100 protein-coding genes (2 of these 100 running past the window's edge) are annotated in these 115,343 nt (G+C 70.3%); 38 read left to right on the top strand and 62 right to left on the bottom strand.

All coding sequences use genetic code 11. The features are described from left to right. Window positions 1–1,076: the 3' portion of an AAA family ATPase gene (locus ER308_RS12745; protein ID WP_131155344.1), read on the top strand. The gene continues 283 nt to the left of window position 1, outside the view; 1,076 of the gene's 1,359 nt are visible here — the last part of the coding sequence; its start codon lies beyond the left edge, outside the window; its stop codon occupies window positions 1,074–1,076. Between the two features lie 45 nt (window positions 1,077–1,121). Here ER308_RS12745 and ER308_RS12740 read toward each other — a convergent pair whose 3' ends face one another. Then, window positions 1,122–1,685 (bottom strand): YceI family protein, encoded by a 564-nt coding sequence (locus tag ER308_RS12740; RefSeq protein ID WP_131155343.1) that lies wholly within the window; start codon window positions 1,683–1,685, stop codon window positions 1,122–1,124. Between the two features lie 112 nt (window positions 1,686–1,797). Between ER308_RS12740 and ER308_RS12735 the strand changes: the two genes are divergently transcribed. Next, the gene (locus ER308_RS12735) at window positions 1,798–2,313 is read left to right on the top strand and encodes a MarR family winged helix-turn-helix transcriptional regulator (protein WP_131155342.1); all 516 of its coding nucleotides are present in this window, start codon (window positions 1,798–1,800) and stop codon (window positions 2,311–2,313) included. A gap of 43 nt (window positions 2,314–2,356) precedes the next feature. On the opposite strand, the gene ccsB is transcribed toward ER308_RS12735, so the two are convergent. The 13 genes from ccsB to ER308_RS12670 all read right to left on the bottom strand — a co-directional run bounded on the left by ccsB (window position 2,357) and on the right by ER308_RS12670 (window position 15,204). Next, on the bottom strand, window positions 2,357–3,520 hold the full coding sequence (ccsB, locus tag ER308_RS12730) for a c-type cytochrome biogenesis protein CcsB (protein WP_165492065.1): 1,164 nt from the start codon (window positions 3,518–3,520) through the stop codon (window positions 2,357–2,359). Further along, complete coding sequence (gene resB / locus ER308_RS12725; protein WP_131155340.1) at window positions 3,507–5,276, bottom strand: cytochrome c biogenesis protein ResB; 1,770 nt, start codon at window positions 5,274–5,276, stop codon at window positions 3,507–3,509. The genes ccsB and resB overlap by 14 nt, the downstream gene beginning before the upstream one ends. Continuing rightward, window positions 5,276–6,070, bottom strand: a complete 795-nt coding sequence (locus ER308_RS12720) for a cytochrome c biogenesis CcdA family protein (protein WP_205745595.1) — start codon at window positions 6,068–6,070, stop codon at window positions 5,276–5,278. Before ER308_RS12720 ends, resB begins: the two co-directional genes overlap by 1 nt. After that, complete coding sequence (locus ER308_RS12715; RefSeq protein ID WP_131155339.1) at window positions 6,067–6,678, bottom strand: TlpA family protein disulfide reductase; 612 nt, start codon at window positions 6,676–6,678, stop codon at window positions 6,067–6,069. Before ER308_RS12715 ends, ER308_RS12720 begins: the two co-directional genes overlap by 4 nt. Before the next feature lie 86 nt (window positions 6,679–6,764). After that, window positions 6,765–7,601, bottom strand: coding sequence for a hypothetical protein (locus ER308_RS12710; RefSeq protein WP_131155338.1), 837 nt, complete (start codon window positions 7,599–7,601; stop codon window positions 6,765–6,767). Beyond that, a complete protein-coding gene (locus tag ER308_RS12705) occupies window positions 7,602–8,813 on the bottom strand; it encodes a c-type cytochrome (RefSeq protein ID WP_131155337.1) in 1,212 nt (403 codons plus the stop codon). It abuts the gene before it with no gap. Between the two features lie 73 nt (window positions 8,814–8,886). Then, window positions 8,887–9,690 (bottom strand): QcrA and Rieske domain-containing protein, encoded by an 804-nt coding sequence (locus ER308_RS12700; protein WP_131155336.1) that lies wholly within the window; start codon window positions 9,688–9,690, stop codon window positions 8,887–8,889. A 9-nt stretch (window positions 9,691–9,699) separates the two neighbouring features. Next, complete coding sequence (locus ER308_RS12695) at window positions 9,700–10,434, bottom strand: cytochrome b family protein (RefSeq protein WP_131155335.1); 735 nt, start codon at window positions 10,432–10,434, stop codon at window positions 9,700–9,702. 55 nt (window positions 10,435–10,489) lie between these two features. Then, window positions 10,490–11,257, bottom strand: a complete 768-nt coding sequence (gene extP, locus ER308_RS12690) for a selenite/tellurite reduction operon b-type cytochrome ExtP (protein ID WP_131155334.1) — start codon at window positions 11,255–11,257, stop codon at window positions 10,490–10,492. 45 nt (window positions 11,258–11,302) lie between these two features. Continuing rightward, window positions 11,303–11,836, bottom strand: a complete 534-nt coding sequence (locus ER308_RS12685; RefSeq protein ID WP_131155333.1) for a hypothetical protein — start codon at window positions 11,834–11,836, stop codon at window positions 11,303–11,305. Between the two features lie 196 nt (window positions 11,837–12,032). Then, entirely contained in the window at window positions 12,033–12,839 is an 807-nt protein-coding gene (locus ER308_RS12680) for a TlpA family protein disulfide reductase (protein WP_131155332.1), read from the bottom strand. Further along, on the bottom strand, window positions 12,836–14,125 hold the full coding sequence (hemL, locus tag ER308_RS12675; protein WP_131155331.1) for a glutamate-1-semialdehyde 2,1-aminomutase: 1,290 nt from the start codon (window positions 14,123–14,125) through the stop codon (window positions 12,836–12,838). Before hemL ends, ER308_RS12680 begins: the two co-directional genes overlap by 4 nt. Continuing rightward, window positions 14,122–15,204 (bottom strand): aldo/keto reductase, encoded by a 1,083-nt coding sequence (locus ER308_RS12670; RefSeq protein ID WP_131155330.1) that lies wholly within the window; start codon window positions 15,202–15,204, stop codon window positions 14,122–14,124. The genes hemL and ER308_RS12670 overlap by 4 nt, the downstream gene beginning before the upstream one ends. A gap of 222 nt (window positions 15,205–15,426) precedes the next feature. Between ER308_RS12670 and ER308_RS12665 the strand changes: the two genes are divergently transcribed. Then, window positions 15,427–17,778 (top strand): transketolase-like TK C-terminal-containing protein, encoded by a 2,352-nt coding sequence (locus tag ER308_RS12665; RefSeq protein ID WP_131155329.1) that lies wholly within the window; start codon window positions 15,427–15,429, stop codon window positions 17,776–17,778. 18 nt (window positions 17,779–17,796) lie between these two features. Here ER308_RS12665 and ER308_RS12660 read toward each other — a convergent pair whose 3' ends face one another. After that, the gene (locus ER308_RS12660) at window positions 17,797–18,192 is read right to left on the bottom strand and encodes a nuclear transport factor 2 family protein (protein ID WP_165492064.1); all 396 of its coding nucleotides are present in this window, start codon (window positions 18,190–18,192) and stop codon (window positions 17,797–17,799) included. After that, entirely contained in the window at window positions 18,189–19,202 is a 1,014-nt protein-coding gene (gene hemB, locus ER308_RS12655) for a porphobilinogen synthase (protein WP_131155327.1), read from the bottom strand. The genes ER308_RS12660 and hemB overlap by 4 nt, the downstream gene beginning before the upstream one ends. 264 nt (window positions 19,203–19,466) lie before the next feature. On the opposite strand from hemB, the gene ER308_RS21680 reads away from it, so the two are divergent. After that, window positions 19,467–19,619, top strand: a complete 153-nt coding sequence (locus ER308_RS21680; protein ID WP_165492063.1) for a hypothetical protein — start codon at window positions 19,467–19,469, stop codon at window positions 19,617–19,619. Window positions 19,620–20,196: 577 nt separating this feature from the next. Here ER308_RS21680 and cobA read toward each other — a convergent pair. The 6 genes from cobA to ER308_RS12625 all read right to left on the bottom strand — a co-directional run bounded on the left by cobA (window position 20,197) and on the right by ER308_RS12625 (window position 26,085). After that, the gene (gene cobA / locus ER308_RS12650; RefSeq protein ID WP_205745593.1) at window positions 20,197–21,819 is read right to left on the bottom strand and encodes a uroporphyrinogen-III C-methyltransferase; all 1,623 of its coding nucleotides are present in this window, start codon (window positions 21,817–21,819) and stop codon (window positions 20,197–20,199) included. Continuing rightward, window positions 21,816–22,775 carry a hydroxymethylbilane synthase gene (gene hemC, locus ER308_RS12645; protein WP_131155326.1) on the bottom strand — a complete coding sequence of 320 codons (960 nt, stop codon included), beginning with the start codon at window positions 22,773–22,775 and terminating at the stop codon, window positions 21,816–21,818. The genes cobA and hemC overlap by 4 nt, the downstream gene beginning before the upstream one ends. Then, window positions 22,772–24,202 (bottom strand): glutamyl-tRNA reductase, encoded by a 1,431-nt coding sequence (locus ER308_RS12640; protein WP_131155325.1) that lies wholly within the window; start codon window positions 24,200–24,202, stop codon window positions 22,772–22,774. Before ER308_RS12640 ends, hemC begins: the two co-directional genes overlap by 4 nt. Beyond that, complete coding sequence (locus tag ER308_RS12635; protein ID WP_131155324.1) at window positions 24,178–24,846, bottom strand: precorrin-2 dehydrogenase/sirohydrochlorin ferrochelatase family protein; 669 nt, start codon at window positions 24,844–24,846, stop codon at window positions 24,178–24,180. Before ER308_RS12635 ends, ER308_RS12640 begins: the two co-directional genes overlap by 25 nt. Beyond that, window positions 24,843–25,763, bottom strand: a complete 921-nt coding sequence (locus ER308_RS12630; RefSeq protein WP_420826256.1) for a redox-sensing transcriptional repressor Rex — start codon at window positions 25,761–25,763, stop codon at window positions 24,843–24,845. Before ER308_RS12630 ends, ER308_RS12635 begins: the two co-directional genes overlap by 4 nt. Window positions 25,764–25,839: 76 nt before the next feature. Beyond that, on the bottom strand, window positions 25,840–26,085 hold the full coding sequence (locus tag ER308_RS12625) for a glutaredoxin family protein (protein WP_131155322.1): 246 nt from the start codon (window positions 26,083–26,085) through the stop codon (window positions 25,840–25,842). A 245-nt stretch (window positions 26,086–26,330) separates the two neighbouring features. Here ER308_RS12625 and ER308_RS12620 point away from each other — a divergent pair, with 245 nt between their 5' ends. Next, window positions 26,331–27,242, top strand: a complete 912-nt coding sequence (locus tag ER308_RS12620; protein ID WP_205745592.1) for an ATP-grasp domain-containing protein — start codon at window positions 26,331–26,333, stop codon at window positions 27,240–27,242. A gap of 202 nt (window positions 27,243–27,444) precedes the next feature. On the opposite strand, the gene ER308_RS12615 is transcribed toward ER308_RS12620, so the two are convergent. Next, window positions 27,445–29,025 (bottom strand): AMP-binding protein, encoded by a 1,581-nt coding sequence (locus ER308_RS12615; RefSeq protein WP_165492062.1) that lies wholly within the window; start codon window positions 29,023–29,025, stop codon window positions 27,445–27,447. A gap of 96 nt (window positions 29,026–29,121) precedes the next feature. Here ER308_RS12615 and ER308_RS12610 point away from each other — a divergent pair, with 96 nt between their 5' ends. Both ER308_RS12610 and ER308_RS12605 read left to right on the top strand, forming a co-directional pair. Continuing rightward, a complete protein-coding gene (locus ER308_RS12610) occupies window positions 29,122–30,048 on the top strand; it encodes a sugar phosphate isomerase/epimerase family protein (protein WP_165492061.1) in 927 nt (308 codons plus the stop codon). Next, window positions 30,041–30,568 (top strand): type 1 glutamine amidotransferase domain-containing protein, encoded by a 528-nt coding sequence (locus ER308_RS12605; RefSeq protein ID WP_131155319.1) that lies wholly within the window; start codon window positions 30,041–30,043, stop codon window positions 30,566–30,568. Before ER308_RS12610 ends, ER308_RS12605 begins: the two co-directional genes overlap by 8 nt. A gap of 173 nt (window positions 30,569–30,741) precedes the next feature. On the opposite strand, the gene ER308_RS12600 is transcribed toward ER308_RS12605, so the two are convergent. From ER308_RS12600 to ER308_RS12585, 4 genes are all read right to left on the bottom strand, one after another. After that, complete coding sequence (locus ER308_RS12600; protein ID WP_205745591.1) at window positions 30,742–31,140, bottom strand: DUF4870 domain-containing protein; 399 nt, start codon at window positions 31,138–31,140, stop codon at window positions 30,742–30,744. Window positions 31,141–31,336: 196 nt separating this feature from the next. After that, window positions 31,337–32,530, bottom strand: coding sequence for a lysophospholipid acyltransferase family protein (locus tag ER308_RS12595; RefSeq protein WP_131155318.1), 1,194 nt, complete (start codon window positions 32,528–32,530; stop codon window positions 31,337–31,339). After that, a complete protein-coding gene (locus ER308_RS12590; protein WP_131155317.1) occupies window positions 32,527–33,714 on the bottom strand; it encodes an NAD-dependent epimerase/dehydratase family protein in 1,188 nt (395 codons plus the stop codon). The genes ER308_RS12595 and ER308_RS12590 overlap by 4 nt, the downstream gene beginning before the upstream one ends. A 137-nt stretch (window positions 33,715–33,851) precedes the next feature. After that, on the bottom strand, window positions 33,852–34,640 hold the full coding sequence (locus ER308_RS12585) for an SAM hydrolase/SAM-dependent halogenase family protein (RefSeq protein WP_131155316.1): 789 nt from the start codon (window positions 34,638–34,640) through the stop codon (window positions 33,852–33,854). Between the two features lie 97 nt (window positions 34,641–34,737). Between ER308_RS12585 and ER308_RS12580 the strand changes: the two genes are divergently transcribed. The 3 genes from ER308_RS12580 to ER308_RS12570 all read left to right on the top strand — a co-directional run bounded on the left by ER308_RS12580 (window position 34,738) and on the right by ER308_RS12570 (window position 36,804). Then, window positions 34,738–34,953, top strand: coding sequence for a DUF2905 domain-containing protein (locus tag ER308_RS12580; RefSeq protein ID WP_131155315.1), 216 nt, complete (start codon window positions 34,738–34,740; stop codon window positions 34,951–34,953). Between the two features lie 73 nt (window positions 34,954–35,026). Beyond that, window positions 35,027–35,710, top strand: coding sequence for a DUF1028 domain-containing protein (locus ER308_RS12575; RefSeq protein WP_131155314.1), 684 nt, complete (start codon window positions 35,027–35,029; stop codon window positions 35,708–35,710). A gap of 140 nt (window positions 35,711–35,850) precedes the next feature. Beyond that, entirely contained in the window at window positions 35,851–36,804 is a 954-nt protein-coding gene (locus ER308_RS12570) for a quinone oxidoreductase family protein (protein WP_131155313.1), read from the top strand. Window positions 36,805–36,859: 55 nt separating this feature from the next. Here ER308_RS12570 and ER308_RS12565 read toward each other — a convergent pair whose 3' ends face one another. The 4 genes from ER308_RS12565 to ER308_RS12550 all read right to left on the bottom strand — a co-directional run bounded on the left by ER308_RS12565 (window position 36,860) and on the right by ER308_RS12550 (window position 42,211). Continuing rightward, window positions 36,860–37,645, bottom strand: a complete 786-nt coding sequence (locus ER308_RS12565; RefSeq protein ID WP_276319845.1) for a phosphatase — start codon at window positions 37,643–37,645, stop codon at window positions 36,860–36,862. Beyond that, the gene (locus ER308_RS12560) at window positions 37,642–38,802 is read right to left on the bottom strand and encodes an acetoin utilization protein AcuC (protein ID WP_131155311.1); all 1,161 of its coding nucleotides are present in this window, start codon (window positions 38,800–38,802) and stop codon (window positions 37,642–37,644) included. Before ER308_RS12560 ends, ER308_RS12565 begins: the two co-directional genes overlap by 4 nt. Window positions 38,803–38,867: 65 nt before the next feature. After that, on the bottom strand, window positions 38,868–41,843 hold the full coding sequence (locus ER308_RS22825) for an ATP-binding protein (RefSeq protein ID WP_165492059.1): 2,976 nt from the start codon (window positions 41,841–41,843) through the stop codon (window positions 38,868–38,870). A 74-nt stretch (window positions 41,844–41,917) separates the two neighbouring features. After that, on the bottom strand, window positions 41,918–42,211 hold the full coding sequence (locus tag ER308_RS12550) for a hypothetical protein (RefSeq protein WP_165492058.1): 294 nt from the start codon (window positions 42,209–42,211) through the stop codon (window positions 41,918–41,920). A gap of 233 nt (window positions 42,212–42,444) precedes the next feature. Here ER308_RS12550 and ER308_RS12545 point away from each other — a divergent pair, with 233 nt between their 5' ends. Next, window positions 42,445–44,172 (top strand): cell wall-binding repeat-containing protein, encoded by a 1,728-nt coding sequence (locus tag ER308_RS12545; protein ID WP_131155308.1) that lies wholly within the window; start codon window positions 42,445–42,447, stop codon window positions 44,170–44,172. Window positions 44,173–44,253: 81 nt separating this feature from the next. On the opposite strand, the gene ER308_RS21675 is transcribed toward ER308_RS12545, so the two are convergent. Both ER308_RS21675 and ER308_RS12540 read right to left on the bottom strand, forming a co-directional pair. Continuing rightward, window positions 44,254–44,406, bottom strand: a complete 153-nt coding sequence (locus tag ER308_RS21675) for a hypothetical protein (RefSeq protein WP_165492057.1) — start codon at window positions 44,404–44,406, stop codon at window positions 44,254–44,256. Between the two features lies 1 nt (window position 44,407). Next, window positions 44,408–45,664, bottom strand: coding sequence for a glycosyltransferase family 2 protein (locus tag ER308_RS12540; protein ID WP_131155307.1), 1,257 nt, complete (start codon window positions 45,662–45,664; stop codon window positions 44,408–44,410). A 477-nt stretch (window positions 45,665–46,141) separates the two neighbouring features. Between ER308_RS12540 and ER308_RS12535 the strand changes: the two genes are divergently transcribed. The 3 genes from ER308_RS12535 (at window position 46,142) to ER308_RS12525 (ending at window position 48,864) form a co-directional block, all read left to right on the top strand. Further along, on the top strand, window positions 46,142–47,119 hold the full coding sequence (locus ER308_RS12535) for a GNAT family protein (protein ID WP_131155306.1): 978 nt from the start codon (window positions 46,142–46,144) through the stop codon (window positions 47,117–47,119). Window positions 47,120–47,192: 73 nt separating this feature from the next. After that, entirely contained in the window at window positions 47,193–48,263 is a 1,071-nt protein-coding gene (locus tag ER308_RS12530; protein ID WP_131155305.1) for a glycosyltransferase family 4 protein, read from the top strand. A gap of 211 nt (window positions 48,264–48,474) precedes the next feature. Beyond that, window positions 48,475–48,864: a hypothetical protein gene (locus ER308_RS12525; RefSeq protein ID WP_131155304.1), complete on the top strand. Its 390-nt coding sequence runs from the start codon at window positions 48,475–48,477 to the stop codon at window positions 48,862–48,864. Here ER308_RS12525 and ER308_RS21670 read toward each other — a convergent pair. Continuing rightward, window positions 48,861–49,025, bottom strand: coding sequence for a hypothetical protein (locus ER308_RS21670; protein ID WP_165492056.1), 165 nt, complete (start codon window positions 49,023–49,025; stop codon window positions 48,861–48,863). The genes ER308_RS12525 and ER308_RS21670 overlap by 4 nt on opposite strands. A 191-nt stretch (window positions 49,026–49,216) precedes the next feature. Between ER308_RS21670 and ER308_RS12520 the strand changes: the two genes are divergently transcribed. Continuing rightward, on the top strand, window positions 49,217–50,281 hold the full coding sequence (locus tag ER308_RS12520) for a glucose-1-phosphate thymidylyltransferase (RefSeq protein ID WP_131155303.1): 1,065 nt from the start codon (window positions 49,217–49,219) through the stop codon (window positions 50,279–50,281). Window positions 50,282–50,308: 27 nt separating this feature from the next. Here the strand turns inward: ER308_RS12520 and ER308_RS21665 are convergent, their stop codons facing one another. After that, window positions 50,309–50,458: a type II toxin-antitoxin system VapC family toxin gene (locus tag ER308_RS21665; RefSeq protein WP_165492055.1), complete on the bottom strand. Its 150-nt coding sequence runs from the start codon at window positions 50,456–50,458 to the stop codon at window positions 50,309–50,311. Window positions 50,459–50,514: 56 nt separating this feature from the next. After that, window positions 50,515–51,462: an NAD-dependent epimerase/dehydratase family protein gene (locus ER308_RS12515; protein WP_131155302.1), complete on the bottom strand. Its 948-nt coding sequence runs from the start codon at window positions 51,460–51,462 to the stop codon at window positions 50,515–50,517. 133 nt (window positions 51,463–51,595) lie between these two features. On the opposite strand from ER308_RS12515, the gene ER308_RS12510 reads away from it, so the two are divergent. Next, window positions 51,596–52,441, top strand: coding sequence for a hypothetical protein (locus ER308_RS12510; protein WP_131155301.1), 846 nt, complete (start codon window positions 51,596–51,598; stop codon window positions 52,439–52,441). Window positions 52,442–52,527: 86 nt separating this feature from the next. Here the strand turns inward: ER308_RS12510 and ER308_RS12505 are convergent, their stop codons facing one another. Next, entirely contained in the window at window positions 52,528–53,604 is a 1,077-nt protein-coding gene (locus ER308_RS12505; RefSeq protein WP_240732096.1) for an HTTM domain-containing protein, read from the bottom strand. A gap of 37 nt (window positions 53,605–53,641) precedes the next feature. Further along, on the bottom strand, window positions 53,642–54,058 hold the full coding sequence (locus ER308_RS12500) for a hypothetical protein (RefSeq protein ID WP_131155299.1): 417 nt from the start codon (window positions 54,056–54,058) through the stop codon (window positions 53,642–53,644). 287 nt (window positions 54,059–54,345) lie between these two features. On the opposite strand from ER308_RS12500, the gene rfbB reads away from it, so the two are divergent. From rfbB to ER308_RS12480, 4 genes are all read left to right on the top strand, one after another. Then, window positions 54,346–55,332 (top strand): dTDP-glucose 4,6-dehydratase, encoded by a 987-nt coding sequence (gene rfbB, locus ER308_RS12495; RefSeq protein ID WP_131155298.1) that lies wholly within the window; start codon window positions 54,346–54,348, stop codon window positions 55,330–55,332. After that, on the top strand, window positions 55,332–56,180 hold the full coding sequence (gene rfbD, locus ER308_RS12490; protein ID WP_131155297.1) for a dTDP-4-dehydrorhamnose reductase: 849 nt from the start codon (window positions 55,332–55,334) through the stop codon (window positions 56,178–56,180). Before rfbB ends, rfbD begins: the two co-directional genes overlap by 1 nt. Further along, entirely contained in the window at window positions 56,180–56,707 is a 528-nt protein-coding gene (locus ER308_RS12485; RefSeq protein WP_131155296.1) for a dTDP-4-dehydrorhamnose 3,5-epimerase family protein, read from the top strand. The genes rfbD and ER308_RS12485 overlap by 1 nt, the downstream gene beginning before the upstream one ends. Window positions 56,708–57,264: 557 nt before the next feature. After that, window positions 57,265–59,010: a sugar transferase gene (locus ER308_RS12480; RefSeq protein WP_131155295.1), complete on the top strand. Its 1,746-nt coding sequence runs from the start codon at window positions 57,265–57,267 to the stop codon at window positions 59,008–59,010. A gap of 246 nt (window positions 59,011–59,256) precedes the next feature. Here ER308_RS12480 and ER308_RS23225 read toward each other — a convergent pair whose 3' ends face one another. The 13 genes from ER308_RS23225 to ER308_RS12410 form a co-directional block, all read right to left on the bottom strand. Then, entirely contained in the window at window positions 59,257–59,694 is a 438-nt protein-coding gene (locus ER308_RS23225) for an acyltransferase (RefSeq protein WP_420826255.1), read from the bottom strand. Window positions 59,695–59,905: 211 nt separating this feature from the next. Next, entirely contained in the window at window positions 59,906–61,345 is a 1,440-nt protein-coding gene (locus ER308_RS12470) for a lipopolysaccharide biosynthesis protein (protein ID WP_240732094.1), read from the bottom strand. 130 nt (window positions 61,346–61,475) lie between these two features. Next, window positions 61,476–62,423: a phosphoribosyltransferase family protein gene (locus ER308_RS12465; protein ID WP_131155293.1), complete on the bottom strand. Its 948-nt coding sequence runs from the start codon at window positions 62,421–62,423 to the stop codon at window positions 61,476–61,478. Window positions 62,424–62,856: 433 nt separating this feature from the next. Further along, on the bottom strand, window positions 62,857–64,353 hold the full coding sequence (locus tag ER308_RS12460) for a lipopolysaccharide biosynthesis protein (RefSeq protein WP_131155292.1): 1,497 nt from the start codon (window positions 64,351–64,353) through the stop codon (window positions 62,857–62,859). After that, window positions 64,350–65,417, bottom strand: a complete 1,068-nt coding sequence (locus ER308_RS21660) for a glycosyltransferase family 2 protein (protein WP_165492053.1) — start codon at window positions 65,415–65,417, stop codon at window positions 64,350–64,352. The genes ER308_RS12460 and ER308_RS21660 overlap by 4 nt, the downstream gene beginning before the upstream one ends. After that, complete coding sequence (locus ER308_RS22450; RefSeq protein WP_240731811.1) at window positions 65,414–69,397, bottom strand: DUF1349 domain-containing protein; 3,984 nt, start codon at window positions 69,395–69,397, stop codon at window positions 65,414–65,416. The genes ER308_RS21660 and ER308_RS22450 overlap by 4 nt, the downstream gene beginning before the upstream one ends. Next, a complete protein-coding gene (locus ER308_RS12440) occupies window positions 69,394–70,605 on the bottom strand; it encodes a class I SAM-dependent methyltransferase (RefSeq protein WP_131155291.1) in 1,212 nt (403 codons plus the stop codon). Before ER308_RS12440 ends, ER308_RS22450 begins: the two co-directional genes overlap by 4 nt. Beyond that, entirely contained in the window at window positions 70,602–71,684 is a 1,083-nt protein-coding gene (locus ER308_RS12435; RefSeq protein WP_131155290.1) for an NAD-dependent epimerase/dehydratase family protein, read from the bottom strand. Before ER308_RS12435 ends, ER308_RS12440 begins: the two co-directional genes overlap by 4 nt. Before the next feature lie 43 nt (window positions 71,685–71,727). Beyond that, the gene (locus ER308_RS12430) at window positions 71,728–72,996 is read right to left on the bottom strand and encodes a class I SAM-dependent methyltransferase (protein ID WP_276319844.1); all 1,269 of its coding nucleotides are present in this window, start codon (window positions 72,994–72,996) and stop codon (window positions 71,728–71,730) included. Then, window positions 72,993–73,643, bottom strand: a complete 651-nt coding sequence (locus ER308_RS12425; protein WP_131155289.1) for a PIG-L deacetylase family protein — start codon at window positions 73,641–73,643, stop codon at window positions 72,993–72,995. The genes ER308_RS12430 and ER308_RS12425 overlap by 4 nt, the downstream gene beginning before the upstream one ends. Beyond that, window positions 73,631–74,419: a sugar phosphate nucleotidyltransferase gene (locus tag ER308_RS12420; protein ID WP_131155288.1), complete on the bottom strand. Its 789-nt coding sequence runs from the start codon at window positions 74,417–74,419 to the stop codon at window positions 73,631–73,633. Before ER308_RS12420 ends, ER308_RS12425 begins: the two co-directional genes overlap by 13 nt. After that, entirely contained in the window at window positions 74,416–75,681 is a 1,266-nt protein-coding gene (locus tag ER308_RS12415) for a class I SAM-dependent methyltransferase (RefSeq protein ID WP_131155287.1), read from the bottom strand. The genes ER308_RS12420 and ER308_RS12415 overlap by 4 nt, the downstream gene beginning before the upstream one ends. Beyond that, window positions 75,678–76,694, bottom strand: a complete 1,017-nt coding sequence (locus ER308_RS12410; RefSeq protein WP_205745589.1) for a class I SAM-dependent methyltransferase — start codon at window positions 76,692–76,694, stop codon at window positions 75,678–75,680. The genes ER308_RS12415 and ER308_RS12410 overlap by 4 nt, the downstream gene beginning before the upstream one ends. Window positions 76,695–77,473: 779 nt before the next feature. On the opposite strand from ER308_RS12410, the gene ER308_RS12405 reads away from it, so the two are divergent. Next, window positions 77,474–78,430: a glycosyltransferase family 2 protein gene (locus ER308_RS12405; protein WP_131155285.1), complete on the top strand. Its 957-nt coding sequence runs from the start codon at window positions 77,474–77,476 to the stop codon at window positions 78,428–78,430. A gap of 41 nt (window positions 78,431–78,471) precedes the next feature. Here ER308_RS12405 and ER308_RS12400 read toward each other — a convergent pair whose 3' ends face one another. Further along, a complete protein-coding gene (locus ER308_RS12400) occupies window positions 78,472–79,326 on the bottom strand; it encodes a glycosyltransferase family 2 protein (RefSeq protein WP_131155284.1) in 855 nt (284 codons plus the stop codon). Window positions 79,327–79,585: 259 nt separating this feature from the next. On the opposite strand from ER308_RS12400, the gene ER308_RS21650 reads away from it, so the two are divergent. Then, window positions 79,586–83,773: a LamG domain-containing protein gene (locus tag ER308_RS21650; protein WP_165492051.1), complete on the top strand. Its 4,188-nt coding sequence runs from the start codon at window positions 79,586–79,588 to the stop codon at window positions 83,771–83,773. A gap of 371 nt (window positions 83,774–84,144) precedes the next feature. On the opposite strand, the gene ER308_RS12385 is transcribed toward ER308_RS21650, so the two are convergent. Continuing rightward, a complete protein-coding gene (locus ER308_RS12385) occupies window positions 84,145–85,467 on the bottom strand; it encodes an IS256 family transposase (protein WP_240731810.1) in 1,323 nt (440 codons plus the stop codon). A gap of 316 nt (window positions 85,468–85,783) precedes the next feature. On the opposite strand from ER308_RS12385, the gene ER308_RS12380 reads away from it, so the two are divergent. From ER308_RS12380 to ER308_RS12370, 3 genes are all read left to right on the top strand, one after another. Continuing rightward, entirely contained in the window at window positions 85,784–88,249 is a 2,466-nt protein-coding gene (locus tag ER308_RS12380; protein WP_165492050.1) for a cell wall-binding repeat-containing protein, read from the top strand. A gap of 420 nt (window positions 88,250–88,669) precedes the next feature. Then, window positions 88,670–90,985: a cell wall-binding repeat-containing protein gene (locus ER308_RS12375; RefSeq protein ID WP_131155282.1), complete on the top strand. Its 2,316-nt coding sequence runs from the start codon at window positions 88,670–88,672 to the stop codon at window positions 90,983–90,985. A gap of 297 nt (window positions 90,986–91,282) precedes the next feature. Next, on the top strand, window positions 91,283–93,433 hold the full coding sequence (locus ER308_RS12370) for a LamG domain-containing protein (protein ID WP_165492048.1): 2,151 nt from the start codon (window positions 91,283–91,285) through the stop codon (window positions 93,431–93,433). A gap of 78 nt (window positions 93,434–93,511) precedes the next feature. Here the strand turns inward: ER308_RS12370 and ER308_RS12365 are convergent, their stop codons facing one another. After that, window positions 93,512–94,150, bottom strand: a complete 639-nt coding sequence (locus ER308_RS12365) for a hypothetical protein (RefSeq protein WP_131155280.1) — start codon at window positions 94,148–94,150, stop codon at window positions 93,512–93,514. A gap of 53 nt (window positions 94,151–94,203) precedes the next feature. Beyond that, window positions 94,204–95,340 carry a polysaccharide pyruvyl transferase family protein gene (locus tag ER308_RS12360; protein WP_131155279.1) on the bottom strand — a complete coding sequence of 379 codons (1,137 nt, stop codon included), beginning with the start codon at window positions 95,338–95,340 and terminating at the stop codon, window positions 94,204–94,206. Between the two features lie 321 nt (window positions 95,341–95,661). Here ER308_RS12360 and ER308_RS12355 point away from each other — a divergent pair, with 321 nt between their 5' ends. Beyond that, entirely contained in the window at window positions 95,662–96,933 is a 1,272-nt protein-coding gene (locus tag ER308_RS12355) for a Coenzyme F420 hydrogenase/dehydrogenase, beta subunit C-terminal domain (RefSeq protein WP_131155278.1), read from the top strand. Between the two features lie 18 nt (window positions 96,934–96,951). Here the strand turns inward: ER308_RS12355 and ER308_RS12350 are convergent, their stop codons facing one another. The 3 genes from ER308_RS12350 to ER308_RS22060 form a co-directional block, all read right to left on the bottom strand. After that, window positions 96,952–98,361 (bottom strand): O-antigen ligase family protein, encoded by a 1,410-nt coding sequence (locus ER308_RS12350; RefSeq protein ID WP_131155277.1) that lies wholly within the window; start codon window positions 98,359–98,361, stop codon window positions 96,952–96,954. Between the two features lie 11 nt (window positions 98,362–98,372). After that, on the bottom strand, window positions 98,373–99,611 hold the full coding sequence (locus tag ER308_RS12345) for a GumC domain-containing protein (RefSeq protein ID WP_131155276.1): 1,239 nt from the start codon (window positions 99,609–99,611) through the stop codon (window positions 98,373–98,375). A gap of 188 nt (window positions 99,612–99,799) precedes the next feature. Continuing rightward, entirely contained in the window at window positions 99,800–101,938 is a 2,139-nt protein-coding gene (locus ER308_RS22060) for a glycosyltransferase (protein WP_205745588.1), read from the bottom strand. A 178-nt stretch (window positions 101,939–102,116) separates the two neighbouring features. Here ER308_RS22060 and ER308_RS12335 point away from each other — a divergent pair, with 178 nt between their 5' ends. Both ER308_RS12335 and ER308_RS12330 read left to right on the top strand, forming a co-directional pair. After that, window positions 102,117–103,337, top strand: a complete 1,221-nt coding sequence (locus ER308_RS12335; RefSeq protein WP_131155274.1) for a nucleotidyltransferase family protein — start codon at window positions 102,117–102,119, stop codon at window positions 103,335–103,337. A 52-nt stretch (window positions 103,338–103,389) separates the two neighbouring features. Further along, the gene (locus ER308_RS12330) at window positions 103,390–103,653 is read left to right on the top strand and encodes a PqqD family protein (RefSeq protein ID WP_165492047.1); all 264 of its coding nucleotides are present in this window, start codon (window positions 103,390–103,392) and stop codon (window positions 103,651–103,653) included. Window positions 103,654–103,766: 113 nt separating this feature from the next. Here the strand turns inward: ER308_RS12330 and ER308_RS21635 are convergent, their stop codons facing one another. Continuing rightward, the gene (locus ER308_RS21635; RefSeq protein WP_165492046.1) at window positions 103,767–103,898 is read right to left on the bottom strand and encodes a lasso RiPP family leader peptide-containing protein; all 132 of its coding nucleotides are present in this window, start codon (window positions 103,896–103,898) and stop codon (window positions 103,767–103,769) included. Window positions 103,899–104,081: 183 nt separating this feature from the next. Further along, window positions 104,082–105,266: an asparagine synthase-related protein gene (locus ER308_RS12320; RefSeq protein ID WP_131155271.1), complete on the bottom strand. Its 1,185-nt coding sequence runs from the start codon at window positions 105,264–105,266 to the stop codon at window positions 104,082–104,084. A gap of 156 nt (window positions 105,267–105,422) precedes the next feature. Here ER308_RS12320 and ER308_RS12315 point away from each other — a divergent pair, with 156 nt between their 5' ends. The 3 genes from ER308_RS12315 (at window position 105,423) to ER308_RS12305 (ending at window position 108,740) form a co-directional block, all read left to right on the top strand. Continuing rightward, window positions 105,423–106,301 carry a hypothetical protein gene (locus tag ER308_RS12315; protein WP_131155270.1) on the top strand — a complete coding sequence of 293 codons (879 nt, stop codon included), beginning with the start codon at window positions 105,423–105,425 and terminating at the stop codon, window positions 106,299–106,301. Between the two features lie 154 nt (window positions 106,302–106,455). Then, window positions 106,456–106,977, top strand: coding sequence for a lasso peptide biosynthesis B2 protein (locus ER308_RS12310; RefSeq protein WP_165492045.1), 522 nt, complete (start codon window positions 106,456–106,458; stop codon window positions 106,975–106,977). Beyond that, window positions 106,974–108,740 (top strand): ABC transporter ATP-binding protein, encoded by a 1,767-nt coding sequence (locus ER308_RS12305; protein ID WP_131155268.1) that lies wholly within the window; start codon window positions 106,974–106,976, stop codon window positions 108,738–108,740. Before ER308_RS12310 ends, ER308_RS12305 begins: the two co-directional genes overlap by 4 nt. Before the next feature lie 71 nt (window positions 108,741–108,811). Here ER308_RS12305 and ER308_RS12300 read toward each other — a convergent pair whose 3' ends face one another. Further along, window positions 108,812–109,387 (bottom strand): phosphotransferase, encoded by a 576-nt coding sequence (locus ER308_RS12300; protein WP_131155267.1) that lies wholly within the window; start codon window positions 109,385–109,387, stop codon window positions 108,812–108,814. 42 nt (window positions 109,388–109,429) lie between these two features. Between ER308_RS12300 and ER308_RS21630 the strand changes: the two genes are divergently transcribed. Then, a complete protein-coding gene (locus ER308_RS21630) occupies window positions 109,430–109,597 on the top strand; it encodes a hypothetical protein (protein WP_165492044.1) in 168 nt (55 codons plus the stop codon). A gap of 120 nt (window positions 109,598–109,717) precedes the next feature. Here ER308_RS21630 and ER308_RS12295 read toward each other — a convergent pair whose 3' ends face one another. After that, on the bottom strand, window positions 109,718–110,878 hold the full coding sequence (locus ER308_RS12295; protein ID WP_131155266.1) for an asparagine synthase-related protein: 1,161 nt from the start codon (window positions 110,876–110,878) through the stop codon (window positions 109,718–109,720). 178 nt (window positions 110,879–111,056) lie between these two features. Between ER308_RS12295 and ER308_RS12290 the strand changes: the two genes are divergently transcribed. From ER308_RS12290 to ER308_RS12270, 6 genes are all read left to right on the top strand, one after another. Next, window positions 111,057–111,221 (top strand): lasso RiPP family leader peptide-containing protein, encoded by a 165-nt coding sequence (locus ER308_RS12290; protein ID WP_165492043.1) that lies wholly within the window; start codon window positions 111,057–111,059, stop codon window positions 111,219–111,221. A gap of 424 nt (window positions 111,222–111,645) precedes the next feature. Next, window positions 111,646–112,425: a PqqD family protein gene (locus tag ER308_RS12285; protein WP_131155264.1), complete on the top strand. Its 780-nt coding sequence runs from the start codon at window positions 111,646–111,648 to the stop codon at window positions 112,423–112,425. Further along, window positions 112,422–113,378: a phosphoenolpyruvate carboxykinase (ATP) gene (locus tag ER308_RS12280; RefSeq protein ID WP_131155263.1), complete on the top strand. Its 957-nt coding sequence runs from the start codon at window positions 112,422–112,424 to the stop codon at window positions 113,376–113,378. Before ER308_RS12285 ends, ER308_RS12280 begins: the two co-directional genes overlap by 4 nt. A 242-nt stretch (window positions 113,379–113,620) precedes the next feature. Beyond that, window positions 113,621–113,761 (top strand): hypothetical protein, encoded by a 141-nt coding sequence (locus ER308_RS21625; RefSeq protein WP_165492042.1) that lies wholly within the window; start codon window positions 113,621–113,623, stop codon window positions 113,759–113,761. A 128-nt stretch (window positions 113,762–113,889) separates the two neighbouring features. Next, window positions 113,890–114,909: a VanZ family protein gene (locus tag ER308_RS12275; RefSeq protein WP_131155262.1), complete on the top strand. Its 1,020-nt coding sequence runs from the start codon at window positions 113,890–113,892 to the stop codon at window positions 114,907–114,909. Further along, window positions 114,906–115,343 carry the 5' end (the start) of a hypothetical protein gene (locus ER308_RS12270; RefSeq protein WP_131155261.1) on the top strand. Its footprint extends 471 nt past the window's final position, so only the first 438 of its 909 coding nucleotides appear in the window; it begins with the start codon at window positions 114,906–114,908; its stop codon lies off the right edge, out of view. The genes ER308_RS12275 and ER308_RS12270 overlap by 4 nt, the downstream gene beginning before the upstream one ends.

Here is a 115,343-nt window from a genome sequence, read left to right as displayed (position 1 = left end):
ACGCCGCGCTCGGCTACCTGTTCGCCCGCAGCGAGGAGACCCCGCTGCTCGTCGTGCTGGACGAGTTCCCGTACCTGTGCGAGGCCGATCCGTCGCTGCCATCGACGCTGCAGGCCCGCTGGGATCACCGGGGGCAGGCACGGCTGTCGCTCGTGCTGGCCGGCAGCCACGTGGGGCTGATGGAGGAGCTCGTCGCCGCCGACGCCCCGCTGTTCGGCCGCGCGGACGCGCACGTGCGCCTCGCACCGTTCTCGTGGCGGGAGGCCCCGCTGCTCGTCGACGGCGAGCCCGAGGCCGTGCTCGAGGCGTACACCGCCGTCGGGGGCATGCCCCGCTACCTCGGGCTGTGGGATCCCCGGCACGACGCGGTGGACAACCTCACCGAGCTGCTCGACGGCCCGGGCGCGCCGCTGGGCGACGAGGGCACGGTCGTGCTGCAGGAGCTCAACCCCGCCTCCGCCGCCGCGCGCACCCTCGAACTCGTCGCGCTCGGGGCCGGCACGTTCGGCGCGATCCGCGAGCGCGCGCACCTCGCCCCCGCCACGACGAGCGAGGCGCTCGACACGCTCGCGGAGCTCGGCCTGATCGCTCGGCTCACGCCTGCGGGCGACGACGCGCGCCGCACCCGCAAGGTGCGCTACACGGTTCGGGATCCGCTGCTGCGCCTGTGGCTGGCGCTGGTGCAGCCGCACCGCGAGGCGTTCGAGCTCGGGCGCGGCGGCGGGGTGCTCGCCGCGCACCGCGACCGGATCGCCGCGAGCCAGCAGCAGACGCTCGCCGCGGTGGCTCGCGACTGGCTCGGCGAACGCGAGCAGTGCGCCTGCGAGCCGTGGTGGCGTGGCGCCGAGGACGGCGGCATCGATGCCCTGGCCCTGCGCGGCGACACCCCGGCGGCGGCCGCGACCGCGCGATGGGCGACGGGCGTCGACGGGGAGGCCGAGCGGGCGCGCCTCGCCGATGCGCTCGCCGGCGGACCGTACGCCCGACCGGAGGCGCTGGAGGTCCTCGCCCGCGACGGCTCCGCGGTCACCACGCCCGCCGACCTCTACCGCGACGGGCCGGGCTCGCCACGGTGACGAGGACCGCGCGGCCCGGCGCCTCGCCCCGTGGGTCGCGGAGTACTACTCGCCCTTCACAGCGGCGATCTCGACCTCGATGGTGACCTCGTCGCCAACGAGGACGCCGCCGGCGTCGAGGGAGGCGTTCCAGGTGAGGCCGAAGTCCTTGCGGTCGACCTTCGTCGTGCCCTCGAAGCCGACGCGCAGGTAGCCCCACGGGTCGACGACGCCGCCGTTCTGCTCGACGTCGACGGTGACCGGCTGGGTGACGCCGCGCACCGTGAGGTCCCCGTGCACCTTGTACTGGAGGTCGCCGACCTGCTCGACCGAGGTCGAGACGAAGGTGATCTCGGGGTACTGGTCCATCGCGAAGAAGTCGTTGCTGCGCAGGTGCCCGTCGCGCTGCTCGTTGGCCGTGTCGATGCTGGCGGCCTGGATGGTGAGCTCGGCGCGGGAGTTCTCGGGGTTGGAGCCGTCGGCGTACACGGTCCCTTCGAACTCGTTGAAGGTGCCGCGCACCTTGGAGACCATCGCGTGCCGGGCGACGAACCCGATCCGGCTGTGGTCGGGGTCGATGCTGTACGTGCCGGTCAAGCGCTCGTGGTCCGTGATCGTGGCCGTGCTCATCGGTGTCTCCTTGGGTTCGGGGTCGGCAGCACACAGGTGATCTGCTCGTTGACACCTCAACCATACCCCAAGTTGATGACGCGTCAACCATAGGTGCGCTACACTCGACTCGATGAGCCTGAACACGACCAGCGGGACGGGCGGCGTGGCGCCGCGGACGAGCGAGCCACGCTGGCTCGACGATCGTGAGCTGGCGGCCTGGCGGGGCTTCGTCCGCATGCAGGGGCGCCTGGCAACGCGCCTGAACCGCGAGCTGCTGGCCGCGGCGGGCCTGTCACTCGCCGACTACGAGGTGCTGGTCCACCTGTCCGAGGCCTCCGACGGACGGCTGCGCTCCTTCCAACTGTGTGAGCTCACGGACTGGGAGAAGAGCCGGCTCTCGCACCACCTCAAGCGGATGGAGCGGCGTGGCCTGGTGTCCCGCGAAGGCTGCGAGAGCGACCGCCGGGGCGACTACGTCGTCCTCACGGCCTACGGTCGTGAAACGATCGAGGCGGCCGCACCCGCCCACGTGGAGCACGTCCGCCGGTACCTGATCGACCTGCTCGACCCACAGCAACTCGACGCGCTCGCCTCGATCACCACCACCGTCCTCGAGCGGCTGGGCGAACCGGACGGCCACGCCTGACCTTGCCCCGTACGGGGCCGAGTCGCACCGGGCGTCACGGCGGCTACACGCCCGCGTAGGAGTGCAGGCCGACCACGAAGAGGTTCACGGCGTAGAACGTCACCACCAGGGCGATGAACGAGACGACGCCGATCCACGCGGCACCGCGCCCGCGCCAGCCGCGCGTCGCTCGGGCGTGCAGGTAGCCGGCGTAGAACACCCAGGTCACGAACGAGGCGGTCTCCTTGGGATCCCACCCCCAGTAGCGGCCCCACGCCTCCTCGGCCCAGATCGCGCCCGCGATCACCGCGAACGTCCAGATCGGGAACGCGAACGCCACCGTCCGGTACGCGACGTTGTCGAGCTGGGCCGCGGCGGGCAGGTAGGGCACCGCGTAGCGCAGCGACCCGCCCAGCAGCGCGGCCACGCCGCCCGAGATCACCGCAGCCACCGGCGCCTGCCAGACCGCCAACACGTAGCCCGCCACGATCACGGCCGGGACGACCAGGAACGGCCACAGGCCCAGCACCTCCCGCTGCGCCGTGGCAGGCGCGACCATCGGCGCGTCGGCGTCGATCGCGACCTCGTCCTCCGGTCGGCCCGACGGACCGTCCACGTTGGCGGCGCCGACGGTCGAGCCCCCGAACGCCTGGCCGCTGCGCTCGGCCAGCCGGCGTTCGGCGGTGTCCTTCACCAGGTACAGGGCGGTCGCGACGAACGCGACCGTGAAGATCGACGAGGCGACCATCGCCGCACTCACGTGCACGCGGATCCACCAACTCTGCAGTGAGGGCTGCAGGGGGTCGGGGGCCGCGTACAGCATCAGGCCGCCGGCCATGATCAGCACGGCGAGGGCGATCACGAACCCCACCACGTGCGTGTAGCCGTAGCGGCGCTGCAGGACGATCAACCCGATGACCACGACGAGGAACGCGAGGCCGGACGAGTACTCGTACATGTTCGCCCACGGCGCGCGCCCCGCGGCAAGTCCCCGGAGCACGATGCTCACGAGGTGCGCGGCGGCCCCTCCCACGGTGACGACGGTCGCGGCCAGCCCCACGCGCCGGCCGATGGGGCTGGTGGCCTGGGTCCCGTCGGGCCCGACGTGCGTGTACGCCATCCGGAAGAAGTAGCCGACCATCCCCACGAGGTAGGCGATCAGCGCCCCGTAGAACAGGTTGTTGGACGCGGTGTTCCAGGCCTCGTTGAACATCTCAGCGTCGGGCATCGGCTTCCTCGCTCGATTCGTCCGGACCGATCGACTCGTCCCCCCATGGGCGGGGCTCGCTCGAATCCTCGCCGGCCGGGCCCATCCTCGCATCCGACGAGGCCCGCGGTTCCCCCGCCAGAGCGTCCTCGAGCTCCCGGCCGACCCGTTCGAACTCGTCGGCGAATCGCTCGCCCCGCTGCTGCGCGACCCCCGCGACCCGCACCGCGCTGCCCTGTCCGCTCGGGTGGACGTCGACCCACAGCCGGCGCCGGTAGGCGTACAGCGAGGGCACCAGGCCGGCCAGCAGCAACGCCGCGGCGAACAGCAGGACCCCCCGCCCGGGTTGGTGCGCGACCTGGAAGCCGGACCAGTGCGCCACCCCGTCGAAGTCGAGCACGAGGTCGTCGCCGAGCAACTGCTGCGTGCTGCCCGGCTCGAGCTCCACCGTCGCGAGGCGCTCGCCCCCTTCGCGGTCGAACTCCGCCGCTGGCAGCGCACGCTCGAAGCCGAGGTCGCCGACCCACAGGTTGCCGAACAGCCGGGGGTTCTCGGCCTCGGGCCCGCGGTTGACCACTTCGCCGTCGTCGGTGACGCCGAAGTCGGGGATCAGCAGCACCTCGAGGGCGATCTGCGGGTCCCCGACCGCCACCTTCGCGACCCCGGTCCACGCACCGGTGTCCTCTTCGCGCAGCATCAGATGGTCCTCGTAGAGCGGCTCGTCGCCGCTGCGCACCCGGAGTTCGGGCGCATAGCCCCAGCGCATCTGGTAGAGGTTCATCCCCGCGTACTCGAGGCGGTCGTTGACCCGGACCTCGTCCTCGTGGACCTCCTCGCCCTCCTCGAGCACGGTAACGCTCGAGACGAACTCGCTCGGCACCTGGTTCGGCGCGAACCGGACGTCGAACTCGTCCAGGCGGACCGTGAACCCGCGGTGCGAGTCGGCACCGAAGAGCGCGCCGGGTTCCGCCCGGTCGTAGGCGATCCGGGTGTCGGTGAACGCATCACCCTCGACCACGTTGACCTGGCCGAAGAACCCCAGGGCGTGACCGCCGATGACGCCGGCGAGCAGCACGTAGAAGGAGGTGTGGAACAGGAGGCTGCCGCCCTCGCGCCAATGGCCCCGTTCCGCCGCGATGCGGCTCCGGGCGGAGCCGGTGCCCGAGCCGGCGACGGATGCCTCGTCGGGGGCCACACGGCGTCGCCGGAACCGGTGCCGCCGCAGCACGCGCTCGGCCGCGGTGAGCGCCTCCTCGGGGGAACGATCCGTGGCGATCTCGCGGCGGTGCGACAGCCGATCGAGGTTGCGCCCGGCCACCGGGGGGCGACGCACCTGCACGGCGAACGCCTTCCAGCGCGGGATGAGGCATCCGGTGAGGCTCACGAACAGCAGCACGACGACCGCGATGAACCACCACGACCCGTAGACGTCGAAGAGCCCCAGCGCGTCGAACGCGGCCGCCACTTCCGGCCCCGGGCCCTCGACGCCCTCCCGCCAGTCCGCGACCGTCGTCGGGATCACCGGCTCCTGCGGCACGAACGTCGCGATCAGGCTCGCGGCGGCGAGTGCGAACAGGAGCCACAAAGCGGTCGACATGCGCCGCAGCCGCCGCCAGAGCCACACGACGGTCTCGCCGGGACCCAACACCCCGCCCGGCGCGCCCTTCCGGCCGCCGGCGGCACGCTCGCCGCGTGCGCGGGCCTGTTGACCTGCCTGGTCCTCCTGGCCCGGCGCGGGTGCCTCGCCCGCCTGCCCCGATCGCGACGGTGCGGTCATCAGAGGATCGTCTCGAAGCTGGTGATGAACGGGCGCATGGCGTTGATGAGGCTCGCCCAGAGACCGCTCGCGATCGCGACGCCGACCGCGACGAGGACCAGACCCCCACCGATCTGGACGCGCCGCGCGTTGCGCTGCAGGACCTCCAGCGCCCTGCCCGCACGGTGGAACAGCAGCCCGGCGAGGATGAACGGCACCCCGAGCCCGAGCGCGTAGACGAACGCGAGGACCCCACCACGAGCCATGCTCCCGCCGCTGCCGACCGCCGTGAGCGCCAGGATCGCCGACAGCGCAGGCCCGATGCAGGGCGTCCAGCCGACCCCGAACACGAACCCGAGCGGCATCGCTCCCAGCGCTCCCCCGTCGATCGCGCGGGCGTTGAGCCGCTTCTCCCGGTTCAGCAGGTCCAACGGCAACAGGCCCGTCATCGCCAGCCCCAGCGCCACGACGAGCACCCCGAGCACCGCCTGCCAGGCCGGATGCAGCAGCTGGGTCGAGATCGCGCCACCGACCAGGCCGAGGAGCGTGAAGGGGATCGCGAAGCCGAGCGTGAACAGGAGCCCGCCGATCACCACCCGCGCGCGCCCGCGGGCGCTGTGCGCGAGCTCCGCGCCGGACAACCCGGTCATGTACGAGAGGTAGCCGGGGACCAGCGGGAGGACGCACGGCGAGGCGAAGGACACGATGCCCGCCGCGAGCGCGATCGGCGCGGCCAGCAGGACGTTCGCGTTGACGACCGCTTCACAGATCGGTCCCGTGCACTGGACGGCCGCGGCGACCACGGGTGCGCTCACGGCTGCCCCGAACCGGCGGCGGCGGGCGCCCGCTCACCAGACGCAGGGGTTCGCGCCGCGGCCTCGTCGAGCAACTCGTCGAGACGGTCGGCGAGCTGATCCGCGGTCACCCGCCCGAAGAAGCGGCTCGCCACGCGCCGATCCTCGTCGATGATGATCGTCGTGGGCAGCGCCTCCGGGCCGATGTCGCCGAAGTCGGCAGCGATCGTCGACGCGTCGTCGAACCAGGAGGGGTACGGCTTGTCGAAGTCGCGCTCGAACGACCGGGCGTTCGCCCGCGAGTCGCGCACGTTCACCCCGAGCAGGTCGACCCCCCGGTCGGCGTAGGCCTCGTGGGTCGCCACGAGGTCCGGGGCCTCGCGCGCGCACGGGCCGCACCACGACGCCCAGAAGTTCAGCACGACGATCCCCTCGTGGTCGTCGAGCGCGAGCTCCTCGCCCTCGAGCGTCTCCGCGGACACGTCGGGAGCGGGCTCGCGCTCGTCCGGCTCGAAGCTCACGCTGCCGGAGCCGCCGACGAAGCCCTGCCCGGTGTCGTCGCCACCGCTCGTGCAGGCACCGAGCAGGAGCAGGGACCCCAGCAGGAGCATCGTTGCGATCGGGCGCATCGCCGCCAGTCTAGGAGCGCCGCCGGGCGGTGACCGCCCGATGACGGGCTTCTGTGCTGGTTCAGCTGCGGGAGGTGCCTCCCGGCTCACGCCGGGGTGGGCACCCGCTCGTCGGCGTCCTCCGCCTCCTCGTCAGCCAGGTCCCGTTCGCGCCGGCGGCGCTCCTCCCGCTCGTCCCACCCGAGCAGCAGGACGTGGAGGACGAAGCCGATGAGGCCCAGCAGGATGATCATTTGCGCCGGCAGTCCGGGACTGCCGGGGTCGTAGAACGCGAACGCGAAGTACGAGTCGCCCTCGGGATCGGCCTCACCGGTGTCCTCGTCGATCTCACGCACCTGCGCGGCCACGATCGGGCGGTCGTTCTCCGCCATCGCCACCGCCGTGGTGAACTCCGGATCGTCGGCCCAGGTGGCCTCGGTCAGTTCACCCGCCTCCTCGGTGGCGAAGAAGTTGATGATCTCGTCGACGCCCTCGTCGGCGGAGGCGTCCCACTGGCCCTCGAAGTCGGCGGGCACCGGCTGGAAGCCCTCGGGGAAGTCCTGGACCACCTCGTACTCGGGCATCTCCGCGACCTGCGAGTCCGGCGCGAAGGCCACCCAGTCCGGCTCCATGAAACCGGGCGGCTGACCGGGCAGCGACGTGGGTCCCGCGTACTGCGCGGAGCCGGGCACGCCGAACGCCCAGAACGCGCCCATGAAGACCATGAACCCGAAGAAGCAGGAGGCCTGCAACAGGTAGGCGCGACGCGTGCCCAGGTTCGAGCGCAGCAACATGAAGACGCCACCCAGGAGGAACAGGATCCCCACCGGCAGGGCGGCCTGGGCGCGCCAGTCGTCCGGCGGCACTAACTCCGCCTTCGCCAGCAGCACCCCGAGGTGCTCGGCGAACGGCATCTGGCTCAGCGGCGAGAGGGCGTCGAGCATCTAGCGGCCTCCGTCCGAGCGCGCGTTCCGCGCGACGCCGTCCCCGTCGTCCTCGTCGTCCCCGTCGTCCTCGTCCGCGTCTTCGTCTTCGTCGTCCTCGTCGTCCTCGTCGTCCTCGTCGCCGGGAGGACGCGGACCGAAATCGGGTCCGTGCTCGACGCCGGGGGTCTGCCAGCGCTCGAAGTCCTCGGGGATCTCGTCGGGCTGGAGGTCGTGCAGGTAGTCTACGATCCGCTCCAGCGCATCGTCGTCGTACCGAGCGTCCTGGTAGTACCAGCCCTGCTGGAACGCCGGCATCGGCGTCCACGGCTGATAGATCCCCTGCCGCAGGATCCCCATCAGCGTCTCCTCGCCGTGGCGCTCGGTCACCCCGACCAGGGACGGGCCGACCCGGCCCTGGCCCTCGTCCCCGTGGCACTGGGCGCAGTTCGCGGCGTAGAGCTCCTCGCCCGTCTGGTCGCTGACCTGCAGCGGGCCGTCCGCCGCGCTCGCCGCCTCGTCGTTCTCGCCGTTCTCGTCGGGATCCTCGGGTTCGTCGGCCTCGTCCTCGTCGGCCTCGTCCTCGTCGGCCTCGCCGTTCTCGTCGGGATCCTCGGGTTCCTCGGCGGCCGCCCCGGCCTCCTGGCGGGCGAGGATGTAGTCGGCGACGTGCTGGATCTCCTGATCGGTGAACGGCCCCTCGTAGGCGACGCCGTACACCGGCATCGGGGTGCCCTGGATGCCCCGCTCGAGCGTGAGGGTGATGTGATCACGCACGTCGTCGACGTTCTCGTTCTCCTCGTAACGCTGGACGATGTTGTTCAGCGCGGGCGCCGGCCAGGTCTCCTCGGCGTCGTACGGGGACGGGGCCGCACCACCCCCGAGCTCGGAGCCGTGGCATTCGGCGCAGTTGTCGACGTAGAGCTGCTCCCCCTCCGCCACCGAGTGGACGTAGCGCTCCTGCTCCTCGGTCTGGATGCGCTGCGTCTCGAACGCCCAGTACACCGGCAAGCCGATCGCGAAGAACGCGGACAGCACGAAGCCCCACCCCATCCAGCGCTCCAGCACGCCCTTCTCGAGCTGCTCGTCGGAGTAGGCCGGGCGCATGGCGGGCGGGAGCTCCTGCGCACGCTGGGAGCGCCGCCGCGAGCGTCCGGCGCCGTACCAGAGCAACCCCGTCGCCACCAGGACGGCGATGACGAGGATCGCGATGAGCAGTCCGGCGTCGTTCACGTGGCGTGCCTTTTGGTCGGGGCGACCGGGTCCGGGAGCCCGCGCTCGCTCGCGGCGACCGGGCCGGCGAGGGCTAGACGCACGCGTCCCCCTCGCGTGGCTGGATCAACGACTGCTGGCCACGGGACGGGCCGTCGATGATCTCGGTCGTGTCGACCGAGAGGATGCCGTCGTCGCTGATCTCCACTCGGAAGCGGTCCATCCCGCGGGGCGCCGGACCGTCCTGAAACTCGCCCCAGCGGTTGTAGGCCGACGCGTGGCAGGGGCACTCCCACCACCGCGACGAGTCGCACCAGGGCACCGCGCAGCCGAGGTGCGGGCAGACCTGGTAGAGCGCCAGGACCGGGGACTCGCCCTCCTGGGTCAGCTCCAGGTAGGCGTCCTCGGTGTCGTCCTCCGGGTCGTAGCGCACCAGCCGTGCTCGGCCGGGCGTGAACTCGAAGGCGCCGTCGGCCTCGTCGATGTCGTTCAGCACGTCGTCGACGTGTCCGACCTCGAGGACGGCCCCGAAGCCGCCGCGCGTGTCCGGCCACAGGAAGGCGATGCTCGCGGCCCCGAAGCTGCCGACGGCCCCGAGGCTGGACAGGCCGAGCGCGCCGCGCAGGAACGTGCGGCGGTCGGGGCCCCGCGACTCGGGCGCTTCGCCCCCGGCACCGCCGCTGCCACCACCCCCGGACGCGGCGGCGAACGCGAGCTGCGGGGCGAAGCGCGGGCCGCTGCCGCCCGACGACGGGCACCCGTCGCAACCGTCCGCGGGTGCGGCGCACACGCGGACCGGCCGGCGCATGGCCCGGCGCATCCACCAGAGACCCGCGGCTGCCCCCAGCAGCGCCATCAGGAGCCCTGCCGCGAGGATCACCGCGATCGTGCTCAACATAGGGTCCTCCTACAGGACGAACCAGATTCCGTCGACCCACGGCCAGAACCACGCCTGCCCCGGCCCCCGGAAGAACGACCCGATCATGGTCAGGACCGCGGCCCCCACGAGAACCGTCGTGAACAGCGCGTAGGCCGTCTTGCGGTTGTCGGGCCTCACCGACGGATTCTTGTCGATAAAGGGCAGCAGGATCAGCCCGATGACGGCCACGATCCCGGGGATCGTGATCCCGGCGATCATCGGGTGCAGATAGATCAGCATCTCCTGCAGGCCCATGAAGTACCAGGGCGCCTTGGAGGGGTTCGGGGTCACGTCCGGGTTCGCGAGCTCCTGCAGCGGGGCCGGCGCGAACGCGCTGAACAGCGTCAGCGCCGCGAGCACCGTGAGCGCCGCCACGGCCTCCTGGCTGATCAGGTGCGGCCACGTGAACACCGTGTCCTGCACGCTGCGGATCCGCTGGGAGCCCTCACCCGGCGTCGCGGCACCGGTCGCCTCGAGGCCCTGCTGGCGCCCCGCGAGCGCGGTCTCCACCCGCTCGCGGCGCTCGGACGCCGAGAGGGTGCGCGACGCGGTCGCCACCCCGCCGTCGGCGCCGTCGCCGGTGTCCCCGCCGCGGCGCACGGCCGCGGCGCGCGCCTTCGCGCGGGCGATCCGCTCGCTCTTGCCCTCGGCGATCAGGCGCTCGTAGAGCTCCTCATCGACGCCGCCGTTGGTCTGGCCGGCCGCGCCCTGCTCGTCGGCCATCAGGCGCTCCCTCTCTCGCGCGTGCGGCTCCCGTCCCTGACATTCATAGCGCGACTCACAGAGGTCCGGAGATGCCGCCGTCCTTGCGGATCCGCCAGAAGTGGATCGCGAGGAACATCGTCAACACGAACGGCAACAGCAGCACGTGCAGTACGTACCAGCGGATCAGCGTCTCGGGTCCGATCTCGACCCCACCGAGCAGCAGGAACTGCACCTGGTCGCCGAACACGGGGGTGAACCCGGCCATGTCCGTCCCGACCGCGACCGCCCAGTAGGCGAGCTGGTCCCAAGGCAGGAGGTAGCCGGTGAACGCGAGCAGCAACGTGAGCAGGAGCAGGATCACGCCCACCACCCAGTTGAACTCCCGCGGTGGCTTGTAGGCCCCGTGGTAGAAGACCCGCGCCATGTGCAGGAAGACCGCGAAGGTCATCAGGTGCGCCGCCCAGCGGTGCATAGCCCGGACGAGCTCGCCGAACTGCACCGACGTGCGCAGGTTCTCGATGTCGAGGTACGCGAGCTCCTGGCCCGGTCCCGCCGCGGGGCGGTAGAAGAACATCAGGAAGATGCCGGTGATGGTCAGCACGATGAACAGGAAGAAGCTCGTGCCGCCGAGGCAGTACGTGTAGGTGAGCTTCAACCCGTGTCGCTTCACCTTCACCGGGTGAATGTGGTACACGAAGTTGTTCATCGCGGCGAGGGCACGATCGCGGGCCGTGTCGCGATACCCCGCGCGATAGACGGACCCCGGCCGGAAGATCGACTTCCAGACCACGCTGTCCTTGAGGCGGGCCTTCACCTCGCTGGGCTTGGTGTTCTGCGCCATGGGCTGCTTACCTACTCCGGCTGGTGGCGGGACGGGCTGCGGTGCTCATGGGCGGGCCGCGCCGACGTCGGTGCGGCCACCGGTCTCGGGCCGTGGCCGCTCGTCGGGCGCCAGCGTGCGGGGGTACCGCTTCTGGACCCACAACGCGACGAACACGAGCACGCCAACACCGATGAAGGTGATGACCATGGCCACGCTGTCGCGGATGACCAGGTAGAGGTCGGTGGCCACCTCGAGTTCGGGGATCGTGACGAGGCCGAGGATCGTGACCTGCGGGGTGACGAGCTCCCCGGGGATGTAGAGCCCGGACAACAGGGCCTCGTAGTCGTTCGCGAAGTTCGTCCATGCCGACGGGATCACGCCGAACAACCAGAAGGCGCCGACGAGTGCCGCCATGGCCCCGAAGACGGCCGACTGCCAACCCTGCCGGTCACGGAAGACGGCGGCGAGCACGCACAACAGCACGACCGCTCCGGCGCTGCCGAACGTCACGAGCAGTCCACGCGTCCCGTCGGCGAACTCCCACAGCGAACTGAAGAGTTCCGGCAGGGTCCCGAAGAACTCTGCGATCCAGTCCACCCTGGCCCTCTCGTCGTACTCTGCTCCGGCGGGTCATCGCCCGGTGGGCACCAGCGATCCGCGCCGCTTCCTGCGACGCCATCATCGGGCACCTTGCGCGGGACTGTACCGATGCACGGATCAGGTCGCCAGTTGAGGCGGGGACCTTCGTCCGTGGTCGTAGGGGCGTTCGTCCCGGCGTGCCGCGAGGGACGGATCACCCGTTCACGGGCTCCAGGTGCTCGTCGACGAGGTCCTCGATCTGCCCGGCCTCCAGCGGCCCGGTGTGGTGGTAGCGCACCACGCCGTCGAGATCGACGAACAACGTCGTCGGCATGCCGAACCCCTGCACCGCCTGGAACAGCTCGCCCTGCGGATCCGCCGCGAGCGGATAGGTGACCCCCGTCTCCTGCACGGTCTCGCGGGCGTCGTCCTCGCGGTCCTCGAGGTTCACACCGAGGACCTGCACGTCGTCTCGGGACTCCGAGACCGCTTGCAGCTCGGGCATCTCGTCGGCGCACGGCCCGCACCAGCTCGCCCAGAAATTGACCACCAGCGGCTCGCCCACCATGTCGGCCAGGTCGACCGGCGGACCGTCGGCGAACGCCTCGAGCTCCTCCCGAGGCAGCGGCATCGCCTCGTCGGGGACGAGGTCCTCGTCCAGCTCCTCGACGACGTCGGGCTGCTCGCCGGGCTCGACCGTCGGGATGTCGTCGGGGGCCTGCTCCCCCGGCGCGGAACCCACCTCGTCGACGGGCCCGTCCGGCTCCTCCCCGATCCGCTCGGGCACCGCCGCGTCGTCGGGGTCCGACGCCCCCGCGACCGCGAGCGCGCCGGCCGCGACGAGCACGGCGGCCGTCGCTGCGAGCCCGAGCAGCAGGGTCCGCCTTGTCGCGGCCTCGGGGGGCGGGTCGCTGATCCCCGGCGGGGGCTCGTCCACCCCGGATCCGCGCCGCTCGTCGAGCGCGGCCTCGGGCTCCTCGGCCGACGCCGACCCCCTCCCCGCAGCCCCCGCCGCCGTCACGACAGCTCGGCCGCGGTCTCGGTCGCGGCGGCAACGGTTGCGTCGATGTCCTCGGTGGTGTGGGCCAGGCTCACGAAGATCGCCTCGTACTGCGACGGCGGCAGGTGGAACCCGCGGGCGAGCATCCCGCGAAAGAACGCCGCGAAGCGTTCGGTGTCGGCGGTCTGCGCCCCCGCGAAGTCGCGCACCGGCGCGTCGGCGAAGAACACGTTGAACAGGGACGCGCACCGCTGCACGTGCACCCCGATCCCGGCCTGCTGGAACGCGTTCGCCAGCCCATCGATCAGCCGGTCGGCGAGCCCGTCGAGGGTCTTGTACGCGGCGTCGTCGAGCAGGCGCAACTGGGTGAGGCCGGCGGCCACGGCGACCGGGTTCCCCGAGAGCGTGCCCGCCTGATAGACGGGCCCGGTCGGCGCGAGGTGGCGCATCACGTCCGCGGACCCGCCGAACGCGGCCAGCGGGAACCCGCCACCGACGACCTTGCCGAACGTGGTGAGGTCGGGCGTGACGCCGTAGTGCTCCTGCGCGCCACCGCGCGCGACTCGGAACCCGGTCATCACCTCGTCGAACAGCAGCAGCGCGCCGTGGCGGGCCGTGATTCCGCGCAGGAACGCGAGGTACCCCTCGTCCGGCGGGACCACCCCCATGTTCGCGGCCACCGGCTCGCAGGCGAGCACCGCGATGTCGTCGCCGTGCTCGGCGAACGCCTCCTCGACGGCCTCACGGTCGTTCCATGGCACCACGATGGTGTCCGCCGTCGCGCCCTCGGTGACGCCGGGGGTGCCGGGGATGCCGAGGGTGGCGACCCCGCTGCCCGCCGCGGCGAGCAGGGCGTCGGAGTGCCCGTGGTAGTGGCCCGCGAACTTCACGACCTTGTGCCGGCCCGTCGCGCCGCGGGCGAGCCGCACGGCGCTCATGCCGGCCTCGGTGCCCGAGGAGGTCAGCCGCACCTGCTCGACCGAGGGCACCCGCTCGACGATGGCCTCGGCGAGCTCGACCTCCCCCCGGGTCGGGGTCCCGAAGCTCGAGCCCCGCTCGAGCGCCGCACGCGCCGCGGCAACGATGTCGGGCTGCGCGTGGCCGAGGATCAGCGGGCCCCAGCTGCACACGTAGTCGAGGTAGCGATGCCCGTCGACGTCGGTGATACGCGCCCCCTCGCCCTCGGCCACGAAGCGGGGCGTGCCGCCCACCGACCCGAAGGCGCGCACGGGTGAGTTGACGCCTCCAGGGATGACCTCCAGAGCACGCTCGTACAGCGCGGAGGACCGGTCGGCGGTCATCGTCATCCCTCCAGGGCCTGCGACAACGGCGCGTCAGCGTGCTCCCGGTTCGTCCGATCCCCCTCGACGGCCCCCGGAGCGCCGTGCTCGTTGGCGGCCACCGCCTCCCCGCCGGGCTCGACCCCGAAGTTCTCGGCGTACAACGCCTGGATGCGGGCGAGCTCCCACTGGGCGAGGTCGGGCACGTCCGCGGCACCCGCGAACTCCTCGATCTGGTCGATCGAGTAGATGTTGGGCAACGTCGTGGCGACGTTCGGGTCGGCGAGGATCCAGCGCAGCGCGGCCTGCCCGAGCGTGCGCTCCTCGGTGAGGAAATCCAGGGTGGCGATCTTGCGCACCCCCTCCACGAGCCAGCTGCGGGGACGGTGGCGGCGGTGGTCCCCCTGCGGGAACACGGTGTCCTCGGTCAGGTTGCCCTCGAGCATCCCCGAGGAGTGGGGCACGCGAACCGCCATCATCGTGTCGGTCTCGCGCGCGACCGCGAGCAGATCGCGGCCGGGGTCCTGCTCGAGCAGGTTGTAGATCATCTGCACCGCGGCGACCTCGCGGGTGCGCATGGCGTGCACGCCCTCGTCGAGCCACCCGATCTTGGGGCCGAGTGCGACGCCGTAGTGGCGGATCTTGCCGGCCTCCCTGGCCTCCTCAAGATACTCGAACAGGTCGTCGTCGTCGAGGTGCGCCATCCGCGGGTTGTGCAGCTGCCAGAGGTCGATGCAGTCGACGCCGAGGCGTCGCAGGCTGCCCTCGAGCGCCTCCTTCACGTTGCCGAGGCCGAAGTCCTTGCTGCGCTCCTGCTGCCCGCGTCGCGCGACGGTCGCCTCGTCGGAGATGTCGTAGCCGAACTTCGTCCCGATCACGACGTCGTCACGCACGCCCGCGAGGGCCTCCCCGAGGACCTCCTCGCCGTAACCCTCCGCGTACGCGTCCGCGGTGTCGAAGAACGTGATCCCGTGATCGAACGCCTCGCGGTGCAACCGCACCGCCTCCTCGCGGGAGTAGTCGCCCCACCACCCGGTCGTCACCGTCCAGTTGCCGAACCCGACCTCGCTCACTTCGAGGCCCGGTGCGATATGGCGGTAGCGCATGGAGGCTCCTTGTCAGGGCGTTCGGTCGGCGCGTGTCCGTCGGGGTGATCGTACCGACCGCGGGCACGGACGTCCGTGACGGCCAGACGGCTGGTCGGCGGGCCGACGCAGCCCCCGCGGCTGGTCGACAAGCCGGGGGCAGCCCCCGCGGCTTGTCGGCGGGCCGACGCAGGCCGCACACTGCGGCACCACCCCGCCCCGCCACGGCCACGAAGGGCGTGCATGCCTCCGGACGCCGAGACGCTCGATCAGGCCTCCCCACCGACCACGACGCTCGATGCCATCCAGCAGCGGGTCTTGTGGCTCGCGGTCCGCATCGTGGACTTGGCCAACCGCGAGCGAGCGGGTGCCGACGGCCTGAAGGTCGGCGGACACCAGGCGTCGTCGACCTCGGTCGTGTCGATCATGACGAGCCTGTGGTTCGGGCACCTCGCGGCGGGCGACCGCGTGTCGGTGAAGCCGCACGCCTCGCCGACGTTCCACGCGATCCAGTACCTGCTCGGCAACCTCGATCGCGAGTACCTGTCGCGCCTGCGCGAGCACGGTGGGCTGCAGGCCTACCCCAGCCGCACCAAGGATCCCGACCCGGTGGACTACTCCACGGGCTCGGTGGGCCTCGGCGCGGTCGCGCCGCTGTTCGGCGCGCTCATGGGGCGCTACGTCGGCGCCCACTTCGGTGAGCGCACCGCGGGCGGGCGGTTCGTGTCGATCCTCGGGGACGCCGAGCTCGACGAGGGCAACGTCTGGGAGGCACTCGTCGAGCCCGGCACCCAGTCGCTCGGCGAGGTGCTGTGGATCGTCGACCTCAACCGCCAGAGCCTCGACCGCGTCGTGCCCGGCGTGAAGGCGGCGAGCCTGATGCGGCTGTTCGCCGAGAGCGGCTGGCACGTGGTCCAGGCCAAGTACGGGCGGCGGCTACAGGCCGCCTTCGCTCGAGAGGGCGGGGAGGCACTGCGCCACCACATCGACGCGATGCCGAACGAGCAGTACCAGAGCCTGTTCGCGCGGTCGGGTGAGGAGCTGCGCGCGCGCTTCCTCGCCGGCGCCGACCCCGCGGTCGAGCGGCTGATCGACGACGTCCCCGACGACGAGCTCGGGGCGCTCGTCCTCAACCTCGGCGGCCACGACCTCGACGTGCTGCGGGAGGCCTACGCCGACGCGGACGCGGTCACCGACCGGCCCTCGGTCGTGTTCGCGTACACCATCAAAGGGTGGGGGCTGCCCATCGCGGGCGACCCGCTGAACCACAGCCAGCTGCTGACCGGCGCGCAGATCGACGCGCTGCGGGCGGACCTCGGCCTCACCCCGGACACCGAGCTCGATCGGTTCCCCGGTGACAGCTCGGAAGGGCGGCTCTGCGCCGAGGTGGCCGCGCGCCTCGTCGAGCCCGCGGACGGTCCGGCCACGCCCGCGCTGACCGTGCCCGCGGCCGTCGGGGTCGGAGGGTCGGGAGCGCTGTCGACCCAGGAGGCGTTCGGGCGCGTCGTGCTGCGCCTGTCCCGACACGAGGGGCTGCGCGAGCGCGTCGTGACGACCAGCCCCGACGTCGCCACGTCCACGAACCTCGGCGGGTGGATCAACAAGGTCGGCGTCTTCGCGACCGAGGAACGGCCCGAGTACCACGAGGAGGGCCACCTGCTCCGCTGGCACGAGTCGCCCGAGGGGCAGCACATCGAGCTCGGCATCAGCGAGATGAACGTGTTCATGCTGCTCGGCCAGCTCGGCCTCTCCGCCGAGCTGGCCGACGAGCTGCTCCTGCCGATCGGTACCGTCTACGACCCGTTCGTGGCCCGTGGCCTCGACGCGCTGATCTACGGCCTGTACTCGGGCGCGCGGTTCGTCTTCGCGGGCACGCCCTCGGGGATCACGCTCGCGCCCGAGGGCGGCGCCCACCAGTCGACGGTCACCGCCTCCCTGGGCATGGAGCTGCCCGGGCTCGTGTTCTGCGAGCCCGCGTACGCCGAGGCGGTCGACTGGCTGCTCTGCGACGGGCTCGCCGACCTGACCGACCGCGAGCACGGTCGGTCGCGCTACCTGCGCCTGTCCACCCGCGCGATCGATCAGGGGCCGTTCGCGGCCGCGAAGGAGCGACTCGGCGAAGAGCGCCTGCGCGCGGACGTGCTCGCCGGCGGCTACCGTCTCATCGAGCCGTCCGGGCCGCCGGCGCTGCACCTGATGGCCTCGGGTGCGGTGCTGCCCGAGGTCCTGGAGGCCGCCGCCGTGCTCGAGCACGAGGGCGCGCCCACCGTCGTGCACGACCTCACCTCGGCCGACCGGCTGCACGCGGGATGGCGCGCGGAGCTGGCCGAGGCGGTCCACCGCGTGCGCCGGCCCGCCGAGACGCACCAGCTCGGCAGGCTCGTGCCCCCGGCGGAGCGGGGCGCGCCGATCGTGACCGTGCACGACGCGAGCCCCCATGCGCTGAGCTGGGTGGGTTCGGCGCTCGGTTGCCGGGTGCTGCCGCTCGGCGTCGAGGCCTTCGGCCAGTCCGGCACGATCGACGATCTGTATCGCGAGCACGGCCTCTCCCGCGACGCGATCGTGCACGCGGGTCTGCTAGCCCTCGAGGGCTGAGAACGCTGCCGGGGTCGGTTACTGGGGGTCGGAGAGGTCGCGGTAGACCTTCACGCGCACCAGCTGCCCGCGCTGCGCGGTGTAGAACGCGGCGACGTCGAGCGAGTGCGTCGAGCCCTCGACCTCGAGGGTCTCGGTGAGCTCACAGGCCGCGGTCGCGCCCGACACGACCACGTGGTTCAGCGTGAGCTGCGCCTCGACCGGGGCGGCGAACGCGTCGGCGAACATCGCCCGCAGAGCTCGATGGCCGACGACGACCTGGTCGCCGGCGACGAACAGCGCGTCCTCCCTGAAGGTCGCGACCACCCGCTCGACGTCCCCCGCGTTGAACGCCTCGAGGTGCGCGTGCACCGCCGACAGCGGATCCGTGTCGCCGCCGGTCTCGGGGTGGGGCTCGTGGCCGCCCGGGCTCATGCGAGACGCCGGGCGATCTCGGCGGCGGCGTACGTGATGACGAGGTCGGCGCCGGCGCGCCGCAGCGACAGCGCGACCTCCTCGGCCACGGCGGGACCATCGATCCATCCGCGCTCGGCGGCGGCCTGCAACATCGCGTACTCCCCCGACACGTGGTACGCGGCGAGCGGCAGGCCCGTGGCCTCCTTCACCCGGTGGACCAGGTCGAGGTAGGCGGTGGCCGGCTTCACGAGCAGGACGTCCGCACCCTCGCCCGCGTCGGCGAGGGCCTCGCGCACCCCCTCGTCCGCGTTCGCGGGATCGAGCTGGTACCCACGGCGGTCCCCGGTCGAGGGGGCCGACTCCGCCACGTCGCGGAACGGCCCGTAGAGCACGCTCGCGTACTTCGTGCAGTAGCTCATGATCGCGGTGCGCTCGGCGAAACCCGCCTCGTCCAGGGCTCGGCGGATCGCGGCCACCTGCCCGTCCATCATCCCGCTCGGCGCCACGAGGTCCGCACCAGCCCGCGCCTGGCTGACCGCCGCACGGGCGTAACCCTCGTTCGCGTCGTCGTTGCGGACGTGTCCCGCCGAGTCGAGGGGTCCGCAGTGGCCGTGGTCGGTGTACTCGTCGAGGCACGTGTCCGCGGCGAGAACGAGGTCGTGGCCGTAAGCCTCGCGCAGCGCCGCGAGGGCGCGCTGCAGGATCCCGTCGGGGTTCCACGCCTCGCTGCCGTCGGCGTCCTTGTGGGCGGGTATGCCGAACAGCAGGAGCGTGCGGATGCCGAGGGCGCGCAGCTCCTTGGCCTCGGCGAGCAGGCTGTCGACCGTGTGCTGCTGCACGCCGGGCAGCGAGGGGACCGCCTGGGGCTCGTCGAGACCCTCCTTCACGAACAGCGGGGCGACGAGGTCGCCGGGGGCGAGGCTCGTCTCCCGCACGGCGTCGCGCAGCGCTGCAGTATGCCGGAGCCGCCGCGGGCGTGCGGCGGGGAACGCGGCGGGGGAGGCCGGGTCGGTGGGGCGCGGGCTCATGGACCCAGCGTATGCGAGCAGCGCCAGCCGGCCCGCGGCGGGTTCGTGTGTGGCTGCGCCCTGCACGAACCGGTGCAACGAACCCCGGCAGGCGGCGGAGCGGTTCGTCGTGTGGCGGGGCCCTGCGCGAACCAGTGCAACGAACCCCGGCGGGCGGCGCTGGCGAGGTTCGTCGTGTGGCTGGCACGAACCGGTGCAACGAACCCCGGCAGGCGGCGCCGGCGAGCACGACGTCGGACGGCCGATCGGCTACGGTGCGCCGCCATGGATCTGCTCACCGATATCACGTTCGACGACCTCGCGGGCATCGCCCTCATCGTGATCGGCGTCTACGTCGCGTTGAAGGTCGCCAAAGTGCTTCTCAAGCTGGCGATGGTGGCGGTCGTCCTCGTCGGCGCCTACCTGGTCCTCACCTAGCCTTCGCCTCCGCGCCCCCTCATGCCGGGGCCGCCGCTCATGCCTGGGGCCGCCGCTCAAGACCGGGGCCGCCCCTCGCACCGGGGCCGCCGCTCATAGCCGGCCTCCGCACCAAGTAATGCGCCGTGGACCCTCGGAATACACGAGCGTGCCAGCAGCAATGCACAGGTTCTTCCACAGATGTGGAACAAGCGTAATCAACGTCGCGTGCCGAACAGTGGGAAACAACAACGTCACGACGAGTAGCCCAATGAAGGTGTGGGGCATGGAGTGTGCCGCGCGGGGGGAGGTCGACCCCGGGACACGTACGCCTACCCGCGCCCGCGCGGGTAACCGCACCGCCAGCCAGACGCGTTCAGCCTCGTGGTACGCCTACCCGCGCGGGCGCGGGTAGGCGTACCACGAATCGGCACGGCGCGGGTAGGCGTACCACGAGACACCACTGCCACTGCACGGGTACCGCACCACGGATCACCACGCCGCGGATCACCACGCGACGGATCCCCCCACCACGGGAGATCGCTGCACCGCTCGCCCGTGGTCCGCGCACCACCGCGAACATCAGCCCGGCGACCCATCACCGTCGGGCTGCGGCTGCCTGGACCACGGCTTGCACCAGCCCGTCGAGGTCGTGGGGGTCCCCCTCGGCATCGACGGGGAGGCCGAGCTCACGGCAAGTCTCGCTGGTGACCGGCCCGATCGAGGCGACCCGCACCGAGTCCGGGGGCAGCGCCCCGTACAGGTCGACGAAGGTACGGACCGTCGAGCTGGAGGCGAACGCGAGCACGCCGATGTCACCGGCGACGATGCGCTCGGGCACCCCGTCGGGCAACGCCTCGGCGGGCACGGTCCGGTAGGCCTCGACCTCGTCGACGTCCCAGCCGGCGTCGTGCAGCGCCGCCGACAACGCTGGGGTCGCGATGTCGGCGCGCGGCAGCAGGATCCGGGGACCACCGGCACCGTGGTCGCCTCCCGCGCCTGCGCCATCCGCCCCCGCGGCGATCAGGGCGTCGGCGAGACCACGGGTGGTCATCGCTTCGGGCACGATGTCCGCCACGAGGCCACGCTCGGCGAGCGCCTCGGCGGTCCCGGAACCGACCGCGGCGAGCCGCACGCCGGCGAAGCGCCGCGCGTCGCCGCCGAGCCCCTCAAGCGCCTCCCACAGCGCGTCGACCCCGTTGCGACTGGTCAGCGCGATCCAGTCGTAGGCACCCTCCGCAACCCGACCGAGTGCCGCGCGCACCGCCTGCGGCTCCCGGGTGGGCTCGATCGCGATCGTCGGGGCCTCGACCGGCTCGGCACCGAGGGCGCGCAGTCGCTCGGACAGCTCGCTGGCCTGCTGACGGGTACGCGGCACGAGCACCGAGATCCCGTGCAGGGTCCGGCGCTCGAACCACGCGAGCTGATCGCGGAAGGCCGCGACCTCGCCGACCACGATCACCGCCGGGTTCGCGAGGCCGGACTCGGCGAGCCGCTCGGGGACGTCACCGAGGGAGGCCGAGAGGCTGCGCTGACGGGGCGTCGTCCCCCACTGCACCACCGCGACGGGTTCGGACGCCGGCCGCCCACCGGCCATCAGGGCCTCCGCGATCGCGCCGACCCGCCCGACCCCCATGTAGAGCAGCAGGGTCCCCGGGAAGCGCGCGAGCGCCTCGTAGTCGACCTGCGGCTCGTCCTTGGCCGGATCCTCATGGCCAGTCACGACGCAGAATCCGGGGGCGAGGCCGCGGTGGGTGACGGGTATGCCGGCGTAGGCGGGGGCGGCCACCCCGCTCGTCACGCCTGGCACCACCTCGAAGGGCACCCCGGCGGCGACGCAGGCCTCGGCCTCCTCCGAGCCGCGGGCGAGCACGAACGGGTCACCGCCCTTGAGCCGCACGACCGCGTGGCCCTCGCGGGCCTTCTCCGCGAGCAACGCCGACAGCTCGTCCTGGGCGATCGCGTGGCGGTCGGGCAGCTTGCCGACGTAGAGCAGCTCGGCGTCCTCGCGGCAGCGGTCCAGGGCCTCCGGCGGCGACAGGCGGTCGTACGCCACGAAGGTCGCGGTCTCGAGCAGGTGCATCGCGCGCAGCCCGATCAGCCCCGGATCCCCGGGGCCGGCCCCGACGAGGGCGACCGTACCGGACCGAGCGGGTGGGCCACCGAACGGCGGACCGCCCGACACGCCGCCTCCGGCCTGCCGCGCCGACCGAGCGGTCACCCTCCGGCCTCGCGGTCGCGGCGCTCCTGCACCGCGGCGACCAACTGCTCCCCACCGTCGGCGAGCATCTGCTGCGCAAGCTCCCGACCGAGACGCTCGGGCTCGGCGATCGGCCCGCGCAACGAGCGGCGCAGCACCTTGCGCCGGCCGGGGTCGGCGAGCATCGCGGCGAGTTCGAGCACGCGCCCGGGCAGCTCGGTCGCGAGCGCACCGATCGGCGCGAGGCAGCCCCCGCCAACGGTCGCGAGGAACGAGCGCTCGGCGGTCACCGTCGCCCGCGCTCCCGCGTCCTCGACGCGCGCGAGCCGCTTGCGGGTCTCCGCGTCGTCGCGGCGGCACTCGACCGCGAGCGCGCCCTGCGCCGGCGAGGGCAGGCACTCGCCGGGCTCGAGGGGCACGGCGTGCAGCGGCAGTCCCAGCGGGCCGACCCCTCCGTCCTCCTCGGGCGTGTAGAGACGCTGCAGCCCCGCGAGCGCCACGACGATCGCGTCGAACTCCCCCTCGTGGACCTTGCGCAGCCGGGTGTCGAGGTTCCCGCGCACCGAGATGACCTGCAGGTCCGGGCGCGCGCGCAGCAGCTGGACGCGCCGGCGCTCGGAGCTGGTCCCCACCGTCGAGATCCGCGGCAGCGTGGACAGCGCGTGCCCGTCGCGGGTGACGAGCAGGTCACGCGCGTCCGCGCGGGGCGGCACCGCCCCCACGACGAGCCCGTCGACCGGCTCGGTCGGCAGGTCCTTGTAGGAGTGCACGGCGATGTCGCAGTCGCCGTCGAGCACCGCCTCCCGCAGCGCGTCGACGAACAGTCCCTTGGTGCCGAAGTCGGCGACGAGCTTGTCGGGCTCGCGGTCGGCGGTGGTCCTCAGCGGGACGAGTTCGGCGTCGTCACCTGCGAGGGCCCGGGCCGTCTGGAACGCCTGGGCCCGGGCCAGCGCGGACCGGCGGGTCGCGACCCTCACGCCGGCCGGGGGCCGGAGTCCCCGGGGCCACCCGATGACGCCGGCCGGGGGCCGGAGTCCCCGGGGCCACCCGATTCGGCGGGGTCGGCCGGGCCCCCGCCGGCTTCGTCCGCGACGGCCTCGTCGGCGCCGTGCCGACCGGCGTCCTCGAGCTGGGGGCCGGGAAGATCGGGCTCGGCGAACCCGAACAGTTCCCGCAGCGCGGCGGCGTGCGCGTCGGCGCTGCGGTGGTCGGCCATGCCTTTGAGTCGGACCGTCGGCTCGTGCAGCAGCGTGTTGACGATGCCCTTGGTGAGGCTCTCCACGGCGCGGCGCTCCCGCTCGTCGAGGCCGGCGAGGCGTGGCTCGAGCCGGCTGAGCTCGGCGACGCGCACCTCCTCGGCGCGCTGGCGGAACGCGGCGATGGTCGGTTCGACCTCGACGGTCCGGGTCCAGGTGACGAAGCCCTGCGCGGCCTCCTCGACGATCTCGCGGGCGCGGTGGACCGCGACGCCGTGGTGGTCGGCGCTGGTCAGGCTACGGATCGCGTCGACGTCCAGCACGTGCACGCCACCCAGCTCGGCGCACGCGGGATCCACGTCCCGAGGGACCGCCAGGTCGAGGAACACGAGGGGGCGGTCGTCGCGCTCGGCGAGGGCGGCCTCGACGGTCTCGGGGCGCACGACCGGCTCGGCCGCGGCGGTCGAGGTGAGCACGAGGTCGGCATCGACGAGGGCCTCACCCAGCCCCTCGAACCCGACGGCCGACGCGCCGAGCCGTCCGGCGAGCTCGTTCGCGCGCTCGGTGTGTCGGTTGACGACGGTGACCTCGGCGGCACTGTCGAGCAGCTCGCTCGCGGCCAGCGCCCCGACCTTGCCCGCGCCGACCACCACGGCGTGACACCCGTCGAACTCACCCAGGACCCGACGGGCCGCCGACAGGCCGACGTCGACCATCGTGGCGCCGCCCGCGTCGATGTCGACCTCGACGCGGGCTCGCTTGCCGACCCGCAGAGCCTGGCGGAAGAGCGTCCCCAGCACCCGCCCGGCCGCGCCGTGCTCGTGGGCGTCCTTGTAGGCCCGTTTGACCTGCACCCCGACCTGGCGTTCGCCGACGACCATCGAGTCGAGACCCGTGGTCACCGCGAACAGGTGCGCGGCCGCGCGCTCGTCGAAGTAGTCGTAGGCGATCGGAGCGAGCTCCTCCGGGTCGACGTCGCCCCATTCACAGAGGAACGCGCGCAGGTCGCCCATCGCCCCGTGGTAGCGGTCGACCGCGGCGTAGACCTCGACCCGGTTGCAGGTGGACAGCACCACCGCCTCGCCGACGTGATCGCGGTCCAGCAACGCCCGGTACGCCTTCTCGAGGCGCTCCGGGGCGACCGCGAGGCGCTCGAGGAGCCCGACCGGCGCGGTGCGGTGGTTCAGCCCGACGACGAGCACAGACACCGAATCGCCACTTCCCTTGCAGCTCGAAGTTCACCGTCGCGGATCAGTTGCAGCGTATCGGCGTCCAGAACGGAGCGCCATCTGAGGCGCCGCTCGTCGTCACCGAGCGGCGCGAGGGCCGCCTGCACCTCGGGAGCGTCGCGCAACTCGGCAAGCAACTCGGCAAGCTGTCCGTACTCGGGCGGGTATTGCGCGGCGAGCTCCCGCTTGAGCCGGCCGGCCAGAACGGGGGCGGCGCCGCCCGTCCCGACGGTGAGCACCAGCGGGCCCCGCCGCAGCGTCGCGGGGAAGGCGGCGCTGCCCGGATACTCGGCGGCCGGGTCCCGGTCGACCCGCACGCACGGGACGCGCAGGGCCTCGGCGTCCGCGGCGACCCGCTCGTTGACGGCCGGATCGTCCGAACCGGCGATCACGAGGCTGGCCTCGGCGAGGTCCCCCTCGGCATACGGCCGCGCGTGCCAGGTCAGCTCGCGGCGGTCGGCCGCCTCGCCGAGCCCCGGCGTCGCCTGGGGGGCGATCACGCGCACCTCGGCCCCGGCCTCGAGCGGCTGGGCGAGCTTGCCCTCGGCGACGCGGCCGGCACCCACGCAGACGACCAGCCGGCCGGCGAGGTCGAGCTCGACCGGCACCCAGCCGGAGCTCACGTCGTCGTGCCCCCCGGCCCCCGGAACGCCTCGTCTCCGTGGTCGTGCGCCACTCCGGGACCCCGGGACGCCTCACCGCTGGGATCGTATGCCGCCTCCGGGGCGCCACCGGCCTCGTCGTCGGAGTTCTCCGGGAGCGTGCGGGAGAGGTCGTCGGCCGCCTGGTGCGCCCGCTCGAGGGCCTCCCGGGCAGCGCCGGCCCGCACCGACTCCTCCGCCGCCCGGCGCTGCTCGTAGAACGAGAGGATCTGCAGCTCGATGGACAGGTCCACCTTCCGCAGGCTCACCTCGTCCGGCACCTGGAGCACGACCGGCGCGAAGTTGAGGATCGAGCTGACCCCGGCGGCGACGAGCGCGTCGGTGACGGGCTGCGCCTCCGCGGCGGGCACGGCGAGCACCCCGATCGAGATCCGCTCCTCCTTCACCACCCGATCGATCTCGTCGACCGGATGGACGTCGAGTCCCGCGACGGTGGTCCCGACGACCTCGGGGGCGCTGTCGAACAGCGCGGAGATGCGGAAGCCACGCTGCACGAAGCCGCGGTAGTTCGCGAGGGCCACGCCGAGGTTCCCGATCCCGACGATGCAGGTCGCCCAGTCCTGGGTGAGGCCGAGCTCGCGACTGACCTGATGGATGAGGTACTCGACGTCGTAGCCGACCCCACGAGTCCCGTACGAGCCGAGGTAGGACAGGTCCTTGCGCACCTTGGCGGAGTTCACCCCGGCGGCGGCGGCCAGGGCCTCGCTGGAGACGGTGTGCTCGCCGCGCTCGGCGAGCTCCACCAGCCCGCGCAGGTAGACGGGGAGGCGCTGGACGGTCGCTTCGGGTATCGCTCGGTTCAAGAGCCGCTCGCTCGCCGTCGGTCGCTCGTGCTGGGCCGCGTCCCCACCAGCCGGGGGCTGTTCACAATCGTACAAGCGCGTCGTGGCCGTGCAACGTGGCACCGACGAGCCCCGGGGCCCGCCCCGCCGACGACGCCTGTCGGACCCGAGCCTACCGGGCCGTGTCCAACGCCTTCGCGATCGTGGCCTCGTCGACCACGAACTCGCCGACCTCGTCCCCATCGACCGCGACGACCGGCACGCGGGCGCCGTGCGCCGCGACGAGCTCGGGGTCGGTGTCGACATCGACGGTGACCACGCTCTCACCCCGAGCGGCGGCGACCGTGGCGGCGGCCTCCTCGGCAGCTCGGCACAACCCGCACCCCTCGCGGGTGTACACGACGACCCGTGCGCTCATGCCCCCCACGGTACTGACCACGGCCGCACGCGCCCGCGCGCCCGGGCGATCGGGCCACCGCACGCGCCCGCGCGCCCGGGCGACCGGGCTGCCGCACGCTCCGCGTGCCCGGGCGGTCGGGCTGCCGCGCGCTCCTGCGCGCCCGGGCGATCGGGCTGTCGCGCTGTCGCGCGCTCCCGCGTGCGCGGGCGATCTGCCCCACCGCGCGCTACGCTCCTGCGCGTTGATGGAGGCGGGGAGGGTCCATGTCCGGTGAGCGGGCGCGCGTGCTCCTCGCGAGCGCCCGCGCCGCGGAGGGCCTCGACGAGGACGAGGTCCCGCTGCTGGCCGCACTCGCCGCGCAGGGCGTCCAGGCGCGCGCAGCGGCCTGGGACGACCCCTCCGTGACGTGGGAGGAGGCCGACCTCGTGGTCCTGCGCTCGACGTGGGACTACCCCGAGCGGCTCGCCGACTTCCTCGACTGGCTGGAGCACGTGGCCGGCGTCACCACCGTGCGCAATCCGGTGGACGTCGTGCGGTGGAACGTCGACAAGCGCTACCTCGTCGACCTCACCGCAGCGGGCGTGCCGACGGTGCCGACCCGCCTCGTCGAGCCGGGGACCGCGTTCGAGCTGCCCGAGCTCGCCGACGGCGGCGGACCCGTCGTCGTCAAGCCCGCGGTGGCCGCCGGGTCACGGGACGCGCTGCGGGTGGAGGCCGACGGGGAGGCGGTCGCACGAGCCCACGTCGAGCGGCTGCACGCCGACGACCGCACCGCGCTCGTCCAGCCGTACTTGGCGGGCGTCGACGCAGCGGGCGAGGCCGCGGTCGTCTACCTCGGCGGCCACCTCAGCCACGCGATCACCAAGGGCGCGATCCTCGCCGAGGGCGGCCCGCCGGTCGACGGACTGTTCGCGCCCGAGCGCCTGACGCCACGCACGCTCACCCCCGCCGAGCGTCACGCCGCCGACCGAACGGTCGAGGCCGCCGCCGGCCTGTTCGGGCGCCGGCCCGAGGACCTGATCTACGCCCGCGTCGACCTGCTGCCGGCAGACGACGGCGAGCCGCTGCTCCTCGAGCTGGAGCTCACCGAGCCCTCCCTCTTCCTGCGGCTGACCGCCGGCGGCCCCGCGCGCGCGGCCGAGCGAATCGCGGCCGCAGCCCGCGCGGTGGCGTGACGGCGTGACCACCCGCTCGCGGGGGGCGCCCCACTCCGCCCGGGCGGTGTGACACCCGCTCGCGAAGGGCGCACCACTTCGCCCGGGCGGCATTACGTGCAGGAGTGAGCACGGCGCCGCCCGGATGCCACGCGCACCAGGCCGGGCGGGCAGAAAAATGTGCGCCAGTGACCACGAGCCCGCCCGGGCGGCCCGCGATCGTTCACGGCCGACCCCCGCCCGAGTCGCGCAGCTCCCAGCGCGCCACCTTCCCGGTCTGCAGGATCGGCAGTTCCTCGACGATGTCCACCGCCACCGGACACTTGAAGCGGGCGAGGAACCTCCGGCAGTGCTCGACCAGCGCCTCCGGGGACGGGTGGGTGCCCTGACGGGGGACGACCACCGCCCGGACCACCTCGCCCGTGCGCTCGTCGGGAACCCCGACGACCCCCGCCTGCGCGACGTCGGGATGCGCCGCGAGGACCTCCTCGACCTCGCGCGGGTAGACGTTGAACCCGCTCACGATGATGAGGTCGCTCTTGCGGTCGACCAGGTGCAGCCAGCCGTCGTCGACGAACCCGAGGTCGCCGGTGCGGAACCACCCGTCGGCGGTGAAGGCGTCCGCGGTCTGTTCCTCGTCCCGCCAATAGCCCTCGAACACGTTGGGGCCCCGGGCGAGCACTTCGCCGGGATCGCCCGACGCCACGGGCCGACCTCCGTCGTGGACGAGGCGGAGCTCGACGCCCGGCACCGGCGGGCCGACGCTGCCCGCCCGCGGCGCGTCGCCCATCGCGGTGGTCGTGAGCACCGGCGAGGTCTCGGTGAGGCCGTAGCCCTCCCAGAGCGCCACGCCGAAGCGCTCCTGGAACCCTTCGAGCACGCGGGGAGCCAGCGGCGCGCCACCCGAGGCCGCCACCCGCACGGCCCCGAGGTCGGGACGCTCAACCTTCCCCCTCCGGGTGACGGCGAGCCACGCCGCGAACATCGGCGGCGCGCCGAGCAGGACCGAGATCCGCTCGCGGGACACCAGCTCGAGCGTCTCCTCCGCCACGAACCGGTCGACCAGCCGCACCGTTGCGCCGCACCGCAACGGGTAGCACAGCGCGACGTTCAACCCGTAGATGTGCGACAGCGGCAGCACCGCGAGGACCTCGTCGCGCTCCGCGATCCGCTGGCGCGACGCATCGAGCTGCGCCTGATTCGCCGAGAGGTGCCGGTGCGTGAGCATCACCCCGCGGGGCCGGCCGGTCGTGCCGGTGGTGTACTGCAGCAGAGCGAGGTCGTCGGGGTCGCCCACCACCCCAGGCTCCTCTCCCGGGCCCACCACCCCAGGCTCCTCTCCCGGGCCCACCACCCCAGGCTCCCCTTCCGGGCCCACCACCCCAGGTAGACGGCTGGTCGTCTCGACCGGGGCCTGCCAGTCGGCGAAGGCGGCCGCCTCGTCGAGCACCCCGCGCCGGTCGGGTTCGGTGACGACGAGGGCCGGCTCGGCGTCGGCGATCAGCCGCGCGAGCTCGGGCGCCGGCGACGCGCGGTTCAACGGCACCGCCACCCCCCCGGCCCGCCACGTTCCGTAGAGCAGCACGGCGAACGCCGACGAGTTCGCGAGGTCCACCGCCACGCGGTCACCCCGTGAGATACCGCGAGCACGCAGCGCCCGGGCCGCGCGGGTCACCGCCGCGTCGAGCTCGGCGTAGGTGAACACTCCCTCACCCGTGCGGAGCGCGGGCTTGTCGGGCAGGCGCGCGGCGACCTCCCCGAGCGTTCCCGCGAGATGCACCGCCGTGAAGCTGAACTCGGCCATCGCTTGCATGCTACGGACGCGTGGCCACCGAAACGTCACCCCCGCTTACCTGATCGGCCGGGGCCCCGTCACCGGCGGCGGCTACGGTTGGAGTCGATGCACGGCGAGCCAAGGATCCTGGCCTCCACCGCCCCGCTGCTCCTGTCGCCGGTCAACTGGGTCCTCGACGCGTTCGCGGACGCCGGTTTCACCGAGGCGGAGCTCCTGCTCGCCCGCCATCCCGACAGCCGCGAGCCCGACCGCATCCTCGCCCGCGCCCAGGAGGCCGGCCTGCGGATCCCCGTGGTCCACGGGCCGTACATGCTGCTCCTGCGCAACGTCCTCGGGCGCGCCTACATCGAGAAGACACGACGATCGCTCGAGATCGCCCGGGCGGTCGGGGCCCAGACGCTAGTGGCGCACGCCCCGTTCCGGTGGGAACGGCGGGCGCGCGGCTGGCTGGCCGCCGAGGCCGACGACGAGGCCGCCGAGATCGGACCCTCGTTCGCGATGGAGAACCTCTACCCGGTGGCCGGGCGGAACTTCTCCTCGGTGGTCACACCTCAGGATCTCGCACCGTTCCGCCACGTCGTGTTCGACACGAGCCACTTCGCCGTCGCCGGCATCGACCTGTTCGACGCGTGGGACGCGATCGGCCACCAAGTCGTGCACCTGCACGTATCCGACAACCACGGGGCGGGCAAGGACAACCACGCGCCCATCGGGACGGGGACCCTCCCGCTCGCGGCCTTCCTCGCCCATGTTGGCCGCTCCGGCTACTCGGGTACCGTCACGCTCGAGCTGGATTGCCGCCCCCACCTCGATGCCCGCTCGGAGTTGGTCGCGTTCTGGACACGCCAGCGGCAGCTCGCCGAGGCGCTGCTGGCCGGCGAGGCCGCTCCCGACAACGACGGCCCTGAGCACGCCGAACGCCTCGCCGGCGATGGGCACCCCACCACCGATGCGGGGCGCGCGACCCAGCAGACGCCCGGCCGACCCCTGATCGGCGACGCGCAGGCCAAGCAAGGAGGACGCCATGAGTGAACTGACCGGCAAGAAGGCCCTGATCCTCGCCGCCAACCTGTTCGAGGAATCCGAGCTGCTCTATCCGCTGCACCGGTTGCGTGAGGAGGGTGCCGAGGTCACCGTCGCGAGCCCGCAGGGCGCGAAGGTGACCGGCAAGAACGGCTACGGGCCGATGGGCGTGGAGGCCGCGATCGAGGACGCCTCCGCCAACGACTACGACGTGCTCGTGATCCCCGGCGGGTTCGCCCCGGACCGGCTCCGCGCCCACGACGCGACGCTCGAACTCGTCCGCGCGTTCGACACCGCCGGCAAGCCGATCGGCTTCATCTGTCACGCAGGATGGGTGCCGATCTCGGCGGGCATCATCAAGGGGCGCCGTGCCACGAGCGTCTCGGTGATCAAGGACGACATGGTCAATGCCGGCACGGACTGGGTGGACGAGGAGGCAGTGGTCGACGGCAACCTCGTCTCGGCCCGCACGCCCGCCGACCTCGGCCCGTGGCTGAAGGCGTTGATCAGCACCGTGCGCGCGGCGTGAGACGCGCGACGATGATCACGATCATCGCGCTGCTGACCGCGATGGTGGGCGCGATGGTCGTGCAACTCATGCTCGCCGCCCGGCTCGGCTGAGCTGCGCGCCGCCCGGCCCGGATGCACCGGAGCGCGGGCGGCGGAAGTTCGGGCGGGTCCGGGCGCGTCGGCCCGAGCCGCTCAGGCGGTCGCCTGCTGGTAACCCGACATCTGCTCGGCGTAGTCGCCGATGACCGGCAGCTTGAAGTGCTCCAGGTTGTAGCCCTTGATCGACAGCAGGATCCAGAGCACGAAGCCGAGCAGCGACAAGAACGGCGAGATCACCCAGGTGAACGGGATCGCGGTGAGCAGGATCGAAATCACCGTTAGTCCACCGAACGTGATGATGGACTGCGCCGCGTGGAACTTCACCTCCGGGTGGGACTGGGTCAGGAACATGACCAGCCCGCCGATCCACCCGAACAGCAGATAAGACAGCATGGCAGCGATGTTCGGGTCGAGCCCGGCGCTACCGGCGCTGCCGGTATTGCCTGAGCCCGTGTTGGGGTCGGGCGTCGCGCCGCTCTGTTCGTCAGCCATCTCGGTTCCCTCCTCGGTCGTGGGCGTCTCATCATTGGCCGCTGATCGCCCATGGGACCACTGCATGCCCCACCTGGACGCACGCGGACCGTCCCTGGCCGGGACATCAGCGGGACAGTTCGAATCCTCTTTGGTGCCATCGGGGCGTGGCCGGCCTCCCGCCGCTGGGCTGGTTCCGGACCTCCCGTCGACCGAATCAGAAGAAAATTGACCGGCGCCCCAGTAGCGTACGGTAAAGCATCTGCTGCACGGTGTCGCGCACCCGGTCGCTGAGCTCGAGCACGGTCATGGGATCGTCGGCGGCCTCCGGCCCGTAGGCGGTGGTGTCGATCGGTTCGCCGAACTCGATGATCCACTTCGAGGGCAGCGGGACCAGGCCCAGCGGTCCCAGCCAGGGGAACTGCCAGGTGATCGGGAAGTACGGCAGCCCGAGCAGCCGCGCGAGCCACCGCACGTTGGCGACGATCGGGTAGATCTCCTCGCTGCCCACGATCGCGGTCGGCACGATCGGCGCCTGGGCGCGCAACGCGATCTCGACGAAGCCGCCCCGGCCGAACCGCTGCAGCTTGTAGCGGTCCCGGTAGTGCTTGCCCACGCCCTTGAACCCTTCGGGCCAGACCCCCACCAGCTCGCCGGAGCGCAACAGCCGGATCGCATCGTCGTCCCGGGCCAGCGTGTTCCCCGACTTGCGCGCCAGCGGGCCGACGACGGGCACCCGCAGGGCGAGGTCGGCGGCGAGCTCGCGCAGGTGGCGCCCCTCCGGATGGTCGTCGAGCAGCGCCACCTTCACCATGATCGCGTCCCACGGCACGGTGCCCGCGTGGTTGCCGACCAGCAGCGCCCCGGTGTCGTCGGGCACGTGCTCGGCGCCGAGTGTGCGGACCCTCCACCACCGTTGGTACAGCGGGCGGGCGAGGGGGAGCAGGACCTCCTCGGTGAGCTCCCGGTCGAATCCGTACTCGTCGACGTGGTAGTCACCGGTCAGGCGCCGACGGAGGAACGCGAGGGCGCGCTCCACCGCGGCCTCGAACTCCGCGGCGGTGGTGGGATCCAGCGCGGGGGGCGCGAGTCCGCCGTCCTCCCCGAGCAGGGCCGCGGTCGGCCCCGCCGTGGGGCGTGGCGCCCCCGTCCCCGGATCCGGTCCGGTGCCCGCGGGCTCGCGCGGGGCGGCCTCTTCGGCGTGGACGACGCAGCGACCGTGCACCCCCGCGTAGTTGCGGCAGGGCTCCCCCCGCTCGTCGACGTGGCCGCAGCGCTCGCGCCCCTGCGCGTGCGTCCCCGAGCCGGCGGGATGCGAGCCCGCCCCCACGGGCCGGCGTGCCCGCCGCCGGGTGAGGTCGAGGGGGATCACGTCGCCGCCGGCCGTCAAGCGTTCGCTCTCGTCGCTCATGGTCGGTCGCCCTCCCGGTCGCCGGGGCGCCCATCGATCCCGTCGTGGCCACCGGGTGTGGCGACGGGTTCCTGCGGGGCGGGAGGACGGGCGGTCGCCCGGGACGCGGCGCGATCCTCGCGATCCCCGGGGGCGGGCTGCCCACCGGTCCGCAGCGTCCGGCGCGCGAGGCCGAGCAGCCGGGCCTCCAGCTCCTCGACCCGTTCAGGCTCGATCAGCGGCTCCACCGCGCGCTCGGCGAGGAAGTCGGTCAGCGCGGTGCGGGTGTCGTGCTCGGGCATGAACCCGAAGGTGCGCTGCAGGCGGGTCGTGTCCGCCACCCGACCGAAGAGCAGGAACTGGAGCTGGTCCGGGGAGAAGTCGACGAGCCCCGCACTGCGCAACCAGCCGGCGACGAGCGGCAGCAGCGGGCGCGGCAGGGGCGCCTCGACCTTGCCGGCGAGCCGGATCGCCTGCGACAGGTAGACGATCCCGGGCCCGGCCACGTTGTAGAGGCCGGGATGGCCCTCCATCGTCGCGCGCTGCAGGACCTCGACCGCGTCGTCCTCGTGCAAGAGCTGCAGCCGCGGGTCGTAGCCGAGCACGGTCGGCGCGACGGGCAGCTGGAAGTAGCGGGTGAGCGGGGTCTCGACGGTCGGGCCGACGGTGTTCGCGAGCCGCAGGAGCGTGAGGGTGAGGTCGGGCCGGCGTCGGGCGAGGCCGCGGGCGTAGCCCTCGACCTCGCCCGCGTCCTTCGCGTAGCCGGCGCGCGAGCTGACGTCGATGGTGCTGTCCTCGCCGAACAGCGCCGGGTCCCGGTAGTGGCTGCCGTAGAGCGCGGTGCTGGAGCGGACCACGACCCGCTCGAGCCGGGGCGCCTTCTGTGCCGCGGCGAGGAGCTGCATCGTCCCGATGACGTTGAGCTCCTTCATGCGGGCGCGCCCCCCGCCCTGGGCGGGCGTGGTGACGAGCGCGAGGTGTACCAGCGTGTCCACCCCGGTCGACTCGATCACCCGCGCAACGAGCGGGTTGCGCAGGTCGGCTCGGATGAACTCGGCCCGCTCGAGCGGGACGCACGGGTCGTCGAGGTCGACGCCCCCGACGTAGTCGACCCGGTCGTCGGCTTCGAGCCGCTGGACGAGCGCACCGGCCAGCGCACCGGAGATCCCGGTGACGAGGATCCGGCGTCCGTGCTCGTCGGCCACGCGCCTCCCATCCGTCGGCGCCTCACGAGACACATCGCCGACCGGACCCCGCAGCGTACGCCTCCCGTGGCGAGCGCGGGGACGTTCGGGCCGACTTCGTCACGCCGCGCGCGCAGACGTGCGCTGACCGACCTCGGCTATCCGGGGACCAGCTCGACCTCGTCGTCCGGCACGACCTCGAGGGCCGCAGCCGCCGACCCGCCGGCCACGACGACGGCCGCCCACCCGAAGCTGTCGACCAGCACCCCCGCGCGGCCCGGCGCGAGCTCGGCGAAGGTCCGCACGCGCGTCGCGGCCACCACCCGGTCCCCCGCACGCACGCGCAGTGCCGACGGGATCCCCGCCCGGTCGAGGTCCGCGGCCGGGAGTGCGAGCTGCACGTTGCCGTAGCGGTCGAGGTCGCGCACGCCGGCTCGTGCTCGCCCGACTGATGCGTGCACCGGGCGGGACGGCAGCGTCACCAGCGTCTCGGGGTCGAGCGGCTGCGCGAGGGCGCCCGGGGCGGCGCCGGCGGCGAGACGTCCCGCTGCGGGCGCGAACACGTCGCGACCGTGGAAGGTCGCCGACGCCTCGGCGGGTGGGACCAGGGCCCAGGCCCCCGCGACACCGCCGAGCCGCTCGGCGGCCTCGAGGAGCAGGCCGTTGTCGGGCCCGACCAGGCGGTGCCCCCCGGCGACGAGCACGAGCGCGTGGCGCGCGGAGCCGACCCCGGGATCGACGACCGCGAGATGGGTCGCCGGCTCGGGGACGTGAGCCACGGCGTCGGCCAGCCGGGCGGCCCCCTGGCGCACGTTCTGGGGCGCCACCTCGTGACCGAGGTCGACGATGCGCGCCTCGGGCGCCTGCGCGAGGACCGCCACGTGGCAGAGGCCTACGAACGGGTCCGCCAGGCCGAAGTCGGACAGGAAGGTCACCAGGCCGGGCATGGGCCGGGCAGCCTAGCGCCTGCACATCACCCCGCCCGGACGGTCGCTGGCTGGTTCACCGTCGCCGGCGTGCTCGGCGCCGATACCCTTCGGGGCGATGGAACGCACGATCGGCACCGTCCTCGTGGCGCTCGGCATCGCGGCGGTCGTCATCGGCCTGCTCGTGCGGGTCGGGGCCTTCTCGTGGTTCGGTCGGCTGCCGGGTGACCTGCGCTTCGAGGGCGAGAGCTCGCAGGTGTTCATCCCGATCACCTCGATGCTCATCGTCTCGGTGGTCCTGTCGCTGCTGCTGTCGTTCCTGTTCAACCGCTGACCCGCCTGCCGCCGAGCACCGCGACCCGCGCCTCGATTCGCGACCACCCCCGACGCCGACGGACGGACGAACCATGACCTTGTCGATCGTGGCGCGCTGCCCAGAGACCGGCCAGCTCGGCATCGCGGCCGCCACCGGTACCCCTGGGGTCGGCAAGCTGCTCACGTGGGCCGAACCCCACGCCGGCGCGATCGCCACGCAGGGTTGGGTCAACCCCTACCTCGGCGCGGACGGGATCGACCTGCTCGCCCACGGACATCCCGCTCACCGCGTGCTCGGCGCGGTCCTGACGCTCGATCCCGCCCCCGAGCAACGTCAGATCGGCGTCGTCGACGCGTCCGGCAACGTCGCCCACCACACCGGGGAGGCCTGCGAGGGCTGGGCGGGCGTCGAGACCGGCGACGGACTGTCGGTGCAGGGCAACCTGCTGCAGAGCGGGCACGGCGTCACCGCCTGCCGCGAGACCTTCGAGGCGTCCGAGGGTGAGCTCGTCGCGCGGCTGCTCGCGGCACTGGCGGCCGGCGTGACCTCGGGCGGCGACCATCGCGGCGAGCGCTCGGCGACCGTCTACGTCGTCGAGGCGGAGCGCTACCCGATCTGGGACGTGCGAATCGACGAGTCCCACGAGCCCGTCGCCGAGCTGGAGCGGCTCCAGGGCGTGCTGCATCGCGAGCTGATGAGCCAGCTGCGCCTCCTGCCCACCCGCCGGGATCCGCGGGGCCGGACGGCACCGCCGCATCGCGAGGGTCTGGCGTAGCAACCGGAGGCTCGAGCGCCCGCCCTGTCGCTGAGCGGGCCCCCGCCTCCGCCGCGACCCGGGCGTCACCTCGATAGCCTGCCGGGTGACCACGGTCACCGCTCGGTGGCCGTCCCCGACCCGTACCCCATGGAGGCGGCTTGCGCGCGATCCGCATCACCGAGTTCGGCGGACCGGAGGTCCTGGAGCTCGCCGAGGTCCCCGATCCCGAGCCGGGCGACGGCGAGGAGCTGATCGAGGTCGATCACGCCGGCGTCAACTACGCCGACACCCACCAGACCGAGGACTCCTACCTCGCGCCGACGACGCTGCCGATGACCCCGGGCGCCGAGGTGGTTGGCCGCACCCCGGACGGTCGGCGGGTCGTCGCGCTCACCGGCACGGGCGGCTACGCGCAGCGGGCCGTCGCCCGCGCCTGCGCGGTGTTCGACGTGCCCGACGAGGTCGGTGACGGCACCGCGGCCGCGCTCCTGTTGCAGGGCACGACCGCCTGGCACGCGCTGCACACGAGTGCCCGGGTGCGTGCCGGCGAGTCGGTCGTCGTGCACGCCGCCGCGGGCGGCGTCGGCTCCCTCGCCGTCCAGCTCGCCAAGCAGGCCGGCTGCGCGCCGGTCGTCGCCGCGGCCTCCACCGAGGAGAAGCGTCGGCTCGCCCGCGACCTCGGCGCGGACGCGACCATCGACGCGCGGGCCGAGGACCTCAAGGGCGCCATCGAGGAGGCCGTGGGCGGCAAGGCCGACGTCGTGCTCGAGATGGTCGGCGGACCGACATTCGACGCCAGCCTCGCGGCGCTGGCGCCCTTCGGGCGGCTCGTCACCTACGGGATGGCCGGCCGGCAACCCGCGAGCGACGTCGCTCCCGCCAAGCTGCTCGGCAGGAGCCGCGGCATCATCGGCTTCTGGCTCGCGCACGCCTTCGCGGACCCCCCGAGGTTGCTCGGCAAGCCGCTCGCCGACCTGTTCACGGCCGTCGAGCGCGGGGAGCTGACCGCGATCGTCGGCAGCAGCTACCCCCTGTCGGAGGCCGGGCGCGCACACGAGGACCTGCGGGCGCGCCGCACCGTCGGCAAGGTGCTGCTCGACCCCTCGACGTAGGCGCGAACCGCTGGCCCCGGCCGCGCTCCCCCTCGACGTCGGCGGCTCGCCCGCGTCAGCCCCAGTCGAGCATGTGCTCGGTCACCGGGAGGTAGTGCCGCGGCGCCAGGTTGTCGTCGAGTGGCAGCACGGCGTTCGTGAGGCCACGCGCTTGCGCCAGCGGCAGCGCGGGGTCGTTGACGTCGGCGATCGACAGGGTCGGCAGCCCTCGGGCGATGGCCGCGCCGGCGAGGCCGTGGTCGGCGATCACGAGGTCGATGCGCCCGACGGTCGCGTCGAGCATCCGCTCCATCAGGTCCGGCCGGTGGGTGTGCCGCAGGTTCGCCCCGTCGAACTCGCCGCCCACCCCGTCGGTAAAGCGGATCCCGACCGGCCGGCCCCGTTCGGTCTCGTACACGAACGTGTCGTCGAGCGGGGTCGCCACGGCACAGCCCCGGGACTGCAAGGCGCGGACGATCGCGGCGTAGTGCGCGAGCAGGCCGGTGGGATGGCCGGTGGCGACCAGCACCGTCGCCTGCTCGGCGGCCGCGTGGGCAAGGCTGCGCCGGTGCCGCTCGATCGCGTCCACCGCGCGGTCGGGGTCGATCCAACCGGGCCCGTCGAGGTCGCGGGCGCCGCCGGGATCGCCGCCGCAGACGTCGCGCACCGCGTCGACGAGCTCCCGCAGCGGCGTGCCCGCGACATCGGGCAGCCCGAAGGAGTAGTCCGGGGAACCGTTGCGGGCCTTGGAGCAGTTCACGAGGACCTGCCGGGGGGTCGTGGCCACCTCGCCCGCGAGTCGCGTCCACTCGAGGTGCCCCCGGAGATCGCCGGTTGCGGGTCGCCGCCGTCCCGCCCTCACGTGTGCCGCTCCAGCTGCTCGAAGGCGCTGGTCTTGAGCGTCTCGACCGCGTCGAACGCCGCACTGCGGACCATCCCGCGCCGCTCGTCGGCCATCCGCACCGGGCCGTCCAGGAAGGCCTCGGGGGGACGCTCCCCGGTCGCCTCCTCGGCCTCGTGCAGCCACGGCCACGGCACCTCGATCGGCAGCTCCGCCCCGGCGAGCTCCGCGAAGTAGATCGTCCAGGCCCGCGGCACCACGGTCGCGAGGCGGTAGCCCCCGCCGCCGGTCGCGACCCAGCGACCCTCGCTGTGCTCGTGGGCGAGGGCATGCAGCCGCTGGGCGATGTGGGTGTAGTCGTCGGTGGTGAGCGCGAGGTGCGCGAGCGGGTCGGTGACGTGGGTGTCGCAGCCCAGTTGCGTGACGATCACCTGCGGGCGGAACGCATCGAGGGCGGGCGGGACGACCGCCTCGAACGCCTCGAACCAGACGTCGCCGGGCGTCGCCGGCTCGAGCGGGACGTTCAGGCTCGTGCCCACCGCGTCGCCGGCGCCGATCTCGTTCGGGAACCCCGTGCCCGGGAACAGGTAGCGACCGGACTCGTGGAGGCTGACGGTGAGCACCCGCGGGTCGTCGTAGAAGATCTCCTGCGGCCCGTCGCCGTGGTGGGTGTCGACGTCGAGGTAGGCGACGCGCTCGGCGCCGTGCCGCAGCAACCAGTCGATCGCGAACGCCGGGTCGTCGTAGATGCAGAACCCGCTCGCGCGGTCGGGCATGGCGTGGTGCAGCCCACCGGCCGGGTTGAAGGCGTGGATCGCCGTGCCCTCCCACACGGCCTTCGCCGCGGCCACGGATGCGCCGCAGACCTCCAGGGAGGCCTCGTGCATCCCGCGGAAGACGGGGTTGTCGCCGAGCCCGAGCCCGTGCCGGATCGGCGCGTACGGGTCGGGGTCGGCCGACTGCTTCCGCACCGCGTCGACGTACTGCTCGGTGTGGATCCGCAGGACGTCGTCCGTGGTGAACGGCTCGCGCGGGAGGGTCAGCACCCCCTCACGGTCGGTGAACCCGCAGGCACGGATCAGCGAGACGGTCAACTCGACGCGGATCGGCTTCAGGGGGTGGTCGGGCCCGAAGTCGTAGAGGATCCGCTCGTCCTGCCAGATGAGGGCGGTCGCCATGGCCGAATCGTAGGTGAACCGAGCCCCGCGCGCGGCACGCGGAGCTCCCGGGACGTTCCCGCCGGTCAGCCGGCGGGCTCCGACGGCTCGGTGAGGCGATGGGCGTGCGCCCAGGCCGCGGCCTCGGTGCGCGAGGCCGTCCCGGTCTTGCGCAGGATGTTCGAGACGTGCACCGCCGCGGTCTTGCGCGCGATGAACAGCCGCTCGGCGATCTCGCGGTTCGAGTGGCCCTGCGCGATGAGCCGCAGCACCTCGCGTTCGCGGGCGGTCAGCCCTGCGCCCTCGTCGGTTCCGCGGCCCTCGTGGGGGGAGGCCGCGCCCAGGCGCCGCGCGAGCGCGGCGATGCGCTCGCGCCGCACCCCCGGCCAGCGTTCGAGGTGCGCGAGCGCCGCCTGCGCCTCTGCCTGCGCTTGCTCCCGCTCACCCAGCGCCGCCAGCGCCCGGGCCAGCCGCGCCCGAGCCTCGGCATACCAGGTCACCGCCAGCGGGAGGTCCGACCGCGCCAGCGCGTCTCGGGCGCGGACGACCGCCGTGGCGTGGTCCCCGCGACGCTCGGCGAGCGCGGCCTCGGCGTCGGCGAGCCGGGCGACCTCCGGCAACCGGTTGGTCTGGTGCTCGGCCAGGGCGGCCCGGTGCAACTCCTCCAGCTGGTCGTCGCCCACCTCGTCGAACCGCGCGACGTTGAGGATGGTGTCGCACAGGTGCCCGGCGAAGCCGCGATTGCCGGGCGGCCGCTCGCTGACGTGCGCGAGCACTCGAGCCACGCTGCGTCGCGCCAGCTCGGGATCGTCGAGCAGGTGGGCCGCGACCGCCCCGAGGAACCCGGTGACCACGGGCGACCCTCCGCGAGCGGTTCCGTCCCGCCCGATGGGAGGCGACGGGCCAGACCCATCGCCCCGGTCGCCCACCCCCGGCCCGTCGGCCTCCAGCGCCGCCGAGAACGTTGACCGGGCCGGTTCGGCCTCCCCGCGCTCCGCGGCGAGCACGGCGCGGTTCTGCGCGGTGAGCACCGGGTAGCGGGTTGGCCGGCCCGAGACCACCCGCTCGGCCTGGTCGAGGTCGCCTTCGACGGCCGCGAGCTGCGACTCCTGGTCCACGAGGTCGAAGGCGAAGATGTCGTGCCCGTACCGCCGCGTCGCGTCGACGTTGAGGGCGAGGACTCGCCGGGCCTCGTCGAGCCGGCCCGGCATCTCGTGGAGCAGGCACACGAGCGCGTTGTGGCACGCCCGGATGAGGGCATGCGGCTGGTCGAGGCGCTGGGCCTCCCGCCGCGCGCGGTCGAGCAGGTCGAGGCCCTCCTCCTCCCGGCCGGGCGTGTCCGTGAGGACGATCCCCTTGTTGACGAGGGTGAACGGCACGATCTCCTCACTGCCGATCCGCTCGGCCAGTTCGAGGGCCGCGTCCGCCCAGCGGACCGCTTCCTCGCCCTCGCCCGTGAGCCCGTGGCGCTGCGAGCGGTAGGCGAGGCACCACGCGTGTTCCGGATGGTCGCCGAGCTGGCGGGCGACCTCGAGCGCGGCCTCGAGCGCCTCCCAGTGGGCCTGCGTGTCCGCCTCGAACCACCGCACCGAGGCGAGCTGGCGCAGCGCCCGCGCCTCGCCCGCGAGGTCGCCCTGCTCGGCAGCCCTCGCCCGCCACACCTCGGCGTGGTGCCCGGCGACCTCCAGCGCGCCGACGCGCCACGCGGCCTGAGCGGCGTGTTCGCGCAGGGAGGCCTCGCGGTCGGACGCGAGCTCGTCGGGGTCGGCGAGCGCGAGCTCGGCGAGTCGCAGTGCCTCGCCAGACGCGCCCTCGGCGAGCAGTCGACGGGCACCCTGCCCGGCGAAGCGCGCCAGGGCGTCGCGCCGGCCGGCGGCCGCGGCGTGCTGGGCGAGCGCGACGTAATCGTCGGAGCCACCGTCCTCCAGCGCGGCGAGCGCGGCGTCGTGCAACCGCCGCCGTTCCCGGTCGAAGAGTTGGCTGCTGATCGCTTCGCGGGCCAGGGCATGACGGAACCCGAAGACGTCGGCCGCCCCCTCGGTCACGAGCCCCCGGCGTTCGAGCTCGTGCAGGTGCGCGAGCAGGTCGCGCTCGCCGACCCCGATGACCGCCGCGAGGAGCTCGAAGTCGACTCTCGGCCCCAGCACCGCGGCCGCGTCGAGCACCGCGCGGGTCTCGGCGTCGAGCTCGTCGACGCGACGCAGCACCGCCTCGGCAGCGTTCCACGGCAGCTCCGCACCGGGCAGGTCGTCGGGATCGCCCGTCCCGGACCCAGCGATCAATTCCTCCACGAAGAACGCGTTGCCGAGGGTGCGGGCGTGCAGGGTCTGCACCGTCGTGGCGGTCGCGGGCTTGCCGTACACCGCCGCGAGGAGCTCGGTCAACGCCTCGGGCGTGAGCCGGTCGACCGGGACATGGGCGACGCTGCGTTGGCGCTCGATCTCGGGCAGCGCCCGTGCGAGGGCATGTCTGCGGTCGACGTGCTCGGGCCGGAACGTGGCCACGAGCAGGGCCGGCAGGCCGGGCGAGACCGTCAGCCGCTCCCAGAGCGCGATGCTCTCGGCATCCGCCCAGTGCAGGTCCTCGAGGACGACGACCGCGGGACCTTCGCCGACGGCGTGCTGCAAGAGCGCGGCAGCGGCCAGGGCGAACTCCTCGGCCGAGTGCTGCTCGTCGGGCGCCTCGGCCGCATGGTCGCCGGCGTGGTGGGGCGCGAGGGACAGGAGCGGGTGCAGGACGTGGCGGATCGCGTGCTCGCGGGCGCGCAGTTCGTCGGGAAACGCCTCCCAGGCCGCGACGGTCGAGGCGAGTACCGCCCGAAGCAAGGCGAACGGCCGGGCCGCGTCGCCCTCCTGCGCCTGCGCGGCGAGCACGCGCGCGTCGGTCGTCTCGCAGAGCTCCCGCAGCAGGCGGGTCTTGCCCACGCCGGCCTCACCGCCGACGACCGCGACCGGCGGCAGCCCGTCGTCGCCGGGGACGCGACCCAGCAGGGCGCGCAAGGCCGCGAGCTCGGCCTCGCGGCCGACCATGATCGGCGAGAGCCCTGCACGACCGTGCAGCATCGCCGGGATCGTACGGGACCTCCCGGGCTCCTGCGCGGGTTGCGGCCGCTGACCGGATGACCGGTCGTCGACCATCACGGGCACGGGGCCAAGCCCGCGCAGTCGGTGCCGTCCGGTCCCATCGCGGACGCGGCGTTGGGTGGCGCGGGCTCGGCAGCGGCCTGCCCCTCGGGCACGGGAGCGGGGACGACCTCCCCCACGGACTCGATGTCCCCGGCGACCTCGGGAGGAGCAGTCCCGGCGGTTGGCCACGAGCGTCCGACCCACCCCACGTCGGGCGCCTCTTCCCGAGGGCGGTTCCGGCGCAGGCGGTCATGGGCCGCACGCACCCACGCGGCCCCCTCCCCCTCCCGTGATCGGCCGTCCATGGCGGACTCCTTCCCGTCGCTTCCCCGAGCAGTGACCGCAAGACTCCTCGTCTGAGGTAGCCCTCCGCATCGGCAGGGCGACCTAGATCCGGGACGGAGTCGGCCTATTTCCGGCACCGGCTGTAGGTCGGACCCGCAACGGCCGATACCTATCGCACGTCAGTGCTGTCGACGCGCGTACCGCACGGGGGGATTCGGCAGACGACGGTCGACCCTGTGGAGAGGACACCGACATGGTCCGGAGCGCTCCGGCACCGCGGGCCACCGCACGCCGCCTCGGCACGCTGGCCGGTGGGCTGCTCGCGGCCGCGCTGTGGCTCGCCGTAGGCACGGAGGGAGTCACCGCCGCGGAGGAGCCGGTGTCCGGCACCCCCACCGAGCGCTGGTCCGGCGACACCCGCTACACCACCGCCGTGACCATCAGCCAACACACCCACCCCACCAGCGACGCCAACCGCGTCCTGCTGGCCACCGGCGACACCTTCCCCGACGCCCTCGCCGCCAGCACCACCGACCACCCCCTGCTACTCACCCCCACCTGCGGCCCCCTGCCCGACGACGTCGCCGCCGAACTCGCCCGCCTACAACCCACCGAACTCATCGCCCTCGGCGGCCCCCAAGCCATCTGCGACACCACCCTCGACCACGCCGCCGACGCCGCCGACGCACCCGTCCAACGCTGGGCCGGCGACACCCGCTACACCACCGCCGTGACCATCAACCAACACACCCACCCCACCAGCGACGCCGACCGCGTCCTGCTGGCCACCGGCGACACCTTCCCCGACGCCCTCGCCGCCAGCACCACCGACCACCCCCTGCTACTCACCCCCACCTGCGGCCCCCTGCCCGACGACGTCGCCGCCGAACTCGCCCGCCTGCAACCCACCGAACTCATCGCCCTCGGCGGCCCCCAAGCCATCTGCGACACCACCCTCGACCACGCCGCCGACGCCGCCGACGCACCCGTCCAACGCTGGGCCGGCGACACCCGCTACACCACCGCCGTGACCATCAGCCAACACACCCACCCCACCAGCGACTCCGACCGCGTCCTACTGGCCACCGGCGACACCTTCCCCGACGCCCTCGCCGCCAGCACCACCGACCACCCCCTGCTGCTCACCCCCACCTGCGGCCCCCTGCCCGACGACGTCGCCGCCGAACTCGCCCGCCTACAACCCACCGAACTCATCGCCCTCGGCGGCCCCCAAGCCATCTGCGACACCACCCTCGACCACGCACGGCTGGCCTCGGACGGGCCCGCACCCGAGGATGGAGCCGAACAGGAGCGCTCCGGCGAGGACAGGGAGACCGCAGCGGTGTTCGAGTGGGCCGGCCACGAGTGGGAGACGAGCGACCGGCACGGAGGCCCCGGGCCGACGACGTTCGATCCCGACCACGTCACGGTGACGCCCGAAGGGGACCTGCGGCTGCGCCTCGACGGGGTCGACGGGGCGTGGCACGGCGCCGAGGTCGCCACCACCGAGCCCGTCGGTGGCTACGGGACCTACCGCTGGACGATCGCCGTCGACGACGTGGCGGAGTGGGGCCTCATCCCGGTGCTCGGGCTGTTCACCTACGACTGGCGGGCGCCCGAGGAGGGTCACCGCGAGATCGACATCGAGCTCGCGCGCTGGGGCTCGGAGTCCGTCGGCAACCTCTGGTACACGGTCTGGGCCGACGACTCCGGGGAGCCGGACAACAACGACCCGGGAGTCGAGCTCGGGGGCGACCGGACGGTGCAGGAGTTCACGTGGACGCCGGGTCGCATCCACTGGGAGACGCGCCACGCGGCGACCGGCGAGGTCCTGGGGGCATGGAGCATCGACGATCCGGCGCGGGTTCCCGCTCCCGGCGAGGAGCGCACCATGATGAACCTCTGGCTTATGAACGGGGATCCACCCGACCGAGGTGAGGTCGAGGTGCGCATCGAGGACTTCGCGTTCACCCCGCCCTGAACAGCTCATGGGCTGCTGGGCGCACAGTCGAGCGGGGAGGCCTCGTGGTGACGACCTCCCCGTTTCGACGACGTTCGTGGATCAGGCCTGGACGCGCCGCGGGATGATCCGCAGCACTGCGCTGCCCGCCGCGATCAGCGCGAACGCGCCGACGGCGAGCCACAGGAGGTCCGAGCCGGTGTACGCGAGGGCGCCGATCCCCGCCGCAGCAGGGGCACCGATGGTCTGGTACATGTCACCACCTCTTCTCTGTTCGTAGGAGTGAGTCCACGTATGCACGCAGGTGGACTCCTTGGAGGAAGACGTCGAAGACCATCTCGACGAGAAGCACCGAGGCGAGGAGCATCTGCTGCGGACCCCTCGCCCTGACCGTGATGACCCGCTCGGCGATGAAGATGCCGGTCACCGCGAGCCAGATCGGGTAGAGGGTGAGCGAGCCCTCCATGACGAGCACCCACACGATCGCCCCGAGGTAGAGCGCGGTCACGGTGATCCCGAGCAGCGTCACGACCTGCCGCAGCCAGTAGCGGAACGTGACCCGCGTCATCCCGTAGTCGACGAGGTTCTCGATGGCCCCGCGCTTCCAGCGCAGTCGCTGGCCGTAGAGCTCCCGCCAGGTCGGCATCACCTCGGTGACGAGGGTGCAGTCCTTGGGGGACTTGATGCGGTAGCCGAGGTGCATGATCGCGAGGCTCAACTCGTTGTCCTCGGTCAGCACCTTCGTGTCGTAGACTTCCCCCGAGCCGTAGGGCAACACGCCCCGCTCGCGACCATCAACGACCTCGTTGAGCACCTTCCGGGAGAACATCGACGCTGTGCCGGTGAGCACGAGCGCGCGTCCCTTGAGTCGGGCGACATCGCGGGCGTATCGGGCGTACTCGTTGCGCTGGAGCATGCAGACGAAGCCCGGGTCGTCGCTGCCGCGGAAAACGCCGCCGACGCCCCCGAGGCCCGGATCCTCCTCCATCGTCCGCCGCGCCAACTCGACCCACCACGGGTCGAGCAGGCTGTCGGCGTCCTGCACGAGGACGTAGTCGCAGGCGTCCGATGTCGCCGAGGACGCCGCGCGCCGGTCCCGCACGCGGCGCTCGACCGCCACGCGTTCGGGCGCCACGCGCTCCTCCTGCCGGCGCCGCTCGGCGGTGCGACGGAAGCGCAGGCGCAACGCCTGGTTGAGCGCGCCCGCCTTCTTCGCGGTGTTGCCGACGGTGGCGAAGACCTCGGCGCCTTGCGCCACGGCGAGGCGCTCGGTGTCGTCGGTGCAGTTGTCGGCAACGACCACGAGCCGGTCGACCTGGGGCTGCAGCGCCGCGATCGACGACGTGATCCCCTCGGCCTCGTTGTGCGCGGGGACCAGCGCGACGAGCGAAGGCCGGCTCAGGGTCGGCGCAGCCAGGCGGTCGGACACGGGCGCAGGGCGGGTGTCGGGCGGATCGAGCCGGACGGTCCCGGGGTCCAGGTCGGCGGCGGACGGAGCCAAGACGGCGGTCATCGGCGAACCAGTCAGATCGATGGGTCGGAGCCGGGTTGGCGGCAGCGCACGTGCCGACAACGTGATCACTAAGAGTGGCTAGGCACTGGCACGGCTCGTTCGCTCGGCGAACGAGGGACCAACCACCGGATCGGGCTCGCCATTCGCTCCCCAGAGGGCTGGTGCCCGCCTATGAGGCGGGTCCTGGGCGACCGTCGGTGCCCTCTGGATCTCTGCTTCCCGGTTCACGAACTGGGATATTCGGGCCGACCCCTTCCGGGCCGGTCGGTACCGGTTCCCATACGGAGAGTGTACCCCACTTCCAGTCCGTTATCTCCGTGGACCTGTACCAACAGACCAAGCCGGCTGACAGCGGGACCGCGGCGCGCCCGAGTGCGCGGGGTGCGGGCCGCTTCTCGGGTTCGCGCGAACGGCTGTTCACCGTGATGCTGCGGGGGCCAGCGACCGAGCGAGCGAGCCAGCCAACAGTGGGGTGGGATGACCGACGAGATCGTGGTCCGCGAGTTGCGCGAGAGCGACGAGCCCCAGGTCCTCGATCTGCTGGCGGCGTCGACCGGCCTCGCGGACGACGAGGTGCGCCGCCGCTCCTTCGCCTGGAAGCACCGGGACAACCCGTTCGGCACGTCGCTCGGCTGGGTCGCGCTGGCCGGTGAGCACCTCGTCGGCGTGTGCCTGTTCCAGCGGTGGGAGTTCCTCGACGAGGACGCGGTCGTCCCGGCGGTGCGCGTGTCCGATGCCGCCGCCGACCCCTCGCTGGGCGCGGGGATCCTCGACCGCCTCGTTGCACACGCGTGCGCGCAGCTCACGGGGGACGAGGCGCGGTTCGCGTTCGGGGTCGCCGGAGACGAGCGCCTCGCGGCCTGCCGGCAGGCCGGCTGGGAGGAGGTCGGCCGCCTGCCCGCCGTGATCCGCCTGCGGTCCGCGCGTGGCGCGCTGCGGACGCTGCGTAGCCGCGCCGCTCCCGAACGGCATCCGCTGCCGACCGACGTCGGCGTGCCCGCCGCCGAGGTGCTGGCCGACGCCACCGCCGTGCACGAGCTGCTCCTCAACAGCACCGCGTCGGCGGGTCTCGCCACCCGTCGGGACGTGCCGTTCCTGCAGTGGCGCTACGGTCCCGAGTGGCTGCACTACCGGGTCCTGCGCTACAGCGAGCGGATCCAGGACGGTCTGCTCGTCTTCCGGCTCCGCCAGCGCGGTCGCGCGCGCGAGCTCGTCGTCGAGGATCTGATCGCACCCACCGGCGCCGAGGAGGAGGTCACCGAGATCGCGACCCTGGCCCTGCGTGCGACCGGCGCCGACCACGCCTTCGCGATCACGCGGCCGGGCTCGTTCGACGCCGCGCTCGCCCCGCCGGGCCTCGGCCCCACGCTGGTGTGGCGGGACCTCATCGGTGGGCAGGCTTCCCCCGCGCTCGAGTCCTGGTCGCTCGGCACGGGAGACGTCGAATTCGGTTAGCCCGCGGGACCCGTGGCCCGGCCCGTGGCCGCGGCCCCGGCCCGTCGCACGAGCAACCACCAGCGAGGTGACGATGACGCGCATCCTGCAGGTCCTCACCGACACCGACCGGCGCGGCTCACAACTGTTCGCGGTGCGCCTCGAGCGCGTGCTCGCCGAGCGGGGATGGGACGTGCGCTCGGTCGCCCTCACCGCCGGGGGCTATCCCCCGCCTCTGCCGGTGCCGGCGCTCGGCCGCCTGCCGCGGCATCCGCAGACGCTGCGGGCGTTGCGGGCGGAGATGCGCCTGGCCGACGTCGTGATCGCCTTCGGCGCCCCGACGCTCTCCCCCACGATCACCGCTCGGAGCCGGGTCGGGGTCCCGATCATCTACCGCTCGGCGGCGGACGCCCTGCGGGGCATCGACACCCCGGAGCAGCGGCTGCGCCTGCGCGTCCTGCTCGGCAACGTGCAGCGGGTGTGCGTGCTGTGGCCCGAGGCCCGCCAACTGCTCGTCAACGCCGTCGGCATCCCCTCGGGGCGCATCTCCATGATCCCGTCGGGGGTGACCACACGCGACGTCGTCCCGCCCGACGCAGCCGCGCAGGAGGCTGCCCGCAGGCGGTTCGGCCTCGACCCCGACCCCGAGCGCCCCGTGCTTCTCAGTGTGGGCGCGCTCGCGCCGGAGCACCGGATCGACGCGCTGCTCGGGGCGGTCGCCCGCGAGCCGGCGTGGCAAGCGCTGATCGTGGGCGATGGCCTCGCGCGGGCCCGGCTCGCCGAGCGCGCGGCCGCGCTCGCGCCCGACCGGGTCGCGTTCGCGGGCCCGCTGCCGGACCTCGCCCCGTGTTACGACGCCGCGGACGTCGCCGTGCTCCTGAGCGACCGGGGCGGAACGGCCGGGTTCCTGATGGAGGCGGGCGCCCGCGGCGTGCCCGCCGTGGCCACCGACGTCGGGGGGCTCCCGTGGATCGTCGTCGACGGCGTGACCGGCGCGCTCGTGCCCGTCACCCCGGGCGTCGACGCGGTCCGCGACGGGGTGCGGCGCGTCCTCGACGGGCACGCGTCCATGGGTCTGCTCGCCCGCCAGCAGGTCGAGGCCTGGTTCGACCTCGAGACGGTCGCCGGCGAGTGGGAGAAGCTCCTCGCCGACGTCGGGCGGTAGTCCTCGGACGGACGAGCCCCCCGCCCTGGGACCCGAGCGCTCACCTCCCGCGGGTCAGGCCGTCCCTACGAGTATCCCGCACCAGCACGCCGATATAGCTACTTAAAGTAGTGCCAATATCACCCAAAGAGGCTTTTGTCCTGCGGTGCTGCGAAACGTATGATCGCGGACGATTACTTGGTGTCATCGCCTCGGCGGGAAGGCAGACCTGGTGAGCGGCACGTCACGGGACCCACGCGCAGGGACGCTCGTGCTGGTCGATGAGCCGGTCGCGTCGGCGCCCGTCCCCGTCTCGGTTCGGGCGGCGGCGATCGGGGCGCTGGTGTTGCTCGCCCCGGCCCTGGGGGTGCTCGTGGCGTTGGTCCGCCTGACGGTCGGTACGCCGATCACGGTCGACCGGAGCGCGGGGACCCGCTTCCGCACCGAGCCACCACCCACCGCGAGGCGTCATCGCCACCTCCTCGCACGCCGGCTGCGGCACTGGCACCTCGATGAACTGCCCACGCTGTGGGACCTGGCGCGGGGTCGGGTCGTGCCGTTCACCGACCCGCCGTCCGCCACCCCGACGCCGCTCGCCCCGGTCACCGTCGGCACACGCTAGGAGCTGCGCCGCTGCACCCGATCCGACTCGAAGTGCTGCGCTGCCTCCTGCCCGTCCCGGAATCCGCGCCGATAGCCGAGCCGCGCGCCGACCGCGTAGAAGATCGTGCCGAGCACGCTCAGGACGATCCAGCCGACCACCACCATGACGACCAGCTCCAATGCCCGTCCTTTCCAGAGCTGCTGGCCCGGCGACTCAACGTGCTCACTACAGGATGTTATCCGCGGCGCTGTGAGCGTAATCGATCTCCGGCCCGGCGCGGCGGGGGCGAACCGGCTCGCGACCGTCGTGCTCCCATGAGCCGGGCGTTACGCTACGCGCAGGTCGCAGGTCGCCGACGGCGGGGGACGCGGTGAAGGCACTCATTCTGGCTGGAGGCGCGGGCACGCGGCTGCGCCCGATCACCCACACGAGCGCGAAACAGCTCGTACCGGTCGCGAACAAGCCGGTGCTCGACTACGGCCTCGAGGCGATGGCCGCCGCCGGGATCACCGAGGTCGGCATCATCGTGGGAGCCACGCGGGCCGAGATCGAGGCGCACGTCGGCGACGGCAGCGCCTGGGGCCTCGACGTGACGTTCGTGCACCAGCCCGAGCCGCTGGGCCTCGCCCATGCCGTGCTCACCGCGGAGGACTTCCTGGGCGAGGACGACTTCGTGATGTACCTGGGCGACAACCTCCTCGCCGGCGGCATCGGCGAGTTCGTCGCCGGGTTCGAGCGGGCCCGACCGACCGCGCAGATCCTCCTCGCGCAGGTCCCCAACCCCCAGGAGTTCGGCGTCGCCGCGCTCGACGACGCCGGCCGGGTGACCCGGCTGGTCGAGAAGCCCGCCGATCCCCCGAGCGACCTCGCCCTCGTCGGCGTCTACCTGTTCACGTCGCGGATCTTCGAGGCGGCGAAGTCGATCGCCCCGTCGGGCCGCGGGGAGTTGGAGATCACCGACGCCCTCCAGTGGCTCATCGACGCCGGGGAACCGGTCGACAGCCACGTGGTCTCGGGCTGGTGGAAGGACACCGGCAAGCTCGACGACCTGCTCGAGGCCAACCGCATCGTGCTGGACGCGACCGAGCGGCGCGTGGACGGCTCGGTCGACGACGCCAGCCTCGCGCAGGGCAAGGTCGTGCTCGAGGCGGGTGCGCAGCTCGTCAACTCGACGGTGCGCGGGCCCACGGTGATCGGCGCGGGCGCGCGGATCGTCGACAGCTACGTCGGCCCGTACTCTGCGATCGACGCGGGCTGCGTCGTCACCCGCAGCGAGGTCGAGCACGCGATCATCCTCGCCGACTCGACCGTCACCGACGTGCAGCGCCTCGAGGACTCGCTCATCGGCCGCGAGTCCACCGTCGCCTACCAACCGACGCGCCCGCGCGCCTACCGGCTCATGATCGGCGACCACAGCAGCGTCGGCCTCGCCTGATCGTCCGCCGACGAGACCGGTAGGCAGTTACCCGGGTAGGAGGGCGAAGTTCTCGGAGGCCGCGGCGCGGGCCAGTCCCTCGTCGAAGGCGGTGATCGTCGTGCACGTGGGGCCAGCTCTCCGCGTCGCAATGGCCGCGGCGAGTTGCACGGCGTCGTAGGCCCTGAGCGGATGCACGGCCACGAGCCGAGCTGCGGCCTCGATGATCGCCGTGGCGGGTGAGAGTCATGATGTCACCGATGCCTGGGCACCTCGCCGGTCCGGAACCACCGCACGGTCGCGGCCAGGCCCCGGTCGAAGGGAACCGGCTCGATGTCGGGGAACAGCTCCCAGAACCGGCGCTGATCGGCCTGCGAGTGGCGCACGTCGCCCTCGCGCGGTGCGGTGTGGTGCACGTCGAGCTCGCCGAGTTGCTCGCGCAACTCCTCGACCACGTCGAGCAGCGACAGGCGCGCCCCGAACGCGACGTTGACCGGCCCTTCGCTGGTGACACGCCGCCACAGCGCGTCGGCGAGCGCCTCGACGACCGAGCCGACGTAGATGAAGTCGCGGGTCTGGTGGCCGTCGCCGTGGATCTCCAACGGTCGGCGATCGAGCGCCGCCTCCACGAAGGCCGGCACGACCGCGGCGTACGCGTGCCCGGCGGGCTGCAGCGGCCCGAAGACGTTGAAGAACCGGAAGGCCAGCGTCGGCAGCCCGAAGCTGGCCTGCCACGCGGCCGCCGCGCCCTCGGCGGCGAGCTTGCTGCCGGCGTACGGCGAGCGCGGCTCGGCGGGTAGCTCCTCGTACTTCGGCAGCGCCGGGCCGTTCCCATACACCGCCGAGGAGGAGGCCACGATCGTGTGCAGGTCGCCGTGGCGGCGGGCGGCCTCGAGCACCTCCACGGTGCCGGTCGCGTTGACCGCGTACGCGCCCTTCGGGTCGGCGAGCGAGCGCGGCACCGAGGTGTGCGCCGCGAGGTGCACGACCGCGTCGACGCCGTCGAGGGCACGGTCGAGCGCCGCGGGATCGATGACCGAGCCCTCGTGCAGGGCCACGCCGTCGAGCCCGTCGAGGTTCGCCTTCGAGCCCGTCGACAGGTCGTCGAGCACGCGCACGTGCCCCCCGGGGTCGGCAACCCGCAGGTACCGGACGAGGTTGGCGCCGATGAAGCCGGCACCTCCGGTCACAGCGATGTCCACGAGTCCTCCGACCTGCTCAGGTACTCGAATCGGCATCCTAGATGTCGCGCACGACGGGGACGCGGATCGCCCCGCCCCTATCTCGCAGAGGCACTCCGCTGTTAGGCTGAGCACACCCGCAGGGAGGCGGACCATGCGGGCATTCTGGCGGGAGTGGCGGGGGGCGAGGCCGGTGTCTGACGGACCCACGAAGCTTGAACGCGCCAATGCAGGGAGCGAGTCCACCGACAAGGCCAGGTTCTTGCAGCGGCTCCGTCGTGCGCTCCTCGCGCTGGTCGGGTTCTGGCTCGTGGGCGGGTGGGCCGCGTTTCTCCTCGTCGACGTGCTCGATGTGGGTGGCGCGCAAGCCCTTCTGGAGGAACTCGAGCAGCCACTGGTCTTCTTCCATCTATTCGGAGAAGCGCGCCCGACCGAATGGCTGCAGTGGGCGGCGCTTGGAACCAGCGGCGTCCTGGCGGGACTGATCGCGGGCCAACTTTCGGCGGGCGAACGAACGCGGGTCGCGGGCGCCTGGACGCTGTTCGCCTTCGGCATGGTGGCCATGCTGATCGAGGACGCGGGCAACCCGAGACACCGCGTAGCGGAGTACGCCGAGCGACTCGCCGGTTCGACTGCGGGCACAGTCGCCGAGCTCATGGTGATGGGAGCCGTGGCCGCCTTGCCACTCCTCGCAGCGATCTGGGCGGGTTGGCACCTGCTTCGCGCCGCTCCGGGGCGCCGGTACCTTCTGGCTGGCTATGCGGTTTACGGGATTGCCGTGCTCTCGTCCGCCACTCGCTCCCTTTGGTACGAGCGGACTGGTGCCGCCCTGTTAGGAGACCAGCTTGCTCCGTTCATGCACGGGGATCCCCCTGAGGACAGGGTGAACTTCTACGTGCTCGATCACCTGTACGAAGAGTCCCTGGAACTCGTGGCGGCCACGTTGCTCTTAGTGGGGACGATCGCGTCACTTGAGCGACTCAGGACACCGAACCTCTGAGGACAATCGCCGCAATCATCCCCTCAGTGAAGGTCCTACACCCATCGCAGGCAGCGGTACCCCTGTTTGGTGAGTGCGCGCATACCTCACTCAACACTGGACCGCCCCGCCGTCCGTGCAAGGTGGTCGTGCTCTAAGCCGGGCCCTGTCTTTAATAACCTTTGCAGACGCCACGCGAGGTAGACTCCGCCCACCACGCCGCCGATCACCACGACGCTGGCCGATACCGGAACAGCGATCTGGCGGAGAAGCGGAGAAGCTAGCCACACGACAGCCCCCCCTGCACCCACCACCAGTGGGGGACGCGGGCGACGTTCGAGTCTTACCGCAGCCTTCCGAAACGGGCTTGCCAACAACTTGGGTACGGACAGGCTGGCCCAGGGAATGAAGGCAGCGTACACGAGGATGTTGGGCGCGAAAGTGATGTCGAATACCAGCATCACGGACAGGTGGAAGAGTCCTGCGATCGCGAGCAACAAGCGAAACGACGCCCAACTAAGGACTGCGGCTACCATGCCGAACTCGAATAGCACCGCCCCCCAATCAAGGGCAATCCAGAAGGCAGCACTGTCAACGGACCCTATCAGAAGGTGGCCCAACCATCCGGGGTCCGAGGTATGCTGGGATTGCATCAGCTCGTTGCGCACGGCTTGCGTGTCGGTACTCAACCACCCCTGACGCCACTTCGGCAGCGCAGCAGTCGCGAACGCCATGGCCACAGCCAGGGCCAGCAGCCGCATCCCCCACTGGCGAACCTCATAAGCCCCACCACGGGCCGCGTCAACGGAGTACGCCGCCCCCCATCCCGCATAGGCCATAAAGACCGGCAGAACGACGAAGAGAATGTTGTGGTCGATCTTTCCGAATGAGAATGAGAATCCGTAGCCGACGAGCATGAACCCCGTCGCCATGATCGATGCTGCGCGCGTCCACCATCCGATCAGGACCGCCACGAGGGCCAAGGCGACCCCCACCTCCAGGAAGGAAAGTACAGTTGGATGCGGGAATCCGCCGATGAGGGCAAAGGGCCCGGGGGGTGGCGAATGGAAAGTGTCGGGAAACGCTGCGACCCAACTGAACGAAGGAAGGTTCAGCAACGCGTAGCAGCAGAACAGGACCCGGAATCGTCCCAGGTCCGTCGGGCGGAAAGGACCCGCCTCCATCCACCGGTCGAGGCAATATAAGGGTGCTCGAGCAAGGTCACTCATCGAACTCAACCCGATATGCACTTTCGATCACGCGCTCATACTCGACAGATGCGTACTCGACAGACGCGTTCCGCTCCGCGGTGTAACGAATCCACTCAACGGTCGCAGCCTCAGGGCTTTCCCCTGTGAGCTCCTCCAACCTTGATTGCAGCCATTGCGCATTTGAGGAATCCTCTAGGGCATCCTCGAGGTTGTCAGCCGGGAATGCAGTGGAGAATACTGCTATCTCCGCTACGCGAGATTCCGCCATGAGGTCCATGTGGTGCAATCTGAGGTCTTCTCCGCCCCGGGCATGCATCGTGACCCTCGGTACCGTGAACTCGACCTGCTCCCCACCCTGAGCCGCGCCGGCAAACGAAGGCTGGTAGAGGGCCGGATACGGTTCACTCCACAGGCGGGCGACGAGCATCTGAGTCGGAAGGATCAGCAGAAAGCACACCAAGGCCAGCCGACGCCAACGACGAGCGCGAGCAGCACTCACGCAAGCTCCCTTGCTCCCGCCTTACAAGCCTGCCTGCCCTTGGAGGGAGACCCTCGTCCGACGCAGTCACTTGGAAGTGTGGCACATCAGGGTTGCGATGGTGGAACTTGACGATCGGGCCCCCGGCCGCGGGACTCCTACCGCTGCGCGCTGCACTGCCGGGGGCGAGGGCAGGGCGTGCCCTATACGAGTTTGGATTCGGTAGGCTCGGGACGATGCGAATCCTCGTGACCGGCGGCTGCGGGTTCATCGGCAGCCACCTCGTGCGGCGGGCGCTGGCGGAGGGCGCGGAGGTCACCAACCTCGACGCGCTCACCTACGCCGGCAATCCCGCCAACCTCGCCGACGTCGCCGACGAGCCCGGCTACCGGTTCGTCGAGGGCGACATCCGCGACCGCGAGCTGCTCGCGCGACTCATCGAGGGTCACGACGCGGTCGCGCACTTCGCGGCCGAGAGCCACGTCGACCGCTCGATCGACGGATCGGCGGAGTTCATCACCACCAACGTCGAGGGCACCCACGCGGTCTTGGAGGCCGCGCGGCGCGCCGAGGTGCCGCGGATCCTGCACGTCTCGACCGACGAGGTCTACGGCTCGGTCGCCGCGCCGCACCGGTCGGCGGAGAGCGACGCGTTCGCGCCGAGCTCGCCGTACGCCGCGTCGAAGGCGGCCGCCGACCTGCTCGCGCAGAGCTACCGCACGACCTACGACCTACCCGTCTCGATCACGCGCACGAGCAACAACTTCGGGCCCTACCACTACCCCGAGAAGATGATCCCGCTGTTCGTCACCAACCTGCTCGACGGCGAGCCGGTGCCGGTGTACGGCGACGGGAGCAACGTGCGCGACTGGCTGTACGTGCTCGACAACGTCGACGCCCAGTGGCGGGTGCTCGTCGACGCCGAGCCGGGCGCGACCTACAACGTGGGCGCCGACGCAGCCACGAGCAACCTCGAGCTCACCCACCGCATCCTCGCTGCGGTCGGCGCCGGGGAGGACATGATCCGCTTCGTCGCCGACCGGCCCGGCCACGACCTGCGTTACAGCGTCGACTCGTCCGCGCTGCGTGCAGCGACTGGCTGGGCGCCGCGGCGCTCGCTGGACGACGCGCTCGTCGAGACCGTGGACTGGTACCGGTCGCGCGAGGACTGGTGGCGGCCGCTGAAGCAGGCCGGCGCCACCGCGCGCCGCGGGGTGACGTGATGAGGGCGCTGATCACCGGCGCGGGCGGGCAGTTGGGCCGCGCGATCACCCGCGGCTGGCGCGACGACGAGCTCATCGCTCCCGGCGCGAGCGACCTCGACGTCACCGACGAACCGAGCGTGTGGGCCGCCGTGCGCGACTACCAGCCACAGGTCGTCGTCAACTGCGCCGCCTACACCGCCGTCGATGCCTGCGAGACCGACCCCGAGCCCGCCTGGGCGGTCAACGCGGGCGGTGCCGCGAACCTCGCGCGGGCCTGCTCGGCGGCGGGGATCGGGCTCGTGCACCTCTCCACCGACTACGTGTTCGACGGAACCCTCGACCGCCCCTACACCGAGTTCGACCGCCCGAATCCCGTCTCGGTGTACGGGCGCACGAAGGACGCGGGCGAGCAGCTCGTCCGCGAGCGCTGCGACGAGCACGTGATCGTGCGGACCTCGTGGCTGCAGGGCATCGACGGCGCGAACTTCACCAAGACGATGCTGCGCCTGGGCCGCGAGCGCGACCGCGTCGAGGTCGTCACCGACCAGGTCGGCACCCCGACGTTCGCGTTCGACCTGGCGGAGGCGATCCGCCAGCTCACCGTCACGCGCCGCTACGGCACGTTCCACGTCACCAACGCCGGCGCGTGCACGTGGTTCGACTATGCGGAGGCGATCTTCGAGGAGGCCGGGCTCGACGTCGAGGTCGCGCCCACCACGGCGGCGGCGTTCGGCGCCCCCGCGCCCCGGCCCGCGAACAGCCGGCTCGAGGGGCGCCATGCCGCGATGGCCGGGCTCGGCGCGCTGCCCCACTGGCGCGACGGCCTACGCCGCCTGGTGCGTGCCCTCGAGGCCGAGGCCGCCTGATGGCGATCGCCGAGACATCGATCCCCGGGCTATTGGTCGTCGACTGGCCCGCGTTCGTCGACGAGCGGGGCTGGTTCCGCCAGACGTATCAGCTCTCCGAGCTCGAGGAGGCCCTCGGCCGCGAGGTCGTGTTCCGGCAGGGCAACCATTCGCGGTCGCATCCCGGCGTGCTGCGTGGGTTCCACGCCGAGCCGTGGGACAAGCTCGTCTACGTCGCGCGCGGCGTGGCCTTCTGCGCGGTCGCTGACCTGCGCGAGAACTCCCCCACCTACGCCCACCACGAGACCTTCTGGCTCGGCGACCCGCCCCGCGGGGAGCACCGACGCCTCTTTCTCAGCGAAGGGCTCGCGAACGCCTTCCTGGCGATGGGCACCGAGCCGGTCGATTACCTCTACGACGTCACCGCCGAGTGGCGACCGGGCGTCGACAAGCGCGCGGTCGCGTGGGACGACCTCACGATCGGGGTGGATTGGCCGATCGACCACCCACAGCTGTCCGAGGCGGACCGCGACCTGCCCCGGCTCTGACCGGCCACTTCCGGCACTGGGCTGTGACCGAGGTACCCCGGACGCGTCGCGCCCCGAGGTGCGGATGTCACTTTCGTTCGGCTCTCGACCCGGTTATCCTCTAGGTTTCTGCGGGGGACTCGGTGCTCCGGCGGGACGGTCTTGGCAGGGGACGGAGCCTCGACATCCGCAGTGGCGGGTTCCGCTGTCGGGGGCGTTGCGACGCTTCACCAAGCGCCAGTGGGCCACGCGGACCACGGGCCCTGCAGGGGTGACAGATTCATGACGGAGCGTCAACGTATTGACAAGTGACACCACAGTGCGTTACTACGGGTGGTCCACAGGGCGGCAGGTCAAGGTTGGCTACGCAGCGCGACCCACTGGAACAATGCGCGAAATGCGGGCACAGTAGGCGTACTACTCCCGTCGGGAGATGAGCGATAGGGGCCTCCCTGCGAGGGAGGGCGGAGCGGAGACACGTGGCGGTCCGCACCTCACGAACAGTGAGCACCACGGGCGGACCGCGCACCGGCGGGACGAGGCGGGACCTCGCATCGCCAAGAGTTTGAGGAGTATTCATGAGCAGTGTCGGAGCGTTGGGCGGGGACAACCACGAGCGGCGGCGCGCACGTGCGGGGGGCAGCGACTCGGCACCCTCGGCCCGCCTGCGGGAACTGGGTCCGACCGAGCACTACTCCGGCGAGCGCAACGGAGTCAGCGTCAGCCGTTCCACGCAAGCAGGCGGCGGCGTCCACGCGACCACGGAATCGGGCATGCTGGCCCCTCCGGACAGGCGCGCGGGGGCCGATCCCCTTCCCGCCCGCGCAGAGGCCTCTCGCTCGGCCGTTGAGGACGACGGGCCGCGCTTGGAGCCGCCACGACCGCGCAATCTGCGGCGTCGCCTGGTGGCGTTCGACCTCATCGCGCTCACGATCGGTTGGGGCATCGCCGCCCTGCTGGCCGCGCCAAGCCCCCTGGCGATCGGACAGTTCTCGAGCCATCTCGCCGTGGCGGGGATCGCCGCGCTCGCCGCGCTCGTCACGATCGCGAGCAGCCACCTGTACCGAGCGCGGGTCTGCGCGATCCGTGCGGTGGAGACCGCCCGCCTCGCCCGCGCCGTGACGATCTCGGTCGTTGCCTACTGGCTCGCGCTGGAGGTTGTCGGGTTGGCGGTGCAGCTCCTGCCTCTGGTGCTCGCCGGCGTGCTGACGTTCCTGCTGCTCATCCTGGGGCGCGCGCTGTTCCGTGGCTGGGTGTCCGAGCAGCGTCGCCACGGCCAGCACGTGTGGCCGGTGCTACTGGTGGGCGCGAATGAGGAGGCCGCCGAGCTCGCACAGCTGCTCGCCGAGCACCCGGAGTACGGTTTCCAGGTCCGCGGCGTGGTCGGTCCCGCGGAGCAGGCGGCCCGCTCGCTGCCGAACGTCCCGTGGCTCGGTGAGACCCGTGATGCGTTGTGGGCGGCCACCCATTCCGGTGCGAGCGGTGTGATGGTCGCCTCGACCGCGTTCGAGTCCTCGAGCCTCAACGAGACACTGCGCCACCTCGTCGACCGCGGCCTGCACGTGCACGTCTCGTCCGGGATCCGCGGGTTCTCGCACCAGCGCCTGCGCGCCGCACCGGTCGCCCACGAACCGCTGTTCTACCTCGAGCCGCTGCGGTTGGCGCGCTGGCAGACCATCGCCAAGCGCAGCCTCGACCTGGTCGTGGCCACGGCGTTCCTCGTCGTCGCGGCACCGGTCATGGCGATCACGGCGCTGGCGATCAAGGCGCACGACCGCGGGCCGGTGCTGTTCCGCCAGGAGCGGGTCGGGCACAACGGGGAGCCGTTCAAGCTATTCAAATTCCGGACGATGGTCACTGACGCCGAGGCCCGCCTCGCCGAGGTACAGGCGATGAACCAGCGGAGCGGCCCGCTGTTCAAGGCCGCACACGACCCGCGGGTGACGCCGATCGGGCGCTTCATGCGGACCACGAGCATCGACGAGTTCCCGCAGATGCTGAACGTCCTGCGCGGCGAGATGAGCGTAGTGGGGCCGCGGCCCGCCCTGAAGGAGGAGACGGAGCAGTTCGATGAGCGGCTCCAGTCCCGGGTGCAGGTGCTTCCGGGCATCACCGGCCTGTGGCAGGTCGAGGCCCGCGATAACCCCTCGTTCTGGTCCTACCAGCGCCTTGACCTCTTCTACGTCGAGAACTGGTCGATCGGGCTTGACCTCAGCATCATCTTGAGCACTGGGGTGGTCGTCGGTCAGCGGGCGCTCGGCGCCGTGCGTGGGGTGTTCAGCCGGGATCCGGGGGGCTACCAGGCGCCCGCAGTGCTCGACTGACCATCTGTCCTGGCCAGTGTCCCGTCCCAGTGGCGGCGAGCGACCTCCCAACCCGGGGCTTCTCGCCAACTTCGGACTGCTCGTCGGGGACTTCGCGCCAGTCCCTCGACCGCGGAACCGGCCTCGGCGGGACGTGGATCATCAAGCTTCAGCACGTCCTCCGCCAGCTGCCCTATTACCACGCGTCATCATGCCTCGGCGAACCAGCTCATTCCCAGCGCCACGGTGTGCACTGACGAGTGCCATCTATCCTGCTGTACCCTCACCACGATACCCGATGACCTTCGCCGGCACCCCGCCGACTATTCCCAACTCGGGTACGTCCTCTATGACCACTGCGCCGGCCGCAACAACCGCGCCATTACCGATCGTTACCCCCTTAAGAATCGTCGCGCCATGACCAATCCACACGTCCCGCCCGATCTCCACGGGACTGGTCACCACCCCTTGGTCTCGAATAAGTTGATCAGTACGCTCGAATCGGTGGTCCGTATCACGCACGGACACGTAGTCAGCGATCCCCGTGTATGCTCCGACACTGATCGACTCACCTGCATCGAAGAGACAGTTCGCCCGGCAGCGACTGTACGGACCGAAACGAATGGTCCCTCGGCCCTGGAAGAGGGCGAACCTCCCAACGATAACCCCCTCCTCTAGGTGGATGCGCGGGCCACCAGCCCGCATCCCGAGCGGTCGAACACGAAAGCCTCGGTCGATTCGAGCACTCCTGTCCATCTCAAGAAATGGCCAGCAACGCACTCTTGCGCTTATCGTCGTCGCCGTCACGTACCGCTGTAGCCAGCGGAAGTATGCTTCGGCCAACCGTTGACGCAATCGACCACTCATCAGACACTCCTACCTACACGCTCCACAATTGGCCATATGCGCCAGCCCCTCACCCATTCCCAGCTCGCCGAAGGCCCTGACGGGCGACGTCCAGCAACGACCTAAACTCTGCCCGAGCGGGCCTCCACGCGGCTAGCATCACCGCGTAGGCAAGCAGGAACGATGTGGCGGCGATAGCCAACGTGACGACTGTCGGGGCCAATAGCACCCCCTCCCGCACTTGTCCGGCAGCAATGTACGCAATCGCTCCTATGCACGCAGGCCGCCAGACCGCCCGCCCAACGTCCCCGAGACTCACCGGCGTCCCAGACGTCGCCAGTGTCAACGACACCGGCAAGAGGAGCCACCGCGTCACGGTGTACGCCGTTGCCACTCCCACAATCCCCCAAGGGAGACCTATGAAGAAGGACGCGATGAGCAGGGGGTGCGCGACAAGCCCCCACAGCGCCTGACGCCGCACTCGGCCCAAGGCTACGTACAACCATCCGTTGGCATGCCCAGCTACCGTTGCAAGGCCCGCGAACGCCAATACTCGGAATATCGGCCCCGCTTCGATCCACTGATCCCCAAGGGCTAGGAGGATGATCTCGTCGGACGCCAACGCCAATAGCAGGATCAAGGGTATCGCCGCATGCGCGGTCCCACTCAAACCGGTCCGGTAGAAGCGGCGGAACCTCTCTGGCTGATCCTGTAGCCGACTCAGCGTCGGGATGGCCACGCGATGTAGTGGACTTTGCAACTCTCGGATTGGCACCAACAGCAACTGATACGCGCGTGAATAGATGCCTAGCGCGGACGACCCGATAGCGTTGCCAATAACAACATTGTCCAGGTTCTGCGACGAGTAGGTGAGAACTTGGAAGAGTGTTTGGTACGCACCGAACGACAAGAGGGACCGTACGCCCGCCCAGGCCCTTGGTAGCTGCGGCTTCCAACCAGTCCCCAACCACCCAAAGGCGAGCTTTACCGCGGGTTGGGCGAGGTGCAAGACCACGATAGCCCAATAGCCCATTCCCAAGGCTCCCACAACGATCGCAGCAACGCCCGCGACACCGAGTGCGGTCACCTCCATGACCGCAAGCAATTTAAATCGCATGTGTCGGTCAAGTAAGGCAATGTGCTGGGACCCGAAAGCCGTCAGTACGAATATACTTGACATTGCCAGCGTTACGGGTACCAATTCGGGTTCGCCGTAGAACGCTGAGATGAGCTCCGCACTGCCGGCGAAGAGGGCGGAGACGATCGTGCCCAGAATCACTGTAATCCAGAATAGCGCACTTACCTGTTGATCGGTGATCTCCCGTCGCTGGATCGTTGCGGTTCGTAGGCCGACAGTGAGAAGACGTTCCGCCAGGCCCGTGATCGCTACCACCATGGTCACCAGCCCGTAGTCTTCTGGTGTGACAAGCCTGGCTAGCACCATCGTGGTCGCGATATGCAAGATGAAGCGCAGCCATTGCCCGCCTGCAGTGGCAGCGACACCGCGCACAGCACGCCGCCCAAGGCTCACGGCAAGGCCCTGGTGCCGAAAAAAAGCCCAAGTCGCTGACCAGTGCGGGTCGGAGGCCTGGGCGGCGGACCCAAACGGAACTCCTGCATCGGCTTTGCTAGCTTCGCTGCTAGCGGCGGCGTCTCGCCCGAACCCTTCGAAGGCGATTCCTCAACCCTCGAGGGGCGCGTGCCGGTAGAGTGAGAAGACGATCCGCGAACTCGGGATACACCATCTCTTGGGAGTCCCAACACAAGACGGGGCGTCCCGTACGCTTCGCAATTGCGGCAGATTCGCGCTCGGAGCTTTCTACGAAGAGCGTCGCCCCTGTCTCCTGATACATGCGAGCTTTGAACGGCGCACCGCCCCCGTGGGCTCGCTTGGTCGACACATCCGGGAGATTCAGCATCTTGAGGCTGCGATAGCGGACTCCGTGACGGCGAAGCCATGCCTCGGTAACGCCGCGATACTTCTCCAACCGTCCGGTCACCAGCCACCCGATCTCCGTCGCGGGCACCACGAGGGGCCTAGCATGCTCAAGGAAGGCCAGGTACTCGGGCGTCCCCTCTGGTTGGTCCGGGGAAGGATCAGAACAGATAACTCCGTCAATGTCCACGCACACATTTTCTAGGGCGGTGTGGTGCATGATGTTCCAAGCAAAGAATCGACCCCAGGGGATCTCCTCAAACGCATAGTCGACGAGATGCGAACATTCCGGGGTGACGTACACCGCAGCGTACTCGATTCGATTGTAGATCTGCGCGTGAGCAACGCGCTCATGCACTGCACGCATCTGGGAGCCATGGCCGACACTGTCGTCAACGATCAGAATGCGGGATGATCTCCGCACATCGCCGTGAGCGACCGGGCTGTGTAGGGGCCTCTTTCCACTGGCGAGAACGCGGCCGTCTAACCAGCCATCAAGGTCAGCCAGGGGCACGTTAAGGTACAACGCGATGAGCGTGGCGGGGAGCATTCCACTCCGGGGCACACCAACAACTACCTCGATATCCCGCGGAAGGCACGGGAGGGCTTCTAGCACCGATGCTTGGAGGTCGTGGAGGTTCCGGAACTCCATTGCCCCTGCCCCTCACTCCGTCGCGCGACCGCATTTCAACGTCGCTATCAGGCTTGATCGCGGGACCGTTTCCCCCGCCGTCCACCCCGTTCTTCGGGCCGGGGCCTTGGACCGCAGGCTAGCTCATCCTTTCAGGGCCGGCCGACAGAGTGCCTGCTGGGCCGAAGTCATCTCATTTTACCGACGTGGAGGTGGACGCTATCCGGGTGCCGGCTACGGCTGAGCCTGCACGAGCGAGAGGACGGGCGTCCCCTCGGTGGTAGAAGTCTGACTAGATGGCGTCGATGGGGCGCGACACCGCACGACAGGCAGTACGTCGACACGCGAACCGAGCGTCGGGATGTCTTGCTCGGAACTCGTCACGAACAAGTTGCGGCTGACGACCACCGCAGGATGGTCAGCGACTCACCACGCGCTCCTCGGCACAAGGTTGCTAGTTGCGCAACAGCCGACCCAGCCCGACGACCCGCGCCGCGTCGTCGACTCCGCCCGGGCGCAGGAGCCAAAGCAACAGCGCGTACGGCACGAGTCCCGCGGGCGCCGCGAGGGCGAGAGCAACCGGCTCGATGACGTTCATCGTCGCGAGCAGCTCGAGTGTTCCGCGCGCCGCCGCGCTCGCCAGGATCGCTCCCACTGCGAACGGCGCCACAACTCGTGCGTAGGCGCGAGTGCTGGCCCCGATGAGTCGGAAGGGGATCGCGAAGGCGGGATAGGTGAGTACCAGTACGGCCACGGTGTACCCGACGGCGACTCCCATGAGGCCCCAGCGTGCGCCGATGACGTACCCCAGGACGTACACCACGCCCGCGACCACGCCGAACCGCAGGAGCCAATCGGTCCGCCCCTTCGCCTGGTACAGCGCGCTAACCGTGTAGTTGAGCGACTGGAGCGCCCCGACCGGACCGAGCACCGCGATCAGCGGGGCCGCGGGCAACCATTGCTCCCCCAGCACGACGCGCACGAACGGCTCGGCCAGGACGGCCGCGATGGCCATGAGCGGAAACGTCGTGAGCGCGATCACGGCACCGGCGCGCATGAACTGATCGGTCAGGGCCTCGTCGTCGTCCTGGCGGCGCGCCATGCTCGGCAGCAGCACCTCCTGGGCCATCTGCGTGATGGATCGGATCGGATACATCAGGATCCGCTGCGCCAGCGTGTAGTAGCCGAGTGAGGTCGTCCCCAGGAGCCGTCCGATGATGACCTTGTCGAGGTTGCCGACGAGGAATCCCACCAGGTGGCTGCCGCTCAGGTTGAGGCTGAACGACCAGACCGAGCGCACCTCGGATGCCGAGAAGGACCAGCTCGGTCGCCACGAGCTCGCGAGCCATGCCAACAAGGTGCTGGCCAGAGCCCCTGCCAGCGTGCCGCCGACCAACGACCAGACGCCGAAGCCGCTGAGCGCGAGCCCGACGGAGACCCCCGCTTGCACCAGCGCACTCGTCACGTGCAGGGCGCCGATCCAGCGGTATCGCATGTCCCGGTACAGGAGGCCGAGTTGCACGAGACCGAAGGACGACAGCGCGATCGAGAGGCCGAGCACCTGCAGCACGGGAGTCACGTTGCCGTCACCCAACAAGGCCGCAGCCAGTGGGGCGAGGAGTGCGACGCCGAGGCTCAATGCCACGCCGAACCCGACGTTCACGTAGAACAGGCTCGACAGGATGGTCGGCGTGACCTCACGGCGCTGGATGATCGCGGCGCGCGTACCGAGGTCGCGGAAGATGTCGAGGAAGTTGGTGACCACCAGGGCCATCGCCATCAACCCGAAGTCGCTGGGGAGCAGGAGCCTCGCCAGGAGGATCTGTACGCCCGTGCGCGTGACCTGGGTGACCACCTGCGCGACCGTGAGCCAGCGGGCGCCGGCGACCGCGCCTTCGCCGGGTCGCCCCGAGGAGGCTCCGGTGGCCGGATGGGCCACCGGGCTCGTCACGAGCCTCTCGGGGTCGCGCGTTCCCTTGTGGACTCCCCCGTGAGGCCGGGCACGGTTGAACGCGCACGTTCGCCCAGGCTTCCCGAGCCGGACCTGACCTCAGGGTCGTGCACAGCGTCCGCATGGGTGTCCGGACGCGCGCCCTCGCGATTGTTCGCGTTCCGGCGCTCAGCGATGCGTCGGCGTGCGATGTCGCGCAGACCCCCGAGGGCTTCCCGCGTGAGTCGGCTGCGCCAGTGCCAAGCCCATCCCGGAGCATCCGAGGCGATCGCGAGCTGCGTGGCCACGGGCAGCCGCGCCCGGTGGACGGCAGCGGCCAGCTCGCGGGCGTGGCGGAACTTGGAGAACGTGACCGAGCCCGCGAGCTCCGGGTCGAACCACTCCCCTCGGGTCTTGCGAGAGGCGTGGGCGCGCATCGACCGGCCTGGGTGCTCGGTGTGCAGGAGCAGTCCCTCGTCGAGCTCGACGAAAGTGCCGTAGAGCGACAACTCCGCGAGCAGCACGCCATCGGAGGACTCGTAGGAACCGATGAGGCCGGTTTGCTGCAGGATCGGCCTCCGGATCACGCCAATGATGGGAAGGCAGTGCCACCACGTCGTGGCGACGCTGCGGAACCGCCGTCGCACGTCGGGCGCGGTACCGCGTGCATACGGCTCCCAGCGCTTGAGCACGCGTCCGTCAACGTCGACGTCGACCGGGCGTGCCTGGGCCAACACGGCGGTCGGGTCCGCGTCGAGGGCGGCCACGCAGCGCTCGAGGTAGGTGGGCTCGTAGCGGTCGTCGTGCGGCGCCCATTTGAACAGCTCGCTGTGGGTGGCCCAGACGGTGAAGTTGTAGTTCCAGGCCGCTCCTCGGTTGCGGTCGTGCGCGAACACCCGTACGCGAGGGTCGGTTCCTGCGTACGCCCGAGCCACCTCGACCGAGCGGTCCGTCGAGCCGTTGTCGCTGACGAAGATCTCGAAGTCGCCCCAAGTCTGCGCCAGCAGCGAGTCGAGGGTGCCCGGCAGCAGATCGGCACCGTTGTACACGGGCAGCCCGATCGTGAGGCGAGGCATGACCGTCATGAGTCCTCCAGCGGAGTCACGGTGACGGGCCCGAACACGGCATCCACGTGGTGGGCGAGCAACAGCAACGAGCCGCGGTCGAGGTCGTTCACCTCGGTCTGATCCATCGTGAGGCTCCAGCCCCCCGGCTCGGCCTCCCCCTCCGGCCAATACTTGAACGAGTAGCGCGACCCGGTCGGCGTGGTCTCGACCCGCGTGCGGAGCTCGTAGGTCGTGGCCAACTCGAGGGACGCGCCGCTCCGATCCTCGACGATCTGGGTGGGCATGGTGCCGTTCGGGTTGTTGCCCCAGATCTCCCACCCGCGGCCGGATGCGAAGTTGTAGATCGGCAAGGCCCCGAGCGGGAAGTACCCATAGCGCGGCTGCTGGCTGCCCCAGGCGCTGTGGCCCTGCCAGCGGACGACGAAACCGACGGCGGGCGCGACGCTCGGATGTGACCAACCCCGCGAGTCGAGCGCGTCGACACGGACGGTGGTCGCCGCCTCGAAGTCGTCCCACTCGACGTCGCCGATCGCGAGCAACCGGTCGTAGCCCATCTGCTCGGACCGCGCGCCATCGTCGTCGATTCCCCAGAGACCGTCGACCGGCATCGCCTGGCCGGTCACCGCGTCGGGCTCGCTCCAGTCCGCGGCAGTCGGCAGCGGCCAGGTGGTGTCGGGAGCGCGCTCGACGGTCACGGTCTCGGTCGTGGACGCCCCGGTGGTGTCGGTCGCGGAGATCTCGATGGTGTTGGCACCGAGTGCGAGCTCCTCCCATGCGAGGTCGACGTTGAAGTCCCCCTCGTCCTGGAGTCGGCGTGTGTTCGGCCCGACGCCCAACGTGCGGGACGGGCCGCCGTTGAGCCGGAACGTCAACGAGGACACGGTCTCGGGTGTCTCGACGCGACCGAGCACGTTGACGCGCTCCTGGGGTCGGCCGACGGTGCCGACGACCTGCTCGTCGCCGTACCACGCCTCGATGTCTAGTTCCTCGGCGGTCTCACCGGTGGTGAACGACAGTGGCCCCACCGTGCTGCTACGTCCGCCCTCGTCCGTGCTCGTGACCATCGCGTAGTAGGTGCTGTCGGGATCGAGGTCGGTGATCGTGCGGCCCTGGCGGTATCGGGCGGTGGAGACGTCGATGGAGCCGGCCGTGGCTTCAGGCGTGGGCCCCCAGTCCAGCGTGGCGGCGGCGGGCTCGTCGGTGGCCCACGCGATCGTCGCGGTCGTCTCCCCCACGGACGGCGTGACCCGGTACACCAGTGGCGGCAGCTCGTCGGGTTCCGGCGCGGGATCCGGCGGTGCGTCGGGGTCGCCGATCCAGTCGATGACGGCGGTGTGCGCGGGCGCGTTGCCGCTGGCGGAGTAGTTGCCGACGAATGGGCCGACCGACGTCACCTCGAGTGGCTGGACGAACGAGCCGGCGGTGGCCCACGTGGACCCGTCGGTGGAGGTGAGGACCGTCCACGCGTCCCCCTCACGCCGGACACGCAGGTAGCTGGCGCCGGGAGCGTCGGTGTGCACCCGTACGGTTTCCTGCCCACCGGCGACCGTGGACGCGAAGGCGCGGACCTTGGACCCGGTGTGGTGGATCTCGATGCGCAGGCGCCGCCCGTCGACGCTCTCGACGACGAGGCCTTGAAGCTGCCAACCCGCCGTCACCGTGCTGTCGAAACGTGCGGCGACGTCGAAGTCCTCATCGGGCACTTGGTGCAGGACCCGAGGGGAGCGATCGTTGACCCCGGGTGTGTGGTTGGCGCCCGCCGGGACCCCCAGTCGCAGCTGGCCGTCGTTGGCGCCAGCCAGCTCCAGGCTGCCTCCCCCAGCCGGGTCGACCCACGTCCAGCGGTCGGGGTCGAGGTTGTTCCGGGCGAACGCGTCCCGCACCACGGCGGAGGGTTCGGGATCCGGATCGGGTTCCGGGTCCGGATCGGGCTCGGGGTCCGGATCGGGCTCGGGGTCCGGATCGGGCTCGGGGTCCGGATCGGGATCGGGCTCGGGGTCCGGATCGGGCCCCGGGTCCGGGGGCTCCAGGGGATCGGCGGGGTTCAGGAAGTAGTCGACCAACGCGGTGTGCGCCGGCGCGTCACCGCCGGCGTCGTAGTTGCCCACGAAGGGCCCGACGCCCGTCACCTCGATCTGCCGGGTGAACGACCCCGCCGTGCTCCACGCAGCGCCGTCGGCCGAGCGGGCGAGGGACCACTGGTCGCCGCTGCGCGTCACGCGCAGGTAGGTCGGCGCGCCGGAGACCCCACTGGCGTTCACCCGTACGGTTTCGCTCGTCGATGTGATGTTCGTCGCGAAGGCACGCACGGACGAGCCGTTGTGGTGCGTCTCGAATCGGAGCCGCTGCCCGTCGGCACCCTCGACGACGAGGCCTTGAAGCTGGAAGCGCTGGGTCACCGGCGAGTCAAACCGCAGGATCACGGTGAAGTCCTCGTCGGGGGCCGCCTGGATGACCCGTGGCGCCCGGTCGTCGACGCCCGGTGTGTGGTTCGAACCGCCCGGGGCAGTGAGGCGCAGACGTCCGTCCTCCACGGTGATGGTGCCGTCGCCGGCAGGGTCGGTGATCGTCCACAGATCGGTGTCGAGGGACGTGTCGAACGCATCCGAACGGATCGTCGGTGCCGGGTCGTCATCCCCCGGGTCCTCCGGCTCCCCAGGCTCCTCGGGGTCGTCGGGATCGTCGGGGTCCCCGGGATCGTCCGGGTCATCGGGATCGTCGGGGTCCCCGGGATCGTCGGGGTCCCCGGGATCGTCGGGGTTCTCGGGATCGTCGGGGTTCTCGGGATCAGGATCCGGTTCCCCGGGTTCATCCGACTCGGGGCACTCGTTGGTTGCGAACGTCCCGTCGTCGCTGACCCCCTCGAGTCCAGCTTCGCTGGTCGAACGCACCTGGTAGTGGTACGTCGCCTCGCACTCGAGGTCGGACATCTCGAGCGCGTGCTCGGTCACGAGGTCATCCGCGCTGACGCTCGCGCCGTAGTCGGCTGTTGGCCCGAAGTCGACTCGGCTGGTGGCGGGCTGATCGGTCAGCCACGTGACGGTCGCCTCGGAGGTGTCCGGTTCGGCGGCGACCTCGCCGATGGTCGGGGGGCCGGGTGGCTCCGAGGGTTCGGGATCGGGTTCCGGCGGGTCATCCGGCTCAGGGGGCTCGTCGGGGTCCGGTTCGGTCGGGTCGGGTTCGCCGGGGTCATCGGGGTCGTCCGGGTCGCCGGGCTCTTCAGGATCGTCCGGCTCCTCGGGTTCTTCAGGCTCGTCGGGCTCACCCGGCGAGTCCAACGGATCGTCGGCCGACACGAACGTCTCGACCACCGCGGTGTAGGCCGGTGCGCTGCCCGAACTGAGCCCGTAGTTGCCGACGAACGGACCGGCGCTCTCGACGTCGAGACCGTGGGTGAAACCACCGATGCTCACCCATTCAGCGTCGCCGTAGGCCCGCTGAAAGGTCCAGTCATCACCGTTGCGCACGACCCGCAGGTGCAGCCGTGTGCCCGACGGGACGGCAGGCAGCACCGAGTTGACCCGCACCTGGCCGTCGTTGTCGTCGATAGAGGCCGCGTACCCGCGCAGTCGGGACCCGTCGTGGTGGACATCGAACCGCAGGTATTCGCCGGAGGGACCTTGGACGACGAGCCCTTGCATCTGATACCGCTGGCTCGGCACGGAAGAGAAGGTCGCTGCCAGATCGACCTCGTCGCCACCGGCCTGCATCACCCGTACGGTGTCGTTGTCCACCCACGGGTTGTGGTTCACCCCCGCGGGCACGCCGAGCCGCAGCGCGCCGTCGTTCACCTCGACCGAGCCGTCGCCCAGCGGGTCCACCACCGACCACATCGACCCGAGCCCGTCATCGAAGGCGTCGGAGGAGAACCCGCTGCCGGCGCGCGCAGGATCGGCGGGGGGCAGGAGCGCGGCGACGAGGACCAGCGCGGTGAGCACGGCAACGGCTCGCAACCCCGCGTGCAGTGTCGACCAGCTGTGACGAGGCGTGCCGTTCATGGCGTGACCACCTTTGTGGTGAGGTCGAGCGCGGCGAGGTCGGCCGTGATCTCGCCGCGGTACGCCTCGTTCATGAGCACGACGGTGCCGGGTCGCAGCGCGCGCAGCTCGGCGGGTCGAACGATGGGATGTCCGGTCCCCGCCAGGTAGCGGCCCTGTTTGACGGGGTTGATGTCGACGATCGCGGACACCTCGGTCTGCAGCCCCAGCACGGTCAGGTAGCCGACCGCCTTCGAGCCCGCTCCCCACAGCACCACGGGCCCCTCCATGGCCTCGACGGCCTCGCGTAGATCTCGAACTCGGCTGGGCACCGCATCGCGGAATCGGTCCACCGCCTCCGCCATCGCGGGCGGGGCCTTCGGTCGTGAGCCCCAGCGGTCGTCGTGGGCGGCCGGTCGGGCCTCGAGGATCACGTACTGGTCATCGAAGCTGCGGTATGCGTCGAACACCACGAAACCGGCGCGGGTGAACAGACCCGTGAGAACCTCCGGCGTGTAATACGCGCAGTGCTCGTAGTACACGTCCCAGAAGGCGTGCTCCTCGAGGATCCGGGTCGCGTCGGGCACTTCGATCAGCAGCAACGTGTCGAAGCGCCGGCCGACGCCCTCGCGCAGCATTGCCGCGAAATTGGCCGCATTCGCGACGTGCTCGAGGGTGTGCCGACAGGCGACGAGGGCGGCCCCCTGGCGACCGTCGGCGGCGCGGTACTCGCGGCGATGGAACACGAGCTGGTCGGCGACGGGTGCCACGAGCGGTCCGGGCCGGTGTGCCGGGTCGAAGCCGATGCCCGTGAGACCCGCCTCGGCCAACAGCGCCAGGAAGTCGCCCCGCCCGCAACCGACCTCCAACGCGCGACGCCCGTGAAGGCCGTACCGGGCGACGAGATCGGCGACGAGGTCGCGGGCCCACGCAACCCAGCGTGGCGAGTGGGCCTGTGCGTCCTCGTAGTCGTCGCCGTACTCGACCAGTCCGGGATCGAACGAGGTGTTGGACATCAGCCCGCACGTCGAACAGTAGGCGAGTGAGAGGTCGCCTCGTGCGGCCGTGCGGGCCGCATGCGGGGAGTCGAAGAGCTGTGAGCAGTGCACGGGGACACCGCGCACGGTCCAGACCGGCTCGAGCGCCTCGGCCCCGCACCCCGGGCACCCCGATGCGGCGACCTCCCCATCCCGGGAGGTCGCGCTCGCCGAGCGCGTGGCGGTGATCATGCGGTGCCCGCTGCCTCGGCCGCGACTGCCCGCCCGGCGACCGCACTCCCAGCGACCCCCCGCCAGCGCAGGTCGGGCCCCAGGCACCCCGCCTGACGGTGCGAGGCGATCGCGCGCAGCCGGTGGTATCGCCCCGACTCGAGGTCCGCGAGGCTGAGCCCATGCCTGCGGTAGGCGTCCGCAAGCTCCGCCACACCGTCGGCGACGGTCCAGCGCGGGCGGAACTCCGGCAACTGTCGGGCGATCTTGGAGAAGTCGACGCGGTAGTCGCGAGCGTCCGCCTCGCCGCCGGGCGCATAGACGACCTGGCTCCCCGGGACTTCGGCGGCCACGAGCGCTGCGACGTCGCGGACTTGGTAGTTCTCCCCGTCGCGCCCGACGTTGAAGGCTTCGTTGTGGATGCGCTGCCGCGGCGCCGCCAGCGCCGCGACCATCGCGCGCGCCATGTCGGTGACGTGCACCAGTGGGCGCCACGGCGTTCCGTCGCTCTTGATGAGGACCTCGCCGGTGGTGACGGCTCGCGCGACGAGGTCGTTGACCATCAGGTCGCCGCGCAACTTGGGGGAGACGCCGTAGGCGGTCGCGTTCCGCAGGCACACGGGGCTGAAGGTCGAATCGGCGAGCCGGCCCAGCGACGCCTCCACGTGGACCTTCGACGCGCCGTAGGGAGTGACTGGCCGGAACGGCGCGCGCTCGTCCAGCGGGGCAGCGTCCCGGGCAGCGCCGTACAGGCTGCACGAGGACGCGAACACGAACCGCGAGACCCCGGCTTGCTTGGCTCGCTGGGCAAGCTGCACCGACGCACGATGGTTGATCGCGTCCGTGAGGGTGGCGTCCAGGTCGCCGAGCGGGTCGTTCGACAGCGCCGCGAGGTGCACGACCGCGTCGAAGGTGGCGAGGTCCTCCACGGTCAGGTCCCGCACGTCCCGACGCCACGCCGTGACCGGGGCAGGTGGGGTGAACGCACGGTCGTCGAACCAGCCGGTATCGACCCCGATGACGTCGTGACCCGCGACCGCGAGGAACCCGACCGCGACCGCGCCGACGTAGCCATCGTGACCGGTGACCAGAACCTTCATGACGGCTCCCTCGGGGATCGTGGCGTGAGGCCAGGGGATCGATTCAGACGATGCGCGGATGCGGGATCGGGACGACGACCCGGCCGCCGGCCGCGCGGAACGCGTGTTGTTGGGCCAGGACCTCGCGCTCGTAGTTCCAGGCGCACAGCAGGAGCAGGTCGGGCGGATCGTCGACGAGCCGGTCGGGTGGATGGATCTCGAGGTGGCTGCCGGCGGTGAACCACCCGTGCTTGTGAGGGTTGCGGTCGACGGCGTAGTCGATGAGCGCCGAGTCGATCCCGGCGTAGGAGAGCAACGTGGTTGCCATCCCGCCTGCCGCGCCGTACGCCGCGATCCGAGCGCCGTTCGCACGTGCACTCCGCAGCAGGTCGACCAGCGCCTCTCGGGTTGCGGCGGTGCGTGCGGCGAACCCGGCGAAGTAGTCGAACGTGTCGACGCCTCGGGCGCGCTCGTCCCCCAGCAAGGCGTCGAGCCGCGGGCTCACCACTCCATGACGGGCGATGCTCAGGCGGAGCGACCCGCCGAAGGTCTCGATCCGCTCGGCGTCCACGAGCGCCAGGCCGTGCCGAGCGAACAGATCGGCCGCGCTGGTCGCGCTCCAGTACGTCACGTTCTGATGGAACACGTTGTCGAACGCGCCCTGGTCGACGGTGTCGGCCACGTAGGGGACCTCGAGGACCGCGACACCGTCGTCCGTGAGTAGGCGGGCCGTGGCAGCCGCGAAGTCGTTGGGGTCGTCCACGAGGTTGAGCACGTTCGCGCCGAGCAGCAGGTCGGCTCGGCGGCCGGCGGCGGCGAGCCGTTCGGCGACGGGCAGGCCGAAGTAGTCGACCATGGTCGGCACACCCGCAGCCTCGGCGGCCGCCGCGGGACCATGGGCGGGATCGATGCCGAGCACGGGGATGCCCGCGTCGGCGAACGGACGCAGTAGGACCCCGTCGTTGCTCGCGGCCTCGACCACCAGGGAGTCCGGCCCGAGGCCTCTCGCGATCCGCAACTGCTCGGCGCACGCCTCGAAGTGCGCCACCAGGCCGGGCGACACGGACGAGTAGTAGGGGTAGTGACCCCCGTACAGGACGACCGGGTCGACGCTGTCGCGGAGCTGCACGAGCGCGCAGTCCTCGCACACCATCAGCTCCAGCGGGTACCGCGCTTCCGGCACCTGCAGCTGCTCGGCGGTGAGCAGTACGTCGGATAGCGGCGTGTCGCCGAACGAGAGCACCACGCGACGGTCGGACGAGCCGCAACTCCGGCACGCAGTGGTGGTCGTGATGGCCCCCGTCCGGACGTCGCTCGCGAGCGCCTCCGTCACAGCACGGCCTTTCGCAGGTGGAAGCCCTCGGCGTAGCGGATCGGTCCGCCCGCCTCGATGCCGCGCAGCCGCGCGAGGGAACTGAACGTCTCGGGGTCGAACCAACGTCGCCCCTGTTGGCTCGGGTAGTGCGTGGCGAGTAGCGCGGCCTTGCGCTGCACGGTCTCTGCACGCAGCGGCACGTAGCAGTTGGGTCGCCCGAGGTCGCCATCCGACTTGGGGATCTCGTATTCGAGGACGAGGTGGTCCCGGAATTCCGTCGTGGTGAGTTCGGCGAGAAGCCGGTGGTCCTGGTGGGCGTCGTCGCGACTGTGGGTCAGCACCAGGTCGGGGGGGTCGTCGGCGGCCAGCTTGGCGAGCGCGTCCTTGACCTCAGCCCACCGCGCGGGAAGGTAGCCGTCACGCAGATCGAGCACGGTGAGATCGCACCATGCCGCATCGGCGGTGAACGCCGCTGCGCTCGCGTGCGCCTCGGCGGCGCGCTCGGGTGTCGAGGTGAGGATCAGCCACCGCACCTGCGAACCGGGGTGGGCCGCGAGCAGCTCGAGGATCGTGCCCCCGGCGCCGATCTCGACGTCGTCGCAGTGCGCGCCGATGCAGGTGATCCGCAGCGCCTCGTCGGTCCCCAGAGCGGTCAACGATCGCATGACCGCTCCCAGACCTTCCAGCGGGCGCCACCATGCGTGGACAGTTCGTCGAGCCGTGCACGGTCCTTGAAGGTGTCCATCCCGGCCCAGAAGCCCTCGTGGCGGAATCCTGTGAGGCGCCGGAGCTTGGCGAGCCGCTGGAACGCTTCCACGACCAGCTCCTCGCCCTCGTGCAGGTGCTCGAAGATCTCCCGGCGCAACACGAAGAAGCCCCCGTTGATCCACAAATCGGTGGCCGACGCTTCGTCGAGACCCGCGATCGCGTCGTCCTCGCCGAACCGCACAACGTGGAACGTCTGGCCCGGCTTGACGCACACGAAGGTCGCGATCGAGTCGTTCTCGTGGGCGTGCGCGATCAGGTCGGGCAGGTGGACGTCGCTGAGCCCGTCGGCGTAGTTGGCCAGGAACTCCTCCTCGCCCTCGAGGTGTGGGCGCACGGCCAGCAGGCGTTCGCCGACACTGGCGGCGAGACCGGTGTCAACGAAGGTGATGCGCCAGTCAGCGATGTCCTCGCCCAGGAGCTCGACCCGGCGACCACCCTCCGAGAGGACGAAGTCGTTGGAGACCTCCTCGCGGTAGCCCAGGAAGTAGTCCTTGATGGCTTCGCCCTTGTAGCCGAGACAGATGATGAAGTCGTTGTGCCCGAAGTGCGCGTAGTAGCGCATGAGGTGCCAGAGCACGGGCCGCGTGCCGATCGGGACCATCGGCTTGGGGATGTCCTCGCTGAACTCGCGCATCCGCATCCCGTAGCCGCCGCAGAACAGGACGACCTTCATCGCGCACCCGCGGGGGTGCGCATGCCGGCCGGTGCGGTCAGCTCGGTCACTTCCGGGATCGGCACGACCAGGCGACCGCCCCACGCGCGGACGGGCTCCAACTGGGCGGCGATCTCGTCCGCGAGGTTCCAGGGCAGGATGAGCACGACGTCCGGGCGGGCCCCGAAGAGGCGCTCGACCGGATGGATCGGGATCCGCGACCCCGGCGTGAACCGGCCGTGCTTGTAGGGGTTGCGGTCAACGGTGAACTCGAGCAGGTCCGGTCCGATGCCGCAGTAGTTCAGCAGCGTCGCACTCTTGCCCGGTGCGCCGTAGCCGACCACGCGGTGCCCGGCCTCGTGTGCGGCGATCAGGTAGGACAGCAGCCGGCGCTTGGTGCGTCGCACCTGCGCACCGAAGTCCGCGTACGCATCCGCGCGGTCGTAGCCGAGGGCGCGTTCGCGCGTGACCAGAGCCGCCACCGCCGGGGTCGAGGTCCGCGGGCCCGTATCGGCGCGCTGGGTGAAGACCCGTAGGGAGCCACCGTGCGTCCAGAGCTCCTCAACGTCGTAGACGTGTAGGCCGTGGGCTCGGAGGACCGCTTCGAGGGCGAGCAGGGAGAAGTAGGTGAAGTGCTCGTGGTAGATGGTGTCGAACTGGTTGCCCTCGATGAGCCGTTGCAGGTGCGGGACCTCGATCGTGAGGACCCCGTCGGGGGCGAGCGCGGGAGCGAACCCAGCCACGAAGCCGTTGAGGTCGGGAACCTGCGCGAGGACGTTGTTGGCGACGATCAGGTCAGCGCGGCGACCCTCCGTCGCGAGCCGTTCCCCGAACGCGGCGTCGAAGAACGCCACCTCGGTGTCGACCCCACGCTCGCGGGCCGCCTCGGCGACGTTGGCCGCCGGTTCGACGCCGAGCACGGGCACGCCGCGCTCGACGAACCACTGCAACAGGTAGCCGTCGTTGCTGGCGACCTCGAGCACCATGCTGTCAGCGCCGAGCTCGAGCTCGCGGGCCATCCGGTGGGCGTAGGTGCGCGCGTGCTCGACCCACGCGTCGGAGTAGGCCGAGAAGTAGGCGTACTCAGCGAAGATCTCCTTCGCGGGGACGTAGGCGGGCAGCTGTACGAGCCAGCACTGCTCGCAGACCTGCAGGTGGAGGGGGTAGTGAGGCTCGGCGACCTCGCAGGCCTCCGCGGTCGGGAACGTTTCGCACAAGGGCGATGTCCCGAGATCGACCACCGTCCGCGACAGCGGGGACTCACAGAAGCGGCAGCGGTTCACGCGACCACCACCGAGGCGTCGATCCCGAGCGACCCGAGCGCTGTGGCCACCTCGTCCCGGTAGAGCGGGTTGAAGACGACGACGGTGTCGGGATCGAGACCGACGAGAACCTCGGGCGGGACGATGGGGTGGCCGGTGCCCGCGAGGTACGTGCCCTGCTTGTGCGGGTTGAGATCGACGATCGCGGCGATGCTCTGCTGGTCATGGTCGAGGAGGTTCGCGAAGGTCACCGCCCGCGCACCCGCTCCCCACGCAGCGACGCGCCGCCCTTCGGCCCGAGCCGCGGCCAGCCGCGTCTGCCACGTGGCCGTGCGCTCCTCGAGCGTCGCGGCGAAACGGGCCGCGGCGTCGGTGACCGCAGCCAGCTCCCGCTCAGTCGGCAGGGCGTCGGCCACCGGGCCAGCGACAGCCTCGACGGCAAGGAACTGTCCGGAGAACGCTGGCCGCAGGGACCCGACGTGCAGGCCCGCGACCGCGAGCGTGTGGGCGAGGGAAACGTCGACGAAGTACAGGCAGTGCTCGTAGATCAGGTCCCACACCGACCCATGTTCGAAGGGCATGCGCGAGTCCGGCACGTCCAGGTAGAGCACGCCGTCGTCGGCCACGGCTGCTCGCAGCGTCCGAAGGAAGCCGACCGGGTCAAGGACGTGCTCCAGGGTCTGTCGACAGATCACCAGTGCGGGGGCGTCGTGCGCCGTGGCGTTCGATGCCGGATAGGTCCCGCGGTGGATCTCAACGCCGGCGCGATCCGCCGCGGGGGCACGGACCGCGGGATCGTGGCCGGGGTCGTACCCGATGCCGTGCGCGCCCGCTGCCTCGGCGAGGAGCCCCAAGAACCGCCCCTCGCCGCAGCCAATCTCGACGACCGTGCGCCCGGCGAGGTCGTGGTTGCGAACGAGGCGCTCGATCGTGTCCTGCTCGAAGGCGCGGAAGGCGGCAGAGGCATGCAGCGCGTTGTCGTAGCGCTGTGTCCCGTAATCCAGAAGGCCCGGGTCGAACGCGGCGTTGGTCACCAGACCGCAGCGGTTGCACTGCCCGAGCCGCATCGAACCCCGACGCGCGTTCCGGGCTGCAGCCGCCTCCTGCCACTGGACCCCAACGTGCACGGGCACCTCGGGCAGTTCGGCAACGGCCGTGAGACCTTCGGTCCCGCAGACCACACATTCCGTGTCGAACAGGCTTCGTGCGGTAGCCCCACCGGCCTTAGGGCTGTTGCTCGTGGTCAGGATCGTCTGCACTTCGATCCTCTCGAATGCAATTTGTTCCTCCCATCACGAACTTTCCATAAGGACATAAGGGGAAGACCCCTCAAGCCCAGACACCGGGGTTAGGGAACAACGATTCAGACGAGCCGAAGTCGTTCCCGCCCATTCCGTCCAGCCGGACCCGCCCGGTCAGGGATTCCCGACGATCCCGGCCGTGTCCCACGCAGCCAAGGGTTGGCGCTGCAGGCAATCAGTAGGCTCCCACGCGTGAGGAATGTCAAGGCGCGCGCCGGACATGTGAGCTTGACGTCAGCAATACTTCGGACGTGGCAACCGCAGGACGCTTCAGGTTCGCTGTCAGCCTTGCAACGACGCTCCCCCGTTAGTCCTAGTACGGTACGATTCGGCGCGGCAATGATGACGCCAGAATTGCCCTACTGTGACTTCCAGGTAACCCCGTCGGAGGTTCCAATCCCGATTCTTTCGCCTTCGTGGCGAGTTACTCACGCGATCCACCGGTAGCGGCTGCGAGTGGTTACATTCCAATCGACCACTGGTCGCAACGGAACCACCAGGAGGGTCGCGTCATGAGCATCGACCACGCCGAGCAGGTCACCTACCGGACATCCACGGTCACCACGAGCGACGGCGCGCCGTTCCCTCTTGTGAGTGTCGTGATCCCGGTCTACAACGCCGCGGCCACCCTCGGCCAGCAGCTGGCCTCGTTGGCGATACAGGATTATCCCCACGATTGGGAGATCGTCGTCGCCGACAACGGGTCGACCGATGCGAGCGTCCTCGTTGCGGAAGCCTTTCTTGACAGCATTCCCTCCCTCAGGGTGGTGGACGCGTCGGCGCGCCGGGGGCCGGGCTACGCGCGCAATTTCGGCACGAGGGCGGCCAGGGGGGACGTGATCCTCTACCTGGATGCCGATGACGAAGCCGAACCGGGCTACGTTCGTAGGATGGTCGATTCCGCGACGCAGCACGGTTTGGTGGGAGCGCACCGGGAGACTCGCACGCTCCAGTGGTATCGAGCGGGCTCACCGCCAAGGGCGAGCGAGGTCTCCATCGGCACGCACGCGATCCAGGCGAAGACGTTCCCATTCCTGCCGTGGGCATTCGGCGGCGGATGCGGGATTGCGCGCGACGCATTCGAGGCGATCGGCGGGTGGAGCGAAGTGCACACACGTGCTGGCGGGGAGGACGTGGACTTCTGCTGGAGGGCGCAATTGGCGGGGTACACGATGGGGTTCGCCCCCGGAGCCTTGGTGCACTACCGGCAACGCGCAGGCGTCTGGACGCGAATGCGCCAGCAGTTCACCTACGGTGCCTGCGCACCGGACGTGTACCTTCGCTTCCGCGATCGAGGCGCCCGTCCTCGTTCTGCACGGGTGGTCATCGGGACCGTGGCGAAACTCGTCGTGGCCGCGCCGCTGCAGCCCTGGCGATCAGCCGAGCGCAGGGAAGCCTGGGCGGGGGCCCTCAGTGCCCAGGCCGGTCGGGTCTGGGGCAGCGTCCGACATCGGTGCCTCTACCTGTAGCGCGATCGCTCTCCGTACCGATGGTGTGAGCCCGGGGCCGGTCACCGAGGGCGCGACTGCATCTTGCGGCCTTCCAAGCGGCGTTGGACGCGCCACCATGCACTACGCAAGGTGCGCCGCAGATTCCGGTAGTCTCGCGGCTCGACACTCGCCTCCTGCAACCTCCGCGCGGAGCGGCGCATCTGCTCCTCCCACTGCTGCAAGGTCGCCACGCCCGAATGCTGGGCGGACAGCGGGAGCTGGTCGTGGAGGTCGTCGTCTGTGCGCAGCAAGGAGTTCGGAGACCGCGGGTCGTCCATGTGCTCCTCATGAATGAACGGGAAGTACCACCCGTTCACCCAGCCCTTGAGGGCGAGATCGATGCAATAGGCCGTGAAGCTCTGCCCCGGCGCGAGCAATCCCTGCTGCTCGACACACGCCCGCTTCATCAAGTAGCCACTGCCCTGCACCCAGAAGTTCTCCAGCAACTGGTGGCCGCCGGGGAACCCGCGAATCTTGCGCTGGGCGACGTCAGGCAGGAAGTCCTCGTCGTAGAACCGCCAACTACCGATCACGCCGAACTCGTCGACGTCCTCGTGGGCCCGGGCGAGACGGGCTGCCCAATCGGTATCGGGGAGGCAGTCGTCGTCCACCTTCGATAGCAGGTCCGCGTCCGACTCCGCCCACAACCAGTTCGTAGGTGCGCGCAGGCGGAGGTTCTCAGGACTGTGGTGAAACCGGGCCACCTTGGGGTGGTCCACGTAGGAGCGGACGACGTTCAGTGTGTCCGCGTCTGTGCCGTTGTGCCACAGCCAGACCCGCATGTCCTCGGTGCATGACTCCAGCAGATGCGGCAACGACCGGCGGACGTAGTCCGGCCGCTGGTAGGTGATCATCAACACGTCGATCGCTGCCACGAGGGCTGAATCTATCGTCTCGCGCGCCGACATGCGGCCGTCACCGAGGGGCGCGCACCTAGAAGGGTTACCGCGGCACGAGCAGCCGCTCCTGCTGTCGGTGTGGGGCCGTTCGACCCTCGAAACCGAGGCGCTCCGAAGTTGGCCCATTGAGGGCAAAGCGGGCGTCGGGAGGGTCGGCGAGGGTCAAGTATTTCGGGTTCCTTCCGATGACTCCAGGTAGCGCCAACCGACGACCCCGCTTGGAGACGACCCCCTCATGTCACGCATCCAGTTGGGCACCGGAACCCAGGTTCTCGCGTTGCTCGCCACCCTTGCCCTGGCTCTGACGACCGTCGCGTCCACCGCAGAGGCCGATGAGGCGACTACCTCATCAACCGCACTCAGCCAGGGCGGTGATGGGACCGTGATCCTCACCGAGGGCACGCCCGGAACCGTTGTCGTGCCCTTGTCAGGCGACATCGAGGCCCTCAACCCCGCACGGCTCGAGGTCGCGGGAAACGTGAGCAACCTCGATGGGGACACATCCGAGGTGGCCCTCTCTGTCGCCTTGGACGGCACCGACTCGGAGGTCGCCCTGGACGACGGGGACTTCGCCCTCACGGAGGAGAGTGTGGGCCAGGCCATCGTGGATGATGAGTCCCTGGAGTTCGGCGTCGGCGCCCCGATCGGTGAGTACGAGCTCGAGCTCGTCGTCCTGGAGGAGCAGCCCCGGGGCTTCTGGCAGCGGCTCTTCGGGTTGGCCCCTTCGGTCGAGGAAGTCGACGTCACCGGCTCGCTTGCGTTCGCTGTACAGCCTGACGGCCATGACGACGCGCCCGATGAGGGCGACAACCCCGACGACCCCGATGAAGGTGACGACGGCGACGAAGGCGGCGAGTCCGCCCGCGTGAGCGACGGGCAAGTCTCGTTGTTCGAGTTCGCCGAGGGTCAGGGTTCGTTGGTCGGTGACCAGGCCGGCTCGTCCGACCTCGAGATCGCCGATTCGGAAGCCGTGTCGTGGACCGGTGATGGGTTGCGCGTCGACGGTGACACCACCATCTCCTCGGATGGGGCGCCCGCCCAGTTGTACGACGCGGTCGCCGACTCGGGCGAGGTCACCGTCGAAGCGTGGGTCACCCCCGACAACCTCGAGCAGAACGGGCCCGCACGCATCGTCGCCTTGTCGGCAGCGAGCAACCGGCACAACCTGCTAATCGGCCAAGGCGCCTACCAGGGCGACAGCGACCTCGTCGAAGCACGCGAAGGCCGCCGCGACAACGGCGACTACACCGCCGCGCAGACCCCCACCGGTGCGCTCACCGACACCGACCCGGTGCACGTGGTGGTCACCATCGCCGACGGCACCGCGACCGTCTACGTCGACGGCGAACAGGCCGCGGTCGACAACGGCGCCGGCCACCCCGACGACTGGGACACCGACACGCCCCTGACGCTGGCCAGCGACGCCGACGGCGGCCGCAACTGGCACGGCACCTACCACCTCGTCGCCCTCTACGACACCGCCCTCGACCAGCACCAGATCGCCACCAACCACACCGCCGGCCCCAACGCAACCACCACCCCCGACGACCCCAACGGTGACGAGCCCGACCCCGACGATCCCGATGAGGGCGACGACGAGTCCGCGCGTGTGAGCGATGGTCAGGTCTCGTTGTTCGAGTTCGCCGAGGGCCAGGGCTCACAGATCGGTGACCAGGCCGGCTCGTCCGACCTCGAGATCGCCGATTCGGAAGCCGTGTCGTGGACCGGTGATGGGTTGCGCGTCGACGGTGACACCACCATCAGCTCGGATGGGGCGCCCGCCCAGTTGTACGACGCGGTCGCCGACTCGGGCGAGGTCACCGTCGAAGCGTGGGTCACCCCCGACAACCTCGAGCAGAACGGGCCCGCACGCATCGTCGCCTTGTCGGCAGCGAGCAACCGGCACAACCTGCTAATCGGCCAAGGCGCCTACCAGGGCGACAGCGACCTCGTCGAAGCACGCGAAGGCCGCCGCGACAACGGCGACTACACCGCCGCGCAGACCCCCACCGGTGCGCTCACCGACACCGACCCGGTGCACGTGGTGGTCACCATCGCCGACGGCACCGCGACCGTCTACGTCGACGGCGAACAGGCCGCGGTCGACAACGGCGCCGGCCACCCCGACGACTGGGACACCGACACGCCCCTGACGCTGGCCAGCGACGCCGACGGCGGCCGCAACTGGCACGGCACCTACCACCTCGTCGCCCTCTACGACACCGCCCTCGACCAGCACCAGATCGCCACCAACCACACCGCCGGCCCCAACGCAACCACCACCCCCGACGACCCCAACGGTGACGAGCCCGACCCCGACGATCCCGATGAGGGCGACGACGAGTCCGCGCGTGTGAGCGATGGTCAGGTCTCGTTGTTCGAGTTCGCCGAGGGCCAGGGCTCACAGATCGGTGACCAGGCAGGCTCGTCCGACCTCGAGGTCGCTGATGCGGATGTGGTGTCGTGGACCGGTGATGGGTTGCGCGTCGACGGTGACACCACCATCAGCTCGGATGGGGCGCCCGCCCAGTTGTACGACGCGGTCGCCGACTCGGGCGAGGTCACCGTCGAAGCGTGGGTCACCCCCGACAACCTCGAGCAGAACGGGCCCGCACGCATCGTCGCCTTGTCGGCAGCGAGCAACCGGCACAACCTGCTAATCGGCCAAGGCGCCTACCAGGGCGACAGCGACCTCGTCGAAGCACGCGAAGGCCGCCGCGACAACGGCGACTACACCGCCGCGCAGACCCCCACCGGTGCGCTCACCGACACCGACCCGGTGCACGTGGTGGTCACCATCGCCGACGGCACCGCGACCGTCTACGTCGACGGCGAACAGGCCGCGGTCGACAACGGCGCCGGCCACCCCGACGACTGGGACACCGACACGCCCCTGACGCTGGCCAGCGACGCCGACGGCGGCCGCAACTGGCACGGCACCTACCACCTCGTCGCCCTCTACGACACCGCCCTCGACCAGCACCAGATCGCCACCAACCACACCGCCGGCCCCAACGCAACCACCACCCCCGACGACCCCAACGGTGACGAGCCCGACCCCGACGATCCCGATGAGGGCGACGACGGCGACGATCCCGATGAGGGCGACGAGGACGGCGGGTCGAGTCCGGAGCCTGGGGATGGCGAGCCCGCGAGTGAGGTGTCGCGGCACGGGATCACGTGGACCTTCGACGATGAGTATCCGGTGGGTCGGTATGCCAACGGCGACTACTGGGTCCAGGGCCCGGTCGACATCGTCGACATCGACCCCGCCTCGCAGAGCTCCTCGGGGGGGCGCACCATCAACGGGTCGATGATCAACCCCAGCCCCGAGGACGGCAGCTCCACCGGCTACGGGCAGACCCGCGACACCGGCTACGACCCGAGCTTGAACGTCGCCGACGGCGTATCGACCTCTGACCCGCTGACCGTCGAGCCCGACTCGTCGCTGGTGTCAGCGATCTCAGTCGACGAAGACGACGCCCGCCCGGGCCTGGAACGCGCCGCGGTACTCACGGTGGTCGACCAGCCCCCACCCGAGGACAGCTTCCGTCCCGCCTACTCCAGCGACGACACCACCGCCACCCACACCACCAACGACCTCGACTACGACCTGCTGCCTGACCTCGACCCCGTCGACGGCGCCCCCGACCCCACCGACCTCGCCAGTGACTTCGAACGCGTGTGGCTGGACCACGTGCCCGGCTGGAACGGCCGCGCCATCCACCCCACCACCAACATGCCCGGCTACGGCCGCGACATGGCCAGCAAACTCGGCCAAGGCTCGCTGGCGCTCATGCTCGACCACCCCAACGAGGACAAACACGACCTACTAGTCAACTACGTCCAAATCGGCATCGACTTCCACGGCATCGTCGACAACGGCGGCGAAGAGAACTGGGTCCCCAACGGCGGCCACGCCCAAGGCCGCAAATGGCCCATCCTCTTCGCCGGCCACCTCCTCGACGACCCCACCATGGCCACCATCGGCGACCGCGACGACGTCTACTTCGGCGAAGACGCCCAAACCTTCCACGTCACCCAAACCGAGATCGACCGCGAAGGCAACCACGCCGACCCAGACCACCGCCACTACAACCCCGACTACTCAGACGGCTACACCCAAGACATGCTCGGCATGCCCGAATGGGGCCAACGCCACGCCACCGACCCCAACCGCGACACCCCCGACCCCGGCCGCAGCTACCGCCAATGCTGCACCGCCGCCAGCTGGCACGGCCACGTGCTCTCCGCCCGCCTCATGGACCTCCAAGACGCCTGGAACCACGACCCCCTCTTCGACTACAGCGACCGCTACCTCGGCGAAACCACCGACCCCGCCTGGCCCAACCTCAACCCCACCGGCAGCAACCGCTTCTCGGACCGCCCCTTCACCGAAAACATGTGGCACACCCACCGCTGACCGCCTGAGCCCGGGTGTGTTCGGCCGCGGAGGCCAGAACATGCCCGGGCTGTCGGCTGGCGTCTCTCCTCTGCATGCGCTGATCGAATCTATTCGTTACCCGCATCGGCCACGCCGTCGCCCACGATCCGTGCGGCACTGATCCCGAGGTGCAAGACCCGAATCGGCTGCTCAGCCGCGTTGCCGTCGGGTTCCACTCTTCCCAGCCGCTGACCGCTCGGTCGTCCGCCCCCTGAGCGAGCAGCTCTGCCAACCTCTGGCCGGCCGAGCCCCCACGCACGGGACCAACGAGCCCCTCATGAGGCCGCATACCGCGCCTGTCGGCCCATTGGAGCTATCGTCAAGAGTTGTGGACGAGGTTTCTGAGTTCATCAGGCGGCGCGTTCCTCGAGGCTCGTGGTTTCGTCTGTTTCGTCCCTTTCTCGTAGTTGTCCGTTGATGAAGGTGGCGCCGGCGCGCACGAGTGCTGCGAGTTCGGGTGCGTTGATCCGCCGCCAGCGGTCCTGGGCGGCGTCGAGGAGCTTGTAGGCCATCGCCACACCGGCGTCGCGGCAGCCGGGCCCCTTGGTGACGCGCTGGCGTAGCCGGACGGTGGCGAACGTCGACTCGATGGCGTTGGAGGAGCGCAGGTGCTTGTGGTGCTCAGCGGGGTAGTCGTAGAAGGCCAGTAGCACGTCGAGGTCGCCGGTGATCTTGGCGGTGGCCTTGGGCCACTTGGCGAACTCGTCAGCGAACGCGGCCGCGGCGTCGATCGCGGCCTCGCGGGTGTCGGCGGTGTAGATGCCGCGCAGCGCGGCCTTGGCCTGGGGATGGGTGCGCTTGGGCAGAGCAGCGACAACATTGGCGACCTTGTGGACCCAGCAGCGCTGCTCGGCGGTGCCGGGGAACACCTGGCGCAGCGCGGCCCAGAACCCCAGCGCGCCGTCGCCGACGGCCAGGCAGGGCGCGGTCATGCCGCGATCGCGCAGGTCGCGCAGCACGTCGGCCCACGAGTCGGTGTCCTCGCGGTGGCCGTCTGACACCGCGACCAGCTCCTTGCGCCCGTCGGGGCGCACCCCGACGATCACCAGCAGGCACAGCCGATCCTGCGCGCCGTCGGCGTCGGGCAGCCGCACGTTGACGTACACCCCGTCGGCCCACACGTACACGTAGTCGAGCTTGCGCAGGTCGCGGGCCGACCAGTCGTCGTGCTCGACGCGCCACTCCTCGGTCAACCGCTGCACCGTCGAGGCCGACAGACCGTCCTGGGAGCCGAAGAACTCGCCCAGCGCCGGGGCGAAGTCGCCGGTCGACAGCCCCCGCAGGTACAGGATCGGCAGCACCTCGGTGACCTTGGGGGACCGGCGCATGTACGGCGGCAGGATCGCCGACTCGTAGCGGTGGCCCTCCCGGCGGTCGTCCACCCGCGGCGCGGCCACCTCCACCCGGCCCGCCGCGGTGGTGATCTCCCGCTCGCCCGCGTGGCCGTTGCCGACCACCAGCCGGTGCCCGCGCTCGTCGGTCTCGGCCGCGTGCGCGTCCAGGTAGGCGCGCCGCTCAGCCTCCAGCGCCGCCGCGATCATGTCGCGGGCCGCCAGCCGACACAGCTCGTCCAGCCCCAGCCCCGCACCCTCAACACCGGCGCGATGGCCACACGTCTTGTCGTCGTGGACGGCCTGCTCGGCCGCGTCCCGGTCATCAGCTATCCTCAACATCAGGCGTATCCTCCCCGCCGGCGGCAACCGGCGCCTCGTTCCATCTGGACTTCGGGAGGGTACGCCGCCCTCTTACTCACACCCCGCATCCACAACTTCTGGTTATAGCCCGCCCATTGGCCGAGCCCTGACAGTTGCGATCGGCAAGCAAGCCTCCCGGGCAAGTAGCCGGCCAAGCAATTCAAGTCCCCGCGCGAACTGTCGATCCATGAAATAGCTGATCAACCGCGCGGCTTCGAATCCTGCTGGCTCCTGAAGGGCTCCCATGTCTGCTGGACTCCGACCGACCCTCGCTGTTCTGGTCACGTTGGGCATCATGGTCGCGCTGCTACCGGCGGCGGCACTCGCCGAACCGGTCGAACCGACCAACCGTGCAGACGACCCGAGCCTTGGAGAATTGCAAGTCCAGCGTTTCGGCGGGAGCGACCGGATCGGCACGGCAGCCATCATTGCTGGTGAGGTGTTTGGTGGGGCGGAGACGGCGGTGTTGGCGCGCGCGGATGATTACGCCGATGCGCTGGCAGGCGCCACCCTCGCGGTCGAGCACGACGGGCCCTTGCTGCTCACCCCGCGCGGGGAACTCGACGAACGGGTCGCCGACACGCTACAGACCCTCGGCGTGGAGGAGGCCTTCGTCCTCGGCGGAGCCGCCGCGCTGTCGAGCAGCATCGATCGGGCACTGGACGATCTCGACATCGAGGTCAACCGGCTGGCCGGTGACGACCGGTTCGAGACCGCCATCAAGGTCGCCGAGCAGCTTCCCGACCAAGAGGTGGACACCGCCTACCTCGTGGAAGGCCGCCATGCCGATCCTGCCCGCGGATGGCCCGACGCGGTCGCGGTCTCCGCACTCGCCGCCGCAGAAGGCAGCCCGATCCTGCTCACCGACCACGACCAGTTGGCGCCGGCCACCGTCGCGGCGCTCGAGCACGTCGACGAGGTCGAGATCATCGGCGGCTCGGCGGCGGTCTCCGACAACGTCGAAACCCACGTCGCGACCCTGGCCCAGCACGTCGGTCGCACCAGCGGTCGCGATCGCTACGAAACCTCCCTCGAGCTCGCCGAACGCCACGCCGAACGAAGCGACCAACAACCCGACACCGCCTGGCTAGCCACCGGACAGACCTTCCCCGACGCCCTCACCGCCGGAGCCAACGCCGCCACCACCAACAGCCTCCTACTACTGGCCGACACGCGCGAGCCAAGCGTCCAAGGAGACGCGACACTCGATTGGCTCCAAGGACGAGCCGGGCAGCTGCGAGGGCTTACGTTCATCGGCGGAGCAGCGGTTATGTCTGACCAATTCGTCGACTCGATCGTTGGTCCAGTCCGAGAAGAGCAGGAGCGCATCGCTGAGGAGCAACGGGGAGGCGACGGCAGGGACCCCGACGAAGGCGACGAGGGCGACGACGGCAACGAGCCCGACCCCGGCGACGACGATGACGGCAGCGAGCCCGACGATCCCGATGAGGGCGACGGGGCGAGTCCGGAGCCTGGGGATGGCGAGCCCGCGAGTGAGGTGTCGCGGCACGGGATCACGTGGACCTTCGACGATGAGTATCCGGTGGGCCGCTACGCCAACGGCGACTACTGGGTCCAGGGCCCGGTGGACATCGTCGACATCGACCCCGCCTCGCAGAACTCGTCGGGGGGCCGCACCATCAACGGGTCGATGATCAACCCCAGCCCCGAGGACGGCAGCTCCACCGGCTACGGGCAGACCCGCGACACCGGCTACGACCCGAGCTTGAACGTCGCCGACGGCGTATCGACCTCTGACCCGCTGACCGTCGAGCCCGACTCGTCGCTGGTGTCAGCGATCTCAGTCGACGAAGACGACGCCCGCCCAGGCCTGGAAAGCGCCGCGGTACTCACGGTGGTCGACCAGCCCCCACCCGAGGACAGCTTCCGCCCCGCCTACTCCAGCGACGACACCACCGCCACCCACACCACCAACGACCTCGACTACGACCTGCTGCCTGACCTCGACCCCGTCGACGGCGCCCCCGACCCCACCGACCTCGCCAGTGACTTCGAACGCGTGTGGCTGGACCACGTGCCCGGCTGGAACGGCCGCGCCATCCACCCCACCACCAACATGCCCGGCTACGGCCGCGACATGGCCAGCAAACTCGGCCAAGGCTCGCTCGCGCTCATGCTCGACCACCCCACCGAACAAAAACACGACCTACTAGTCAACTACGTCCAAATCGGCATCGACTTCCACGGCATCGTCGACAACGGCGGCGAAGAGAACTGGGTCCCCAACGGCGGCCACGCCCAAGGCCGCAAATGGCCCATCCTCTTCGCCGGCCAGCTCCTCGACGACCCCACCATGGCCACCATCGGCGACCGCGACGACGTCTACTTCGGCGAAGACGCCCAAACCTTCCACGTCACCCAAACCGAGATCGACCGCGAAGGCAACCACGCCGACCCAGACCACCGCCACTACAACCCCGACTACTCAGACGGCTACACCCAAGACATGCTCGGCATGCCCGAATGGGGCCAACGCCACGCCACCGACCCCAACCGCGACACCCCCGACCCCGGCCGCAGCTACCGCCAATGCTGCACCGCCGCCAGCTGGCACGGCCACGTGCTCTCCGCCCGCCTCATGGACCTCCAAGACGCCTGGAACCACGACCCCCTCTTCGACTACAGCGACCGCTACCTCGGCGAAACCACCGACCCCGCCTGGCCCAACCTCAACCCCACCGGCAGCAACCGCTTCTCGGACCGCCCCTTCACCGAAAACATGTGGCACACCCACCGATGAGGGCACGCGCACGGCATGCGGATAGGCGAGGAATGTGGCTTGTGATCGAGAATGACGTTCCGTAATAGCGGACGTTTATCCCAATGCGCCCAGCCAATCGGAAAAACACGTCCAGAGGGACGATCCCATTCCCTCGAAACCATCGGCTAGGGTTCCCCGGAGTTCGTCGAGTTGCTCCCCCAATCACACAACGACGGACGAACCCCGAGAATCGGGGTAGGAAGTGAACCCCCCAACCACGGTGCCGGATTGGCCCGACTCAACACTCTGCACTCTGTCGCGACAGTGGGTGACGCGACCCGAAGCCGGTAGCGCCCACCGCCGGTAGCCGAATCGCTCAGTACGTGTGAGCCTCCACTACCAAGAGTCGTTTGTTGATCGCGTTAGGTTGCAGTCCGACGCACGACTCATGGAGCGCTCATGCTTGGCCGACTCCAGCTTGCCTTGGTTCTGCTCGCAGTGGTCGTTGTGGCAGCGATGGGATCCCCTCATGATTCCCCTGGACCTTCTGCGCGAGGGGAGGACACCGACGCAGGAAACGGCGAACTACAGGTCACACGCGCCGCCGGCGAAGACCGAGTCGGAACCGCCATTGCGGCCGCTGGTGAGGTGTTTGGTGGGGCGGAAACGGCGGTGCTGGCGCGAGCAGACGATTACGCCGATGCGCTCGCGGGCGCCACCCTCGCGGTCGAGCACGACGCGCCGTTGCTGCTCACCCCGCGCGGCGAGCTCGACGAACGGGTGGCCGACACGCTGCAGACCCTCGGCGTGGAGGAGGCCTTCGTCCTCGGCGGAGACGCCGCGCTGTCAAGGGACATCGATCGGTCACTCAACGACCTCGACGTCGAGGTCGACCGGCTCGCCGGTGACGACCGGTTCGAGACCGCCACCAAGGTCGCCGAGCAACTTCCCGACCAAGAGGTGGACACGGCCTATCTCGTGGAAGGCCGCCATGCCGATCCTGCCCGCGGGTGGCCCGACGCGGTCGCGGTCTCCGCACTCGCCGCCGCAGAAGGCAGCCCGATCCTGCTCACCGACCACGACCAGCTGGCGCCGGCCACCACCGAGGCGCTCGAGCACGTCGACGAGGTCGAGATCATCGGCGGTTCGGCGGCGGTCTCCGACAACATCGAGACCCAGGTCGCGACCTTAGCCGAGCACATCGGTCGCACCAGCGGCGATGATCGCTACGAAACCTCGCTCGAGGTCGCCGAACGCCACGCCGAACGAAGCGGCCAACCGCCCGACACCGCCTGGCTGGCCACCGGTCAGGCCTTCCCCGACGCCCTCACCGCCGGAGCCAACGCCGCCACCACCAACAGCCTCCTACTACTGATCGATGATGCGTCCGAGAGCGAAGCCTCGGCCGCTGCTGAGTTGCTCGACAGGACGACCGCGCAGTCGCTAGAGCTGATCTTTGTCGGCGGCCCAGCGGCTATACCTGATCGCGTGATGGATGCCGTCACAGGGTCTCTCAGTGAGGAGCGCGGCGGCACGCGCCCCGATCCCGAGGCGGAGCCTGCTGATGGCGAGTCTGCGAGTGAGGTGTCGCGGCACGGGATCACGTGGACCTTCGACGATGAGTATCCGGTGGGCCGCTACGCCAACGGCGACTACTGGGTCCAGGGCCCGGTGGACATCGTCGACATCGACCCGGCCTCGCAGAACTCGTCGGGGGGCCGCACCATCAACGGGTCGATGATCAACCCCAGCCCCGAGGACGGCAGCTCCACCGGCTACGGGCAGACCCGCGACACCGGCTACGACCCGAGCTTGAACGTCGCCGACGGCGTATCGACCTCTGACCCGCTGACCGTCGAGCCCGACTCGTCGCTGGTGTCAGCGATCTCAGTCGACGAAGACGACGCCCGCCCAGGCCTGGAAAGCGCCGCGGTACTCACGGTGGTCGACCAGCCCCCACCCGAGGACAGCTTCCGCCCCGCCTACTCCAGCGACGACACCACCGCCACCCACACCACCAACGACCTCGACTACGACCTGCTGCCTGACCTCGACCCCGTCGACGGCGCCCCCGACCCCACCGACCTCGCCAGTGACTTCGAACGCGTGTGGCTGGACCACGTGCCCGGCTGGAACGGCCGCGCCATCCACCCCACCACCAACATGCCCGGCTACGGCCGCGACATGGCCAGCAAACTCGGCCAAGGCTCGCTCGCGCTCATGCTCGACCACCCCACCGAACAAAAACACGACCTACTAGTCAACTACGTCCAAATCGGCATCGACTTCCACGGCATCGTCGACAACGGCGGCGAAGAGAACTGGGTCCCCAACGGCGGCCACGCCCAAGGCCGCAAATGGCCCATCCTCTTCGCCGGCCACCTCCTCGACGACCCCACCATGGCCACCATCGGCGACCGCGACGACGTCTACTTCGGCGAAGACGCCCAAACCTTCCACGTCACCCAAGAAGACGTCGACCGCGGCGTCGGCTACACCAGCGACGACATCGGCATGCCCGAATGGGGCATCCGCCACGCCACCGACCCCAGCCGCGACACCCCCGACTGGAACCGCAGCTACCGCCAATGCTGCACCGCCAACTCCTGGGCCGGCCACGTGCTCTCCGCCCGCCTCATGAACCTCCAAGACGCCTGGAACCACGACCCCCTCTTCGACTACACCGACCGCTTCATCGACACCCAAGAACCCGGCGACCACGAACGCTTCTGGGACCGCCCCTTCACCGAAAACATGTGGGACACCTACCGATAGACACGGTGCAGCCCAACCCCAGGGACCGACGCCCCCGCCACGCGTCGGTCTCCCGGAAGCAACAGCGGGCTGAGGCAAGATCTGTAAACGTACATCGCGCCCCCCAGGGTGAAACCCCAAGACTTGCGGCTACACGCCGGCCGCGCAGAGTCCACTAGCCGGACCCAGAAGTTGACGCTATGGTAGGTCAACTAACGCGTGGCAGGGGGAAACGTGGCGGGAGAGCCGGGTGGCAACCCACTCTGGTGCGCGTCCAGGAACCTGCGCCTCCTTGCTGGTGCGCGCGCTTTTCGTGGGTTGCTGATTCTGAGCGCACTCGTCGCAACAACGCTTGCCCTGGTCGCCTGTGAAGGGGCCCAGACTCCGGACGGTTCCGGCGAAAGCGATGGTTCGACACCACCCGGTGCGGAGTCGGAAGCCCTCGAGGGGCAGGGCGTCGACCCCACCGCGGGGACCGCGCACGTAAGACCCGTCCACTTCTACGGTTTCGATGAGGGCGAGGGCACAACCGTCGGCGATGCTACGGGTGGGTTCGACCTCGAGGTCGCCGATGCCGGTGTGGTGTCGTGGACCGGTGATGGGTTGCGCGTCGATGGTGACACCACCATCTCCTCGGATGGGGCGCCCGCCCAGTTGTACGACGCGGTCGCCGACTCGGGCGAGGTCACCGTCGAAGCGTGGGTCACCCCCGACAACCTCGAGCAGAACGGGCCCGCACGCATCGTCGCCTTGTCGGCAGCGAGCAACCGGCACAACCTGCTAATCGGCCAAGGCGAATATCGGGGCGAGGGCGACCTGGTCGAAGCACGCGAAGGCCGCCGCGACAACGGCGACTACACCGCCGCGCAGACCCCCACCGGTGCGCTCACCGACACCGACCCGGTGCACGTGGTGGTCACCATCGCCGACGGGGACGCGACCGTCTACGTCGACGGCGAACAGGCCGCGGTCGACAACGGCGCCGGCCACCCCGACGACTGGGACACCGACACGCCCCTGACGCTGGCCAGCGACGCCGACGGCGGCCGCAACTGGCACGGCACCTACCACCTCGTCGCCCTCTACGACACCGCCCTGACCCACGACCAGATCGCCACCAACCACACCGCCGGCCCCAACACAACCACCCCCGACAACGGAGGGGAGCCCGACGAGCCCGACGAGGGTGACGAGCCCGACCCCGGCGATCCCGATGACGGCGACGACGACGGGTCGAGTCCGGAGCCTGGGGATGGCGAGCCCGCGAGTGAGGTGTCGCGGCACGGGATCACGTGGACCTTCGACGATGAGTATCCGGTGGGCCGCTACGCCAACGGCGACTACTGGGTCCAGGGCCCGGTGGACATCGTCGACATCGACCCCGCCTCGCAGAACTCGTCGGGGGGCCGCACCATCAACGGGTCGATGATCAACCCCAGCCCCGAGGACGGCAGCTCCACCGGCTACGGGCAGACCCGCGACACCGGCTACGACCCGAGCTTGAACGTCGCCGACGGCGTATCGACCTCTGACCCGCTGACCGTCGAGCCCGACTCGTCGCTGGTGTCAGCGATCTCAGTCGACGAAGACGACGCCCGCCCAGGCCTGGAAAGCGCCGCGGTACTCACGGTGGTCGACCAGCCCCCACCCGAGGACAGCTTCCGCCCCGCCTACTCCAGCGACGACACCACCGCCACCCACACCACCAACGACCTCGACTACGACCTGCTGCCTGACCTCGACCCCGTCGACGGCGCCCCCGACCCCACCGACCTCGCCAGTGACTTCGAACGCGTGTGGCTGGACCACGTGCCCGGCTGGAACGGCCGCGCCATCCACCCCACCACCAACATGCCCGGCTACGGCCGCGACATGGCCAGCAAACTCGGCCAAGGCTCGCTCGCGCTCATGCTCGACCACCCCACCGAACAAAAACACGACCTACTAGTCAACTACGTCCAAATCGGCATCGACTTCCACGGCATCGTCGACAACGGCGGCGAAGAGAACTGGGTCCCCAACGGCGGCCACGCCCAAGGCCGCAAATGGCCCATCCTCTTCGCCGGCCACCTCCTCGACGACCCCACCATGGCCACCATCGGCGACCGCGACGACGTCTACTTCGGCGAAGACGCCCAAACCTTCCACGTCACCCAAGAAGACGTCGACCGCGGCGTCGGCTACACCAGCGACGACATCGGCATGCCCGAATGGGGCATCCGCCACGCCACCGACCCCAGCCGCGACACCCCCGACTGGAACCGCAGCTACCGCCAATGCTGCACCGCCAACTCCTGGGCCGGCCACGTGCTCTCCGCCCGCCTCATGAACCTCCAAGACGCCTGGAACCACGACCCCCTCTTCGACTACACCGACCGCTTCATCGACACCCAAGAACCCGGCGACCACGAACGCTTCTGGGACCGCCCCTTCACCGAAAACATGTGGGACACCTACCACACCGAGTGAGTGGGAAGTGGGGCTTGGAGTTCGTTCGACGTCCTCACCTGAGGATGCGCAAGGCTTCTTCATCCCACGCGAGATCGCTCAGGATCCTGCCTTGGGCTCAGGGTCGCGGAGTCTCTTGAGCTCCCTGAGACCCTGCGGATGCACGACGCCAAGTTGCGCGGGCAGCAGCGGAATATCTGCCACTATCGCGGCCGCCATTCGGTGACAGCCGCGCCCACCGAAGAGGGTGGCGCCGTCCCTTCCCACATGCACGAGCACGCCGTCACGCTCTCGGCCGCGCAGTACCGAAGACTCCGCTGTGGAGCGTAGCCGTTGCTCACGCTGGACCTGCTCGAACATGCAGTCCAATCGTTCGAATCGCGCAATGATGTCTTCTGTCGTGAGGCAACCGTCGCGTTCCCCGCCGAACTCGGCTATTCGCTTTGCCAACCGATCATAAACGCCCGCTTCCTCCCATGACACACCTCTGTGCCAATGGGCAACGGCCGGCGCCACGTCGGGATGATCGAGTGTTCGCTCGACCGACAGATCCCAGTCGCCACCTTTGACCAATCCCGAGTGTTCCGAAGTGAACCCGCGAACCCACCCTTCGCATGACGCCGGTGAGACCCAGATCCGCAGTCCCCACCGAGGGGCGTCCGTGCCGTAACGCGCGAGGTTTAGCGCATCGCGCGCCACGATCCCGAGCAGTACCTGAGCCCTACGCGCGCGGCTCACGTCTCACCTCGCGACTCGTGTTCACTGGCGTCCCGCCTCCAGGTGCAGTGACATCAGAAATCCTGGACGGGGGAGTACCCGCTCAGCTGCTCGGCAATGGTGTCCATCTGTTCCTCAGCCCTTGCCAATGTCGTAGGCAGCTTGCCAGCGAGCTCCGCCCGCGTTACAGCCCGCTCCTCCCACGCCTCCCAGAGCGCATCTATCGCGTCGACGGTCGCGAGGTAGCGCGAGTCGACCACTCGTTCTGCCTGCCCCACCGTGTCGAATACCCCACGGGTCTTGAGGCTGTACGCGACTGCAGCGGTCGGCACTCCCGATGAAAGCGCTGCAATGCAAGCGTGCATTCTTGTCCCACAGAACCAATTGGTCTGAGCGATGACGCTCTTGACCTCACGGGCACCCGAGAGGGGTGGAAGAAGGGCGAGCCGGTCGGACGCGGTCGAGTACTCCCGGGCGATGTCCTCGTTGGCCAGAACATCTGACCCACGCCCCCCAACTCCCGGAACGTGGGGAACAAGAACGATACGGGCGTCCGATCGCTGCAGGAGCCGACCGACGAGGTCGAGCACGACGCGCCGGTAGTCGCATTCCAGGCCATACTGAGCGCTCGCATCCGGGGACGAGTACAGCATGCCACTGACATTGAGTCCCACCACGGGCGTCTCGCGCTGCGGGGAAAGCCACTCGCCGACGCGACCAAGTTGTTCAGGGGCCACGGGTCTCGGCGGCAACCCGAAGGCCACGTCCACTCCCTCTCTGTGCCGCTGGGGATCGAAGCTCGCGCCGAGAAGATCATGCAGAGCCTCGAAGCTGTCGGGATCTCGCGCCCACGCCATCGCTGCTCCTTGAAGGAGCCGGCAGGCCTCCTCCCGGATATCCGAGCGCCGGAAGGGTCCATAGGTCTGGGGCATCAACAGCAATGGGATCCGGTGCGCGAGCGCAACCCGTTTCGGGGCGCTCGTGGTCTCGAAGCGGTGGTTACCATAGATGTCGCTGAAGCTGTCCCCCCCACTGAAGTCAAGGATGGCATCCGCTTCCCGGATCCTCCTCGCCGGGGCCGACAGCCCCCGTCCGAGCTTCATGGATGCGTTGATGAAGGCCCAACTCTCCGGCCGATAAACCCGACGTGTGTGCTTGGCACCGAGGAGTTCCACGAGGTGCTCGGCGCCATCGACATCGATCCGTTCCACCAGGGGGCGATTCCGATGTTCGAAGACGGACAAACGAGCCGAGGCCAGCCGTCGTAGCACTGCGGCAACCGATGACTCCTGCAACGCGGAGACACCCAGGTTCCCCGTGTCACCAGCCGCACCGAAGATGCAGAGCCGAGGTGATGCGTACGAGGACTGGACCACCAGCGACTCCTCACCGGGGATTGCGAACCAAGATGACCGGGACGCGAAGGTCGGCTCCCTTCTCCGACCGAGCCTTGCGTCCACCAGCTAGCCTACCGAGCCAGCAGGCGGTCGACTCCCCGACTAACCTGGCGGTCCCAGGATCAAAGGACATCGGTGGGCCGCCGCGCGCTCAACAGCATTCAAGAGGTAGTGGATCGCCAACTCTGCCTCGGCTGCGGGGCCTGCGCCTACGCGCAGCCCGATGTCATCAAGATGGCGGACGCACCGGATTATGGCGTACGGCCGGTGCTCGCAACGCGCCCTGACGCAGACGATGTCCGCACTGATGACGCTCTTGCCGTCTGCCCTGGTGTATCGCTGGCTCACTCATCCGATGCCTTCTCGGACGCCATGCCAGAGCTGGCCGAGGGTTGGGGTCCAGTTCTGGAGGTCTGGGAGGGTTACGCCGGTGACCCTGCCATACGGTATGCCGGCTCCAGCGGGGGAGCCGCCACCGCACTCGCTCTGCACTGTCTCGAAGAGCAGGGCATGCATGGAATCCTGCACATCAAAGCCCGCGACGACGTTCCCTACTTGAACGAGACGACCCTCAGCCGGTCGCGGGATGAGATGCTCGCAGCGACCGGGTCGAGGTACGCCCCGGCCAGCCCCTGCGATCGTCTCGACCTCGTGGAGGAGTCGCCGCATCCCTGCGTCTTCATCGGAAAACCCTGTGATGTGGCGGCCACGAGTAAGGCTCGTGCGCGCAATGAGCGTCTCGACGAGAACCTCGGGCTCACGATCGCGATCTTCTGCGCGGGGACGCCGTCGACGCGCGGAACCCTCGAGATGCTCGAGCAGATGGGCATCGACGACCCCAGCCAGGTGACTTCCTTGCGGTACCGCGGGAATGGTTGGCCGGGAATGGCAGAAGCATCCGTCAGGACCTCCGACGGTGGATCAGAGTATCGCCGGCTCACCTACGACGAGTCGTGGGGAAAGATCCTGCAGCGACACCGGCAATGGCGCTGCTACATCTGCCCCGATCACACAGGCGAGTTCGCGGACATCGCTGTGGGCGACCCTTGGTACCGAGAGATCCCGCCGGGAGAACCAGGGCGATCCCTGGTTGTGGCTCGCACCCAACGCGGCCGTCGAATCCTGAACTCTGCGGTTGCGGCCGGAGCCCTCACCGCAGAGCCGGCGGACCCAGGGATCCTTCCCGCCTCGCAGCCGAACCTGCTGCACGCCCGTGGGGCGACGTGGGGTCGTGTCGTGGCTTCCGGCTGGGCAGGCGCCGCGACCCCCCGGTTTCGAGGGTTCTCCCTCAGGCGCGTATGGCTCAAGCGCCTGACGGTCCGGGAGAAAGCACGGTCCCTATTGGGGACCTTCAAGAGGGTTGCGCGACGACGTCTGTACCGCCGTGTCCAGGTCGACACCGAGTAACCGAGTAGGGCCAAGAGCTCACTCGCGCTGCGTGTCGCCTCCCTCGGGCAGGCTAGGGGCGTGCCCCGACTTGTCCGACCGTTCCTGAGCCGGCGGTGCCGCGGATGCACGATCGGGGAGCGTGATGCGCCAGAGCGCCCCGGCGGCGCCAAGGAGCAAGTACGTTGTTCCCGCGTTCGTCTGGAAGCTCAGCGCATCGAACGTCGACATCACGACCGGCATCACCGCGATCCCTGCGATCAGCGCTTGCGAGAGGTGCCGGGTCTCAGGGTCCTGGTATCGCTTTGCGACAAGGGCGGCCCCGATCCCGGAGCCGAGCATCGCGATCACCACGAACACCCCGGGCCACCCGAGCTCCAAGAGCACCCCGTAGTAGGCGTTATCGAGCAGGAAGTACTCCTCCGGTGTGAAGGTTCCCGGGCCCAGGCCCAGGAATCCGTTCTCCTGCAACTGCTCGATCACCATGGGAACACGTTCGCGACGTCCCTGGATGCTGGGATCGTGGTCCATACCTTGGAAGAGGCCTCGAATCGTTCCGATGAGGCCCGGCACGAGCGCCCACATCACCGCAACGAAGCCCAAGCCGTACACTGCCCCGTTGAACCGCCAGCGCCAACCCCACCCGAGCGCCAAGACCGGCATGGCGATCCCAATCGCCACAACGCCGGATCTCGCCACTGACAGCAGGCAGCCGACGGCGAGTACCGTGACGGCCACCCACCAGCCCGCCCGCTTCCAGCGCTGTACCTCGAACAACGCAAAGTGGAGGGCGAGGGGCAGTACGACCGCCATGACCACGCTGAATTCGATCGGGTGCAGCGTGGTGCCGTACGCCTGTTCGAACAGTGAACGGTCCCGAAGCCCCATCATCGGCGCGTGCTGACTGAGCCCCGGCAGGCGCATATTCGGAGAGAGATCCACTCCCACGAAGAACTGGAGCCATCCGACGAGCCCGACGATCGTGGCTACCGCCACGAGCCGCTTAAGGAGCTTCTCGAGCCGAATCCGGTCCCGGATGCCGTCCGCGGCGAGCAGTGCCACGCCTCCCATCGAGGCGAGGGTGATCAGCGCTCGCGCGGAACTGGTCGTCTCGAGCTCCGTCAGGGGACGCAACTGTGCGACGGCGTAGCTCGCGAGCACGAGACTGGCGTAGGCACCGAATCCCAGGCGAACGGGTTGGAAACCGTCGGCCAGGAGGCTCGGACGTGGGACGAGCCGTGCCCAGACCCAGATGAGCATCAGGCCGACGCCGAAGACGATGGCGGGCATCCCGACCGCGCCGAGGGGCGCGAACACCCATCGAGCGGACATCAACCAGAGCAGCGCGAGCCAGATGGTGAGCAGCGTCACCGCGTCGCGTTCGGAGTGTCGAAAGAAGAAGTACAGGAGGGCAAGGCCCCCGATCGCTGCGAATCCCGCCTCGATCACGACATCCCGTCCTAGTTTCGGTGAGAGTTCGACGGAACCGTGGATCGAGAGCTGGCCGGTTCGAGGCTGTCCGTGTCGCTATCAGGCACGTGACCCGGTCGGTCGCCGGCGTCCGAGGGGCGATCAGCACCCGTTGGCTCCGGCTCACGAGTAGCCGGCGTGCGCGCCGTGGTCCAACTCTCGTGCGAACGGCGACGGCTCAGTGCCGTTGCGACATTGTCTACGAGCAACGCCATCGCCACCGCAACGACGACGCCGAGTCCCGCGACCGTCACGAGCGGACGCACGAGACCGTCCGTCTCCTCCTGGACCATGCCCGGCTCGGTCAACTCCTGCAGGCGCATGCGATTGCCGGCGGGCACCCCGATGTCCTCCTGCCTACGCTCGAGTTCCTCGGACAACTCCGCGCTGACCAATTCGTAGGCCTCGCCGACCTCTCTCGGATCCTCAGCGCTCACCGAGAGGCGCATGATCGGCGCCTCTTCTCCATCGATGTTGAAGGTCAATCCCTCGACCTGCTCTCTCAACTCGAGCATGCGTCGGTCGCTGGTCGCGACCTCCCGGAGGACGCCGAACGTGAAACCGGGCTCGGCGTAGGGATTTCCCTCACCGAAGTCGCCGAGGACCTGCAGGGTGCCCGAGGCCTCGTACTCCAGGACCTCGCCCTCGTCCTCCTCAGATGGTCGGGCAGTGCCCGGGCTGGAGAGAACCTCGACCGCGAGCCGGTCGTCCTCGGGCACCCCCGCCTCCTCCTGCCGCTGGTGCATCTGGGCTCCCACCTCGTCGAGCACGAGCTCGACCGTCCGGACGGCGACGGAGTCATCCTCGGCTTGGGCGCGTACAGAGATAACGCCGTCCTCCCCGAGTGCGACGTCGTAGTCAGGGGATCCGCCACCATCGAGGATCTGCTGCTGCACTTCCGAATCCTGCATGACCGCAGCGATGACCCTGGGCGAGGCGACTCCAGCGGCGGTGGCATCTTGGCCCCCTCGCTCTTCCGCCGACTGCATCGAGGGGTCAGCGAACAGAAGCGACGCGCTCGTGCTGTACACGGGTGAGCCGCGCTGGTACAGCAGAAATGCCCCCGCGCCAGCCAGAGCCAAGAGCGGAAGCACCACGTACCAGCGCCGCAGAAGGATTCGAGCCAGCGTCAGGACATCCATTGAGCCCCGCCTTCTTTCGGTGTGAGAGACCCCCGAGGGTCGTGGTGGTGCGCCCCGATGCCAACTGTAGCGCGCTGCGCCGCTCATTGACTGAGAGTAGGCACCCCGCCTGAGGCCAATTGTGCAGGCCTACCGCTCGGTAGGCCATCCCTCCCGAAGCTCCCTGTTCCCCGGCACCTTCCGATAGTCCTGCAGCCATTGTCGGCCTCAACCCGTCTAACGCAAGCCCGAGACGCCTCCGGAAGCACCTGACGGCTCAGTCAGTCGTCCCGGCATCACTGACGGACTTCCCGCTGCCCTGCAGCGAGCCACGAGAGCGCCGCCAAGTAGTTATCGCGTTGGTGAGACCACGCCAACTGCTCACTGACACGACCCTCACCCATCGCTCCACGGCGCACGCCTTCCTCAGGGTCGTCGAGGAGCGTGAGCACCGCCCTGCCGAACGACATCGGATCCCCATCCGAGACGTAGATCGCAGCGTCACCTGCGCTCACGCGCGTCTCGGTGAGATCGAACGCGACCACCGGCAGCCCGAACGCCATGTACTCCATCGTCTTGTTCATCGTCGAGGCGTCGTTGAACGGTGTCGGCGGGTCGGGCGAGAGGCCGACGTCGGCGGTCGAGAGGTAGGCACGGATCATCTCGTCGTCCGCGCGCCCAGTGAACGTCACCCGGTCGGTCACGCCGAGGTCTTCGGCGAGGCGCTGCAGGTCCTCGAGCGAGTCCCCGAAGCCAAGCAGGGCGAACTGCACGTCGTGGCGGTCGAACTCGTCGCGCATCGCGGCGGCGGCGCGGATCACCATGTCGACCCCGTCCTGCGGCCCCATGATCCCCAGGTACACCGCCAGGTGCGCCCGGCCCTCCTTGAGCTCAGGCTGCGGCGCCACGCGGTAGAGCCGCGACAGGTCCGGGCCGTTGCGCACCACGGTGACCTGATCGGGCGAGAGGCGACCCCGCTCGAGCGCCACTCGGCGATAGGACTCGTTCGTCGCGATGACGTGGTCGGCGGTCGCATAGGTGAGGCGCTCCAGCAGGAAGAGCCCTCGCAACAGGAGCCCGCCCTCGTCGCCGAACTTCGTCATGTAGACCTCGGGGCAGAGGTCGTGCTGGTCGTAGACGAAGCGGGTGCCGAACGGCTTAAGCAGCGCCGCGAGCGCAAAGAAGGTGTCCGGGGGGTTGCAGGCCTGGAAGACGTCGATGCGTTGACGCTTGGCCACCTTCGCGGTCAGCCGTGCGGTGGCTAGCCAGCAGTAGGCGAATTCGAGGATGAAGCTGAGGGCACCTCGGGTCTGCGGGAAGGGTCGGTACTTGTAGAGGTGCACCCCGTGGAGTTGCTCGAAGGCGGGATCGCCGGGGCCCTTCGGACAGATCACGGAGACGCGATAGCCCTCCTCCACCAGGGCCTGGGCCTCGAGCCACACGCGCCGGTCGAGCGGGACGGGGAGGTTCTCAACCACGATCAGCACATGGGGGGATCGGGAGCGGGATCGGCTCCGGCGAAAACCCGCGTCAGCGCCCCGCCTCCTGAGTCGCATGCTCGCCAACGCGCGCCAGGCGACCGCGTGCACCTCTCGGCGCCTCACGGCTGCCCGCAACAGCTCGCCGACCATGACGACTGCGCGAAAGGCTTGCGCCTGCAGCCACCCGTGACGTCGCGCGAACAGCCGCACACCGTTCGTTCGCAGCAAGGCCCACAGTCGCGGCGACTGTGGCGCGTCGCCACCGATGTGTACGGCCTCCGCGTCGGGCTCCAACATCACTTGGTAGCCCCGGTCGCGGGCACGCAGGCAGAACTCCGTCTCCTCCGAATAGAGAAAGAAGGACTCGTCCCACGGGCCGACCGTTCGCAGGCAGTCCCGGTCGATCACCATCGCGGCCCCGCTGGCCCAATCAGCCTCGGTTCTCTCGCGGTAGACCCCCGGGTCAACGACTAACTCCCCGAATGCAGCCTGGCGTCCGGCACGCCAGCCCCCGAGCAGCGCCTCCCCGACAGCTCGCCGCACCGTCGGCGCACGACGCAGCGACGGCAGCAGCCGGCCCTGCGGATTTTCGAGTCGAGGGACCACGATGCCGACCTCCGGGCGACCCAGGGCTTCCACCAGGCGTGTCAACGCCCGGGGCCGCAAGACGAGATCGGGATTGAGCAGCGCATAGGCGTGAGCGGGGGCTGCCGCCGCGACGCCCGCGTTGAAGCCCGCCGCGTACCCGCCGTTGCGTCCGGTCTCAACGATCGTGGCGTCGCGTCGTGCAGTCCGAACAATCGCGACGGTGTCGTCCGAGGAATCGTTGTCGACCACGATCAGTTGGACACGCTCAAGACCATCGGCGGCCGCAGGCAAGCTGTCCAACAACTCACCCACCACGCTGGCAGCGTTGTAGGTCACCACGACCACGGCCAGCTCGTTCACTGGCACTGAACTGCTCCCCATGGCACGTCCCAACCGGAGGTTGACCGAGTCCTTGCCTTGTCGACAGGCTACGCGGCCACATGGGGGGCGGGGCACTCAGCACTCTCGAGGTCACAAACCTTCGCTTGGCAACATGGCTGGGTGTGGCATCCTGCGCCAAACACTGCTCGAAGGACTGGCCTAGATGGCGCTCAACAGGACCATCGCTCGCCTGTTGCGTGCGAGCGTCGCGCGCCCGGGCGTCGGCCCCAGCATCGACGACGTGCTGACGTTCGCTAGCCCCGCCGAACTTGAGGGCCTGGCGGAAGCCGCCTTCTTCCACGGAGTTGGTGGGTACGTGTACCGCGCGGTCGGTGATCGCGACGAACTCCCCCACTTGGAACGCGAGCGCCTCAAGCTCACCATGGACCGGACCGTTGTCACGCATCTTCGCGCGCTCTCCGATCTGCGAACGGTGATGACCGCGTTCGAGCAGGCGAGCATCCCATGGTTGGCGATCAAAGGCCCAGTTCTGGGGGAGCCCGTTCACGGACGCGTCGACCTACGAGCATACGGGGATCTCGACCTCGTCGTCCCCGGGGCCGGATTGGGCGACGCGCTCGACACGCTCGAAGCGCACGGTGCTGAGGTCCGCGACCGGAACTGGACCCTGATCCGGGATTCGCTCAAGGGCGAGGTGCACGTCCGGCTTCCCAGCGGTCTCACCGGAGACGTGCACTGGCATCTCATCAACGACAACGCCGTGCGCAAGCAGTTCCGCGTCCCAATGGCTGACCTATTCTCCCGGATGCGCACCGTCCCGGTGGGCGGTATCGAAGTGCCCACACTCGGCGCGGCCGACACCATCGTGTACGTGGCCATGCACGCGGTGATGTCGGGGGGGCATCGCCTCGTCTGGCTGAAGGACCTCGAGCGCCTCCTGGAGAACCCCTTGGCGAGCGCGACGGAGATCGGGGAGACCGCTCGGCGCTGGCGTGCCGGCCTCGTTCTCGCCACCGCATTGCAGCGCGTCGACCGGAGCATCGGCTGCCCTCCGGCAGCACGCACCCTGCGGACCCGCGGTGTGGGTCCACGGATGTGGCTCCGCCTCTCCTCCGCGGCCTTCGCGGCGGCCCCCGCCGAAGCCGAGGACGGGGGCCCGTCGTGGGGGCGGCTTCTGTCACGCGCTACTCGTGGCAGCGGTACCGCGAGCGGGGCGGAACTGGCACGGAAGGCCGTGGCCCACTGGCGCGGGCGGAGCGAGGCTGAGGACGAAGCCCCGACCGCCCGTCTACCCGTGGATCATCCGGGGTCGGATCGCTACGAGTCCGGGGGTGCAGCGGCCCAGGAAGCCTTCCTCCGGCGCGTCGCTCAACACTCCATGGAATCGGAGCCCCAGAAGGCCATAAGCACCGCCGACCGGTAGCATGAACCTCGCTGACAAGAGCAGGCCCGCGCCCCGGGGAAGGGTTACGAGGATGGCGATGAAGCTCCGCGACAGCGGCCTTAGCTGGCAGGTCGTCGACGACGACGTTGTGGTGCTGGATCTCGACGGGTCCGTGTACTTCCGCGTCAACGGCACCGGGCGCGTGCTGTGGGAGCGGCTGCAACAGCCCGCCACCGTCGATGAGCTCGTTGCCGAATTGACCGGGAACTACGATGTCGATGAGGCCCAGGCCCGCGCCGATGTGGAGGCGTTCCTCGGGGACCTGCGGACACGTGATCTGATCGAGGACGCCTGACCCATAGGCTGGGCTATCGGTTAGGCCAATGGCCAATGCGCCGACCACGCGAAACCCGCGCAAGCGAAGGGCCCGCGCCAGTCGGCGCGGGCCCTTCGCCTACCTCGGTCGAGCTACGACGTGGGGTCAGTCCCGTACTTGATGAACCACGCGAGTGTGTCGTCGTCGCCCTTGACACCCTCGCCGCGGGTCATCGCCGCGACCGAGCCCAGTTCGGTAATGCTGGGAGTCTCGTATGCCTTCACAGCTACCTCGATGCTCGTGGAACGCGCACATGTACACGTCCCGCCTACTCGTTCGTCACGAGCATCCTTGCCGGACGAGCTCGCTACAGGACGTAACCTAGGCTGCCGGTCAGATCCTGTCAAGGATCACGTTGTCGAAGCAGCAGAGCGGGGTCGTGGATGCAACAGGACGACCTTCCCACCTCATGCCGAGCCTAACTGGCTGTGCCGCCATGCCGCTTGTAGGAGGGCGTGCGTCCGACCGTTCGGCGCGGGGCTCCGCCACTCCTCGTGCAGGCGGTCCAGATCAACGAGTCGTTCATCCACCCCCGAGCCATCCCATTGCTCCGCGAACTCGCGGCTGAAGCGACCGTGCACGACGGGGTTGAAGGAAGCCTTCGTGCGGCGCCGGAGCACCGCGCGCGGCAGCAGATCGGAGAACAACGAGGTCATTGCCTCCGAACGGGGCCCCAGGCTCGTCGGCCCGCCCGCGCGGGCCAGCGATTCGAGGAACCGAGGTTCCAGGAATGGATGGATGTACTCGACCCTTCGACGCCGTGCCAGCTCCGTGCGGTTGCCCAGGCCCAGTCGGCGAGCGCGGTGATGCAACAGTCCACGGATGCTCTGGTCCCACCGCAGCGGCAGCGCACCGTGCTCTCGCGCCAGGTCGCGTCGCAGGTCGGCCATTGCTGCCTCCCGGAGCCACGGCATCTCCGCCTCGAGCGTACGGAGACGGTGGTAGCTCACGGCGCGCTGTCCTGGGTCGGGGACCAGGGCAGCCGCTACACCCGGGAGTCGGCGCATCGCACGATAGCGCGGGAACCGGTGGGCGAGAACGAGCGGGGCGATTCGGTGAATGTCGAGGCCGAAGACCTGGTCGCCGCCCTCGCCGTCGATCACGGCCCCCCCGAGCGCGTGCGCGACGGCGGGTTCGTCCTGGTGCAGAAGCGGCGGCCACAGCACGCCATGTTCGCGGACGCGAGGGCCGGCCACCGGGCCGATCAGGTCGAGGGCGTCGTCGTCGAGATCGACTCGGACCCACTCTTCAACCCCCAAATGCTGAATCACTAGTTCCTGCCACTCGTCCTCTCGCGTGTCCTCGAACCGTGGGAACCGCCGGGTGACCGGAACGGGCAGCGGCACCCCCTCCCGACGTGCGACCCGAACCGCGAGCGCGAGCAGCACGGACGAATCGCGCCCGCCGGAGAACGCCACTACGCAGGGTTGATACTCGAGCGCCCTGAGAAGACACTCTTCGAGTACAGTTCTGGGGTCGGGCGGGGGCGAGGAGGCGGGACGGACACGCCGAGCCGGGTCGTCGTCGAGCACGAAGCCCCGAGCGATCTCGAGTGGCGTCATCCGATACAACACATCGTCTCCGGTCTGCATCGGAGCAAGGGTACGGGGGAGACCTTGACTGAGCGAGCGCGGGAATCGAGTCGATCAGCCCCTGTGCACCAGGTCGGCGACGAACAGTGGTCGCGAGCGGCTCGAACGAGCTATGCGTACCGCTCGTGTGGTCTGAACATCAGCAGCGACCACCCCTTGCCGGGGCTACCCGCCCGAACCACAGAGGACCCTGCCGAGGTCGACTTCCTCGCCGGGCCCCGAACCGCCGTAGGTGACCGGTTCCCCGAGGGGGAGCCCGTCGTCGACCCTGGTGAAGGGCATCGGCGATTCTACGCGGGAGCCCGCCGCGAGGACGGCTACCTGCTGCGCTTCTTCAACCACTGCGATGTTCACGTCTCCCCCGATCTCAGTCGGGTGGAGTACCAACGGGACCACAATGCCGACGACGGGCTCGTCGACGTCCTGCTCGCGGGTACGACCTTGGCTTTCATCGCGTCAGTACGCGGTGCGTTGGTCCTGCATGCCAGTGCCGTTGAGGCGGGCGGGCGGGCGCTCGCGTTTGTCGGCCACTCCGGCATGGGCAAGTCGACGCTCGCCATCGCCAGTTGCGCCGCGGGTGCGCGGCACATCGCCGAGGACGTGCTCGTCGTCGAGAACGATGACGGTCCTCGGTGCCTCGCGGGCAACGTGGCCATCCGGCTGCGCAAGGGCTCGGTTTCCCTGCTCGACCGCCTGCCGAACGCCGACCGCATCACCATGCCGGACGGGCGGGACGCGGTCGTGCCCCCGTTGACCTCGCAGGACTCGGTGCCGCTCGACACCCTCGTCATCCCGCGCCCGAGCCGGAACGCGGAGGAACTCACGGCCGAGTTGATGCCCACGGCGGGAGCGATGTTCCGTCTCATCAACTTCCCCCGTGTGAACGGCCTGCTCGAACCCCACGTAGTCCAACGGCAGTTCGACGGCGCAGGCGTGATCGCCCGTTCGGTTCGCGTGTTGGTCGCCACCGTCCCGTGGGGCCCACCCTTCCGGGACGACCTCGGGGAACGACTGTTGGATCTGATGGCCGCGTAAGCCTCGTCGTGAGCGCATCGGCGAGATTCGGATGACGCCAAGAAGGATGGACCGCAGGAACGACGGGAGGCGAGGGATGGGCTCAAACCACGGGGGCCGCTCGGCGCGGCTGCTTCCCCGGGTGAGCCGGCGTGCTCGCCGACGCGTCCTTCGCATGCTGCGGCGGACCGCGCGACGCTCGCTGCGCGAGAACTTGCTGACGCTCCGAGCACTGGCCGAGTTCTCCCTGGCAGAAGTCGTCGTCCGCGTGCTGCCATTGCGCCGCGCCGCCCGGCTGCTCGGCGTGCCCCTCGACCTACAGGGGGCGTCCGGGGCCGTGGCGACCGACCGCGACCCACCCCCACTCCCACCTCGGGCAGAGCGCCGCCACCAAGCCGTCGTTCGTGTCGCCCGGCTGTGGCCCTTCGGTCGAGGGCCATGTCTCCGGGAGTCCTTCGTCGCCTGCCGACTCCTCCACCGCTGGAACGCCACGACACGCCTCGGCATCCGCCGAGTCGGAGACGAGCTCGCCGCGCACGCCTGGGTCGAGGTCGACGGTCGACCCCTCCGCCTGTCAGAGGAGTTCCACGCCTTCGGCACGCCATCCACCGCCGGCGTAACCCAGACGCCATCACCTCATCGGGGATCGCAGCAGGCGCACGACATCCCGGCCGGCATAAGGATCTCCGACCAATGAGCGACCTGGACACGCGCACCGACCGAACCACGGTCAGCGCCATCGTCGGGATATTGAAGCAGTATCCCCGTCGCTCCGTGATCCTCGTCGCGCTCGCCCTGGCGTCCGGTCTGGCCGAGGGGATCGGCCTGGTCGTACTGCTCCCGCTGCTGGGGCTGGCCGCGGAGGCGGAGACCCAGCCGTCCCCCGAACTCGCCGCCTTCGTGGAGGGCGCGCTGGACGTCGTCGGGCTGTCTCCGACGCTCGGGCTGCTACTGGCGTTCATGGTCCTCGCGCTGACGGCGAAGGCGGGCCTGCGCCTGGCTTCCCAGTGGCACGCCGGGGCCGCGTCAGCCCTCGCGGCCCGGGACCTGCGGATGCGGCTCATCAACGCGATGATGCGCGCCCGCTGGGGCTTCTACGTCCAGCAACCCACCGGGCGGCTGTCGAACGCGGTCGCGAGCGAAGCCATGCGGGCTTCCTCGCTGTTCCCTCGGACTACCGACCTCCTGGCGGGCGGCTTCACGCTCGTGATCTATGTGGGCATCGCTTTCGCGGTCTCCTGGCAGATCGCCCTGTTGTCGATCCTTCTCGGGTCCTTGATGGTGGTCAGCCTGCGACGGCTCGTCTCGATCGCTCGACAGGCCGGCCGGGAGCAAACCGCACTGCTGCGCAGCCTCATCGCGCGGCTGACCGACGGTCTCTATGCCATCAAGCCGCTGAAGGCCATGGGTCGCGAGGACAGCCTGCAACCAGCGCTCCAGCGAGAGACCGAGGAACTCAACCACGCGCAACGCCGCCAGGTCGTCGCGACGTCCGCCATGGGCGTGGCGCAAGAGCCGTTGATCGCGTTCTTTCTCGCGATCATCGCCTACGTCTTCCTGTCGGTCCTCGGCCTGCCGTTCACCGAGCTGCTCTTCCTCGCCCTGATCTTCCAGCGCACCGTGCGCAAGATCGGCGGCCTTCAGAAGCACTGGCAATCGCTGGCGTCGATCGAGAGCGCGCTCTGGTCCATCGAGGAGTCGATCGACGCCGCCGAGGCGGAGGCGGAGGCGCCGAAGCGTCACGGCCGCGCGCCCGAACTGCGCGAGGCCGTCGAGCTTCGCGAGGTGGACTTCGCCTATGGCCAGACCCGGGTCTTGGGGGCCTACAACCTGCGAATCCCCGCGGGTGAGCTCACGGCTCTGCTCGGTCCTTCGGGCGCCGGTAAGACGACGATCGTCGACCTCGTCACCGGCCTGTACCGACCCGACGCCGGCGAGGTCTACGTGGACGACCTGCCGCTCGAGCAGGCCGATCTGCATGCCTGGCGCGAACGCATCGGGTACGTACCCCAGGAGGTCGTGCTCTTCCACGACAGCGTCCGCGCGAACGTCGCGATGTACGACGACGAGCTCACGGACGAGGACGTCTGGGAGGCGCTGGAGGCCGCGGGCGCCGGGGACTTCGTCGCCACCTTGCCCGAGCAGCTCGACACCGTGATCGGCGAGCACGGCACGCGACTATCCGGGGGCCAGCGCCAACGCGTGTCGATTGCCCGCGCGCTGGTCCGTCGGCCGCAGCTACTCGTGCTGGACGAGGCGACCACGGCGCTCGACCCCGAAACCGAGCAGGCGGTTCTGCGCACCGTCCGGGGTCTGCGGGGTTCGGTTACCATCCTGGCCATCAGCCACCAGCCGGCGCTCACCCAGGTCGCCGATCACGTGCACCGCATCGCACCGCTGGACCCACAAGCACCGCCGCCCGACGCCACCGACCCTGCCGGGGTAACACCCGCAAGGTGATGGGCGTCCCTTAGCCATGTTGGTTGCGGTTGCCCCTGCGTAGCCATCCCGTTCGCGTGCGCCCGGTGGGCTCACACGGCCAGCACGGCGGTGAGCGACTCGAGGATCTCCGTCGTGCGCTGACGCCGCGCCTCCGGAACCGCAGCCTCCGGGCCCGAGAACAGCCGCATCGTCCGTGCCGCCCGATTCACGGAGTACGCCGCCAAGAGGTCGGGCGGGCAGACACCGAGTCTCTGCGCCAAGAGGGTTACTGGGGGCAGCCGCAACCCATGCTCGACGAGCACGCCCCAGTGCGGTGCACCCAACCGCCGCTGCGACTCCAGGTGGAAGTGCAGGAGATCGAACGCAAGTGAGGATACGGGCTCGTACGACTCCCAGTCGATGATGGCGAACGACCCGTCCCGCCGCTGCGCGAGGTTTTCCTGACGCAGATCGCCGTGGGCCGAGGTGCGCGGCACCGCGACGCGCCGCAGGGCGCGCTCGTACTGCTGCCAGCTAGCCTCGGCAAGCGGCAGGCGCACCGTGGGGCCCCGGACCCTCGAGAGGTCCACCACCTCGTGCGCCGACACCCGCGGGGCACTGGACGCGCTTTCCCACAGGCGGTCCAGGAGGCGTGCCGCCCCCGCAGCCACGGCGTCACCGGGCACGGGAGCGACCCACGGCGCCCAAGTGGCCCCGCCGGGGGCGCGATGATTGACTACCACCAAGTCGGCCCACACCGGATCGCGGGCGGCAGCACGAGCGCCGTGGACTTTCCGGCGAATTCGCTCGCGACCGACCTCGTTGCGCGGCATCTGGATGACGGCGATCCGCTCGGCGGCCAGGAAGGCCGCGTGCGGCTCACGATGCGCCCATAGCGGACCCGCACGCTTCATCGCCATCCCCCGACCGAGCCGTCCGCACCGGCCTCATCCGCAAGGTTGGGCACCGAGCATCCGCCGATGTCCACACCGTAACCTTCCGATTCCGCCGTCAGGTCACCGCCCGTCCTGGTGCAACCAAGCTTGCTGCAGCAGCGCGAAGCTTCCCCCGTGCGGGAAATCGCTCGTCCATGTCTGCCTCAGCTCCTCCGGGTCGACGAGGGTGGTGTCGACGCCGCTGCCGTCCCACTGCTCGACGAACGCTCGGCTGGCCGGACCGAACAATGCGGTGTTGAACGCCGCCTTGCTGAGGCGCGCGCACACGGCCTCCGGCAGGAGATCGCCGACCAGCCACCGCAGGGCCTCTGTCCGGTCGCGCGGGCCGCGCCAGCCCCACGTACGGCCCATCGCCGCAGCAAACGAGGGATCGAGTAGCGGGTGCCGGACCCGCACGTCCCGCTCGGCGGCGAGAAGGTCGAGGTTGCGGAACGCCATCCCCACGGCGCGGAAGCCCAGCTGCCAGCGGATCGACCGGTCGGCGCGCAGCGGCTCCTTGGCGTGGTCGGCGAGCACCGCAGCATGGTGCGCGGTCGCGAGTTCGGCGCGGAGCCACGGCGGCGCCACCGAGGGATCCGGCCTACGGCGGGCCCACCAGCCCCGCACTCGGTTCGGTGCGGCGGCGCCCGCCGCACGGCGCAGTGTCCGGCGGTTCACCCGCAGGCCCTGTCCGGCGACGGCTCGGATCGGCGCGAGCCGATGGCTCCCGAGGACTTCATCACCGCCCTGCCCGGTCAGGTAGGCCCCACCGCGCGCGTGATCGAGCATCCAGAGGTTGACGTAGTGCATCGGTGGCCACAGCTGCCCGTAGCGACGCAGCGCAGCGATCGCACGCTCGCCGAGTAGATCGAGCTCGTCGATGACGTCGATCCGCTCCCACTCGGTGAGACCGAGATGCCGGATGACGAGCTCCTGCCAGGCGTCCTCGTCGGCCAGCGCGTCACCGGGATAGCGGCGGGTCATGGGGACGGGGTCGGGTAGGCCGCGACTTCGGGCGAGATCCGTCGCAACCGCGAGCACCGCGGAGGAGTCCCGACCGCCCGAGAATCCCACCAGGCACGGCTGCTCGGTGAGCGCCGGCAGAATGAGCGCCTCGAGCACCTCGCGGGGAGGACGGTGAGCGAGGCGGGGATCCGGCACCGACACGGGTTCACGTCCCGTGGGCCAGCCGGTGGCGATCTCCTGAGGCGTCATCCGCACGAGTTGGTCATGGGCTCTCATGACACGACGGACCTGACTCGCTGTAGCAACCTCTCCTCGCGGACGGCAATCCCACGGCCACCTCACTATTGCCTCAGTCCTAGCAGACTCGGGCCACAGTACGCTTGTTCAGATGGCGAGCGCAGACTACACTGCGTCAATCACGATTCCGGCAGTCGGGCCACTCGAGAGGCGGGACATGAGCAACCAGGCGTACGCTGCTCCGACAATCACCGAATGGGGAACGGTCGTCGACGTAACAGCCGGCATGGGCAACACGAGCAGCTCGGACGACTTCATGTGCTCGGCGGGCGACAACGACTTCCACGGCAGCACGGGGCAGTGCCCACCCGGCCAGGGCTGATCACCCGACTACCCTCGCCCCGCCCGGCGGCGCTGGTTCACCAACTCGTCGCCGGGGCCTCACCGGCCGATGGATCACAATCTGTCACGGCAGGCCTCGCCCGCGACAGATTCCTGCTCGGGGCGGTGCGGAGCATCGCTTCCCATCCATCGTGGGACGCGCACCAGACAGCGACCATCGTCCTGCGGGGAGGCACCAACCCCGCCATCGGGCTGCTCGGCGACATCGACGACGCCTGCGCCGCACGCTTCGCCACGCTCGCCAACGCACTCGACGACCGGCTCACTCGCCTGCTCCACTTGACCTACGCGGACGCGGAACGTGACGTCGAGCGATTGGCTGATGCGCTGCGCCGACGGTTCGGCCCGGCGCTGGAGACCGCCAGATTCGTCGCGGTACCCCGAGGGGGCACATCGTACTCGGCATGCTCGCGCAAGCGTTCGACTTGCCACATACCGCGGTGGGCTCCTCGATCCCCGAGCCGCACGCCCCCGACGCGCAGTCCCTCACGGTGGTGGTCGACGACAGCGCACTGACTGGGTACCGGTTCGGGAAGTTCCTCGCTGCGGTCAAGGCCCCACGGATAGCTTTCGCGCACCTGTGCTCGCATCCCGATCTCCGCGCTGCGATCGAGCGCGCCGAACCCCGTGTCGAGGCCTGCCTCGCGGCGCGCGACCTCACCGCGCGGCCCACCGACACCGAGGCTCGCCGCATCCTGTGGACCGAGCGGACGAACGCCGAACGCTACTGGATGGGCGACACTCAGCCGGTCAGCTTCGCCTGGAAGGAACCTGACACGCCGATCTGGAATCCGGTGACCGAGAGGATCGAACCCGGATGGCGACTGCTGCCCGCGGGCCTGTGCTTCTCGAACCGCCGCCTCGGACCGCCGCGCGTCGCCGTGCAGGTCCAGCCGATCGGACCCGGGCCTGTGGCCGCCGCACCCGGCGTCGTGTTCAGCGAGGTCCACGAGCACCTCATCATTGCTGACGCGGCGTCGGGGCGCTCGATCGCGCTGGACGGTTCCGCACGCGCGATGTGGGAGGCCCTGCTCACCACCGGCGACCTCAGGCGAGCCACCGCGCGTGTCGCAGAGCAGTTCGACGCATCGCCGACCATCGTCGCCGGCGACCTCGCCGGCTTCGCCGCGCGGCTGGCCGACGATGGGTACCTCGTTGGGGTCCCCGCCGAGGCATTCCGATGAGGACGTTCCACCTGTTCGGGCGCACCGTGGCCACGGAGGTGCCGTTCACCACGCCGCTGGTTCCGAGCACCGAGGCCCCCGATCTCACCTACCACCTGACCACCGGGACCCCCGACGTACCCAATCTCGGGCCCGTCCTGCATGCGCAACCACCCGTGATCGACGGCGTGCACTTCGCCTACGTGCATCGGGCCGGGGAGGCCTACCTGCTGCGGTTCAGCAAGGTGGCCGACTTCTACCTCTGGCCCGACCGCGTCGTCTGCCACCTGCGTGACATCGACGTGCCGTGGCTGGCCGAACTGCGACTCCTCGGGCCGGTGATGGCCTTCTGGTTGGAGCTGCAGGGCGAGATTGCGCTCCACGCCGCGTCCATCACGGCCGGCGAGGGAGCCGTCGCCATCGCCAGCACGAACGGAGGGGGGAAAACCTCGCTCGCCGTGGAGTTGCTCCGCGCGGGTCACGCCTTGCTGAGTGACGACATCACGCCGCTACGCGCCGATGGTGGCCACGTGGTCGCGGGACCCGGCTACCCACAGTTGCGATTGTGGCCCGACGACGTCGCCCGCGAGTTTGGCGACCCCGACGACTTCAGGCTCGCGCATCCCCTCTACTCCAAACGGCGAGTGCCGGTCGGGGGCGACGGGTTCGGTACCCACCTCCCCCGGTCTCGGCCGCTCCGAGCGCTCTACGTGCTCGAACGCGATCCGCGCATCGACGAGGGAGGTATCGAGGTCACTCCCCTGGCGGGAGCGGACGTCATGCGCGAACTGCTGCGGCACTCGTTCGTCGGGAGCTACGTCGATGGCGCGGGAGTGCGCCCCGAGCGTCTCGCGACGCTCACGCACGTGGCCGGAGCCGTGCCGATGAGGCGCGTCACCCACGCCGTTGAACCAGGAACGTTAGCCAAGCGAGTACGCGAAGACTTCGCCGGGCTCGCGAGAGCACGCCAGTGACCGTCGAGCCCGTGAGTCCCGGCACGGGCAAGCAGCCCCATATCGAACCCCACGAAGATACACCGAGGCCGGGCAACGTTGGACTGGGGCGGAGCGCGACCTCGCGCCGTTGGGCGAGGTGGGGGCCGGCGGCGCGGGTTATCGTCTGGCGCACGGCGATCCCGACGCGGCGTGCATGCGGTCGAGCAGCCGCTGCGCACAGCGAAGTGGTGGGAACCGGGGGGAAACAGGCGGGAAGTTTCATGAGATTCTACGGGTCGATCACGCTCGACAGCGCCCCTCGGGCGCGTGACCACGTCATGGGCGTCGAGATCGGCCTCGCCAGCGTCCGTGGTTCGAGCGACGCCGGCGTCCCAGGCCCGAGCGAGGCGAGCGACCCGTGAGAGCCGACGAGCCCAGCGGCGCCACGACCGCCGAGCCGCCCAGCGCCTCTGACGGCGAATCACGCCAACCCGGCAGGCCAGATCAGCCGGGGGCGCCTGCGCGACGCGGCCGGGGGCGCGCGTGGCGGGTGACGTTGCTCGGGCTGCTCGTCGCCTTCCACGCATTTGTGGCGTGGGCACCGTTCGAGTTCGATCCACCCGCCCGGGTCGACAACGCGGTAACCGTCACGTCCGAGGGTGCCCTCGAGATCTCCGGCCGCCGCGCGATCGCGCATGCCGCGAGCCCGGCTGCTGAGGGCGCCGCTCCCCCGGGTGAGGTCACGATCAACATGGAGGTCGAGCCCGCCGATGGGGACCAGCGGGGCCCCGCCCGCCTGCTCGCCTGGTCGGGGAGTCATCGCGATGCCAACCTCATGATCGGGCAGTGGCAGGACGACCTGATCGTGCGCATCCGTGAGGCCGACTCCAACCGACTCGGCCGTCCCGCGCTCGTCGTCGAGGACGCCTTCGAACGCGGCGAGCCGCTGGCCATCGAGGTCGCGCTCACCGACGAGCACGCCCGCGTCTCCGTCGACGGCCACGAACCGGTGGAACGCTCGCGCCCCGCCGATGGGTTCGAGACATGGGACCTCTCGCACGGACTGGCGCTCGGCGACGAACGCCGCGCACCCCGCGTCTGGCACGGCCGGATCGAGGTCGCACACGTGCAGGTGGACGGCGTCACGACCGACCTGTTGGCCGACGGCGTGCTGACCATACCCGAACGCGTGTGGTACGTACCGGCGCGGGTGGTCGAGATGCTGGAGGTGCCCCCCGAGTCGGCCCAGCTGCGCAGTGTGCTGCATTTCGTTGGGTTCGTCCCCGTGGGATGGCTGCTCGTGGGCTTGGTCTCTCCCGGAGTCCGGCTGCGCCGAGTCGCACTGCTAGCCCTCGCGTTCACGGTCCTGCTGCAACTCGGCAAGACGTCGATCGAGCCGCGGCACCCCTCGTTCCTCGACATGGGCGCGCACGTCGGCGGGGCGACCTTCGGCGCCACGTTCGCGCTTTGGGCCTCGGACCTTCGCATGTGGTTGCGCGAACGTGGCGCGGCCTTCGCGGCCTACGCTGTCCGCGTGGTCAGCAAGCGGCGGCGTAGCGGGCGGGCATGATCGGCTCGCGCGCGCCCGCCAAAGGCCGCGCCCCCGGCGGATGGCACGAGACGCGCCGTCTGCGCGCGCTCGCTCACGACTTCTCGGTCGCGAGCCCCGACCACGAGCTCATCGCCCACCTCGACCGCGCGTTCGGGGCACTCGCGATCCCGGATCCGATCGCGACGTCGGGACAACCGGCGGTGCGCTACGAGCTGCGGCCCACCGCCGACGGGCGGGCGGCGCTGCACCGCGACGGCGAGGTGATCGAGCGGCAGCGCTCCATGGCTGGAGCGGTGGCGATGCTGCTGTGGCACGTGAACCGGCGGGCGGTCGAGGACAGTTCCCACCTCGTCCGCCTGCACGCCTCGGGAGCGGAGCGGGACGGCCACGTGCTCGTGCTCCCCGGACGCATCGAGGCCGGCAAGTCCACGCTCGTCGCCGGGCTCGTGCGT

It is taken from the genome of Egibacter rhizosphaerae (assembly GCF_004322855.1).
Taxonomy (GTDB): domain Bacteria; phylum Actinomycetota; class Nitriliruptoria; order Euzebyales; family Egibacteraceae; genus Egibacter; species Egibacter rhizosphaerae.
Note: the sequence above shows the minus strand (reverse complement) of the source record. Positions and strands in the feature narration are given on the sequence as shown.

Coding starts and splice junctions, on each gene's coding strand:
- ER308_RS12500 (WP_131155299.1), bottom strand. CDS start 54,058: ATGCTCGTCGCCCGCCTGTGGAGTGAACCGTATCCGGCCCTCTACCAG.
- ER308_RS12695 (WP_131155335.1), bottom strand. CDS start 10,434: ATGGCCGACGAGCAGGGCGCGGCCGGCCAGACCAACGGCGGCGTCGAT.
- ER308_RS12310 (WP_165492045.1), top strand. CDS start 106,456: ATGCTGCGGCGGACCGCGCGACGCTCGCTGCGCGAGAACTTGCTGACG.
- ER308_RS12550 (WP_165492058.1), bottom strand. CDS start 42,211: ATGGACGGCCGATCACGGGAGGGGGAGGGGGCCGCGTGGGTGCGTGCG.
- resB (WP_131155340.1), bottom strand. CDS start 5,276: ATGACCGCACCGTCGCGATCGGGGCAGGCGGGCGAGGCACCCGCGCCG.
- ER308_RS12485 (WP_131155296.1), top strand. CDS start 56,180: ATGGCGATCGCCGAGACATCGATCCCCGGGCTATTGGTCGTCGACTGG.
- ER308_RS12440 (WP_131155291.1), bottom strand. CDS start 70,605: ATGATCACCGCCACGCGCTCGGCGAGCGCGACCTCCCGGGATGGGGAG.
- ER308_RS12540 (WP_131155307.1), bottom strand. CDS start 45,664: ATGACCGCCGTCTTGGCTCCGTCCGCCGCCGACCTGGACCCCGGGACC.
- ccsB (WP_165492065.1), bottom strand. CDS start 3,520: ATGCCCGACGCTGAGATGTTCAACGAGGCCTGGAACACCGCGTCCAAC.
- ER308_RS12425 (WP_131155289.1), bottom strand. CDS start 73,643: ATGCGATCGTTGACCGCTCTGGGGACCGACGAGGCGCTGCGGATCACC.
- ER308_RS21650 (WP_165492051.1), top strand. CDS start 79,586: ATGTCACGCATCCAGTTGGGCACCGGAACCCAGGTTCTCGCGTTGCTC.
- rfbD (WP_131155297.1), top strand. CDS start 55,332: ATGAGGGCGCTGATCACCGGCGCGGGCGGGCAGTTGGGCCGCGCGATC.
- ER308_RS12535 (WP_131155306.1), top strand. CDS start 46,142: ATGACCGACGAGATCGTGGTCCGCGAGTTGCGCGAGAGCGACGAGCCC.
- hemB (WP_131155327.1), bottom strand. CDS start 19,202: ATGAGCCCGCGCCCCACCGACCCGGCCTCCCCCGCCGCGTTCCCCGCC.
- ER308_RS12375 (WP_131155282.1), top strand. CDS start 88,670: ATGCTTGGCCGACTCCAGCTTGCCTTGGTTCTGCTCGCAGTGGTCGTT.
- ER308_RS12380 (WP_165492050.1), top strand. CDS start 85,784: ATGGTCGCGCTGCTACCGGCGGCGGCACTCGCCGAACCGGTCGAACCG.
- extP (WP_131155334.1), bottom strand. CDS start 11,257: ATGGCGCAGAACACCAAGCCCAGCGAGGTGAAGGCCCGCCTCAAGGAC.
- ER308_RS12585 (WP_131155316.1), bottom strand. CDS start 34,640: ATGCCCGGCCTGGTGACCTTCCTGTCCGACTTCGGCCTGGCGGACCCG.
- ER308_RS21680 (WP_165492063.1), top strand. CDS start 19,467: ATGGATCTGCTCACCGATATCACGTTCGACGACCTCGCGGGCATCGCC.
- ER308_RS21675 (WP_165492057.1), bottom strand. CDS start 44,406: ATGTACCAGACCATCGGTGCCCCTGCTGCGGCGGGGATCGGCGCCCTC.
- ER308_RS12575 (WP_131155314.1), top strand. CDS start 35,027: ATGACCTTGTCGATCGTGGCGCGCTGCCCAGAGACCGGCCAGCTCGGC.
- ER308_RS22825 (WP_165492059.1), bottom strand. CDS start 41,843: ATGCTGCACGGTCGTGCAGGGCTCTCGCCGATCATGGTCGGCCGCGAG.
- ER308_RS12280 (WP_131155263.1), top strand. CDS start 112,422: ATGAGGACGTTCCACCTGTTCGGGCGCACCGTGGCCACGGAGGTGCCG.
- ER308_RS12330 (WP_165492047.1), top strand. CDS start 103,390: ATGGCGATGAAGCTCCGCGACAGCGGCCTTAGCTGGCAGGTCGTCGAC.
- ER308_RS12295 (WP_131155266.1), bottom strand. CDS start 110,878: ATGAGAGCCCATGACCAACTCGTGCGGATGACGCCTCAGGAGATCGCC.
- ER308_RS12625 (WP_131155322.1), bottom strand. CDS start 26,085: ATGAGCGCACGGGTCGTCGTGTACACCCGCGAGGGGTGCGGGTTGTGC.
- ER308_RS12615 (WP_165492062.1), bottom strand. CDS start 29,025: ATGGCCGAGTTCAGCTTCACGGCGGTGCATCTCGCGGGAACGCTCGGG.
- ER308_RS12605 (WP_131155319.1), top strand. CDS start 30,041: ATGAGTGAACTGACCGGCAAGAAGGCCCTGATCCTCGCCGCCAACCTG.
- ER308_RS12715 (WP_131155339.1), bottom strand. CDS start 6,678: ATGCGCCCGATCGCAACGATGCTCCTGCTGGGGTCCCTGCTCCTGCTC.
- ER308_RS12670 (WP_131155330.1), bottom strand. CDS start 15,204: ATGCGCTACCGCCATATCGCACCGGGCCTCGAAGTGAGCGAGGTCGGG.
- ER308_RS12345 (WP_131155276.1), bottom strand. CDS start 99,611: ATGAGCGGCGCAGCGCGCTACAGTTGGCATCGGGGCGCACCACCACGA.
- ER308_RS12435 (WP_131155290.1), bottom strand. CDS start 71,684: ATGAAGGTTCTGGTCACCGGTCACGATGGCTACGTCGGCGCGGTCGCG.
- ER308_RS12610 (WP_165492061.1), top strand. CDS start 29,122: ATGCACGGCGAGCCAAGGATCCTGGCCTCCACCGCCCCGCTGCTCCTG.
- ER308_RS12320 (WP_131155271.1), bottom strand. CDS start 105,266: ATGCAGACCGGAGACGATGTGTTGTATCGGATGACGCCACTCGAGATC.
- ER308_RS12580 (WP_131155315.1), top strand. CDS start 34,738: ATGGAACGCACGATCGGCACCGTCCTCGTGGCGCTCGGCATCGCGGCG.
- ER308_RS12290 (WP_165492043.1), top strand. CDS start 111,057: ATGAGCAACCAGGCGTACGCTGCTCCGACAATCACCGAATGGGGAACG.
- ER308_RS12420 (WP_131155288.1), bottom strand. CDS start 74,419: ATGAAGGTCGTCCTGTTCTGCGGCGGCTACGGGATGCGGATGCGCGAG.
- ER308_RS12660 (WP_165492064.1), bottom strand. CDS start 18,192: ATGAGCCCGGGCGGCCACGAGCCCCACCCCGAGACCGGCGGCGACACG.
- ER308_RS12305 (WP_131155268.1), top strand. CDS start 106,974: ATGAGCGACCTGGACACGCGCACCGACCGAACCACGGTCAGCGCCATC.
- rfbB (WP_131155298.1), top strand. CDS start 54,346: ATGCGAATCCTCGTGACCGGCGGCTGCGGGTTCATCGGCAGCCACCTC.
- ER308_RS12545 (WP_131155308.1), top strand. CDS start 42,445: ATGGTCCGGAGCGCTCCGGCACCGCGGGCCACCGCACGCCGCCTCGGC.
- ER308_RS12560 (WP_131155311.1), bottom strand. CDS start 38,802: ATGGCGACCGCCCTCATCTGGCAGGACGAGCGGATCCTCTACGACTTC.
- ER308_RS12735 (WP_131155342.1), top strand. CDS start 1,798: ATGAGCCTGAACACGACCAGCGGGACGGGCGGCGTGGCGCCGCGGACG.
- ER308_RS12465 (WP_131155293.1), bottom strand. CDS start 62,423: ATGGAGTTCCGGAACCTCCACGACCTCCAAGCATCGGTGCTAGAAGCC.
- ER308_RS12505 (WP_240732096.1), bottom strand. CDS start 53,604: ATGGAGGCGGGTCCTTTCCGCCCGACGGACCTGGGACGATTCCGGGTC.
- ER308_RS12700 (WP_131155336.1), bottom strand. CDS start 9,690: ATGTTGAGCACGATCGCGGTGATCCTCGCGGCAGGGCTCCTGATGGCG.
- ER308_RS12710 (WP_131155338.1), bottom strand. CDS start 7,601: ATGCTCGACGCCCTCTCGCCGCTGAGCCAGATGCCGTTCGCCGAGCAC.
- ER308_RS22450 (WP_240731811.1), bottom strand. CDS start 69,397: ATGAACGGCACGCCTCGTCACAGCTGGTCGACACTGCACGCGGGGTTG.
- ER308_RS12600 (WP_205745591.1), bottom strand. CDS start 31,140: ATGGCTGACGAACAGAGCGGCGCGACGCCCGACCCCAACACGGGCTCA.
- ER308_RS12385 (WP_240731810.1), bottom strand. CDS start 85,467: ATGTTGAGGATAGCTGATGACCGGGACGCGGCCGAGCAGGCCGTCCAC.
- ER308_RS12405 (WP_131155285.1), top strand. CDS start 77,474: ATGAGCATCGACCACGCCGAGCAGGTCACCTACCGGACATCCACGGTC.
- ER308_RS12595 (WP_131155318.1), bottom strand. CDS start 32,530: ATGAGCGACGAGAGCGAACGCTTGACGGCCGGCGGCGACGTGATCCCC.
- ER308_RS21660 (WP_165492053.1), bottom strand. CDS start 65,417: ATGACGGTCATGCCTCGCCTCACGATCGGGCTGCCCGTGTACAACGGT.
- ER308_RS12530 (WP_131155305.1), top strand. CDS start 47,193: ATGACGCGCATCCTGCAGGTCCTCACCGACACCGACCGGCGCGGCTCA.
- ER308_RS12510 (WP_131155301.1), top strand. CDS start 51,596: ATGCGGGCATTCTGGCGGGAGTGGCGGGGGGCGAGGCCGGTGTCTGAC.
- ER308_RS21625 (WP_165492042.1), top strand. CDS start 113,621: ATGAGATTCTACGGGTCGATCACGCTCGACAGCGCCCCTCGGGCGCGT.
- ER308_RS12740 (WP_131155343.1), bottom strand. CDS start 1,685: ATGAGCACGGCCACGATCACGGACCACGAGCGCTTGACCGGCACGTAC.
- ER308_RS12620 (WP_205745592.1), top strand. CDS start 26,331: ATGTCCGGTGAGCGGGCGCGCGTGCTCCTCGCGAGCGCCCGCGCCGCG.
- ER308_RS12665 (WP_131155329.1), top strand. CDS start 15,427: ATGCCTCCGGACGCCGAGACGCTCGATCAGGCCTCCCCACCGACCACG.
- ER308_RS12335 (WP_131155274.1), top strand. CDS start 102,117: ATGGCGCTCAACAGGACCATCGCTCGCCTGTTGCGTGCGAGCGTCGCG.
- ER308_RS21630 (WP_165492044.1), top strand. CDS start 109,430: ATGATTGACTACCACCAAGTCGGCCCACACCGGATCGCGGGCGGCAGC.
- ER308_RS12480 (WP_131155295.1), top strand. CDS start 57,265: ATGAGCAGTGTCGGAGCGTTGGGCGGGGACAACCACGAGCGGCGGCGC.
- ER308_RS23225 (WP_420826255.1), bottom strand. CDS start 59,694: ATGCGGGCTGGTGGCCCGCGCATCCACCTAGAGGAGGGGGTTATCGTT.
- ER308_RS12285 (WP_131155264.1), top strand. CDS start 111,646: ATGCTCGCGCAAGCGTTCGACTTGCCACATACCGCGGTGGGCTCCTCG.
- hemL (WP_131155331.1), bottom strand. CDS start 14,125: ATGACGATGACCGCCGACCGGTCCTCCGCGCTGTACGAGCGTGCTCTG.